Genomic DNA, 115,343 nt, shown 5'->3' on the forward strand with positions numbered 1-115,343 from the left:
AGATAGTTTGAATATTGACTTAATTTTAAGCACTTTTGTATAGAAAAATGGAATTAAAACAAAAATTAGGCCAATAAGAATTATTTGAATAGTTAATATTGCGACAAAATTTTGATTATTAAGGCTTAAATTTCCAATCATTACTATTGTTGAATTTATAATTGAAAGAGCAGCAGTAGAAAATGAAACGAACGTGAAAAAGAAGGAACGATCGCCAAGAGGTGCAAAATCTTTCGCTTTATATGATGTAAAAACAGAATATACATAAAAAAATAAGCTTGTAACAGTAAATAAAATTGATAAAATCGAAAAAGCGCGACCAATATTTTTAATATCTAAGTCTAAAAAAAGTTGAACACTTAAAAAAACACCTAGCAAAAGGAGTAACACCGGATAAGAAAAAATTCAAATTCGGTATTGCTTTTTTTCATTTTTTCACAACTCAGCAACTGATGGAACTTTATTTTTTCCAAATGGATTTTCTCAAACCATACACCCTCCAATATAAATTACTATAATATAATTATAAAATAATTTAGAATAATATTATAAAAAAGATGACATATTTAACTAAGTTTGGAATATTGATCTATATCCTTGTTTTGATAATTGTACCAAATTCGGTCGATTTTTGAAATTTTATCAATTTTTTTTGCAGTATCACTAATTTCTTTTGAGGTTAAAAGCGCGGTAAAAAAAGAGCAAAAGTCAGTAGCATATTTTTTAGTTCCCTGAAATTTATTAAGACCAACTATCATTGTGTAATTTTTGTTTTTTCAAAGCAGCCCACGAAAAAAATATAAATTTTTAGTGTATAAAACTTCTTCGATAATTCAAGTTTCACAATAATTTCCTTCAAGAAATGATAAATAATAGTCTCAAACTAACAATTTAGCTTTGATTTGATTAAATAAGCTTCGATTTGTATGAATATTTCATTTTTGAAAACTAGTGAATTTTTCTGTTAATTTCCCGTTGTTAATAAGAGTTATTATCTTTTTTGTTGGTCAATTTTTTAAAAATGGTATTTTTTTAAGCCCAATTCCGTGTGGAAAATCAAGTAAATTTGGCTTAATTGCAAAAACTTTTTCAATTTGGTTACACCAAATTGCTATTGTTCGATATTGTTCAACAACCTTTTGATATCTTAACAGATTTTCTTGAATTTTATTAACTCAATGATTAATTGGATCCATTTTACCCTTTTATTAAAAATTTTAATAGTGCTTTTTTCAATAAAATTAAGTAAAAAAGAAATTTTGGGCATAAAAAGTAAAAAATAATTATTTTTTTTACTTTTTATTAGCCTAGTCTGTTATTGTAATTGTTTTTGTTTCAACAGGTAGACCTAAACCTGAAAGTTGACTTTTAAGTGATGCGTTTTCGACATAAATTTTGTTAAAAGTGGCACTTTTCTTTGCTACATCAACAAATTTGGATAATTGACTAAAGGCATCGCCAGAAAATGAACTACCAGTTATATAAAGCGGAATATTTGAAAGGGTTTTTCCATTTTCGTCTTTTATATAAATTCCCGGTTGTCGGATAGGTCCATTAACAAGTCTTGAAGTAAATTGGGAATTTTGAAAGTCGCTTGTGTCGACTTTATATACATAATTTGGTCCTGTTGAGCTAGAATCATTTGTTTTTGAGGCCCCAAAATATAAATATTGGAAAAGCAAAGTAATATGGCCAGGATTTTTTTGTGATTCAGCTTCAACTTCTCAACTTTGGAGTTTTTCATTAAAAAGTTTCTCTGTTTTAGCAAAGTCAATCCCTTTTAGCGTCTTAATTTTTTTAGATGAAGAAAAGTCAAGATGTAATGGATATCCTCCTCGACCACCAAAGGTTCCTTGAAAAACACGCTGATTAATTTTTGAACTAAAAGCAATTTCAAGCCCTTCGTTAACTTTGTTAGTATCATCTTCCTCATCTCAACGGAGAGTGTCAAAAATAATTGATCCAGCAACTTTTTCTCCAGGTTGGAGATGCATATCACCTTTATTTATATAATCAAAAGAAATAAAGTCGACATTTTTTAGGGCATTAGGATTAATTGCTCAATTGCTTTCGTTGGTTCGTGAATTACTATAGAGTTCTAGTTCGCTTAGTTTGCTGAATTTTTCAAGTCCACGAAGACCATTAATTGCTTGGTGGTCATCTAAAAAGAGCGAAACTTTTTGCATTTGCGGTGGCAATAGGTCTAAAATTTTTTTTATGTTTTGGGTTTTGTGTTTTGCTCCGACATTTTTAAGAACAATTGCTTTGATTGAATTGTCTTTATTAGCAGCATTTTTCATAATCTCGGCAAAAGCTTCAAAGGCAGCATTATCATCCGCATTTAGAACTAAAGTTTTAAATTCTGAAAGGCTACCAGCGGTATTTCCAGGTGCTCGAGTATATTTTATCAGTGAAATGCTACCGTTAGAAAATCCCTTACCATCGGTGAGAACACTAATTTCTGAACTTACATCAGTGTCATTTCACCCTTCATATTTTAGCGATCCAATTTGAGTTCCATCATATCTTGTTCATTTTGAATCAACGGCATTTAATCTTTTTTTATTATTTGCCCTAATTCCATTTACGACAATATTGACTTTTGGTTCTCATCCGTCGGTTGAAGGATCGGGAGTATAACCATCTTTTATCCATTGTAATTGTTGTTCTGTAAAAGGTTGGTCAAGTTGTCTTCGTTGCTCAATTACTTTTAAGTAATTTTGTTCACGCTCAAGATAATTATTTGCAACTCAACGAGTGTATTTATACCCCTCAAGATAGGATTCTAGACTAACTTTTGGCTTACCATCTTCTCCAGTTGGCGCATATTTTCCTCAGTGCTCTTTAATAATTGAAATAACACGGTCTGCTTCAGCAACTTCGGCTTGATATTTATCTCTTTCGCGCCTAACTTCAGCGATTTTTCGGTCTTGTTGTTGTTTTCACAAACCAAGGGCGCGTTGATAAGCTGCATCACCAACATTAACAGAACGCGAATTATTTCTAGTTTGAGTTTGAGGTTGACTTATTGGTCTTGAAGTTGAAATTGTTGGCCGCGATGATATTGTCCTAGTCGGACTTTGGCGTGCAGGTGTTGTTCGAATAGGGATAGTTGATTCAACAGCTTGAATTCTTCTTATCGGTTTAGGGGTTACTTTTTCAGGTAAGGGCTCTATTTTTTCTATTTTTGGTGTTACTATTTGTGGTTTAACTGGATTTTCAATTTTCTCTTTAGGCGTTTCAATTTTTGGTGCAACAAAAACAGTATTTGCTACAGGCGAATTAAATCCAGTATCATTTGGCTGATTTTTTAAAATTATTGAAGGTGCTTGAGTTGAATAGCTAACTTCATTGGACAAAAAATCAAAATTAACTAATGATTGATTAACTGAGTACAAACTTAAAGATAACAATGTTGTTGCCATTGCTAAAATTACAACTTTTCGACGACGGGAAAAATATAGTTTCATATTTGCCTCCAAATTTTCTTATTTATTATAAATGTTTAAATTTAATAATACTTATAATAAATTTTACCAACTAAGTCTAACTTTAGTAGTAAATTTATGTTTTTAAGAGCAAAAAATCATATTAGCCACCTCTGAAATCGTTTTTAAATTTAGATATTATACACTAAAAAACTAAAGTCCAAATTATTTTTACGAGTTTCCCAGTTCGATGAAATAATTTTAAAAAGATGTCCTGGTTTAGTTTTGGGCACTTCTTTAACTTTTTTGGCAAACCCAGAAAAAATAATTATCAAGGCAAAAACACTAAATTTTAAATCTGACCATCACGAAAGAAAAATCTACTTATTAATAAATAAAGCAAACTAAAAAAGTTAAAATTTTACCTTAAAAAGCAAAATTATGAATTTTTAAACTACTTTTTTAGTTTGAAACACACAAAAACCATAAAAAAACAACTACTATTTAAACTCAATGCAAATAGAAAACTCGTTTTTACTTACATCGAGCCTAAAAAAACATATGAAGTTTTGAAAGAACAATAATTAAAAGCCCTAAATTTGAAGATTTCTAAACGGTTAAATTTATGGCATTCCATCATATTTAAAAATATCCCGAGTTTCCCAGTTTCATAAGGTAATTTTAAAAAAGTATCCGGTTTTAGGGACTTTTTTAAGTTTTTTGGTAAAAGTTGGTTACAATTTTATTAGTGATTTATTAAGATATCAAAGTAAAAATCATATCTATTTCAAATGTTTGGATCGCTAGGGACACCATCGTGTTTTTTAAATATAATTTGCTGATCTAAAGTGTTAAATTCAACCCTTTGTCTTAATTTTTGCAACATCGATACTAAACCAACTTAGTTAATTTTTGTTTTTTCATAATTTATAATTATACCATAAAATTACTTAAAATGCTACCAAATGCTACTTATAAAATTAAGGTTTTACATTAAAAAAACACCGATTTACGGGTGTTTCTTCATATTTATATTCACTAAAAAGTGAATTTTTGTCTTAAAACTGGGAAACTCGGGAAAAAAACATATGAAGTTTTGAAAGAACAATAATTAAAAGCCCTAAATTTGAAGATTTCTAAACGGTTAAATTTATGGCATTCCATCATATTTAAAAATATAATGGAAAATTCGCGCTGTCTGACTTATTAGCCAAAAAACATAACTAACTCCTCCTTAATTCAATATTAAAATTTCTTAATTCATTCTTAGTGACTCTATTATAACATAATTTTTTCTTAGACCAAGCATTTTTTTTATTTTTTTTTGAAAAGGTTAATTTTAAAATAATAAAAATTAAGGCTTTAGGTCAAAAAACACGGATTTAGCGGTATTTTGCATATTATATTCACTAAAAAGTGAATTCTGCCATCCCGAGTTTCCCAGTTTCATAAGGTAATTTTAAAAAAGTATCCGGTTTTAGGGACTTTTTTAAGTTTTTTGGTAAAAGTTGGTTACAATTTTATTAGTGATTTATTAAGATATCAAAGTAAAAATCATATCTATTTCAAATGTTTGGATCGCTAGGGACACCATCGTGTTTTTTAAATATAATTTGCTGATCTAAAGTGTTAAATTCAACCCTTTGTCTTAATTTTTGCAACATCGATACTAAACCAACTTAGTTAATTTTTGTTTTTTCATAATTTATAATTATACCATAAAATTACTTAAAATGCTACCAAATGCTACTTATAAAATTAAGGTTTTACATTAAAAAAACACCGATTTATAAACTAGGGCAAAGAAAATTAACAGTTTAATATTATTATAACATCATAGCATATTGCTGTGGTGTTTTTCAATTTAAAATCGATTGAATTCTATAATTGTTGTATCAAAATATATAATCTGCAATTATTTTTTTCAGATCTTCAAAAGTTATTTTACTGTAGTTTAACTCGTTTAAGCATTCACTTTTTATAATTGAAAATCAGTATTCAGCCTCCCTATTATCCAAAGAATTTCCTATGCGAGACAACGAAACAGTTCCTCCCATTTTATTTATTTTGTCAATATAGACTTTTGAAGTGTATTGAAATCCATGGTCTGAATGAATAACAAAATCTTTATCAATAGACCTAAATGTCTTTATATTATCCATAACTAAATTAAGATCATTGTTTAGTGATAATTTAAAATCTCTGATTTTTTTAGTTTTATGCTCAATTATTACAGACAAAAATACATGGTTTTCCTTAACATCTCTGGGAGCTTTTATATATGTAACATCAGTAGCAAAAATATTTCTATTTAATTTATCATTGTAGTCGCGTTTAACAATATCCGGCAGTGCGAATTTGGTGTTCTTAATTTCGCTCTTTCTTCTTTGTTTTCTAATTTTGCATACTAAATTCAATCTTTTTAAATGTCTTCCAAGACTTCGAGGATTAATGTAAATATTATATTTTATATAAATATAAGCACTCAACCTTAAGCGACCATATCTACCTTTGTTATCAAGAAAGGATTTTTTAATTATTGCGTCATTTTTGTGTTCCTTTACTTTTATAACTCTAGTTTTAGATTTTGCCACTGCTCGTCTGCATACATTAAAAATTTTTGCAGATTTGCTGTAGGGAATATTTAGTGTTTTGGCTTCACTAAGTTTTCCTGATTTTGATTTATCTTTGTTGGTTTCGTAATATCTCTTAGCTATTTCTATTAATTCTTGTTTTGTAAATTCGTTTCAATCGGGTTCAATTTGTTTTTTAGGTTTGCCACTCCCTGGCTTTCTTCTTGCACCCTTTTTATCTAATAATTGGTCTTGCATACCATTATTATAATATCTAATAATTTTTTTGATTCTTCGAACTAGTTGATCTCTGGTTATAAAATTTGTATCTGGCGAAATATCATTAATATAATTTATTGTTTTTTTTAATCCAAATTCATTGTAAATTTTATAAATCATATCAAACTCGTCTTTTTTAAAGTGTCTTGACATTAGTATTCTCCTTTTTGTTGCATTTGAAAATTTAAAAAAGCTAACACTTTGAGTGCTAGCTTTCTCCTAAAATCGGACAAAAAAAGCCAACACCTTAGTGTTACTTTTCTTTGTCCTAGTTTATTACGGGTGTTTCTTCATATTTATATTCACTAAAAAGTGAATTTTTGTCTTAAAACTGGGAAACTCGGGATTATATTCACTAAAAAGTGAATTCTGCCATCAAACTGTCAAATGCAGGAGTCTAATCCTGACTAATTTTGGCTGCAAAATAAAAAAAAAAAAACCTTAGGGCAAGACCCTAAAGTTTGTGTTAGATAAAAGATTTTTTTATTTAATAATTTCAGTTACTGTTCCGGCTCCAACAGTTCTTCCACCTTCGCGAATTGAGAATTTTGTTCCTTGCTCAACAGCGATAGGGGCAATAAGTTCAACAGTAAGGTCAACATTATCCCCAGGAATTACCATTTCACGGCCAGCTTCAAATTCAATTCCACCAGTAACATCAGTTGTACGGAAATAAAATTGAGGTTTGTAATTTTTGAAAAATGGAGTATGTCTTCCACCTTCTTCTTTTTTGAGCGCGTAAATTGCTGCTTTAAATTTAGTGTGGGGAATAATTGTTTTTGGTTTGGCAATAACCTGACCACGTTCGATATCTTTACGGTCAACACCACGAAGAAGAACTCCAGCATTATCTCCAGCCATTGCAGATTGAAGGTTTTTGTTAAACATTTCAATTCCGGTTACAACTGTTTTTTTAGGTTCAGGACGGTAACCGACAATTTCAACCTCTTCATTTAGTTTAACTTGTCCTCTTTCAACCTTACCAGTAGCAACAGTTCCACGACCTGTAATGGTAAAGACGTCTTCAACTGCCATTAGGAATGGTTTATCCATTTCACGAACTGGGGAGTCAATGTAAGAGTCAACTGCATCCATTAGTTCAAGAACTTTAGCTTCTCATTCAGGTTTTCCTTCAAGAGCACCACGAGCTGAACCACGGATTATTGGGGTGTTGTCTCCGTCAAAATCATATGAAGAAAGAAGTTCACGAATTTCAACCTCAACAAGGTCAACCATTTCTTCTTCACCTTCAAGTAAGTCGATTTTGTTTAGGAAAACAACCATTTTTGGCACACCAACTTGTTTTGAAAGAAGAATGTGCTCACGAGTTTGGGGCATTGGACCATCTGTTGCGGCAACAACAAGAATGGCACCATCCATTTGTGCTGCTCCTGTGATCATATTTTTAATATAATCGGCGTGACCAGGGCAATCAACATGGGCATAGTGACGCTTGTCTGTGCTATATTCGATGTGGGCTGTATTGATTGTAATTCCACGCGCTTTTTCTTCAGGGGCTGCGTCAATAGAAGCATAATCCTTTGCTTCAGCTAGACCTTTTTTTGATAATACAGTTGAAATTGCCGCTGTTAGAGTGGTTTTTCCGTGGTCAACATGACCAATTGTCCCAATATTGATATGCTCTTTTGAACGGTCAAAATCTTTTTTTGCACCAGTTTTAACAACTGCCATATTTTTCCTTTCTTTTACTTGCTTTAAAACAAACTAAAAACCACCACTGAATAGCCTTGCAACTATTTCCTATCCTATTTAGTTGTTTTAAGTGCTAGAAATTTTCAAAAATTCTCAATTTAATTTTCAAGGTTAATTATACCAAAAAATCGAAAATTATTTTGAGAATTTTTTATGTTTTTCATTTTATACCTTTTTGACAAATAATAACCTGAAAGACAAAGAATAATTATATCACAAAAGCAGAATTATTTGAAAATAAAGTCATAAATTTGTTGAAAGTATCCTTTTTAACAAATAATAACCCGAAGGACAAAGAATGATTATATCACAAAAGTTAAATTATTTGAAAATAAAGTCATAAATTTGCTGGTAAGTCTCAACCGGAATAAATTTGATTGAGTTTTTAACCTCATCAGGTAGATCAACAAGATTTTTCTCGTTTGACTGCGGGATAAAAATTGTTTTAATTCCGCTTTTATAGGCCCCAAGTGATTTTTCCTTTAGACCGCCAATTCCAAGCACTTTTCCCCGCAGTGTAATTTCGCCTGTCATTGCAATGTCGTGTGAAACGGGTTTTTGGCTAAGGGCTGAAATTATTGCGGTTGTAAAAGTTATTCCTGCAGAAGGCCCGTCTTTTGGAACAGCACCTTCTGGAACGTGAATGTGAATTAGTGTGTTTTCAAAATCAAAGTCAATTCCAAAATCTTTTGCTTTAGACTGAACATATGACAGGGCGATTCTTGCTGATTCTTGCATTACATCTTTGAGCGAACCAGTTAGTTTAATATCACCTCGCCCCGGAATTGTGCTAACTTCAATTTGCAAAGTTGAACCACCCAGAGGAGAGTACCCTAGTCCATTTACAGTTCCAATTTGCGGACTAGCATCAACAGGATCGGGGTCAAATTTTTCAATTCCTAAAAGTTCACGGGCAAATTTGACATCAATTTTAAAGTTTTCGGCCAATGTGTTTTCAAGCAGTCTGACAATAATTTTTCTTGCAATTTTGTCAAAAACCCGTTTGAGTCCCCGGACACCTGCCTCGCGAGTATAGTAGCGAATGAGGTAGTCGATTGTCTCATCATCAATTGGGAAATATTTTGGGTCTAAGGAATTTTCTTTTAGAACTGCAGGAATCAGGTGTGATTTTGCAATTTGCAGTTTTTCTAAAAAAGTATAAGATGAGAGCTCAATTATTTCAACCCGGTCAAGTAAAGGCTCAGGAATGTCATGAATTTCATTAGCGGTGGCAACAAAGAGAATTTGTGAGAGGTCATATTCAAGTTCTAAATAGTGATCTTGGAAAAAACGGTTTTGTTCTGGATCTAAAACCTCAAGCATCGCAGCTGCTGGATCACCTTTAAAATCTGAACCCATTTTGTCAATTTCATCAAGTAAAATTAGTGGATTTGAAACGCCAGCTTTTTTGAGAGCTTGAATAATTTTTCCCGGGAGAGCACCAACATATGTCCGACGGTGACCTCTTATTTCAGCCTCGTCCCGGACACCTCCAAGGGAGATTTTCACAAATTCTTTGCCAATTGATTCAGCAATTGCCATTGCAATTGAAGTTTTTCCGGTTCCTGGAGGCCCGACAAGTGTTAAAATTGGAATTGAGTTAGTTCTTCCTTTTTGAACTTTAGAGCTGACAAATAAATTTGAATCACAGTAATCGCCATCAATTTTCTCAAGGGTTGGCTCTTGATTTGACTGTGAACGCCGGTGAATTAGGGCGGCAAGATATTCAATTATTCTTTTTTTAATTTCGTCAAGGCCATAATGTGCTTCTTCAAGTTTTTGGCGAACATTTTGAATATCTAAAATGTCTTTTCTTACACGTCTTCAAGGCAGGGCGACTAGTAAATCAAGATAATTTTTGGTGATATTAGACTCAGGTGAAGTAGCCATCATTGATTTTAAACGGTTAGCTTCACGTTTTATTGTTTTTGCAACTTCTTTAGGGAAAATTAATTTTCCAATTTCTGAGTGTAAAAGCTCTTCAATTTCATCTTCATAACGGGAATCTTCGCCTAATTTTTTACGGATTGCCTTAATTTTTTCTTTGAGGATAAATTCTGTTTGTTGTTTGTCAAGGTTAGATTTTAAAATAACATTAATTTCATCCTCAAGTCGAATTTGTTCATTAAAGGTATGAACGTGTTCATATAGTTTTTTAATTTTTGAGGCATAAGAATTTAGTGAAAATAAATGGTATTTTTGTTGGTAGTTAAGGCTAACTGATGAAGATAAAGTGTTTGTTACACCTTTGATGAATTCATTTTTTTCAACTTCGGTGTTACTATTTTGAAATTTGTCAACAACCAAAAGAAGCTCACCTGGCATCTTAAAGTTTTTTGTTTTTCGCCCAAATTCAAGTAAATCATTAATTAAACTTACGTGAATTTCACGATTTTTTATAATTTCACGAGTTGATTTAATAGTTATTTGGTCAGCTTTTGCTTTATTTGGGTCAGTTATTAAATCTACAAGTTGAACTTTTTCAAGAACAGTGAAATCTAAAATTACGGTTTGCCAATCGCTTTTATCAGGTCTAGTTTTTGCGCGATAACTTTGAACTCTAATTAGAGAAGCATATTTAGAAAGTTCATCAATGTCAAGAATTCTTGGCGAAAAGTCATTTTCGATTTTGGGATCTACAGTTAGCTTTTCATTTCCTGAAGTTTTAGACTTAGCAGCATCAGCAGCTCCTGACTTGTTTTGTTCAGCGCCTTTTTTGTCGAGTTGTTCGTCAATAATTTCTTCTTCAAATAAATCTACTTCTTCATTTTCTTTACGGTAAACAATTAACAACTCTTTGTTTGTTAAAGTTGTCCGTGAAGTTGAATGGTAAATTTCCCTGAGAATCTTAATTGATTCAGGGTCGCTAAAACTAATAGTTTGCTGAGCGGTGTTTGGGAAATAAACATCCTCTGATGCAACTAAAAAACGGTATGAATGAACTGGCATAGTAAAAACTCCTCAAATGTCCTTTGATTGTTTATTTCAATTTTTTCTAGATAATTATATCACAAAAACTAAAAAAATTTTAACAACTTAAAAAAATTAGCAAAATTACAAATAATATTTTTATTATAAAGAAGTTGGGTTAAAAATTGCTTAGTTTAGCCTCTTATTTTTGTGAAAATGTTCAATAATCATGTAAATAGGAGAGGCTAAAACTGACTGAAAAGCAAAATTTGCAAGATTAAAAGGAATAAAAACACTAAAAATAAAAGACCAATAGGAAAAATTTGCGTTTTCAGTAAAACTTTTTTGAATATCGTCTCACTTTTTATAAACTAAGTTGAGCGATACAGAATCTATTATATTAAAAAGCTTTAGATAAACTGGAAAAATCAAAATTCCGTTTAAAAAAGTCATCATTAAACTGGTTGTAAGTGTTGAGATAATTAGTGATAAAATGATAAACCTTTTTATTTTAGTGAAATTTTTAAAAATTTTGATAAAAAGATAACGAAAACCTAAAAATGAAAAAATGTATATTACTGAAGCTAAAAATAGTACAAAATGGCCAAAATAGATAATGTCAATTCCGCCAAAATGGTTAAAAATAAGCCAAGGGCCAATTGCAAACCGAACCAAAAGGCACCAAAAACCTAAATAAAAATTGCCCAGTAAGAATATTGGTACTAAGAAAAGGGTAGATAAGTCAAATTTTAGCCCAAGATTTTGAAAAAACGGCCAGGAAAAATAATTGTGTGAAAAAATAAAAAAAAGTAGCGAAAGACTAAATAAAATTCCAGTAATTGCTATTTTGAAATTATAGTTAGAATTTCACGAAATTGAAGTTTTCAACTCTAATCCCCAAAGAAACGATCACCGGCATCACCAATTCCGGGGATAATGTAGCCTTTTTCATTAAGTTTTTCATCTTTTTGGCCAAAAAAGATACTTACTTGCGGATATTTTTTGGCAATTTTATCAAGACCTTCTTGAACAGTTAAAATTGTAGCAATAATTATTTTTGCAAACCCTTTTTCAATAAGGTAATCAATCGTGCTAATTATCGAGTTCCCTGTTGCTAAAATAGGGTCCAAAATAATTGCAACTGAATTTGGACTAGCTTTAGGCAAATTTAGATAGTAAGTTGTATTTGAAAGATCTAAGTTTCGTTTCATTCCCACAGGGGCAACTTTTGCATCAGGAACTAGATTCAAAAAAGGATCTAACATTGCAAATCCAGCACGCAAAATTGGCACAAAAACAATAGAGTCGCTAACTTTTGTTCCTGAAAAAGGTTCTTTAAGAACAGAAGTGCCGCTAAAATCTGTTGAATTAAGTTTGGCTAAAACAGGGAAGGCAAGTAAATAGGAAATTTTCTCAATTGCAGCCCGGAAATCAACTAAAGAAACATTTTGCCTTATTTTAGCAATTTCGCTAGCAATTACAGGATGACTAACATTCACTTGCATAATTTTTCCTTTAAATTTAAAATTAAAATTAACTTTGAAATTTGAATTTTTTAAATTATAACATAATTTAAAAAATTCAAAGACTAATATTCAGATTTTTTATCGTCCAAGTTTTCAACAATGCTTACAGATTTAGAAGTCCCAAAGCGAGTTGCGCCTAATTTATAATATGTTTTAATATCTTCAATTGACGAAATTCCGCCGGCCGCTTTTATTTGTAAGTTTTTGGATTTATTAGCACTCATTATTTCAATGTCTTGAAGACTTGCCCCACGGTAAGAAAATCCTGTTGAGGTTTTAATAAAATCTGCATTTGATTTGCTTACAATTTTAGTAGCCTCGGCAATTTCATTTGCTGATAAAAGTGCAGTTTCGACTATAACTTTCAGAATTTTTGTTCCAATTTCCTTTTTTATTAGGTTAATTTCATTGATAACAAAGTCAAATTCTTTTTCCTTAAATTTGCCGATATTCATTACCATATCAATTTCATCAGCCCCGTGCATTATTGCAAGACTAGCTTCTTTTTGTTTTACAGCACTAACTTGATTTCCAAGCGGGAAGCCAATTACAGTGACAATTTTAATATCAGTGTCTTTTAGTTCTTGTTTTGCTAATTTAACTCAAGTAGGTGCGATGCAAATAGCACCAAAATTGTATTTTTTTGCCTCAGCGATCAGGTTTTTGATATCTTGAGAAGTTGTCTGGGCTTTTAAAATTGTGTGATCAATTAATTTATTGAAATTCATAAATCTCCTTTTAAAATAAAAAATATGTTTTTAAATTAGGCTAATTTAAAAACATATTTTCAACTTCTGGTTCAGGTTTAATTGAGAAAGTTTTTGCAATTAAATCCTGAATTTTACTCAAGTCAATTGGATTAGAGGAATAAAGGCTAAAAATTAACTGATCGTCTTGAACATATGTTCCAGATTCAACTTCTAGACAAATTCCGGCTTCATAGTCGATTTTTTGGTTTAATTTAGTACGACCTCCGCCTAAAAATGCAACAATTTTTCCAAAATTTATTGCATTTTCCCATTTTATATATCCGCTTTGTGGGGCAAAAATTTGTTCCTTATATGCTGGAATTCAAAAGTTTGAAGACTGAATTGTTGCCGGATTTCCGCCTTGGGCTACTACCATTTTTAAGAAAATTTCATTTGGAAGTTCAGACTCAATAATTTTAGTAACTTTTTCACGGGCTTTTTCAATTTTTAGCTTTTCAATTTCAGAAAGTGTTTGGGCCACTAATTCTTTTGCAAAGTCAGCGAGTTGGGACTGTTGACCTTGAAGAATCGCCAATGATTCAATAATTTCATTTTTATTACCGATCATTCGTCCAAGTGGGGCATCCATGTTGGTAATTTTAACAATAGTTTTTTTCCCAAATCTTTTTCCGAGCATTTTGATTTTACTTGCTAATTTTTTTGCCTGCCCAAGATCAGTCATAAAAGCGCCACTACCACATTTTACATCAATTAAAATAACATCTGTGTCAGTAGCAATTTTTTTTGACATTATCGAACTTGCAATTAACGGAATTGACGAAACTGTTCCACTAACATCACGAAGCGCGTAAATTTTTTTATCAGCAGGAACAATTGCATTTGACTGTGCGGTAATTGCAATTCCGATTTTTTGAACTTGATCCAAAAAACTAGCTTCAGTTAGCTGAGTTTGAAATCCTGGAATTGACTCAAGTTTGTCGATTGTACCACCAGTAAATCCAAGACCTCTTCCAGACATTTTGGCAACTTTGTAACCAAGCGCGGCAAAAATTGGTCCTATTATTAGTGATATTTTATCACCAACACCGCCTGTTGAGTGCTTGTCGATTTTAACTCCGTTAATTTTTCTAAGATTTATTGTCTTACCTGATGCAATAATTTCGCGAGTAAAAAAATAAAGCTCATCATCATCAAGGCCATTAATTAAAATTGCCATCAAAAATGAAGAAAACTGGTAGTCGGCAATTAGGCCAGACAGAAATCCATTGATCATGAAATAAATTTCTTCTTCGCTTAAATGTTCTTTTTTGACTTTTTTTTCAATAATTTCAAATAAATTCATATTTTAAAGCGCTCCAAGGGCAATTTCAATCATTTCTTCAAATTTTTCTTGTCTTGCTAAAGGATCAAGTGAAGTTTTGGTAATTAAACTATCAGAAATTGTAAGAATTGAAGCCACCTTTTTTTGCAAGTGATTAGCTATTGTAAAAAGAGCAAAAGATTCCATTTCTACTGCTTGTGCTCTTGAAAGTTCGATTGTTTTTGATAAATCGCGGGTAGAGTAAAAAACATCAGTTGAGTGAATATTTGTATAAACCGGACTCAAACCTAATTTTTCAGCACTATGGAATAAATTTGCTACAAGTTCCAAATCAGGGTAACTTAAATGAGATTGACCCTGACCTAAAAGTGCCGGAAATGAACAAGAATCTGATCAGGCTGATTTTGCAATAACAAGGTCAAAAATTTCAAGATCCTTATCATAAGAACCAGCTGATCCAATCCGAATTATTTTCTCAACATCATAAAACTTAAACAGTTCATAGGCATAAATACCAATAGAACCAGAACCCATCCCTGAGGCAGCGATAGTCACTTCTTTGTCTTTATATTTGCCGGTAAAAATTAAGTTATTACGGACTTTTGAAACAAGTTTGGCGTCGGTTAAGAAATTTTTAGCAATAAATTCTGCTCGAAGTGGATCTCCGGGCATTAATACAACTGGCGCAATTTCATGTTTCTTAGCTTCAATATGTGGTGTCATGATTCTCCTCTTAGGCATATTATAATATAAAAAAGCATTTTGGCTATTAAATTTTTGCAAATGTTAAAAATGATTTCTAAACGGCATAACATTTTGCGCAAATTCGAAACTTAATCCAAAACAGACTAAAGCAAGAACCAAAAACCAATGAAAAACTATAATATAAAAAAGCATTTTGGACACTAAATTTTTGCAAATGTTAAAAAGATTTCTAAACGGCATAACATTTTGCGCAAATTCTAAACTTAATCCAAAAAAGACTAAAGCAAGAACCAAAAACTAATGAAAAACTATAATAAATAATCCCGTACAACAATAAATTAACCAAATTGAAAATAATTAAAAATGAAAAAGCCAAAGAAACTGCAATTAAAAAGGGTTTACCTTTTTTGCGTGAAAAATTGCACAAATCTTTCTGGAATCTTTTGTCATTAAATAAACTATTTTTTCAATAAATTGGATTAATTTTTGGCAAAAACAGCAAAAAAAGCAACAAAAAAAACAAAAAACTAGCAAGACCACTAAGGCCTACAAAAATCGCAAAGGTGAAGTTTTGAAAGAACCAAAAGTAGAAAAAATTTTCTACAACAGAAAGGACAAAACCTAAAAGTGACAACAAATAGCTAATTTTCGCCAATAAAAGCAAAACATTAGTATTTTTTAGCATCCTTTGACTTATCCTCTCTGTCAATTTTAGCATCTTTTAGTAAAAAACCAAGAAAAAAGTAAAAACAAGCAAGTTTTCTTATTTCCTTTGGATTCTAAAGTTTTTCATTAATTTTAGGGGGGTCCTTTAGTCGCTTGAATTTTGCAAGTCAGAATTCTGGTCTGAGGCCGGTTTTTCTGTATTTTCCAGATTTTCTGACTCTTGTTGGTCGCTTGAATTTTGCGAGTCAAAAATCTGATCTTGTTCGAGTTTTTCTGTATTTTCCAGATTTTCTGACTCTTGCTGCCTGCTCAGCTCACCTTTGGCCATTTCTTTTTGCCTGTCAAGTTCTAACATTTTCATGATCGCATCCGGATCGTCTTTTACATCAAAAAAGAAGTTTGAAGGTAAAAAGTCGTCTTGTTTATTTTGGTTATTTTGGTTTTGCTGATCTGCTTCAAAAAAGTTCTCAGAGTTTTGGCCTGGCTCAGGTGCTGGCATTCCAGAGTCAATTTTGAGTTCTTTTTGGCCCAAAAGTTCAAGTTGTTCTTGGTTCATTCTTAGCAAAATATTACGTTTTTCGTCAAGGGGCATATCTTCTTTGAGATTAACAAGTTTATTGTTGGCAATTTGTCAGAGTTCAAATCCGCCGCTTGCATCGAGTCTTTGAATGTTATTATTTTTGAGTTGTTCGTAAATAAATTCAGGCTGGGATTCTTTTTCAATTTGTTTTGCATAAGCAATTCGGTCTTCGTTAGTTGCAATTAGCTGGGCAACGATGTGATCTGGGGTGTCAGATGGATAAGAAATTGCACTACCATCAGAAAGAATTGCCTGGACATATTCAATTTTTTCGGCATTAGAATTATTAAAAAGGCCAACAATTGCCTGAAAAGCGGACTCAGAAATTAAAATGTTAAATTTGGAAGTAGCCTGTTCGGTAAAAATCTGGTAAGGATTTTTTTGGGAATACTGGACTAAATTTGCCGAAGAGCGAAGTTTGTCAATTGTGTCAATATGATTTTGTCATTGATTATCAAGGACAGACAAAATTATGTGCCGCTCGGAGTCAAAATAGTTTTGGCCAATATTTTCTTTTAGTGTTGGCTGGAGAGTTTCAAAATAAATTTTATTTAGTTCTTGGACTAAAAAGTTGCTAAGTTCTTCAAAAGGGTATTTTTCCAGTCCGCTCTGGCCAAAGTCATAGCGAGTTATTCTTGAAAGGTTGTCGTTTAAAAAATCAACTAAATTTTTATAGTGAATTTCTTGGTTTGGCAGCAAAATAAAGTCATAACCTAAAATAACTTCAACAGTTCTAATGATCATTTTTTTAATATAGTGATCAAAATTATCAATCTGGAGCAAAATATCACGTTGAGTGTAAATTAAATCACGTTGCTGGCGAATAACATCATCGTAGCTGAGGACGGTTTTTCGCATATCAAAGTTAAAGCCTTCAATTTTTTTCTGGGCTGCTAGTAAAACTGAGTGAATATATTTCCCTTTAATGGCTCCAGCAGTTAGGCCATAGGTGTCAAAAATTTGTTCAAAATTGGAAAAACGACGTAATAACTGGTCTTGAAGGGAAATAAAAAATCTTGAGACACCAATATCGCCTTGGCGACCTGCCCGACCACGAAGTTGGTTGTCAATTCTTCTTGATTCAGCCTTGTCTGTCCCTAAAATATAAAGTCCGCCAAGGTCAATAACTCCAGGTTCAAGAATAATATCTGTTCCCCGGCCGGCCATATTTGTTGCGATTGTTATTGCATTTTTACGGCCTGCCTTTGCGATTATTTCAGCCTCGAGCTGATTTTGTTTTGCATTTAAAACTGTATGAAACAGCCCTTTTTGGTTCAGCATTTCTGATAAGGTCTCAGAGTCAACAACTTGGGAAGTTCCAATTAGTATTGGCTGGCCAGTTTTATGAACTCGTTGGACTTCGGCAATAATTGCTTTATTTTTTTGTTCAATTGTGGCAAAAATTTCATCTTTTTCATCGCGGCGCGCTAGTGGTTTGTTGGTTGGAATAACATTGACACGCATATTGTAAACATCGATAAATTCTTGCTCTTCGGTCTTTGCAGTTCCGGTCATTCCTGAGAGTTTTTTAAAAAGACGAAAAAAGTTTTGGTAAGTAATTGTTGCTAAGGTTTTTGTTTCAGGTTCAATTTCAATTCCTTCTTTTGCCTGAAGGGCTTGCTGGAGACCTTCAGAATAGGATCTTCCGGCCATAATTCGCCCGGTAAATTGGTCAACAAGCTCGATTTTACCGTCTTGGACAATATACTCAACGTCTTTTTTCATTACCTTATTTGCACGAAGGGCATTTTGAATTCGGTGAACAAGTTCAGAGTTTTCAATTTCATAAAGGTTGCGTAAACCAAAAAAGGCATTAGCTTTGTCAATACCTTTGTCATTTAATTTAATACCTTTTGTTTCTTGGTCGATATAAAAATCTTCATTTACAAGTGTATTTACAAATTGGTTGGCAGATAAATACTGAGCTGGAAGGTTGGACTTTCCACCACTAATAATCAAAGGAGTTTTAGCCTCGTCAATTAAAATTGAATCAATTTCATCAATAAGGCAAAAATTTAGTCCTCTTTGAACTTTTTCAGCAGCACTATAGACCATGTTATCACGCAAATAGTCAAATCCTAATTCTGAATGAATTGAGTAGGTAATATCTGCAGCGTACATCATTCTTTTAGTTTCAGGATCCATTTGGGCTTTATTAATTCCAACAGAAAGACCTAAAAAATTATAGACTTTACCATTATCTTCAGCGTCTCGCTCAGATAGATATTCATTGACAGTTGAGACAATAACTCCTTGACCTGAAAGTGCATTAAGATAAACTGGCGCAATTGAGGCAATTGTCTTACCTTCTCCAGTTTTCATCTCAGCAACCGAACCCATGTCAAGAATTAGTCCACCAAGAATTTGGACGTCATATGGCGTTTTTCCAAGGATTCTTTTTGTTGCCTCCCGGGCTACAGCAAAAGCATCAACTCTGATATCTTTGAGTTTTTCACCATTAGCCAGGCGCTTTTTTAGAACATTTGTCTGATTTGCAAGATCCTGATCGGTCATTGAACCATAATAACCGCGCTTTTGGTTTATCTGCTTTAAAAGACGGTATGCAAGCCGTAGTTCTGAAGAAGTCTTAAAAAAATTGATAACCTTTTTCATTAGATTAGTTTCCCCCTTAATTTATTAACTCATTCTTTCGCTAAAAATTATACCACATTTTTTAATATAATATATAATTTATTTTTATTTTATTTATTAGGGCGGTTTTGGGCTTGGTTAGTTTTGACACTAGTCTTACTACGGACGCAGAAAATGCCTTAATTTTAGCATATTTTTGAATAAAAAGGAAAAAATAATTTTCTTTTTGGTATAATTTTACTATTTATGAAAATTATAGTTTAAAAAAATAGGAGAAATTCATTTATTAAGTCAAAAAAATAATTTATAATATATTTGGAAATTCAAACAACCTGCAAAAAAAAAAAAAAAAGGATAATTAAGTATTTCAAAAATAAAAAAAATTAATTTTTTTTGGTATAATTTTTTACATTATGAAAAAAGAAATTCGCAACAAAGTATTAATAGTTTTAGCGGGACTTAGTTTCATCGGAATTACAGCCGGAGTTGGTATTGGTCTACAGAGATCAGCACTTAACTCGTCCTATCAGTCATTATTTGATAATGATAAGTCCGAAACGAAATTAAACCCGCCAATAAACGATGCTGATTTGGTCGCTGCCATCAGCAATTTTAGTCTAAAACCCGAATGAAGCAAAATTTCAGCTTCACAGGCATTTAAATTACATAACGATAAATTATATGCCTTTAAATTAAGTCAAGCAGTTGATTTTTCAAAAGTTGATAATAAATTTTCTAATTTATTTTTCGATATTCAAGTAACTGAAGAAACAAAGGTTGAGTCAAATTCAATTAGGAACTTGACTGTTTTTGTTTTTGATAAAAAAACAAAAAAAGAAGTAGCAAGTCGTGCTTTTACTGCAAATCTTTCTGGATTTAGTGCTATTGCCAAAGAAGATTTTCTTGAAAATTTCATTGCTGAGTCTTCAAAATATAATCTTGATAAATCACAACTAACTAAAAAGTTTGCTTCAGATTCAATTTTTCCTTCAGCTTTTGCCCTTAAATTTCAAGATCAATTACTAACCAATCTTCGTAAGATTTCTCCTGAAATTTTTGATGCTGCAACTAAAACTCCAGATGGCGTTGCTGCTGGAGTGGCAACTCAGTTTCAGCAAGAATCAACTGGATCTGGAGGAAATGGAGGATTAGGAACTGGTGAAGCATCAGGTGGAGCCGCAGGTGGTTCAACTGGAGGAGCATCTGGCGATGCTGGTTCAGCCGGGTCTGGCACTGGAGCCCAAAATGGTGCATCACAAGATGGTTCAAATCAACCAACCACACCTGAAACCCCTAAAGTTGAAGACACCCCAAAAACCCCTGAAGTTCCTTTAGTTTCTAAATTAAAACCAACAAATCCTAATCTTGAACTTGCACTTAAACAAACTTTAGAATCATTTGGTGGACTTGAATTAATTGCCGCTTCTGGATTACAGAGTTTAATTCCAAATGAGTATACTTTATTACCAGTTACTTCTGAAAAATCACTAGTTAAAATTGATATTGACGATGCAAAAGGTACTGCAAAAATTTGACTAAAATTATTGGATAAATCTAACAAAGAAAAATTAATTGGACTAGAAATTACTGGTCTTAGTTCAGTTGACTCAATTAAAGATAAAATATTTGCAAAAATAAATAAAAATCAAAATAAATATATTAGTCTAAAACCACAAGTTGCGGAATATTTTAGAAAAAATCCTAATCAAAGTATTGCTAAATTAATTTCAGATTATCAAACCAGAAGTTCAGCTGCAGACTCAAAAGTGGCTAAAGTTTTTGAAGAGTATTTAAAAGACAATAATAAAATCAAGCAAGCACTTATGGGTGAGGCGTCAGGTACAGGAACTAATCCTGGTGAAACTGCACCAGCAGTTTCAGCACAACCTGAGTCTCAAGCTGAAGAAGGAACTAAAAGCGAGTTTGAAAAAAAATTAAAAGAACTTAGCTCAAAAGATTCAAAAGCAACCGAAGCAATTAAAACTTATCTAAAAGAAGAATATAATATCGATCTTAAGACAGATCCAACTTCTCCAACCCAACCTGCCGCTGTTCAGACTGCTGTTGCTGCAGTTTCATCTGATGGTGGAGTTCAAGGACAAGAACAACAACAAATGCAGCAACAGCCGCAACAACAGCAACCTCAGCAGCAACAGCCTCAGCAGCAGCAACCACAGCAGCAGCAGCCACAACAACAGCAGCCTCAAGAAGAAACTATTGAACAAATAGCTAAAAAAGATAAAGAATTTTACGCTCCTTATTTTGAAATTTATAATTATCAATTGCCAACTACTCAATCTGAAGGTATATCTGCTTTAGTTACCCCAGATCAATTAGATTTTTGATTTGAAACTAAAGATAACCTTAAAGTTGATGATTATAATTTTGATTTTTCTTTAGATAAAAATCAAGATGAGTCAAGCACAGATAAAACTTTAAAACTTAATGTTAATTTTGAAGCTGATTCTAATTTCAAATTAGAAGTTAGACCTGAAAATGTTCCATTTTTAGATGTTTCTAAAGATATTGTTAGAGAATCTGAAGTTCAAAGTACTGAGCCTAAAACGGTAAATGTTGCTATTGAAGTAACTCCTAGTGCTCCAGAAAAAGATCATTCTTCATATAGATTTACTGGTTGAACATTTCCAATCACAATTAACACAGAAGGTTCTAAAGTTCAAAATGAACTTGAAAAGTTAGTTGGTAATAACCACCAAGGAACCCTAAATAATTCACTTCCTTATCTCTTGTTCCAAAGTGATCTTGATTTTATTTTCAAGACTGCAAAACTTGACTCATGATTTAGTATTTCAGATACTGAAAAAAATAATGCCAAAGCTTATTTAAAATCAACACTAAATCCAATTACTAATGAAATAAGTTTGCAAAAACCTAAAGTTGAAGCTGCTCCAGCTCCAGAACCAGCTCCGGCTACTCCGACACCACCAGCTCCGGCTAACCCAGGTTCAGGTACAGCTGCAACTCCAGCTCCAGGTACATCTACAACTCCAGCGGCTGGTTCATCTGGTTCAGGTAGTTCTACAGCTTCAGCTGGTTCAGTAGATTCTAGCTCATCTTCATCTTCAGGTTCAAGTTCTGGCTCAAGTGCAACAGCCGCTTCATCAACTTCTTCATCTTCAGTAGCAACTACAGCAACACCTTTCCAAGATCCAGCAACCCCTGCTCCAGAAAAAGAACAAACTTTTGCTTTTGGTGATTATTTAATTAATTATCTTGATAAGTTTGAAAAATTTAATAAAGCTCAAGGGCAAAAATTAGCAATATCAAGTCAATATGATGAGAAAAAACGTTCATATAATTTTGTTTTTGAAGTTCGTGACAGCGATAATGACACAATAGCTTCATCAACATTCGGACTTGTTGGTGTTAATAAAAATAATACTGCTCTTAAAACATCACTTGCTTATGGCCCAGATGTCTTCATTGACGGAAGTTCTGGTCTTGATTTTCATGCCCATGAAGGTCAGACAAATTCAATTTTAACTAATATTAGTTCAACAAAAACATCCTTCCAATATAAAGTAAATAATTTTACTGACAATCCTGAACTTGATAAGTTACTTAAAGAAAATGGCTTTTACAACCAAAGAGCCCAAAATGGCAAAGGTATAACAATTAAGCAACCACTTGTTTATAAGTATGATAACCAAGGTTCCGATTATGAATTTGACGGTAACACCAAAAAATTCATTAAAACACGTGGACGCCAAGTTGAAAAATCAACTCTGCAAGAAGGTGTAATGTATTTTGTTTTCAAACCTGAAGATACTATTGCAAAAACAGATAAACTAGTAGATCAGTCATATAAATTATTATCAACTGCCCCAGAAGCACAAAATGGTTCTTTTGGAGCAAGTTATCTTGAACTATTTAGAACTAGTGAGCATAATCTAGACAAAAGCGCACTTTTACAAACACTAAATCTTGGTTGAAGAATTGAAAAAGCCCGTTCTTTAGCAATTGATAAAAATCAAATAGCAACAACAGAACATAATTACCAAACAAAATCATTAGTTGTTTTACGTGATGCTGATCCAGCAAGTACACAAGATCCATCTAAACTTTATGATTATACAAAGCAAACAGCTGAAAATTTTGATCTAGGTGACACTCAAGAAATCACTGAGTCTAAGAAATTGTATGACACTAGTAGTTCAATTGGCACAGGTGGTGTAGCCGCTATAGGAACCGAACAATCTCCAACCGTTAAACCTGAAGACGTAAATGACATTTTCAAAAAATTCATTGAGGCTAAATCCACCGACGGCCAAGGTCAAATTTATCAAGATGGTATTTGGTTTAATCACACAAGACCAAAAGATAATGTTTCACTTGAGTCATTCTTAAATAAAACTTGAATTTTAGAAGTTCGTATTGATAAATCATCCGTTACATTTAGTCTAATTGCCCAAAGAGAGCCAAATCAAGAGCCATATGTTTGAACAAGTCAACTACAGTCAATTTATAAAGACGCTAAACAGAATATTAATCCTGATACCCCAATTGGTGTAATGTTTGGTCGTGGAATTGATTATTCCCAAATTGGTGATCGTATAATTAGTGAGCTTGATTCTTCAGGCAAAGATCGTGAAGGAATAACATTTAAAGCTCTTGCAGTCTTTAAAGGTGAAAAAATGGCCAAAGATGACAAAGCTCGTCTTGAGATCCGTAAAGCCTTTATTGATCAATATTTTAAATAATCAATAATTAATAATTAATAAACACATTGTTAATTTGTTAATAATAAATATTAATATATTTAAATTAAGTCTTTAGTTATTAAATAACTAACTTAAATTAAAAAAGTATACTAAAAAAACCTGGAGGGGTTTTATGCAAAAGAATAAGGCAAAAATATTAATTGGTAGTGCCGCTGCAATTGTACTAATGTCGACGGTCTTTGGAACTGTCGCCGGACTTGCTGCTAAAACTAGATATCGCGGAGTTAATCCTACCCAAGGTGTTGTTAGTCAGCTCGGGCTAATTGATTCGGTAAGTTTTAAGCCAAGCGTTGCTCACTTTACAAGTGATTATAAAACTGTCAAACAAGCACTTTTAGGGGACAAAACTTTTAATGCCAGCAGCACTGAGTTTAGCGATTTTGCTTCAAAATTCAATTTTTTAACTAATAATGGCCGTAGTGTTCTAGCAATTCCCAACAAATACAAAGTTGTCATTGAAAAATTTGAAGCCCAAGATGAACAACAACGGTTTTTCCTTTCCTTTCACCTGGAAGAAACTCTTGAAGATAAAAATGTTGCCCGCTCAGCAACAAAATCAATTTATCTTTCAGTAGTTGATGCCCCAAAGGCTGCACTAGCTCAATTTAGCGATATTGTTGATTCAAATTTTGCTAATTTGACTCCAAGTCCACTTTCTCATTTTTCCTCAAGTTCAGTTAAACCTTTGAGTTTAACTCGTGCTGATGATTTTGCAAAAACATTAAATCAACTTGAGACATTAGAGGAATTTGAGTCTCATTTAAGCAAATTTTTTGACATTCAGGCAATTAAGGCAAAAATTCGTCTTGAAGCCCAAGGCTTTGGCTTTGCCAAAGGTGACTTAGAAGAGCCTTTTGTATTTAGTTTTGTTAAAAATCCTCAAAGTCCAAATGAGTGAGCAACAAGTCTAAATCAACAAGTTCCTGCAGTTCGTTTATATTTAAAAACTGAATTTGGGCCTCAGGCAAAAGCAACACTAGCAGACTATAAACATAAAGATGACTCACTGTTAACTTCAATTGATTTAGTGGCAAGTGATAAGTCTACTTTATTTGCTAATACAAAAGATCTAGCTGCTCAACTTGATGTTAATTTGCTTGATGCTTCTGATTATTATATTGATCCAGATAAGCCTCAGGTTGATCCAACAACTGGAGTTTTACTTCCTTCTCAACTTAGTTTGTTGGATCGTGATTTATTAAGACAACCTTCTAATAAGCCTGTTGATAAATTTTCTTTGTTTCGTTATGATGCAATTAATTTTTACAAACAACTCCAAGAACTTGTAAGTAAACCATCTGCAATTAAAGATATAATTGATGCAAGCTTAACACGTGGACTAACTTTTTCTTTTGGTAAATACGATTTACTTTTTGATAACTTACGCGAGCATCTTGACTATGATTTTTTAGTTTCAAATGCTAAAATTCGTCAAAATTCTGTTTCAAAAAAATTGTTTATTGAGTTGCCAATTAAAATTAAGCTTAAGTCTTCGATTTTTGGTGACACTGGTTCAAATATTAAAACTATTTTGGAAAAAACTGTAAGTTTTAAACTTGATAATTTCCGTGATCAAAAAATCGAAGATGCCCTAGCCAGCCTTTATCCTGAACTTAGCGAGCAACTAAAGCAATTAAAAAATGCCCAAAGTGCCCAAGATGCTGCCCAACAATTAGCTGCTACTTCGCCAATTCAGTCGCAGTGAGCCAGTCAAACTGTTGGTGCAACCAAAGAAAATCCTTATGATATTAGGCAAGGTGCTCCAAAGTCTTATTTACTTTCAAAATACGAAATTAAGCAACTAATTGACCAAGGAGACTATAAAAAACTAATTAGTCTTTTAGCCGATCAAAATAGCTACAATATTGACTTTAAATTAGGTTCAACTCTACAAAGCCAAAATATACAAGTTCCTAGCGACAAGGAAATAGCCAATTTAAATGCAACAATTGACTCAGCTCAGGCTTTAAAAAATGCTGATATTTATTCAGTTTCGACTTCGGCATTTAAAAATCGTGCTTCTTTATTTGCTTATTTCCGTTATCTTTTATCATTAGAACCTAAAGAGGCAATCAAAAAACTTGTTAATATTGGAACCCAAATGGGTCTTGAATTTGAAGGTTACCAAGACTTACCGCTAAATCCAACCTTAGAAGATTTAGCAAAAGTAAAAATTAAAACCAAATTTGATAACTATGAGCACTCCCAAGATTTTCTAAGCCAGCAAGAAGCTGAAGAAAACCAGGACGGGTCTGTTGGAACAAAATTTGGACTCAAGCTTCTTGATTTTAATGGTTATTTTGCTAATGACATTACAAGTCCAAATCAAGGAATGGCTTTATTTTTACCAGCAAGTTTAGATTCTAGCTCAAGTCAGTCAACTTCAGCTGGTTCAGGTACTAGCTCAACCCAAAATACTACAGACTGAAAAGCTGAAATTACTAAAAAACTTGTTAGTGATAAAAACCAGTTAGCAAGTCTACCTTTTGCAATTTGAGACAAAATTATCGGTCAAGAAAAAGCCCAAAACAACGAAGAAAAACTAACATACAAAATTCTTAAAAATTACCAAGATGCAATTAAAATTGCAAAACAACCAGCTTTTTGAAACACTTTAGATGAGACCACTAACCAATCTCAAGTTCCTTTTAAAGATAAAGATTTTAGTAAAATTTCCACTCTTAGTGATTTAGTTTTTGCCTTTTATACTCAGGCAGCCTTAGCTAATAATTGAAATGAGTATCAAGACTCAGGAGCGCGTCCTTCAATTAAATTTGAAATTGAAGATGATGCTGCAACCTCTAAAGATCAAGGTAATATAATTGGTCTAAAAATTAAATATGTTGTTGGCTTTGATGATAATGCTGGTAAGTTTGTTGATGATGTAATTGCCTCAAGTCCGCAGACAATTTTTGTTCGCACATCAGGGCAGTCCGAAGCAGAAGTAAAACAAAAAAATAATTTAGACCAAATGGTTGAAGATGCACCCCTTTCAAGTCAGTCCTTAATTCTTGATGCTGAAAAATTTGGTCATTTACAAATTCTTGCTAATTCAATTTATGACAAGAAAAAACCAGCTCCAGAACCAGAGACTCCAAGACAAGACTCAGGAATCCGTTGAATTGACGACAAAGTTCCAGGCCAGCCTCGCCCAGAAGTTAAAAGACCTGAGATCAATCAAGATGAATTTTTCAAAGGCAAATTAAGACCAGTTGCCGTAGAAGTATCAACCTTCTCTACTCTAGACGAGAGTCCTTATTTTGCGACTCCTTTCCAAGACAGTCCTCAGACTAGTCAAGGTTCAGATTCAACATCTGAGAGTTCAAATGAAGACTTGCAGACTTTAAAACAAAAACTTGAAATTCTTTTAGGTGAGCAATTTAGTAATTATTTTAATAATCTTGATCCAAATATCACTTTTGAAATTGAATCAGTAAAGCAAATCTCACCGGAGGTCTACAGCGTTAGTCTTTCCTTAGTAAAAAATGTTGTGGACGGAAATACAACTACCCGGGTAAAATCAGATAAGAGTCTAACTCTAGTAGTCCACAAACAACAAACAAATATTCCTGAACTAGCAAAGACTCCGGAGGTATCAAATACTAGCTGGGCTAAACAATACAGTCCTGACCAGCCTTTGGCTAATTCAACAACAATTACACTGGAATTTAAAAATCCAATACAGACTGACCCAACTGGTAAGCCAACAAGTCAGTGGCTATCTTCAGTGCCGGTGAGTATTCATCCAGCTGAACTGGCTTTGAGTCCACTGCAGCCGGTGATAGCGCCTGAGTTGAAGAATACAAAATTAGCGGCTCTCACTACTAGAAACTACACTTTCTTCTTTGGGAATGAAAAAAAAGTCAATGATAACCTTAGAATTGCCCAAAATGCTACTAGAGAAGCGTCTAAAATTGAAGTTAAGAATCCAGAATTAATTACTTCTTCACCCGTCCAGATCCCAAATCCTCAGCATCAATTAGTTCAGCTAACATTGAATCCGTTACTGAACCAAAGTGTTGTAGACTTTAAAATAACTGACCTAAAGGTAGAATCACCAACAAAGTTATCATTTACCCTCGAAAGTAGTGATATAAAACGTTTAATTAATGCCCCTATTGAAATAGCAAAAGCGTCAGATTCTTCTACTGATACTTTAGAAAGTCAAGATATAAAAGCTACAAATATTGTAAAAATTAAACCTAAACTAATCTTACAAGGTGCAATAGGTGTTCCTTGAAGCACAATAAAAAAACCCCTTAAGTTCTCAAAACACCTTAACCTAAATGATAAATGATTTGAAAGTCGAATCCCGGAATGATCAAAAAAAGTTGCACATGAGATAAAAGCCCGAGTTTTCCCTGAGATCGGTAAAAACGGTAAAGCTGCCAAAATACAGGGTAACACCTTCCGTAGTTGAGTCAATATCAACGATCCACTTTGGCAACTATTAGAAAAAGACCCTGCTCAAGATCTCTCCGCTTTATCTCTTAAAGTTTTTGACCCTTCAGGTTACTTAAATCAAAGATTAGCTAAAGAAGGAGAGCAAGGCAAAACCCCTACCCCAACCACCAACCTTAATTTATATTCATACCAACTTAATAAAACAAAGGAAGATAAAGTTAGAAAAGGTTGAACAAATGTTCACCCAAATCAATTTGTTAGTCCAGGTGAAAACTTTAAACTTACTAACGATTATTTAAATATTATTTTAAATCAGCCAACTAAAGTTACTTACTATAGTGCAAGTGATTTTGTAAATAATTTATTTAATGATCCAGATAAAAAACCTGAAGAAATTCAAGACAAATACACAAAAACTGTCAAAGAAAAAGTAGGGGCTAATGCTGTTGATTGAGGAACTGCTTATTTGAACTTTTGGTATCCAAAAGAATTAATTCAACAGCAATCAAATATTATTAGTGCTAATTTAACTGATTTATTATTTGTTAATCCTGACGAATTGGAAAAAAACGAAAAAATGATTGCTCCAAATTTAGTTAATTGATGGCCTAATTTCCGAAATTCAGAAACCCCATTTATTAGAACAACTGAAAATACAGATGCAAAAAACAAAGTTCTTCAAAATCCACTTGGTTGAACTCAAGTTCAAGATGGCGGATTTGGCCTTCGGGTAAGAAAAACATTATTTGATCGTGATACTCGTACATTTACACTAACAACAAATATTCCAGTTCCAACCCAAGATTATTCAACTGTTAAAGATACTGATGACTGACGTTTTGTTTTCCAAAACGATAGTGGTCAAATTGCAATGTTAAAAGCAACTCGTTCTACTAAAGATAATACCCCTGGTTATAAAGACAATGGTGCAGTTCAGTTCCAAACAGTAATTCCTGATCATTTCTTTATATCAAACGTTAGATTTGTAGGAATATTCAAACAAGAAGATCAAAAATTAAAATGATTACCAATTATTGATACTGAATATATTATCGATGATCGTTATTTTAAAAACATTACAACTGATCAACTAGACTTAAAAAATGCAAATGCCCGTGGCCTTACCAATAATGCTTTTGGTGAAATCTTCAAAGAATTTAATATTCACAAACCAAGAAAATAACTAAATTTTAATTAAACAAATTAATTTCCCCTTTGAGTTTCAACCAAAGGGGATTTTATTATTTTAAAATTAACCTTTTGCAAAAAAAAAAAAAAATGTTTTGCCTAAGAAAAAATTATGTTATAATAACTATCACTAAGAATGAATTAATAAATTTTGATATTGAATTAAGTGGAATTATTATGTTTTTCCCGAGTTTCCCAGTTTCATAAGGTAATTTTAAAAAAGCATCTGGTTTCCCGAGTTTCCCAGTTTGGTGAGGTAATTTTAAAAAAGTATCCAGTTTTAGGGACTTTTTTAAGTTTTTGGAAAAATTTAATTACAATTTTTTTACTGATTTATTAACACATCATGGTAAAAATCATACCTATTTCAAATATTCGGATCACTAGGAACACCATCGCGATTTTTAAATGTTATTTGCTGATCTAAAGTGTTAAATTCAACCCTTTGCCTTAATTTTTGCAACATTGTTACTAAACCAACTTCAGTTAATTGACTGTTTTCAAATAATTTTTTATCAGCAATATGTTTGTTGATTTTAAATATTATAGTTTTTAAAATAACTAGTGAGATAAAACACAAAAGTGTGTGAGCTAGAATATGCTCGTCAATTCTTAAAAATACGGGGCGAATATTCAATAAACCTTTTAGACTTCTAAAATTAGCTTCAATATTCCACTGTTTTTGGTATTTTCCAACTATGTCTAAAACATTCAAATTTAGTATATTTGTTTCATAAACATAGTAGCCATCAAATTGTTTGTCTTTGTCAATTTTGCTTTGATCCAATTCAAATTTCATGTTTGAAATTTCCTTAAAATATTTAGGTTTTTTACCAAACAATTTGTTTACTTCAATAAAACCGTCTTTATTTTGTTTTTTAATAAAACTTTGGATTTGCTCCTCGCGAGCTTTTCTGTCTTTTATCGCTCTTTTTGTACTGTAAGTAATAATTCTTCTTCTAATATTTTCGGTGTATCTTTTATTCTTATAAGATGAATAAAATTCTTCTTTTTTATACTTAAAATCCGCGCTTACATTAACATAATCGCTTGGATCTAGTAAATAATTTTTAAATTTTTGAGTCCCTACCTTTGCATGATAAGAAATAATGAAATTATAGTTTCTTGATTCAAGAAATCGAATATTTGCAGCAGTTGACATACCACGATCAGCGATTATTGTCATATTTTTTATATTATATTTGGATTCAACATCTAATACAAAAGGGATTAATGTACTAGAATCGCCGGTATTTCCTTTAAAAACTTTAATATGAAAAGGAATACCATTTTTATCACACGCTAAGCCAATGACAATTTGATCTTCTTTGAATTTAGCATCTTTAGAATAACCAGGAATTCTTAATCCATTTCTTTCAAATGTCTCAAAATAGACTGTTGATGAGTCAAAATAAAATTCACTGTCCCTTTTTCCAAGTTCACTTGTTACCATTTTATTAAGACTGTCTAAAAGTTGATTTTGTGACTCAAAAACAAGATCTAAGAGTCTATAAAAGCTATTTTTGGAAGTATTTATTTGATTTGAGTAGTCATCCTTTTTATCAAAAGCATTAATAATGCTGCCAGGATCGGTGATCCGTTTTGAAATTAAGTAGTTAAAAATTTCTTTCATATTTTTATGTCTACTTTTAGGAAGTGATTCAAAAATATTGTGCTTTTCAATAAGTTTTTCAATTAATTCCCCGCCAACAAAAACCGAACCTTCGATTATGGTGGAATTTTTAATAGAATCAAGTAAAGCAATCTTGACTTTATGCATGTCATCTAAATTTGAAAACAATTTCAATTTTTCTTTGATAATTTGAATAGCATTTGGATTAATTTTTTCCAAATTTTGCACATTTCCTAAACTAAATCACCGTTTTGGAGATTTGCCATAACCTTGTGTTCAGCCAACATATTTATATAGTTTATCTTTCGAGTTTCCTCAAACATTAAATAAAACCAAATTTTGCTTTTTCATAATTTATAATTATACCATAAAAATTAATTTAAAAATGTAATTAAACGGAATTAATAAAAAATAAGGTTTTACAGTAAAAAAACACCGATTTACGGGTATTTTTGCTTATTCGCATTCACTAAAAAGTGAATTTTTGCCTTCAAACTGGGAAACTCAGGAAAAAAAAAAAAAATGTTTTGCCTAAGAAAAAATTATGTTATAATAACTATCACTAAGAATGAATTAATAAATTTTGATATTGAATTAAGTGGAATTATTATGTTTTTCCCGAGTTTCCCAGTTTCATAAGGTAATTTTAAAAAAGCATCTGGTTTTAGGCAGTTTTTTAAGTTTTTTGGTAAAAGTTACTTACAATTTTTTTTAGTGATTTATTAAGATATCAAAGTAAAAATCATACCTATTTCAAATATTCGGATCACTAGGAACACCATCTCGATTTTTAAATGTTATTTGCTGATCTAAAGTGTTAAATTCAACCCTTTGCCTTAATTTTTGCAACATCGTTACTAGACCAACTTCAGTTAATTGATTGTTTTGAAATAACTTGTTATCACTAATATGTTTGTTGATTTTAAATATTATAGTTTTTAAAATAACTAGCGAGATAAAACACAAAAGTGTATGAGCTAGAATGTGCTCGTCAATTCTTAAAAATACGGGCCGAATATTCAACAAACCTTTTAGACTTCTAAAATTAGCTTCAATATTCCACTGTTTTTGGTATTTTTCAACTATGTCTAAGACATTTGAATTTAGTATATTTGTTTCATAAACATAGTAACCATCAAATTGTTTGTCTTTGTCAATTTTACTTTGATCTAATTCAAATTTCATGTTTGAAATTTCCTTAAAATATTTAGGTTTTTTACCAAACAATTTGTTTACTTCAATAAAACCGTCTTTATTTTGTTTTTTAATAAAACTTTCGATTTGCTCTTCACGAGCTTTTCTGTCTTTTATCGCTCTTTTTGTACTGTAAGTAATAATTCTTCTTCTAATATTTTCAGTGTATCTTTTATTTTTATAAGATGAATAAAATTCTTCTTTTTTATACTTAAAATCCGCATTTACATCAACATAATCCCTTGGATCTAGTAAATAATTTTTGAATTTTTGAGTCCCTACCTTTGCACGATATGAAATAATAAAATTATAGTTTCTTGATTCAAGAAATCGAATATTTGCAGCAGTTGACATGCCGCGATCAGCGATTATTGTCATATTTTTGATATTATATTTGGATTCAACATCTAATACAAAAGGGATTAATGTACTAGAATCGCCGGTATTTCCTTTAAAAACTTTAATATGAAAAGGAATACCATTTTTATCACACGCTAAGCCAATGACAATTTGGTCTTCTTTGAATTTAGCATCTTTAGAATAGCCAGGAATTCTTAATCCATTTCTTTCAAATGTCTCAAAATAGATTGTTGATGAGTCAAAATAAAATTCACTGTCCCTTTTTCCAAGTTCACTCGTTACCATTTTATTAAGACTGTCTAAAAGTTGATTTTGTGACTCAAAAACAAGATCTAAGAGTCTATAAAAGCTATTTTTGGAAGTATTTATTTGATTTGAGTAGTCATCCTTTTTATCAAAAGCATTAATAATGCTGCCAGGATCGGTGATCCGTTTTGAAATTAAGTAGTTAAAAATTTCTTTCATATTTTTATGTCTACTTTTAGGAAGTGATTCAAAAATATTGTGCTTTTCAATAAGTTTTTCAATTAATTCCCCGCCAACAAAAACCGAACCTTCGATTATGGTGGAATTTTTAATAGAATCAAGTAAAGCAATCTTGACTTTATGCATGTCATCTAAATTTGAAAACAATTTCAATTTTTCTTTGATAATTTGAATAGCATTTGGATTAATTTTTTCCAAATTTTGCACATTTCCTAAACTAAATCACCGTTTTGGAGATTTGCCATAACCTTGTGTTCAGCCAACATATTTATATAGTTTATCTTTCGAGTTTCCTCAAACATTAAATAAAACCAAATTTTGCTTTTTCATAATTTATAATTATACCATAAAAATTAATTTAAAAATGTAATTAAACGGAATTAATAAAAAATAAGGTTTTACAGTAAAAAAACACCGATTTACGGGTATTTTTGCTTATTCGCATTCACTAAAAAGTGAATTTTTGCCTTCAAACTGGGAAACTCAGGAAAAAAGATGAAATTTTACCTTAAAAAAGCAAAATTATGAAATTTTTAAACTACTTTTTTAGTTCAAAACACTGACAAAAATCATAAAAAACAACTACTATTTAAACTCAATGCAAAAAGAAAACTCGTTTTTACTTACACTGAGCCTAAAAAAATATATGAAGTTTTGAAAGAACTGAAAAAAAATAATTAAAAGCCCTAAATTTATAGATTTCTAAACGGTTAAATTTAAGGTATTCCATCATATTTAAAAATATAATGGATAATTCGCATTTTCTGATTTTTTTATGACAAAAACATAATTGATTCCCCCTTAATTCAATATCCAAATTTATTAATTATTCTTAGTGAGAGTTATTATAACAGAAATTTTTTTTAGACCAAGCATTTTTTTTTTTTTTTGCAAAAGGTTAATTTTAAAATAATAAAAAACCCCTTTTGGTTAAAACTCAAAGGGGTAGTTTATTTGTGTTTAATTAATTAGTTTAATTTATTTATTGAATTAAGATTGTTTTTTTCTATGAATGTTAAATTCTTTGAATACATCTCCAAAGGCATTATTAGTAAATCCACGGCCACGGGCTTTCTTAAGATCTAAAGGATCAGAAATAATATTACCAAAATAACGGTCATCAACTACATATTCAGTGTCAATAATTGGTAGTCATTTTAGTTTTTTATCTTCTTGTTTGAATATTCCAGCAAATCTGACATTTGTTGAGAAAAAATGTTCAGGAATTACTGTTTCAAATTGAATTCAACCTTTATCCTTATAGTGAGGATTTTTTGAGCCTTGTTTTAGCATATTAGCTTTGAGCATTGCAATTTGATTATTATCGTTTTGGAAAACAAAACGTCAGTCATCAGTGTCTTTGACATCTTGATAGTAGTCTTGGGTTGGAATTGGCAGATTTGTTGTAAGTGTAAAAGTACGAGTATCGCGATTAAATGCAGTTTTTTGAACTTTGAGTGGATAGCCACCGTCATGAATTTGGGTTCAACCTTGCGGTAAAAGGTTAACTTTTTTGTAGGCTTCTTCGTTATGTTTTGTGCGAATTTCGGCAACTTCTGAATTTTGAAAGTTAGGCCACCAATTAGTAAAATTCGGGGCAATCATTTTTATATTTTTTTCCAGTTCATCTGGATCAACAAACAGTAAGTCATTTAAATTAGCACTTATTATATTTGATTGTTCTTGAATTAGTTTTCTTGGATACCAAAGGTTAAAATAAGCACTTCCTCAATCGGCGGCATTAGCTCCTACTTTTTCTTTAACATTATCAGTGTATTTGTCATTAATATCTTCTTGTTTTTGATCAGGATCATTAAATAAATCAGTAATAAAATCACTTGCATTATAAAAAGTAACTTTTGTTGGTTGATTTGTAATAATATTTAAATAGTTATTAGGCAAGCTAAAATTATTATTGCCAAAATTTGCCTGACTTGGGTGTTGGTTAGTTCAACCTTTACGAGTTGATTGTTCTTTTGTTTGATTAAGTCGATAAGAATAAAGATCAACATTTGTTGCTGATTTAGAATATAATTTTTGGTATAAATAACCATCAGGATCAAAAACTTTAAATGACAGACTAGTTAGACTTTGAACCTGAGGTACAGGAAACATATCAACAAGTGGATCAAAAAGAGGTTGGACTTGGAGGTAAGGAACTTGGGCGGATTGAGAATTGCCAGCATTTACTTTTATTGCACGCCAACCATAGACAAAAAAGGTTGAATCTTTAACTTTAGATACATCAAAGTTTGTTGGGTCATGTAAATTTTTTTTAGCAGCAAAAACTACTTCAGAAGTACTCCATGGCACCCCAACAGTCCGCTCAACAATAAATTTTGGTTGAATAAAGGTAATTGTTGAAGTTTCTTTGTTTGATTGCGCATCTGTGTGTGTGTGTGTGTGTGTGTCGGATTCTGAATTATCTTGACTTAGAATGTTATGAACTCTCATTGATTCAAGATCAAATTTTTTGTCAGATAGTTCAGAAGCTATTTCAATTGGCGCATTAATTAGCCTTTTAATATTTGAACTTTCTAAGTCAAACTTTAGGGTATTATTATTAATCAATTGGAGATTTGCAACTTTGACTTCAGAGTTAGTGTTTGTTGAAGCATTTAGTGTCAATTTAATTGGCGAATGGTTTGAATTTTGAATATGAGCTAAAGACAAAATATGCGCCTTAGTTGTTTCATGTCTTTTATAAGCATCAACTATAGGACTTATGAGTTTAGATACAGACTCAGAAACCTTGCCTCTTAGGCTTGTGATGATTTGATTTAGTTGTTCTTTTTTTGAGAGAGCTTGTTTTAAGGCTTCCAAAGTGGGAGGTTCTATTAAACTAGTAATTTCTAAACGCGAAAGAATCTCATTCGCTACTGCTTCGTCAAGAACATCGGCCTGAGGAGAAATGTTTATTAAAGCTGGATGAATTGTCACAGGTACTGAAGACAACCACTGACTTGTTGGCTTACCGGTGGCATCAACCTGTATTGGATTTTTAAATTCAAGAGTTATTGTTGTTGAATTTGCCAAAGGCTGGTTAGGATTGTATTGTTTAGCTCAGGAAGTATTTGAAACCTCCGGACTTTTTGCTAATTCAGGAATGTTGTCTTGTTGTTTGTGTACTATCAGTGTTAGACTTTTATCTGATTTAACTCTGGTAGTTGTATTTCCGTCTACAACATTTTTTACTAATGAAAGACTAACACTGTAGACTTGCGGTGAGACTTCTTTGACTGAATCAATTTCAAAACTAATGTTTGGATCAAGTTTATTAAAATAATCACTAAATTGCTCACCTAAAAGAATTTCGAGTTTTTGTTTTAGACTTTGTAAGTCTTCATTTGAACTCTGGCTTGAGTCAGGAGCTGGACTAGTCTGGGAATTGTCCTGGAAAGGACTAGCAAAATAAGGACTCTCGTCTAGAGAAGAGAAGGTTGATACCTCTACGGCAACTGGTCTTAGTTTGCCTTTGAAAAATTCATCTTGATTGATCTCAGGTCTTTTTACCTCTGGACGTGTTTGACCTGGGACTTTGTCATCGATTCAGCGGATATTATCTGGATTTCTTGGAGCTTCTGGTTCTGGAGCTGGTTTTTTCTTGTCATAAATTGAATTAGCAAGAATTTGTAAATGACCAAATTTTTCAGCATCAAGAATTAAGGACTGACTTGAAAGTGGCGCATCTTCAACCATTTGGTCTAAATTATTTTTTTGTTTTACTTCTGCTTCTGACTGCCCTGATGTGCGAACAAAAATTGTCTGCGGACTTGAGGCAATTACATCATCAACAAACTTACCAGCATTATCATCAAAGCCAACAACATATTTAATTTTTAGACCAATTATATTACCTTGATCTTTAGAGGTTGCAGCATCATCTTCAATTTCAAATTTAATTGAAGGACGTGCTCCTGAGTCTTGATACTCATTTCAATTATTAGCTAAGGCTGCCTGAGTATAAAAGGCAAAAACTAAATCACTAAGAGTTGAGATTTTGCTAAAATTCTGATCTTTAAAAGGAACTTGAGGATTATTATCAGAATCAACAGTATTTCAAAAAGCTGGTTGTTTAGCAATTTTAATTGCTTCTTGGTAGTTTTTAAGAATTTTGTATGTTAGTTTTTTATCATTTTCTTGTTGTTTTTCTTGGCCAATAATTTTGTCTCAAATCGCAAAAGGTAAGCTTGCTAATTGGTTTTTATCACTAACAAGTTTATTTGCAATTTCAGCTTTTCAATCTGGAGTGGTTGAGTTTGAACCACCTGAAGTTGATTGACTTGAGTTAAAATCTAGACTTGCTGGTAAAAATAAAGCCATTCCTTGATTTGGGCTTGTGATGTCATTAGCAAAATAACCATTAAAATCAAGAAGTTTGAGTCCAAATTTTGTTCCCACAAAATCGTCTTGGTTTAGGTCGGCATCTTGCTCACTTAGAAAATCTCGGGAGTGCTCGTAGTTATCAAATTTGGTTTTAATTTTTACTTTTGCTAAATCTTCTAAAGTTGGATTTAGTGGCAAGTCCTGATAGCCTTCAAATTCAAGACCCATTTGGATTCCAATATTAACAAGTTTTTTGATCGCCTCTTTAGGATCTAATGATAAAAGGTAACGGAAATAAGCAAATAAAGAAGCACGATTTTTAAATGCTGAAGTTGAAACTGAATAAATATCAGCATTTTTTAATGCCTGAGCTGAGTCAATTGTTGCATTTAAATTGGCTATTTCTGTCTCAGTCGGAACTTGTATGTTTTGGCTTTGTAGAGTTGAACCTAATTTAAAATCAATATTGTAAGAATTTGGATCACTAAAGAGACTAATTAGTTTTTTATAGTCTCCTTGGTCGATTAATTGTTTAATTTCGTATTTTGAAAGTAAATAAGACTTTGAAATACCTTGGGCAAGATCATAAGGATTTTCTTTGGTTACACCTTGGGTTTGGGCAGCTGACTGAGACGGAATTGGGGAAATAGCAGCTAGTTGTTGGGTAGCATCTTGGGTGCTTTGGGCATCTTTTAATTGTTTTAGTTGCTCGCTAAGTTCAGGATAGAGACTGGCTAGGGCATCTTCGATTTTTTGATCACGGAAATTATCAAGTTTAAAACTTACAGTTTTTTCTAAAATAGTTTTAATATTTGAACCAGTGTCGCCAAAAATTGAAGATTTGAGCTTAATTTTGATTGGCAGTTCAATAAATAATTTGCTTGAGACTGAGTTTTGACGGATTTTAGCATTTGAAACTAAAAAGTCATAATCAAGATGCTCGCGTAAATTATCAAAAAGTAAATCGTATTTACCAAAAGAAAAAGTCAGACCACGTGTTAGGCTGGCATCAATTATATCTTTAATTGCAGATGGCTTACTTACAAGTTCTTGGAGTTGTTTGTAAAAATTAATTGCATCATAACGAAACAAAGAAAATTTATCAACTAACTTATCAGAAGCTTTTCTTAATAAATCACGTTGGAACAAACTGAGCGATGAAGGAAGTAAAACTCCAGTTGAAGGATCAACCTGAGGCTTTTCTGGATCAATATAATAATCAGAAGCATCAAGCAAATTAACATCGAGTTGATCACTTAGATCTTTGGTATTAGCAAATAAAGTAGACTTATCGCTTGCGACTAAATCAATTGAAGTTAAAAATGACTCATCTTTATGTTTATAGTTAGCTAGTGTCGCTTTTGCCTGAGGTCCAAATTCAGTTTTTAAATATAAACGAACCGCAGGGACTTGTTGATTTAGACTTGTAGCTCACTCATTTGAGTTTTGTGGATTTTTAACAAAACTAAATACAAAAGGCTCTTCTAAGTCACCTTTGGCAAAGCCAAAGCCTTGGGGTTCAAGACGAATTTTTGCTTTTATTGCCTGAATGTCAAAAAATTTACTTAAATGAGACTCAAATTCCTCTAGTGAGTCAAATTGATTTAATGTTTTTGCAAAATCATCAGCACGAGTTAGAGCTAAAGGCCTAACTGAACTTGAGGAAAAATGAGAAAGAGGACTTGGAGTCAAATTAGCAAAATTTGAGTCAACAATACCACTAAATTGAGCTAGTGCCGCCTTTGGGGCATCAACTACTGAAAGGTAAATTGACTTTGTTGCTGAGCGGGCAACATTTTTGTCTTCAAGAGTTTCTTCCAAATGAAAGGAAAGGAAAAAACGCTGTTGTTCATCTTGGGCTTCAAATTTTTCAATAACAACTTTGTATTTGTTTGGGATTGCCAGAACACTACGGCCATTATTAGTTAAAAAATTGAATTTTGATGCAAAGTCGCTAAACTCAGAGCTGTTAGCATTAAAAGTTTTGTCCCCTAAAAGAGCTTGTTTGACAGTTTTATAATCACTTGTAAAGTGAGCAACACTTGGCTTAAAACTTACTGAATCAATTAGTCCGAGCTGACTAACAACACCTTGGGTAGGATTAACTCCGCGATATTTAGTTTTAGCAGCAAGTCCGGCGACAGTTCCAAAGACCGTCGACATTAGTACAATTGCAGCGGCACTACCAATTAATATTTTTGCCTTATTCTTTTGCATAAAACCCTCCTGATTTTTCCATTTTTATCATTTTTATCATTTTGTACTAAAAGAATTATACTAAATTTAAAATTTATTTTTACTTAATTTTAAAATTTTTTTTCAATTAATTAAAATACAATCAATAAAAGTTTATGATAGTTTTCCCAAGTTTCACAGTTTGATGAGATAATCCTAAAAAGGTTTCCGGTTTTAGGGATTTTTTTAACTTTTTTGGCAAACTCAGGAAAAATAACTATCAAGGCAAAAACACTGAATTTTAAATCTAACACTCACAAACAAAAATCTACTTATTAATCAAACAAGGCAAACTAAAAAAGTAAAATTTTAACTTAAAAGGTAAAATTATGAAATTTCTAAACTACTTTTTTAGTTTAAAACACTAACAAAAATCATAAAAAAATATAACTGCTATTTAAACTCAATTTAAATAGAAAACTCGTTTTTATTTAAATTGAGCCTAAAAAAATATGTGAAGTTTTGAAAGAGCCATAAGAAAAAGCCTTAAATTTGTAGATTTCTAAACGGTTAAATTTAAGGCATTGCATCATGTTTAAAAACATAATGGAAAATTCGCACTGTCTGATTTTTTAGACAAAAACATAACTAATTCCTCCTTAATTCAATATCAAAATTTATTAATTCATTCTTAGTGTCTTTATTATAACAGAAATTTTTTTTAGACCAAGCATTTTTTTTTTTTTTTGCAAAAGGTTAATTTTAAGGCATTTTACCACATTTAAAAGCATAGTGCAAAAATTTGCATTGGCTAATTTTTTATGGCAAAAAACATAACTAATTCATCCCTTAATTCAATATAAAATTTATTAATTCATTCTTAGTGAGTCTATTATAACGAAATTTTTTTTATAAACCAAGAAACTTTTCTAAAATTACCTTGTCAAACTGGGAAACTCGGGAAAATTAATGTTTAATTATTTATATTATAGACTAAAGCAGTAAAAAAGTACCATAAATGGTACTTATATTTAAGAATTGCATTTTCATTCCTTTAGGTTTTTGAGCATAGAAAAAGCGACTAAGATTTTTATTTCTTAATTGCCTTTAGTATTATATTTTTTTGTTAATAAATCATTCCAAGCTATTTTGTGTTCTGCATTTATTTCTGGATGAGTTTGTATGTTGTGAATATACCTTTGTATAAATAAATCTGTATTATCTAACAATCTTAAATAATATTTTAAGGTCGGAAATACACCATTTATAATTACTTGACACCCATGTTCCGTTTTGATTTTTTCAACTAAATCATGAATTATTTCTAATTCATCATCTTTAGGAGCCAATGTACTTAATATATAATACCTTTGTATTGTTGTATTACAAAACTTTTTATAGGCATCATCTACCATTATATAGTCAGGTGCTATATCAAACTTTACTTCTACAACTTCATATAAACTTCCATCGTTGTTTATAACTGCAATATCGCCAGCATTTCAACTACTTCTATCAGAACTATAATGAGATGATATTTGCTGTAAAAATTTATCGTCAAATCTTTTTAACTCTTTAGTTATACATTCATACACACTGTATAGTGCAACTACTGGCAATATGGAAGCTCCTCTACTTTTATAACTATAATAAAAATGTTTTTCTAACAAATCTATTATCTCATTTATACTCAAACTCGATTCTCTTTCTACCGGGTTTATCACTCTAACAGATTTAAGTTCCCTTGCTTTTATGCTTAAATGAAAGATTCCCATTAAATAATTTTGTGGCTTAGCTCCATTCTCTTCGATATCATTTAAAATCTTTAAGAAAGCGTCTTTAACCACTTTATCATTTATCTTACCTGGAAAGTCTAAGTTGTATGGTATATTCTGTTCAAGACTTCTTGTTAGTCATCCTGACTCTTTCATTGCTCCTAAGAACTGCTTCTGTTTCATAAATGGAGTAATGTATTTAGTATCAAAACTTCTTCCGCTATAACCATTGTCCATATTTGCCTGATGTAATCTAATATCTTGTTCCATATGCAAACATTTATATACTAAACTTGTAACTAAGACAGTATATACACCTTTTAAGGTTTCCTCTTTTTCAACAATTGACTTAATATAATTTTTCTGAGTATCTGTTAAATCAATTTCATCTAAGGACTTAATTGACAAACTGTCATTATATGTTTTTTCTAAAAACTCACTCACATTCACTTCATTGCCCTCACTTCCATTCCAAAATTGATTTATTACTTCTTTAGCAACATTTCTTATCATTGGTACACAAACGCTATTCCCTATTCTTTCATACAATTTCGCTTTTGTCCCAACCTTTATAAAGTCATTTGGAAATCCCATAAACTTATAACATTCATTAAGTGTCAGTTTTCTAACTTTACCATCAACATAAATAAAATATCTTCCGCTTTGCTCTTGAGAAGTAATTGTTGGATGTATTCCCTCAGCAGAATAAATTCTGTTTGGTTGTTTATGAGCTCTTGATAAATATTCTGTTCCTTTTCTTACTCCAATTGTGCGAATTTTTTTATTTCGATACCCACAAAAAATAAGCCCTGATTTTTGCATCTTAATTTTTTCTGTTTCTATTAAAGTGTAGTCTGTTTCATCTAAGTATTCAAACTCACCCTGTTTATCAAGAAATTCATACATTGAACTAACTTTATGTTTCTGTATATCACTAAAATCAAATACCTTACCCTCTTTATTTCCGACTATTATTATTCTTTCTCTATTTTGAGGTACACCAAAGTCTTTAGCATTCAAAACTTTATATGAAACAGAATATCCTAATTCATTCAAAGTTTTTATCATTATAAATAGAGTATTTCCTTTATCGTGTTTTTCTAAATTTTGAACATTTTCTAAAATAAATGCTTTAGGTTGTTTTTCCTTTAATACTCTGCAAATATCGAAAAACAAAGTTCCTCTTACTCTGTCCTCAAAACCTTTTTGCTTTCCACTAATTGAAAAAGCTTGACAAGGAAATCCTGCACAAAGAATATCAAAATTAGGCAATGTATCTGGATTTAATTGTGTAATATCACATTTAGAATTATCGCCAAAATTAGCTTTGTACATTTCTATTGCATGTTCGTCTACTTCACTACTAAATACACATTCTAATCCCAACTCTTCAAGTGCTAACCTAAATCCGCCTATTCCTGAAAATAAATCTATAAATTTAAGATTCTTACTCATTTTAAATCTTCGTATCCCTTATTATTTCAACCACATCTTCAATTTTACAATCTAGTGCGGTACATATTTTTACTATCGTTTCTAAACTTACACTCTCATCTTTTCCCATTCTAGCTACAATATTGCTACTAATACCAGAAGCTTTTTTCAAATCTTCTTTATTCATTTTTCGTTCAACTAACATATGCCATAATGGTTTATAGGAAATTTTCATCTTCTCTCTCCAAATTACTATATTTTGTATATTATATCACATTATTGCAAGTTTTTCACTCTTTATCGGTATTTTATGTAAATAAAAAATCCGTTAAATTCACTTTAACAAATGCATTTATAATTATATTTATTCTAACATTTCAGTCAACATATTTATATATTGCCGAGTTTCCCAGTTTTAAGGCAAAATTTCACTTTTTAGTGAATATAAATATGAAAAAACACCCGTAATAAACCAGGACAAAAAAGCCAACGCCTTAGTGTTAATTTTTTTGTCCTGGTTTAGTTTTTCGCGCTTTTTAACTTTTTTGGCAAACTCAGGAAAAATAACTATCAAGGCAAAAACTCTGAATTTTCAATCTAACACTCACGAATGCAAAATCTAGTTATTAATAAAATAAGGCAAACTAAAAAAGCTAAAATTTTACCTTAAAAAGCAAAATTTGAAATTTTTAAACTACTTTTTTAGTTTAAAACACTGGCAAAAATCAATTCATGGATAAAATAACAAAAATCATAAAAAAATACAACTACTATTTAAACTAAATGCAAATAGAAAACTCATTTTTATTTACATTGAGCCTAAAAAAATATGTGAAGTTTTGAAAGAGCCATAATTAAAAGCCTTAAATTTATAGATTTCTAAACGGTTAAATTTAAGGCATTGCATCATATTTAAAAATATGACGGAAAATTCGCATTTTCTGATTTTTTTATGACAAAAACATAACTAATTCCTCCCTAATTCAATATCAAATTTATTAATTATTCTTAATGAGGGTTATTATAACATAATTTTTTCCTAGACCAAGCATTTTTTTTTTTTTTACAAAGCCTAAATTTAATGCATTCTTCCATATTTAAAAACATAGCTCAAAATTTGTATTATTTGAGTTTATTATAGGAAAAATACAATTAAGTTAAGTGATCAAAATTCTTAAAAATTACCAAGAAGCAATTAAAATTGCCAAACAACCAGCTTTTTGAAATACTGTTGATACTAATAATAATCCTCAAGTTCCTTTTAAAGATCAGAATTTTAGTAAAATCTCAACTCTTAGTGATTTAGTTTTTGCCTTTTATACTCAGGCAGCCTTAGCTAATAATTGAAATGAGTATCAAGACTCAGGAGCGCGTCCTTCAATTAAATTTGAAATTGAAGATGATGCTGCAACCTCTAAAGATCAAGGTAATATAATTGGTCTAAAAATTAAATATGTTGTTGGCTTTGATGATAATGCTGGTAAATTTGTTGATGATGTAATTCAATCAAGTCCGCAGACAATTTTTGTTCGCACTTCAGGGCAGTCAGAAGCTGAGGTAAAACAAAAAAATAATTTAGACCAAATGGTTGAAGATGCACCCCTTTCAAGTCAGTCCTTAATTCTTGATGCTGAAAAATTTGGTCATTTACAAATTCTTGCTAATTCAATTTATGACAAGAAAAAACCAGCTCCAGAACCAGAGACTCCAAGACAAGACTCAGGAATCCGTTGAATTGACGACAAAGTTCCAGGCCAGCCTCGCCCAGAAGTTAAAAGACCTGAGATCAATCAAGATGAATTTTTCAAAGGCAAATTAAGACCAGTTGCCGTAGAAGTATCAACCTTCTCTACTCTAGACGAGAGTCCTTATTTTGCGACTCCTTTCCAAGACAGTCCTCAGACTAGTCAAGGTTCAGATTCAACATCTGAGAGTTCAAATGAAGACTTGCAGACTTTAAAACAAAAACTTGAAATTCTTTTAGGTGAGCAATTTAGTAATTATTTTAATAATCTTGATCCAAATATCACTTTTGAAATTGAATCAGTAAAGCAAATCTCACCGGAGGTCTACAGCGTTAGTCTTTCCTTAGTAAAAAATGTTGTGGACGGAAATACAACTACCCGGGTAAAATCAGATAAGAGTCTAACTCTAGTAGTCCACAAACAACAAACAAATATTCCTGAACTAGCAAAGACTCCGGAGGTATCAAATACTAGCTGGGCTAAACAATACAGTCCTGACCAGCCTTTGGCTAATTCAACAACAATTACACTGGAATTTAAAAATCCAATACAGACTGACCCAACTGGTAAGCCAACAAGTCAGTGGCTATCTTCAGTGCCGGTGAGTATTCATCCAGCTGAACTGGCTTTGAGTCCACTGCAGCCGGTGATAGCGCCTGAGTTGAAGAATACAAAATTAGCGGCTCTCACTACTAGAAACTACACTTTCTTCTTTGGGGATGAAAAAAAAGTCAATGATAACCTTGGAATTGCCCAAAATGCTACTAGAAAAGCGTCTAAAATTGAAGTTAAGAATCCAGAATTAATTACTTCTTCACCCGTCCAGATCCCAAATCCTCAGCATCAATTAGTTCAGCTAACATTGAATCCGTTACTGAACCAAAGTGTTGTAGACTTTAAAATAACTGACCTAAAGGTAGAATCACCAACAAAGTTATCATTTACCCTCGAAAGTAGTGATATAAAACGTTTAATTAATGCCCCTATTGAAATAGCAAAAGCGTCAGATTCTTCTACTGATACTTTAGAAAGTCAAGATATAAAAGCTACAAATATTGTAAAAATTAAACCTAAACTAATCTTACAAGGTGCAATAGGTGTTCCTTGAAGCACAATAAAAAAACCCCTTAAGTTCTCAAAACACCTTAACCTAAATGATAAATGATTTGAAAGTCGAATCCCGGAATGATCAAAAAAAGTTGCACGTATGATAAAAGCCCAAGTTTTCCCTGAGATCGGTAAAAACGGTAAAGCTGCCAAAATACAGGTTAACACCTTCCGTAGTTGAGTCAATATCAACGATCCACTTTGGCAACTATTAGAAAAAGACCCTGCTCAAGATCTCTCCGCTTTATCTCTTAAAGTTTTTGACCCTTCAGGTTACTTAAATCAAAGATTAGCTAAAGAAGGAGAGCAAGTCAAAACCCCTACCCCAACCACCAACCTTAATTTATATTCATACCAACTTAATAAAACAAAGGAAGATAAAGTTAGAAAAGGTTGAACAAATGTTCACCCAAATCAATTTGTTAGTCCAGGTGAAAACTTTAAACTTACTAACGATTATTTAAATATTATTTTAAATCAGCCAACTAAAGTTACTTACTATAGTGCAAGTGATTTTGTAAATAATTTATTTAATGATCCAGATAAAAAACCTGAAGAAATTCAAGACAAATACACAAAAACTGTCAAAGAAAAAGTAGGGGCTAATGCTGTTGACTGAGGAACTGCTTATTTGAACTTTTGGTATCCAAAAGAATTAATTCAGCAACAATCAAATATTATTAGTGCTAATTTAACTGATTTATTATTTGTTAATCCTGATGAGCTTACAAACAACGAAAAAATGATTGCCCCTAATTTAGTTAATTGGTGACCTAATTTCCGAAATTCAGAAACTCCATTTATTAAAACAACTGAAAATAAAAAGGCAAAAGATGAAGTTCTTCAAAATCCACTTGGTTGAACACAAGTTCAAGATGGTGGATTTGGCCTTCGGGTAAGAAAAACATTATTTGATCGTGACACCCGTACTTTTACACTAACAACTAATATTCCAGTTCCAACCCAAGATTACTCAGAAGTTAAAGATACTGATGACTGACGTTTTGTTTTCCAAAACGATAGTGGTCAAATTGCAATGCTAAAAGCAACTCGAGCAACTAATAGTTCAAATAATCCTGATTTTAAAGATAATGGAGCAGTTCAATTCCAGACAGTTATTCCTGAGCATTTCTTTATATCAAACGTTAGATTTGTAGGAATATTCAAACAAGAAGATCAAAAATTAAAATGATTACCAATTATTGATACTGAATATACCCGAGTTTCCCAGTTTTAAGACAAAAATTCACTTTTTAGTGAATATAAATATGAAGAAACACCCGTAAATCGGTGTTTTTTTAATGTAAAACCTTAATTTTATAAGTAGCATTTGGTAGCATTTTAAGTAATTTTATGGTATAATTATAAATTATGAAAAAACAAAAATTAACTAAGTTGGTTTAGTATCGATGTTGCAAAAATTAAGACAAAGGGTTGAATTTAACACTTTAGATCAGCAAATTATATTTAAAAAACACGATGGTGTCCCTAGCGATCCAAACATTTGAAATAGATATGATTTTTACTTTGATATCTTAATAAATCACTAATAAAATTGTAACCAACTTTTACCAAAAAACTTAAAAAAGTCCCTAAAACCAGATACTTTTTTAAAATTACCTTATGAAACTGGGAAACTCGGGAAAACTAACCAAAAACAGTTAAAAAAATTATAAAAAAAATAGCCAGTGCTATCTTTTTTAATGAGATTAATTTAGAATTTTTACTTTGTTAAAATGTACTCAACCAGAGTTTTAACCATTACACCAGTTGGAAGATTGCGAACAAAGGCAGTCGCGGCAATATCTAAATGAAGAAATGGCTTGTCTTCGACAAATTCGGCAATAAACATTGCAGCAGATGATGAGCCAGCCTTACCGGAAAAATCAGTGTTTTTTAGATCTGCTACTTTCGAATCACGAATATTTTGGGCAAAATCTAAATGTAGTGGCATTCTTCAAATCAATTCGCCAGCTTCTTTTGATGCTTCATTGAAACTTTTTCAGATTTTATCATCATTAGCAAATGCGCCAGTAAAAGTTTCGCCAAGAGCAACGCGAATTGCGCCTGTTAGAGTTGCCACTGAAATAATTTCGGTTGCATTTTCTTCACGAATTGCATATGTTATTGCATCTGCTAAAATCAGGCGACCTTCGGCATCAGTATTGTTAATTTCAACAGTTTTACCATTTTTTGATTTTCAAACAGAATCGGGTGTATTTGCATCACCATTTAGGCGGTTGTCTGTTAGTGGTAAGACGGCAACAACATTAGCGAGTGGATTAAATTGTGAAAGGGCATCAATAGCAGCAGCACAAATTATTGCCCCAGACATGTCGTATTTCATGTCATTCATATATGTACCAGTTTTTATATTATATCCACCAGAGTCAAAAGTTATCCCTTTTCCAACAAAAGCAGTTTTATATTGACTTCCTGGTAGTCCATCATAAGAAATAACAACAAGTTTTGCATCATAAGTTGAGCCACGATTTACAGCTAAAAGTAAATTCATCCCTAATTTACGGATTTCTGACTCGCCAAGAACTTTTACAGTTAATTTAGGGTTTTGGGAAATTTTTTTCTGGATTTCAGCTGCTAAAAACTCTGAAGAGGCAATGTTTGGCGGGATATTTTGGTAATAGCGAGCATAATTTACAGCATTATTGATTATTTGGTATTTATTGATTATTGGTTTTAATTCATCTAAATAACTCGAGACAACTAAAATATCACGGTATTTTGTTCGCTGTTTATCATATTCTGCTCTTAGGGAAAAAATATCAGAACGAACAAAGGCAACAACTTCAATTAAATAACGAAGGAAGCTATTTGGAAATTTATCAAAATCAATTTGGATATCTCGTGGGTAATTAGCTAGTTTTTGTGCAATTTTGCGAAATCTTGAAGGTGTAAATTCTTTTGTGCGCGAACCTAAATTAATATATGCTTTATTTTGGCCAAGATATTCAGTGATTGCAAGGTCTTCTTTTAATAGCATTGGGATTTGCGAGTCAAAATAGACAGGTTCGATTGTTATCCTATTTGATTCAAATTTATTGGAGTATTTGACAAAAATTTCTGAGAATTTTTTCACTTTAAATATGTGATCCTTACTAAATTAATTATATATAGCTTAAAAGTTTTGTTATAGAAATTATAGCCTAAAAACTATATTTTTTTGAAAAATAAATATAAAAAAAGTTATCTTAAATTAATGCACTAATTTGATAAAAAGCAGTCTAAAAAATATTAGAAAAATACTGTTCTAATTAAAAGTGGCTTCTAAATACTGGATTTTATAACCAAGTCCAACTCATTTTTCTTCATAAGAAGTCATAACATTTTCGCTAACGCGGGTAGAATTTAGTAAATCATTAGTCTGGTAGATTATTTTTCAACCATTTTGTTCTAAGGATTCAATTGAGTATTGGAAAAATTTTTGGTTATCGGTTTTTAATTTTAGAATACCGTCTTTTGTTAGTATTTCTTTATAAATATCAAGAAAAAGTTTGTAAGTAAGTCTACGCTTATAGTGTTTTTTCTTTGGCCAAGGATCAGGAAAAGTAAGTCATAGCTGACTTACTTTTCCGTTCAACATTGACAATAAATTTTTTGCATCACATACAATGATGAAAAAATTTTTTAAATTATAAGTATCAACATATTTTAAAGATTTAACAGCAGCAGAGGGAAATTTTTCAACACCTAAAAACTTTTTAGAAGGATTTTCAAAAGCAAGTTTTGTAATCATTTGCCCTTTACCCATTCCTACTTCTATTATTCAAGAATCATCAACAAATATTGGATTTTCAACTAGTAAATTATGTTTTTGAATTCTTTCAAGTGCATCGGGAATATTTCTTAATCGCATATTAAAATAGATAACGATTTTTAATTATTTTTTTATGAATGGCAATTGATATCATGTTGTCCACGAATTTCAAAGTGCTCATCAACAATTCCACTCTCAATTTCTTCAATAGTAAATGTAGTGTGATGAATGTGTTTTAAATTGTGTAAATCAACAGGAATTTCCATTTCGTGAACAATGTTTAATTGACTTGCTTGAACTTGTTCAGCATTAATAATTTCAATTTGTCTTGCAATATCAAGATTTTCTTCTAAATTAACAACAGGTTCTGGTTCTATTTCTACTTGTGGTTCAACATAAACTGGTTCAGCTGGTGCTTCGTAGTAAGTTGGCTCAAAAGCAGGTTCTTCATAAACTGGCTCTGGCTCAACATAAATTTCAGGCTCAGGCTGTACAAAAACAGGTTCTTCTGGTTCTACATATTCTTCTTCAGTTGTTTGAACTTGTAAATCTAATGGTTCATCAAAAGCAGGTTCTTGTTCCATTGGTGCAACACTTACAGGTTCAGGTTGTTCAATAGGAGGATTGTCAAATTCGTTTTCTAATTCAGGGTTATCTTCAACTTCTGTTCCTCAGTGAACAATTTTAACGCTTTTTCCATCTCGAAGATCAGCGGTGAAAATCATAATTAAAGTGATTATGTTTCAAATTACAGAAAGACCAAGAATTACACCACCTGTGATTGTTAAAATTTGGACATCTCTTGCAATTTCGTCTTGGGCTGTTGATCCTAAATACATCATTTGCGAAATGAAAATCATTAAAAGACCAACGAGAGTAAAGGTAAATCTAATAATTGCTAGACTTATTCTACCCAAATACCAAAAACCAAATCCAAACAAACCAAGAAAGAGCTCATTGTAAAATGCGTCGCTTTGCAATAAGCCATCTTTCCTTTTTTTGTCTAAATATGCCATTTTTACTCCTTTTTTTTAAAAAATTAGGTATTTTATTTTTCTTGAAAGAATCTAAAAATTAATTTTATCTATCGATTTAAAATTATACATGAAAATAAAAAAAACCAATAAAAAAATAAAATTTTTTTAATAAACTAACTTACTTTTTTTGGAAATCGACCAGAGTATAATATAAAACATTTCCACCAAGATTTTCTTCAAAAATTAGCTTTTCAACAAGAGGAACGCTAACACCTGCAACGCCACTTCGGTAGTTTGTAGTAATTCTTGCATATTCTTGTAGTGGGAATTTTTCAGTTTTTTGGCCGATAAATTTAGGGTAAATTTGGAGTCACGGACTTAAAGTTGCTTCTAAATTAAGCATTTTTTGGTTTTTAAGCTCTTTTTTAATAGTTATATTAAAAATAAAATTATCTTGATTTAAAAGAAAAACTTGATAATTTTTAGTTTCAATATTTGTCTCTGGATCAATTTCGCCTGGCGATTTTACAATTGCAATGTCAATAAATTTATTTGAATTAGGTTGATAAAAACTGTTTTTTAAAGCTTCATTTCTGAGACCGATATTTAGTTCATCATTTTGTTGCTGAAATTGGTCAATTTTTGCCAGACCGCGAACAAAAACAGCAGAATTCAAATTTTTTAAAAGTCAAAGTCAATTGTTTTCAAATAGTTCATTAACACTAAATTTAGCTTTTTCAAACAAAACAGGGTTAGAATTGCCTCTTCCAAAGCCACCAATTATTGAATCACTTGGTGAGTTGTTTATTGTGTTATAAAAGCTTAAATTAAAGGCTAAATCGTTTAAATAGTTATCAGAGTCAATTGTTAAAATTCGGTTTATTAATTGCTCTTTTGAGTCAGCATTTTCATAAATTTTATCTAAAAGTTGATTGATAATACTGTTTTCTAAAAAAGGCTCAGCTTTTTCTTGCTGAAGTACATCATTTTTTGCAAATTTTTCGTATTTAGCTTGATAGTTAGTTGGCTGATTAGTTGGCTGGGCACAACTAGCTAAAAAACCAGCTGATAAAAATGTTAATAAGTTAACAGAAAATAGTAATTTTTTATTTTTTTTCATCTTTTTCCTTAAAAAACATTTGCGCAGGCAAATTATAACGGAATTTTTTTACAAAATCATTTTCAAAATCATGATAAGCTTCCTGAGAGGCATGATAAAGTGCTTGGTGGAAAATTTCGGTAAGAACTTTGGCCGAAATTTTATTTTTTGTTTTAGGAAAATGATATACAAAAGGATTTAGACTTACTTTTGGCTCTGAGCCTGAATTATCAACTCTTAAATTTATTAATGTGTTTTGCTTTAATATATAAAGATCTTTATAATTACTTACAAATCTTGATGTGTCACCTTCAGAAATTGACTCAAGATATTTATTTGCATAATAAAAAGGTTCTGTAAGATCTTCTTGGTCTTTAACAAGCTGTTTAAATTCATCACTATGAGCAACTTTTAGACTACCATCTTCGTCAAATTGATCAGGAAATGAGTATCATTTATAAAAATCAAGTCTAAGTTTGTCAAGTCTTTCAAGAATAAAAAGTCAGTTTGTATCAACAAAGTTTTTATATTCTTCAATTGCGGCTTCAAAATCTTGAGAATCAGTATTATTTAATTTTTCTTGAATTTTTTTTCATTTAGACTCTAATTTTTCAATGTTTTCTTTTGCATAGTAAGCATTGAAAAATTGGACTTTTTTATTTTCATTATTTGGTCAAATAGTTTGAAAAATAAACTCAAAAACACGGCGATTATTGAATTCTTCAGCTGTTTCATTTTTTATTTTAATGTCCAATTTTTCATCAATAAATTTAGAATAATTGTCCATAAAAGTTGAATTTTTCTTTGGTGATTCTTCAGGTTTAGTGCCAATATCGCTACCTTTTTCCAAATCTATTGAATATAAACTGTATTTGTGAAATTTATAAGGCGAATTAAATGAAGAAATATCAGTAGTAATATTTGAGAAAAAATTAGAGCTAGTTAGATCATTTTTTTCATTAAATAGTTGATTTTTTACAGTGTTGTCAAGATTTGCAAGATCATTTTTATACTTTTCTTCAAGTTCGGCAAGCTCTAAATTAAGATCGGAAATTTCTTGACTTGAGTTATTTTGATTAGAATTACTATCTACGTCTTGGAAATTTGTGACACTAACGTTTCGTCGCGTTCTACCAAATCCTCGACGAGTTAGACTTTTTAGTAAGAAGGCTTTTGCATCTTCTGAACATGCTTCTAAATTATTAATGCTACAAAAATTCCCTCCTCCATCTTCGTCCTCTTCATCTTCAGAATCAAGTGATTGCCCGCTTGAGCGTTTAAATTTAGCGATTTTGTCTTCTAATTCGGCCTTTTTTCCTTTAAAATCATCGGTTAGATTTTCGCGCGCGCTTTCGAGTTTATCTTTGAAATACTTTTGTTCTTCAGATTTTACTCAATTTTCAATGGCATTTGCAAAAGAAAAATTATCAGCAATTTGATCTTCAAGCACAAACATATTATAGTCAAGTTTTGTTTTTAATTCGTTATTAGTTTCAAAAACAGTAAATCTAATAAATTTATTTTTGTCAAAAATTAAATAATAAACGCTATTTTTATCAAATTGATCAGCTTCTCTATCAATTTTAATAAAATCAAAATTTTTATTTGTAATTTTGATTTTGGTATCTTTTAGCAAATTTATTTTTTCTTCATTAGCATTTTTTACAAATCGACCGGTGTAAGGATTGAAAATAAAAGATAATTTGTCAATATTTTCAAGTAAAAATAGTCAATTTTTTGATAGATATGAATGGATTGTAAAGCGCGAATTTTCGCGTGTTTCGGTGTATTGATCTTTGAAAAATCTAAAATATGGTCTTGAAAAAATAAGAGAATATTTTAATTCGCTAGTTAATTTTGGTAAATTTAGATTAATTTGGTTTGAAATATAGTCATCTTTTTGAAGTTCATTATTAGAAAAAACTGAATTAACAAATTCCTGAAATTTAAGATTTGTAAGCAATGATTTATTCTCAGGTTTTGGTTGCGATTCGTAAAAATTATAAATTCCGCTGCAAGAAATAAACAAAAAAGACGCTGGCAATGTAGCTAAAATCAGTAATTTTTTCTTTAACATTATTTAGTAGTCCCCGTGTTTAGTATATATTTTTGGTACATTTTTTGCAGATTTTCTGTTTTTTGACCACAGTAGTAAATTTTTCCCTTATTTATTAGTGTTAAACTATCAATTAAAGAATCAATTTCTTGCAAATTATGACTTGAAAGGAAAATTGTTTTCCCTTGTTTGTGCAAAATTCTAATAATTGCTAAAAATTCACTTCGCGCTGAAGGGTCTAGGTTTGAAAAAGGCTCGTCAAATATTATTAGTTCTGGATCATGAATCAAAGACTGAACAAGCATAATTTTTCTTTTTTGACCTGAAGAAAAGTTAAATGGTTTTAATTTTGCTAAATCTTCAATTTTTAAGAGCTTTAAATAATAATCAATTCTTTGCTTTACTAACTTAGAGTTCATTTTTGACATTAGCCCAAATTCATACAAAAATTCGTATGAATTTAGTTCGGGTGGAAAAATTGAGTTTTCGGGAACATAACCAATAAATTTTTTCGCTTCTGGCAGTTTATTTGAAAAATTATTAATAAGAATTGTTCCTGTAAAATTTTGGTATGCATCGACAATACACTTAATAACAGTTGTTTTTCCCGCTCCATTTTCACCAATAAAGGCATGAATTGTGTTTTTTTTAACCTTAAAAGTGACATTTTTTGCCCCTTTTTCGGATTTAGGGTAGATTTTTGTTAAATTTTTAACATCCAAAACTCAATTTGACATTATTTATAATCCTTTCTAGTATAAATTCGAAAGATAAAATAAACTAAAACTATTGAAATAAATGCTCAAATCAGCGGGTAAAAATTTTTAATTACAACGTGATGATTAGATTTTATTTCCATAATTTGTAAAACTGGTTGGAATAAATAATTGTTGCTTTTTGCTAAATTGAATCTCTTTATCACTCTATTATCAACTAGTCTTTGTTCGGCGCTAAATGATGAAAATCCGCCGATTTGATAATTTTGTTGGTCAATTTTGACAAAAAATGGCACTGGATCAAAAGTATTTTTGTCATTTTTTAATAAATTATTAAGAACAAAGCTATTTTGTTTATTAAAATAAAGTCAATAAATCAATGAGGTAGCCAAATATATTTTTTTCTGAACTTGGTTTTCAATTTGTGTTATGTCAGGATTTTTTGCAAGAACAACACTTTGCTCATCAACTAAATCTAAAAGTTCTTTGTCAGTTGAAATTGCCGCAGAAATTTTTTCAAGAATATCTTTTTGGGTATTTTCTTCTGTAAAGCCTTCAAAAAAGGTGCGTGCGTATTTGCTAAAAACTTCAGATGAAACAACTTGTTTTATTAAATTTCACTTTAATTTACCAACAAGATCAGATGTAAGTCCAAAAGTTTGGGCGTCCTGAGGAAGCATTTTATCAAAATTAGAAGCATCTTCATTAGCATAAATTATTTCTCGATTTTCAAGATCTTCAAAATGCGAGTCATTTTTAAGAGCTCCGGGAACTAAAATTACTTCTTGGTTATTTGAAAGTTTATATCTTTGAAGACTAGGGACTGTTGAGAGAAGGTAATTTTTTTCTTTTGATTCTAAATTGTTTGCATAAATGTAATTTTTAAGAAAACTATCCTGATTTCCGGCAGCATTTTCGATTGCATCACGGTCTTTTGGTTCAAAAATATTAATTAATTGATAAGGAATTAATAAATAAGAAGCCACCTGCCAGATTTGGGCTGCTGCTGAAGAGTCATTTCATGCTTGTTGAATATAATTTATTTGTCGATCGGTAAAATTAGGGTTGTCAACTTGTTTTGGAATTATAAAAAAGCGATCTTGCTTGTCGTTTAAGTAAAATTTTTCGACATCAGCAATTGTTTTTGAATCATAGCCATTATGTTCTAAATTGAGAATTTCAGCAAATCTATTAATGCTTGAGGTTGAATTAAAAGTTGTTGTTGAGCCAATTAAAATAAAAGGCGCAAATGAAAAAATAGCGATAGCAAGCGATGATTTTGAACTAAATTTGTGACTAACAATTACTGTAATTCCGCCAAAAATAGTAAATGAAAAAAATGGCGATAAAAATCCAAATAATAAAGGTGTATTTACTTGGTCAAAAAATGAATAATTAATTAAATAAAATCCTATTAATAAAAAATCAATGAAAACTGACCAAATAAGTCCAAAAAATGTTAAAAATAAGATTTTTGTCGCAATAAAATATTGACGAGAATATGGTTTTGTGAAAGTAATTATATCAAGACTTTGAGTTGCTAAATCTTTAAAAATAGATAAAAACATATAGGATGATATAATTATTGTTAATGAAAGATTTATAAAAAGGGTAATAAATGAAAAAAGACTAAAATTTGTTTCAGTTGCGTAAAATTTTGTAATTAAGGACAACATTACTGTCGTTAAAAAAGAAAGAATAATAAAAACATATACTGCTTTCTTTTTAAAACTTAATTTAAATAAAAATTTAAAATATTGATTTGATCTAAAAATGTTTGTTCTGACTTGTAGCAAAACGAACCTCTTCTACTTTTCTACTAATTTATAGTATAATAAAATAGTGAAAATTTAAAATTAGAGTCTAAGCTCGACTGTGTTAAATACTAAGTAATTATACCACAAACTGTTAAAAAATATTTTTTACAAAAGGATAAAATATGATCATTGGAATTATCGGAGTTACAAATACTAGCATAAATTTAATTTATAACTTAATTTTGGCAAAAACAGATGTTGATTTCTTACTAATTGACGAAAATTTTATAAAAACAAATCAAATTATTAAGGAATTAAATCTAATAATAAAACAAGGCGGATACAAAAATAAAGTATTTTTGGAAGATTATGGCTCTTTAGAAAAGGCAAATATTTTGATAATTGATCCAGCCCAAAATTTAGTTCCTGGAATGAGTCTAGTTGATCTTGCACTTGAAAATTCAGAAAAAATTTATAAAATTGGTTATTTAGTTCGACACTCTAATTTTAACGGAATTGCTTTTGTCTTAGGTTATAACAATTCAATTTTATGTAAAATTTTTAGTTTTGCTAGCGGACTTATTGGCAAAAAAGTATTTGGAATTGGTCCTAATTTAGAAAACATGCATGCAAATTTATTTGTTAATGATTTAAATTTAAACATTACAAAAGATAATGAATTTTTAGTATTAGGCGACCATGGTCATTCATTTTTACTTGACTCAAACATTGAAAAAAACGAGACTACCATTAATAAAATCAACAAAATTGATGATTATGTGGCCCAAACAAACAATGAAATACTTGAAAATTTAATCAGAAAGACGCCACACAGTCGAGTTCTAGGACTGATTTTGTCCAAAATTTTGCTTGATATTTTAAATCAAAGACAAAATTTCCACCTTTTAAATTGCTGAGTTGAGTCTTTTTATAATATTAGGGATGATTTTTTTTCTCTGCCTGTAAAAATTGATATTTTTGGACAAGTTAAAACAAAAGATATCAAATTAACTCAAGCAGATCGCGAAAAATTAGTTAAATTTATTTGGGAAAAAAATAAACTTTTAGACTTAACTAATAAATTCTTGAGTCAATAAGATTTATTTATTTGTATTTTAGGCAAAATATTTTATAATTTAATTAATTTTTTTAAAATCGGAGGTCTATAATGTCAAAATTTCGCTCATATAAATTTAAAGGAATTGGTGCTTCTAGCGGAATATCGATAGCAAAAGTTTTTAAACTTACTGAACAAAAAATTGAAATTAGTGATGCAAAAATAACTGATATTGATGCTGAAATCAAAATTTTTCAAGACGGAGTGCGAAAATCTGTCGAACAAATTGAAAAAATTAAAAAATTAGCAACTAAACTTAATCAAGATGAACTTGAAATTCTTGATGCTCATATTTTAATTGCAACTGATCCGGTTTTGGAAGATGATACAATAAATCTGATAAAAAGTGGATATTCAGCCGCATATTCCTTAAAAGAAACAGCCAAAAATCATACTAATTTTTTACTTGAAACTGGTGATGAATATTTAATGGGTAGAGCGGTTGATATTAAAGATGCTTCACAAAGAATAATAAAAAACATCCTAAATTTGGAAATAATTGATCTTAGCGCGATTGATGAAGATGTAATTATTGTTGCTGATGATTTAAAGCCTTCTGATACTGCTCAATTAAATGAATATGTTAAAGGTTTTGCCACAAATATTGGTTCAAAAACATCTCACTCTGCAATAATGGCTAGAAGTCTGGAAATTCCGGCAATTTTAGGTATTGGCGATATCCTTGAAAAGGCTGAAGCTGGTGATATTTTAGCAATTAACGGTGATCTTGGGCAAGGAATTCTTAACCCAAGTGAAAGTGAAATTAAAGAATTTGAAATTTTAAAACAAGAATACGAAAATGAAAAAGCAAAACTTCAAGACTATTTAAATAAAGAATCAAAAAGTGCTGACGGAAAAAAAGTTGTAATTGCTGCAAATATTGGTTCAGTTGATGATTCATATGCTGCCAAAAAAGTAAATGCTGATGAAATTGGTCTTTTCCGTTCTGAATTTTTATATATGGATAACCAAAATTGGCCAACTGAAGATGAGCAGTTTTTTAGCTATAAAGCCGTACTTGAAAGTCAAAATCCTAAAAAAGTTGTTGTCAGAACGCTTGATATTGGTGGTGATAAAACCTTAAAATACTTTGATTTTGCAAAAGAAATGAATCCTTTTTTAGGATATCGTGCAATTCGATTGTCACTTGACAAAACCGATATTTTTAAAACTCAACTTCGGGCATTAGTTCGGGCATCTGAATTTGGAAATTTAGCAATTATGTTTCCAATGGTTGCAACTCTTGATGAATTTTTTGCCGCAAAAGCAATTTTTGAGCAAGTTTATCAAGAAGTTAGTCAAGAAAATCCAAAAGTTGCAAAACGTGAAGACATTAAAATTGGAATTATGATTGAAATTCCAATTTCAGCAATTCATGCTGATCAATTTGCAAAATATGTTGACTTTTTCTCAATTGGAACTAACGATTTAATCCAATATTCCTTTGCCGCTGATAGAATGAATGAAAAAGTTGCCTATTTATACCAAACTTTAAACCCTGGACTTTTAAAATTAATCAAAATGGCAATTGATGCTGCTCATAAACACGGAAAATGAATTGGAATGTGCGGTGAAATGGCCGGTGATATCAATGCTGTTCCACTTTTATTAGGTCTTGGTCTTGATGAATTTTCAGTTTCAACAAGTAGTGTTTTAAAAGTAAAGAAACTAATTTCTGACCTAAATTACGAACAAATGGTAAAAATTGCAAATGAAGCCTTGCAATTTGATACCGAAGGTGAAGTAGTAAAATATCTTGAATCTTTAAATTTAATAAGACATAAATAATTTCCAATATTATTCAATTAAAATAAAAAGGTGAAATTTCACCTTTTTATTTTAATTTTAAAAAAATTTTTTGTCTTATGTACTACAAAAAATTAATCAAGAGAATCTTCAATAATTTCTTTTTCTGAGTTTGAAATAAATGATCTAAGCATAATAAGATAAATTATATTAATGAAAGGAATAAAAATTGCAACAATAGAAAGTACGAAAATTCGCTTAAACTTTGAAATAAAGTGAGCGTTTTTTAGGTTCATTCGCGCTGGTAGATCTTTTAATTTAAAAGGGGAAATAATTAATAAAATTCAGAAAGCAAATGATAATATAACCCAAAAAATAAGCATTACAGCTGTAGCCGAGGCTGATTCTAAAAGTGTTGAAACTGCTTTTTCAATATTTTTTGGGTCGGTGCTGGCCTGACCTACAGCACCAAAAAATCCAGCAATAAATACAATAAGTGTTATAAGACCTAAAGCAAATTTAACTATACGAATAATTAATAATATTTTTGCTCATGATTTAGTTGATCTTAATAATTGAGCGGCATCATTTTGATAAGCCATCTATATCCTCCTGGAAAAATTGTATATTTTATATGAAATTTTATACTAAAAAATTTATTTTGCACTATAATCATACAAGAAATTATTCTAATTATGAAAAATAATGTACAAATAAATAATTATATAAATTATATTATAAAATGAATTGCCAAGACTAAAAAAACAAATAAAAAAGGCGTGATTTTTGGTATTTCTGGTAAAGTTGACTCTGCACTTGTTGCGTTTTTAGGAAAAAAAGCTTTCCCTAATTCGCATTTAGGTCTTATTATGCCTATTCGCGATATTAGCAGCGACAAAACTGATATTGACCAATTAGTCAAAAAATTTGAAATTTCCACTAAGGAAATTAACTTAAGTTCAACTTTACAAAACTTAAAAGACTTGTTTAGTCTTAAAAACCAACTGGCAAAAATCATAAAAAATACAACTACTATTTAAACTCAATGTAAATAGAAAACTCGTTTTTACTTACATTGAGCCTAAAAAAATATATGAAGTTTTGAAAGAACAATAACTAAAAGCCCTAAATTTGTAGATTTCTAAACGGTTAAATTTAAGGCATTCCATCATATTTAAAAATATAATGGATAATTTGCACTGGCTGATTTTTTTATGGCAAAAACATAACTAATTCCCCCTTAATTCAATACAAAATTTATTAATTTATTCTTAATTGAATTTTATTATAACATAATTTTATTTTAGACCAAGCATTTTTTTTTTTTTTATAAAGGGTTAATTTTAAACTAATAAAAATTAAGACTTTGCCTCAAAAAAGACGGATTTACGGGTATTTTTGAATATTTTTATTCACTAAAATGTGAATTTTTGCCATCAAACCGGCAAACTCAGGAGAAATTTGTGTGCTTATAGTTTCAATTTATAAGCTAATAAAATATAAGCAAAACAAGAATATTTTGGTTTAAATTTCAGTATTTTTTTGTTTTGATTAGTCAGAATAAAATTCAGACAGGCATTAGTTAACCTGTCTGAATTTCTAATATTAATCTAACTTTAGAGAGTTTTATGAAACCAGTTTTTTTATGTTGATTTTAATTTTACTTATTTTCTAAAAATTTTAAAACTTTTTCAAATAAATAATCAACATTAAAACCTTTTAATTCATAAACAACGTCTCCTGGTGCTGACTCGCCAAAGCCACTGGCAAAATGTCCAGAAAATTTTTGGACAGTAGCTAATTTAAATCACAAAGGATCATTTGAAGCTTCAATGGCAAAAATAGGCAACTTTTCTAATTCTAATTTTTTAATTAACAGTGGATTTTCAACTAAATTTTGTAAAATTGGAACTGAAATCAAATTAGCAAAAATTTGACTTTGCCCTAATTTATCAATTAGTTTTTTGGCTAGCTGAACCTCAGAGCCAGAAGCTAGTATATTTATTTTAGCTGATTCAGTTTTGTAAATATAGTAAGCTGAGTCAATTTTTTCAGGATTTTTGTTGTAAGATTCTAAGGGTTGTCTTGTTGTAATAATTGCAGTTGGTTGTTTTTTGGAATTTAGGGCGTAATTAAAGGCAAAAATTGTTTCAAACTGATCACAAGGCCGAATTACTAAAAAATTTGGAATTGATCTTAGCATTGCTAGTTGTTCAACAGGTTGATGGGTCGGCCCATCGCCGCCGACTTGATATGAGTCATGCGAAAAAATGTAAATTGGACACAGGTTCATTAAACTTGCAAGCCTTAGTGCGGCTTTTGCATAGTCACTAAAAACTAAAAAAGTCGAACAAATTGTATAAAAATTAGCATAAAGTGAAATTCCGTTGTTAATTGCAGCCATTGCAAACTCACGAATTCCGTAGTTAATTAGTTTTTGGCCGCTAAATTTAGTTTTAGTTGCAACCCCTAGGTCAGCAGACCCACCTAAAATAAGTAAGTCAGTGTTGTCAATTTTTTGGATAATTTGCTCAACATAATCGCGGATTGCTAAGTTATTTTTAGCAAAAGTCAGTCCTTCTAAATTAAAAAGTTCTTTGTTTTTAAGGAAGTTTTCAAATCGTTGGCCAAGAAGTGGATATTTTTGTTTGTAAACAGTAAAATTTTTTTGTCACTCAAGATATTTTTGATTTTTTGGCACTAATAAATCAGCCCCTATTTCATAGACTTTTTTGTCGTAGTCAAAAGGCTCTAGATTTTTCAACCCCAAATTAGCTTTAAATTCATAGGTTTTTTTAGCACTGACTGATCCATGATGCCCTTTGGTTGAATTGGCAAATTCTGTTCCAAAGGCAATAATAGTTGGAACTTGAATATAAACAGGTCTGTCAGATTTTCTTGCTTTTTCAAGGGCAAAATTGATATTTTCAACTTGATTATCTTTTAAAATAATCGCATCAAAGCCAATTGATTTGAAAAAACTGGCAAAATCAAGATTATTAACAAAACTAGCGGTTGTATCAATTTGAATGTTATTAAAATCGTGGACAATTATTAATTTTGACAGTTTATTTGTGCCGGCAAAACTGAGTGCTTCTAAGGCAACACCTTCTTGAAAATCGCCATCGCCACATAAGACATAAGTAAAATGGTCAATAATTTTTAAGTCGGGTTGATTGAATTTTTGGGCCAGTCTTGTTTGGGCTAAGGCCATTCCGACAGCCATTGCCACTCCTTGGCCAAGCGGCCCAGTTGAGGCATCGATATATTCTAATTTGTCAACCTCGGGATGCGAAGGTGTTTTTGACTCAAGTTGTTTATGATTTTTAATATCTTCAAGCGAAATTAAGCCCATTAAATGATAAAGTGAGTAAAGCCCCATTGAACCATGCCCGGCTGATAAAACAAAGCGATCGCGATTAATTCACTTTGGATTTAGCGGGCTAAAATTTAAATTTTGACCAACTAGGCTATAAAAAATTTCACTTGCTCCAAGGGCCATTCCAATATGACCACCGCCAGCATTATTAATTGAATCAAGGGCGACTGCCCGCATTGTTGCTAAAAAAAGCTTTAAATTAGGCAGTTTTTGCTCGTTTTCCATGGTATTTTTTAATAACTCCGTCGATAATAAAAATCAAGTAAACTAAAATGCCAAAGCCTAAAATTACATATTTTCCAACTTTAGGAATAAAGCCAAGAATTCCGGGAATATAGCCAATAAAATAGTCTGTATCGCCTCAGTTTAGACTAATTAAGGATTGTTTTGTGGCTCCGCCGGCGGTAATTAAATCACCAAGTGAGTTAGTCTCAAGCGGTGTTCAATTTCCAAGGGCAAAAAATACCGGAATAAATGTAATAATCAGTCCGCCAACAAAAGGTCCGATAATAGCGCCCCAAATTCCACCTTTTACGTTGCCAAAAACACCAGAAGTTGCCCCTAAAAAGAAATGTGGAACTAGTCCTGGAAGGATTATTGCCGGAATTAGTGCTGCATAGCCAAGCCCTAATGTAATAAAAAGTCCGATTATTCCTGCTAAAAAAGAGGAAATAAAGCCAATAATAATTGCATTTGGTGCGTAGGGAAAAACTACCGGACAGTCAACAGCGACTTTGGCATTTTTAATCAATTTGTCCGAAAAACCTTTAAACATCGGCACTAATTCGCCAACAAATAATCTAACTCCGGCAAGAATAATTTCAACTCCGGCAGTAAAAGTAAAAGCCGAAATTATCATAGTTACAACTCAGTTTTTTGAAGATAAAATTTCAATTACATTAGCATCGGCAGCTGGATCAAACCTTCCTAATTCATAAAGAATTCCTGCTGGCAAAAAGGCAAAAATGTAAAAAAGAAAAACTGTTAGAGATATTGAAACTAAGGTGTTTCGAAAAAAATAAAGTGACTGGGGAAATTTAATTTCTTCTGTTGAGAGCAGTGTTTTTTTGGAAATTTTGGCAATTGACTCGCCAATTAGACCTGAAAGAGCATAGCCAAATCCGCCGGTGTGGCCGAGGGCAATTTCGTTTGTGCCGGTAATTTGGCGCATATATCTTTGTTGAGCAGCAGGCGAGATTACCATATAAAGGGCTAAAATACTTGCTCCGGCAATTAGGGCCATTGCAAAATCTGCTGAACTATTTTGGAAATCAAAGCCAGAAGTGTACATAACAGCCGCCAGCATTAAAGAAGAATAATAAAGAACATGACCAGAAAGATAGACATATTTTAGTCTTGAAAAAGTTGCAAGAATAATATTTAAAAGCATTGCAATGACCATAATTAGCGATCCTAAAGTTGCAATACTTGGCAAACTCTGGGCGAGTGCGCCTGCAAAAGCGTCATTATTTGGAATAACACCGCTTAGATTATAAACTCTTTGGAAAAGTGGTTGGAATGAATTGAGCGAGCTAACTAAAACACCAGCACCGCCACCTAAAATGATAAAGCCAACACTAACTTTAAAAGAACTAACAATAATTTGTGAGACTTTTTTGCGCATTGCAACAGCACCAATTAGTGTAAAAAGTCCAACAAGTAGAGCTGGTGTGCCGACAAAGTCTTTTAGAAAACCTAAAAGTCAAAGACCGAAATTCATCAGTTATCCTTTCATATTAGTTTAGTTTTAAGGCTATTTTTAGTTTAGATTCAAGTTCTTCTTTTGATAAAATGTTAGTTAAAATTACCATTTTTTCTTTGTCAAAATCAAGACTTGGGGCAACATCAGCGCCAATAACTACTAAATCAACCCCGCGGGAATTAAAACTGGAAATATTAGTGTGTTCAACTGAGTCATAATTGACATTTAATTTATCAAGGACAAATTTTACATTCATCTCTAATAACAAAGATGAACCTAATCCTGAACCACAAACGCATTTAATGTTCATTTTTTATACCTCGGTATTTATTTATAATTTGATAAAATTCTTTGATTGTTCTAGAAGCATAAATTTCTTTTTTAAAATCTGAATTACCAAAAAAGAGGCCAAATTCTTGAATTAAGCCAATATGATCATCAGAATTTGGCGCAGACAAAGTAATAATAATTTTTGCTTTTTTATCTTTTTGGTCATTAAATGTGATCATTTGATCTAAGACTAAAATTGAACTTCCAACTTCTAGACAATAATCGCCAACTGGCGCATGCAAAAGTGCGACACCTTCTTCAAGTACATAATAGGCACCGTATTTTGCGGTTTGTTCCATGATTGCTTTTTCAAGATCGTAAGTTGCTTTTTTATTTTCAACTAAGATCCTTACGCCCTCATGAACTGCTTGTTTTCAGTTTGTAATTTTGCAAAATTTAGTCATTTTTTCATTAAAAAGTTCCATTTTTTCCTCCTGTATTAATAAAAGCGAGTGTCATAAACAAAGTAAGCGCAAGTAAAAGAACGCCAATAAAGGCAAAAAAGACGATTCACCCTGCTTTGGTTGATGTTTTTGTTTGAATTTCTTTTGGTTTTGGCATTGATTTGATGTAGAAAAATTTATTTGGATTGTTCTTTAAAATAATTGCTTCATTTTTGGACTTTTGCAGTAATTTTTCCAGTTCAATTTCACTTTTGTTTTCAAGCTCCTTCATTTCAAAGTCATATAATTCAACAAGTTGTTTTTTTAGTTCTTTTTTTCTCATTTATTTCCCCAATGCATTAAATTTGTTGATAAAATTCTGTAATAAAAACGGATAAAACAAAAAATACTTCTTCAAAAATGCAAGTTTTTTATATTTAAAATATGAACTGGCCACTTTAAATTCGTCCTTTTCTAATTTTGTCAGTAAAATTTGCTTTGATTCTTTATATGATTGTGAATAAAATTTTCGGTTTAGAAAAAAATCCAAAAATATCACAAAAACAGTCAAAATCAAAAAACACAAACTAACTATTAAATAGCTTAAAAATGCAAATAAAAAACTTAAATGAAAACTTATAAGAAAACTGGAAAAAAGAAAAATATCAATTTGCAAGGATTTTTTGCTTTTTAAGAGATAAAAGTTATAAAAATAAAGCAAATTAACTACGCCATAAATGTTATTTTCTAAATAAAAATTAGGAATTTTGATTATTTTTTGGCTGATCCAAATAGGCTTTAAGAAAAAATCTTTAATTAGTAAAATTATGAATTTTTGCTGATATTTACTAATAAAGTCTTGTTTTATCGTTTCAAGATCGAGTTTAATTGGAATTTTTAGCTTAGAATATTTAATTTTTAGATTAACTCTGTAAATAAAAAAGATAAAAAGTTGGACAAGGAAAAAAATAATTCAGGCAGCTAAAATGTATCAAGACAGATTTTTAAGCATTTTTCTCCTTGTTAAACTTATTAATTGAGCTAAAATAATCAATTATTTTTTTGGGAACATAAATTTTTTGATTATTTTGTCTTAGTTTTTTTATAATATCGCCTTGGCTTCAAATTTCAAATCTAGTTTTGTTGTCAATTTGACTAAAATCAATCCGATCATCAACTAAAATGACAATTTTTGAATTAGAAAATTTCTTATCAAGAAATTTAAAAAGTGACTCAAATTGGCTTTTGGAAAAGTAATTTTGCTTTAAAATCTTACCTTTTTTCAAAAAACTAATGTTTTCATCAATTATTATTTTTTCAATACCAACTTGATAATTGATAATATTAGAAACGAAAAAAAGGTTTGATTCATTAACAATAAGACCAGGTAAAACTGAATAATTTAGTTTTGAAAAACGATTTTTTAAGAGCAAATTTGTCATAACTTTTACATCTGCAGAGGCATTTATAATTTCAAGAGCATCAATTGTGAATTTTTCTACCGAAATTAGTTTTTGTTGCGATAGTTTGTCCGGGGTTTTTTCAAATAATCTTTTGAAAATGAAAAAAATCAAAATAAGAAACAGCAACCCGACCGTTGAATACAAAACAATATTAATTAAGGGCATTTTTTTGTTTTCCTCAAAGCCTAGAGAATTCAGAAAAATTTGCATATGAAAAAATTATGCTGCCGCCAATTGCAACATCAACTTTTCATTTTTCAAGCTCAATTCAATTTTCCTTGCGTAATCCACCGTCAGTGTAAATTTTAATTTTTTTATTTATTAAGCGAATTTGCCCTATTTTTGAAAGAAGTTGTTGATTTAATGGCTCGCCAACTCCGCCAATTTTATCTATTGTCATTAATAAAATGACATTTGAACAGGAAATTATTTCGCTAAAGTCTTCAATTTTTTGTTTGGCTTGAATCATTAAACCAAAATTTATACTAGAATAAGACTTATTTAATCTTTCAAAATCAGTTTTTGAAACTTGTTCAGCGGGTAAAAAAATTGTTTTAAAACCTATTTGAGCTAATTTTTCTACTTTTTCAAGTGAATTTTTGCACATTAAATGTGCATCAAATTCAATATTAGGGAATAAATTTATTAAATAATTTGCAATTTGGTAGTTTAGTCCAAAATTTGGGGCATAAATTTGATCAACAAAATCAATATGGGCGTATTTTAGACCGTTATTTTGCAATTTTGTTAAAATTTTAATTACTTTAAAAATGTTAAGTGCGCTAATGCTTTGTGAGTATTCCACATTAAACCCCATTCACGATTTTTGTAGTTAATTAAATTCTACTTTTTTTTTTTTTTTTGCAAGCATTTTTAAAATTTTTTTCATTCTAACTGAAAAAAATTAAAAAATCATTTGTTTTCTACAAAAAACAGGAAATAACGCTTAAATTAATATATGAATTTTTAGCACTTACAAAAAAGGTGTGACAAAATGAAACAATAAAAATTTACAACCAAAAACTAAGGGCTTATAATGCAAAAATAGCTTGTAAAAATAAGGATTTTTTTAACTTTTATATTTGTACAATTCTTATATTTCTATGCTACAATTATTATAATTATTTAGATTTTTTGGGGGGAAAATTATGAAGCAATTTATTTTACTAAAAAAAGTTAGTCCTGGTTTAGTTTTCCTGTCATTATCACCAATAGTTATTATCACGGCTTGTAAAAGTGAGGTGGATAAAAAACCTACTAATTCTAAGATTGATGAAGCTAAAAATGATGCTTCTAAGAATGAAATTTCTAAGAATGATCCTAAAAATGATGCTTCTAGGAATGATAATCCTAAAAATGAAGGTAAAATTGACGCCGATAATCAAGAACAAGTTATTCCAAGGCAAGAAAATAATTCAAATTTAGAAAATACAGAACAAAATATTAATGTTTCTTCTATTTTTGAAGATAGAACCTTTTTAGAAAACAAGCAAGCTGAAATTGATAGTGTTTCTTTAAAAATACATGGATCAAAAATTGAATTTAAAAATATAAATTCTGCAAATTTATACCATTTTAACAGTCAAGAAAAATATGTAAAGTTACTTTCAGTTGATAAATTAGATTCTGATTTAAGCAACTATAAAATCAAATTAGATTCAGAAGATTTGCAAAAAAATGTCTGATTGAATGTAAAAGCTGTTGAAGATCAAGGCAATTATTATAAATTTGTTGGTGAATTTAGCCAAAATTTCATAAATATTTTGAATAATGGTACTGTTAGTTCTACTTTTGATCTTTATATTCCTAAAACCAAAAATCAATTAGGTGCAATCACGACTTTTGAACAATTAATTAGTCAAATTCGCGCAAATCCCTCAGGGAATTTTAAATTAGCAAATGATATTTCTGCTGAAAGTACAGAAATAGGCCAGATTTCTACATCATATTTAGAAAATGTTTATTTTTCTGGAAGACTAGAAAGTATTGATGGCAAAAATTTTACTATTTATGATTTAAAAAAGCCACTTTTTGACAATTTAAATAATGCTACAATCCAAAATATTAATTTTAAAGATCTCAAAGTCAAGTCAATAAATAATTCACAATTTGCAGTTGGGGCCATTGCAAATTCTTCATCGGGTTCAACAGTTAATAACGTTCATCTTTTTGGCGATGTTAAAGGCCCAAAAATCGTAGGCGGAATTGTTGGTGTGCTAGATAATAATTCTATTATTAAAAACTCAAGTTTTCATGGAAATATTTATTCTTCCCAATCTGCAGGCGGTCTTAGTGGAATAATAACAAGAGGAAGTTCAATTGAGAATTCTTATGCAAATATAAACATCACCTCTAAACTAATAAATTCCGATAAAATTGGCGGAATTGTTGCTGAATTAGGAGAGAATTCGTCATTAAAAAACATTGTAATTGAAGGAAATGTTTTAAATAGTGGTCTTGATGAATTTGCTAATTCTGGCGGATTAATTGGTTTGGTGTCCACAAACGGAACGCCAAATTCCCCTGATAATGGAAGAGTTGAAAATATTTATGCAAAGATAAATTTTTTTAATGCAAAGCCAATTTTTGGTAACTTTTATAAGTCAAGTTTTTTTGACTATGAAAAGTCGTTTAAAAATATAAATTTTGTTAATAATGCTGATAATGAAAGTTTTCCTTGACTCAAAATAATAGATGAAAATACTTTTAATCAAACAGCAAAAAAATGGAAAAATTTAAATAATGAAAATATTAAGCTAAAAACTTTAAATTTTTCCTATTTAAAAGGATATCAGCCTGATTTTAGCACTGCTTATGCAAATTTTGAAAAACTTTTGCCATTTTATGATCGTTACACAATTATGAATTATGCACATAAAGTGGCTAAAAATTCTAGCCTTTACAGCAAAAATTTGCTTGGATTTGAATTTTATGGAAATCAAAATTTAGTAAAAAATCTTGCCCGTGAAAAATCAAAGGTAAACAAACTAAGAGTTTATTTTGGCGATGGCCAAAAAGAAGATTACAAAATAGACAGTTTTAGTGAAAACACTAATGGAATCACTGACTTTTCTTTTGAAGATAACAGTGTTAAATTAATTGCTCATCCAAATATTTTAATATCTGAGAAGAAAAATCAATTAGTTTCTGGTTTAATAAATCTTTTAAAAAATATTAATTTATCTGATAATTCAATTTTTGATACTCAAAATAATTTTGTTGATAACAGTCCGATAAAAGAACAACTTTTTATTGACCAACATGAGACTGAAGTTAAAAATAATCTCGAAAATATAATTGATTCAATCTCAAATAATATTGATATTTTTGATCTAAATGATGCTAAATTTACTGAATTTTATAAAAAAGATTTAGAAAAGGAAAAAAATTCTATCTATATTGGTCTAAATTATTTGTACCGTTGATACTCAATTTCGAATATTAAAGATAAATTATTGTACTCACTAGGAATTTATGGAAAATCAAATGATAGCCTATCTTTGTTAAAAGACATCGGAAAATTGGACTTTATTAATCTAAAAGCCAATAAAACTGCAAATGGTTATCACGATGCTTTTTCAAAATATTTAAAACCAAAATCAGTTGCCGATTTTATTGAATATAACTATAATTTATTCAAGGAAGAAGGCCAAAGTCCCGACAAATATTTTGAATCACTGACAAGTGCATATATAACAAAAGTTGAGAGCAAATCAAATAAATCAGTAAATAAGCCAATGATTGAAAGATTTAAACAAGAAGATCAAGCTAATAAACTTTTGCCACTTTTGACTGTAAAAGACGAAAATGCTCTTTGATTTATTTTTACAACAAACAGCAATATTTCAGGACTATTTTCCAAATATGGTTATTCAAACGACTTATTAAAGACACAAGTCAAACAATTTGCTGAATCAGCTCAGGGCTACTATGATGTTTTATACCGAATTTTAAATGAAAAATCGAAAAAAACTATGGAAAATTACATAGTTGATGTTTATGATAGCTTTGCTTCAAAAACTGATGCTGGCGTTAAGGCTTATTCTCTGCCTCTTGATCATTGATTATCATTAGGGAATAAGAATTATGCCGCTTTTGTTCCTGAAGGTAATAAAAAACTTATGTATTTTGATGGGACAAAACTATTAACACAACACGCAAAATCAGTATTTTCACATGAAAGTACTCATACTTTTGATAACGATATTTTGCTCGATGGGTATGGCAAAAGATTTGGTCATCGTGCTGAATCTTTTGCCAAAGGAATGTTTCAGGCGCCTTTTAACGGTAATAATGGAGATTTAGCCTTTAATTTTATTGAAAAATACGAAGGGCAACTAGTCCGTAATTCAAGTCCAGAAAGATTTAGTAATTTAGCTGATTTGGAAAAATACTATAAAAATTTGTTTGACTTAATTTATGTTTTAGACTTAGCAGAGGCTGAGGCAATAATTGCCAAAAAGTCAAACACAAGTGATTATAGAAAAATCCAACTTGGAAGTGGCGGTTTTACAAGAAATGATACTTTATCTAGAGTTGGAAGTTCTGAATTTAATTCTGTAAATTCAATTGATGATTTAGTTGACAAAAATATTGTTGGTGCGAATGTTGGAGGGACAGGAACATCATTTGGGCATAATAATTACTATACTGTAAATTTCTTTAGACCATATTTTGGAATACTTGAAAATACAGAAGGGGTCTCTGGTGGGCTCAATTTTAGAAGGGTAGCTTTTGAACTTCTTGCCGAAAAAGGTTATTATGGTGGAATGATCCCTTATATTTCTGCCAAATCAAATAAACAAACTAATGTGCCAGAAGGACTTGTCAAAGGTAGTGATACACATGTTTTAAAAATGATTTTCGGTGATAAATACAAATCTTTTAGTGATTTTAAAAAAGATATGTACAAACAAAGAAAGGATAAACTCAATAAATTAAAGCCATTTAGTTTTGATTTTAGTAGTAAAAAGTACGAAATAAAATCTTTTGACGACTTAAAAAAAGTTTTTATTGAAAATATTGAAAATTCTGATCTAATAGCTACAATAAGAGTTATTATTCATGTTGAAATTAATAAGAAAACTAATGAGTATCGTCAATCAATATTTGATGAATAATTAGAAGTGTTAAACTAAAAGTGATTTATTTTAAATAAATTAGTGAATAAATGCTTTTTCGGAGTTTCCCAGTTTGATTAGATAATCTTAAAAAGTGTCTGGTTTTAGGCTAAGTTAGTACACCAATTTCAGACTTATTCGAAAAAAGGTGTGACAAAATTTAAGAATAAAAATTTACAGTTAAAACAAATTTAAATACATCAAAATTTCCATATTTGCATAATTCTTACATATCTATGCTACAATTATTTATAATTATTTAGATTTTTTGGGGAAAATTATGAAGCAATTTATTTTACTAAAGAAGGTTAGTTCTAGTTTAGTTTTCCTATCATTATCACCAATAGTAATTATCACGGCTTGTAAAAGCGAAGTGGATAAAAAACCTAATACTTCTAAGATTGACGAAGCTAAAAATGATCCTAAGATTGATACTTCTAAGGGTGATGAAGCTAAAAAAGATCCTAAAAATGATCCTAAAAAAGACACGGATAATCAAGAACCAATTATTCCAGGGCAAGAAAATAATTCAAATCTAGAAAACACAGAGCAAAATATTAATGTTTCTTCTATTTTTGAGGATAAAACCTTTTTAGAAAACAAGCAAGCTGAAATTGATAGTGTTTCTTTAAAAATAACTGGTTCAAAAATTGAATTTAAAAATATAAATTCTGCAAATTTATATCATTTTAACACTCAAGGCAAATATGTAAAACTACTTTCAGTTGATAAATTAGACTCTGATTTAAAAAACTATAAAATCAAATTAGATTCAGAAGATTTGCAAAAAAATGTCTGACTGACTGTAAAAGCTGTTGAAAATGAAGGCGACTATTATAAATTTATTGGTGAATTTAGCCAAAATTTCATAAATATTTTAAATAATGGCACTGTTAGTTCTACTTTTGATGTTTATATTCCTAAAACCAAAAATCAATTAGGTGCAATCACGACTTTTGAACAATTAATTAGTCAAATTCGCGCAAATCCCTCTGGAAATTTTAAATTAGCAAATGATATTTCTGCAGAAAGTACAGAAATAGGTCGCAATTCTACATCATATTTAGAAAATGTTGATTTTTCTGGAAGTCTAGAAAGTCTTGAAGGCAAAAATTTTACTATTTATGATTTAGAAAAGCCGCTTTTTGACAATTTAAATAATGCAACAATCCAAAATATTAATTTTAAAAATCTCAAAGTTAAGTCAATAAATAATTCCCAATTTGCAGTTGGAGCAATTGCAAATTCTTCATCGGGTTCAACTGTTAATAACGTTCATCTTTTTGGCGATATTAAAGGCCCAAAAATCGTAGGCGGAATTATCGGCGTACTAGATAATAATTCTATTATTAAAAACTCAAGTTTTCATGGAAATATTTATTCTTCCCAATCTGCAGGCGGTCTTAGCGGAATAATAACAAGAGGAAGTTCAATTGAGAATTCTTATGCAAATGTAAATATCACCTCTAAATTAATAAATTCCGATAAAATTGGAGGAATTGTTGCTGAATTAGGGGTGAATTCATCATTAAAAAACATTGTAATTGAAGGAAATGTTTTAAATAGTGGCCTTGACGAATTTGCTAATTCTGGTGGATTAATTGGTTTGGTTTCGACAAACGGAAGTCCAAATTCCCCTGATACTGGAAGTGTTGAAAATATTTATGCAAAGATAAATTTTTTTAATGCAAAGCCAATTTTTGGTAACTTTTATAAGTCAAGTTTTTTTGACTATGAAAAGTCGTTTAAAAATATAAACTTTGTTAATAATGCTGATAATGAAAGTTTTGATTGACTCAATATAGTTGATGAAAACACCTTTAATGAGGCTGCAAAAAAATGGAAAAATTTAAATAATGAAAATATTAATCTAAAAACTTTAAATTTTTCCTATTTAAACGGATATCAGTCTGATTTTAGCATTGCTTATGCAAATTTTTCAAAACTTTTGCCATTTTATGATCGTTATACAATTATGAATTATGCACATAAATTGGATAAAAACTCTAACCTTTACAGAAAAAATTTACTTGGATTTGAATTTTATGACAGTAAAAATTTAGTAAAAAATCTTGCCAGCGAAAAATCAAAGGTAAACAAACTAAGTATTTACTTTGGTGATGGCCAAAAAGAAGATTTCAAAATAGACAGTTTTAAGCAAAATGATAACGGAATCATTGACTTTTCTTTTGAAAATAATGGTGTTAAATTTATTGTTCATCCAAATATTTTAATATCTGATAAAAAAACTGAATTAGTTTCTGGATTGATAAGTCTTTTAAAAAATATCAATTTATCTGATAATTCAATTTTTGATACTCAAAATAATTTTGTTGACAACAGTCCAATAAAAGAACAACTTTTTATTGACCAACACGAGACTGAAGTTAAAAATGACTTGGAAAATATAATTAATTCAGTTTCAAATAATATTGATATTTTTGATCTAAGTGACACTAAATTTACTGAATTTTATAAAAAAGATTTAGAAAAAGAGAAAAATTCTATCTATATTGGCTTAAATTATTTGTACCGTTGATACTCAATTTCCGATTTTAAAGATAAATTATTGTACTCACTAGGAATTTACGGAAAATCAAATGATAGTCTATCTTTGTTAAAAGACATTGGAAAATTGGACTTTATTAATCTAAAAGCTAACAAAACTGCAAGTGGTTATCATGATGCTTTTTCAAAATATTTAAAACCAAAATCAGTTGGCGATTTTATTGAATATAACTATAATTTATTTAAGCAAAAAGACCAAACACCCGACAAATATTTTGATTCACTGACAAAAGCTTATATTACAAAAGTCGAAAGTAAATCCGATACATCAGTAAATAAGCCAATGATCGAAAGATTCAAACAAGAAGAACAAGCTAATAAACTTTTGCCACTTTTGACTGTAAAAGACCAAAATACTCTTTGATTCATTTTTACAACAAATAGCAATATTTCGGGATTATTTTCCAAATATTTTTCTTCAAGTGAATCATTAAAACCACAAATCAGAGAATTTGCTGAGGCGGCTCAAGGTTACTATGATGTTTTATACCGAATTTTAAATGAAAAATCAAAAAAAACTATGCAAAATCATATAGTTGATGTTTATGATACTTTTGGTCCAAAAAACGAACCTGGCGTTAAAGCTTATTCTTTGCCTGTTGGTCATTGATTATCATTAAGAGATAAAAATTATGCTGCTTTTGTTCCGGGTGAAAATAAAAAACTTATGTATTTTGATGGCACAAAAATATTAACAAAATACGCAAAATCGATATTTTCACATGAAAGTACTCATACTTTTGATAATGATATTTTGCTTGATGGATATGGAAAACGATTTGGTCATCGGGCTGAATCCTTTGCACGAGGAATGTTTCAGGCACCTTACAGTGACGAACCTGGAGATTTAGCCTTTAATTTTATTGAAAAATACGGAGGTGGTCAGCAATTAGTCCGTAATTCAAGTCCAGAAAGATTTAGTAATTTAGCTGATTTGGAAAAATACTATAAAAATCTTTTTGACATAATTTATCTTTTAGATTTAGCAGAAGCTGAGGCAATAATTGCAAAAAAGCCATCAGACACTAGAGATTATAGAAAAATCCAACTCGGAAGTGGCGGTTTTACAAAAAATGATACTTTATCTTGAGTTGGAAGTTCTGAATTTAATTCGATAAATTCAATTGACGATTTAGTTGACAAAAATATTGTTGGTGCGAATGTTGGAGGAGACTGGGTTACATCATTCGGGCATAATAATTACTATACAGTAAATTTCTTTAGACCATATTTTGGAATACTTGAAAATACAGAAGGAGTCTCTGGTGGGCTCAATTTTAGAAGGGTTGCATTTGAACTTCTTGCCGAAAAAGGTTATTATGGCGGGATGATTCCTTATATTTCTGCCAAATCAAATAAACAAACTGATGTGCCAGAAGGAGTTGTCAAAGGTAGTGATTCTCATGTTTTAAAAATGATTTTTGGTGATAAATACAAATCATTTAGTGATTTTAAAAAAGATATGTATAAACAAAGAAAGGATAAACTCAATAAATTAAAGCCATTTAGTTTTGATTTTAATAGTAAAAAGTACGAAATAAAATCTTTTGACGACTTAAAAACAGTTTTTATTGATAATTTTGATCGAATAAATACAATAAGAGTTGATATTCATGTTGAAATGTATAAGCAAACTGATGAGTATCGTCAATCAATATTTAATGAATAATTAGAAATATTAAAGTAAAAGTGATTTATTTTAAATTTGCAATGCAAATTAAAATATTTTTAATAAATTAGTCCCGAGTTTCACAGTTTGATGAGATAATTTTAAAAAAGTCTCTGATTTTTCGTGCTTTTTTAACTTAAAAAGCAAAATTAGGTTATTTTATGGCTAACATTGGACTGTATTCTGTTTGTAGAAAGAATATTGTCGAAAATGCAATGCAAAAATTGTAATTGGAGATATTATATGAATATTTTATATGATAAAAAGAAGAAAGAATACAAATTAGGAAATAGAAAATTCACAAAAGACGAATTTGTAGAATATATAGAGAATGATATGTTGGAAGCAACCCATTCAAACGAAGACATATCTTTAGAAATGGATAAACAGAGCCAAGATAAAGAAAACAAAAAAGATATGGAAGATGTGTTTTTAACTTCATATAATAGTTTAATTCCTAGAAATCGTATTATCTTTGGAGCACCTGGTACTGGTAAAAGTTATACTCTAAATAATGACTTGCAACAGCTTTTAGGAGAAAATAATCAAGATCAATATGAGAGAGTAACTTTTCATCCAGACTATTCATATGCAAACTTTGTTGGCACATATAAGCCTGTAATGGTTGATGATTCTTTCCAAAATCTTACAGTTACTGATAAATATATTCTTTCTGTATTAACAGACACAACTAAGTCAGCTCAAGAAAAGTATGACTTATTGTTTGATAAATTTAAGGTTCGCGGACTTAATAGATTACCGGTATTGTTAGGCTTATACATAGATGGGGACTTTACTATCAGAAGATTAAAAGGTACTGCTGCCACTGATAGTAATGTAGGACGAAATATTGGAATAGATATTAGACAATATGTAAACTTATATAAACCAGAATCTAGAAAAAAAGATATTTCATACCAATACGTTCCTGGTCCATTTATGAGAGTTCTTGTTAAAGCCTTAAAAAATGCGATGACCGGTAATCCTAGACCTTTTGTATTGTTAATAGAAGAAATTAATCGAGCAAATGTTGCTGCAGTATTTGGTGATATTTTTCAACTATTGGATAGAGATAGTGATGGTGTAAGTGAATATAAAATTGCAACCACTAATGACATGAGAAGATATTTATCAGAACAACTAGGAGTGCAAGAATCAAAACTTGAGTTTATAAAGATACCAAATAATATGTTTATATGGGCTACTATGAACATTGCTGATCAAGGTGTATTTCCAATGGATACTGCATTTAAAAGAAGATGGGATTTCACATATCTAGGAATTGATGACAATGATCATGCTCTACATGGAAAATATGTTATGCTTTCTGATAATAAGACACAAAAAATTGAATGAAACAAATTGAGAAAAGCTATTAATAAATTCCTTGCTGATTGTAAAATAAACGAAGATAAACAATTAGGGCCATATTTTCTTTCTAAAGATATTATAATTCCTGAGCAAGGAGATGAAATTAATAGAGAAAAATTTATTAGTGCATTTAAAAATAAAGTGATTATGTACTTATTCGAGGATGCGGCCAAACAAAAACGGTCAAAACTATTTCAAGGGTGCTCTAATGATAGCACGAGATATTCTCAAATTTGCAAAGAATTTGAACAAAAAGGTGTTGAAATATTCAATACTGATATTGTATCAGGTTGCGATATTGAAAATGTTGAACCTAAAAATGACAGCTCAGATAATTAGGGGGAGCTTTTTCTATGATCTCCGAATTTGTAAGGGAACAAATACGTTATACTCAAAAAGAACTTTGTAACATTTTGAAATCTAATGAAGATGAAGCTATTATATTGATTAGAAAATTAAAAGAATATGGTGTCTTAAAAACGGTAAAAGCTTCTGATAAACAAAAGAACATGAATGAACTACTAGATGAACATATAGAGATATCTGGTGTTAAAGTAGGCGAGAATGAATATTTTTATGTATTTACTTTTGTTGGAGTTATTGTTATAGCAGGTAGAGTGCTTAAGTGTTATCCAAAGTATCTATTAAGCAATAAGAATCCTACTAATGAGTTAAAACAAATAATAAAAGTTCTTGAAAAATACAATTCTTCCGAACAGATTATAAAAATGTTTAATGATAGTAGTGAAAGTAGTTCATTTAATCTTTTGGCAGTAATCTTGTTTTTATTAAATGATTATTATGAAAATGGAATTTACAACAGTACAGAAGAAATTGTTGAATTCAATGGAATAGGAGAAATTTTATGGGATAAAACTATAAATGAATCATTTGCAATTTTATCAAATGAAAAACCATATTATATCGAATTACACACTCGTAAAAGAGTTGCCAATGACTTTGATTATTTTACTCGGCTTCATCAATGCATACTAACAAAGATTTCTAAAGAGTTAAAGAAAGCCACTCTTCTTGATTTATTTGAAATCACAGAAGTAGATTTATCTGATGAGAAATTAGATGATTTCGGCGATGAAGATTATATTTTATATAGAATTGAAAAAGAACTAGGTCTGCAGTATAACACGAGAAAACAATTACTTTTAATGACCATATATTCTTATATAGACAAAAAAGGCAGTCTTCATGATCTTGATTGCTTAACTTTGTTTGGAACTAATAATTTTAATTTGGTTTGGGAAAAGATTTGTTCACACATTATGAACAATCAATTGGAAAATAGTTTGGATGCTTTGAATCTTCCAGTGCTTTTAAAAGATGGTTATGATAAAAAGAAAAAATTAATAGATTTAATTGAAAAGCCTTTATGGACTATTACAGGCAAAGAGGCGAAAAATACTTTAATACCAGATTTAGTATCCATCTTTCAAAATGATGGTAATTATGAATTTATTATATTTGACGCAAAGTATTATAACGCACATTTGGAATACGGAATTACACCAAGTGGACAGCCAGGAATAGAATCAATTACAAAACAATATTTATATCAATTAGCTTATCAAAAATTTATAAATGATCATGAGTTTTCAGCAGTTAAGAATTGTTTTCTTCTACCTTCAGAAAATGATTCTATCGAAAATAAAGGTGAAGTAAAACTTGAAATGATGGAAAATATTGGATTGCAAAATGTTCAAGTAATTTATTCCTGCAGTAATGGCTTATGATCTATATCTGACAGAAAGAAAAATGGATTTTAATCTTCTAAATCTATAAAAATATGTTAGCAAACTGTAAAATAGTGAATCTGTAAAATTTGATTCTGTTATGCAAGCAAAAGTGCTTGCATTTTTGGTTAATTTACAGGTCTCCCAAGGGAAAGGTAAAATATAAAACTAGTAAACTAAGACAATAAAACCAACACCTCAGTGTTAACTTTTTTTGCGCCGTTTCTATTTACCGTTTATTTTTCCAAGTTTCCCAGTTTGACGAGATAATTTTAAAAAAGTGTCCTGGTTTATTAGTTTTGGGCACTTTTTTAAGATTTTTGACAAAAATTAATTACCTATTTTAAGACAATGACAAAAATCAATTTATGGACAAAATAACAAAAATCATAAAAAAATACAACTACTATTTAAACTCACTGCAAATAGAAAACTCGTTTTTATTTGCAGTGAGCCTAAAAAACATATGAAGTTTTGAAAGAACAATAACCAAAAGCCCTAAATTTGAAGATTTCTAAACGGTTAAATTTAAGGCATTCCATCATATTTAAAAATATAATGGATAATTTGCATTTTCTGATTTTTTTAGACAAAAAACATAACTAATTCCCCCTTAATTCAATATCAAAATTTATTAACTATTCTTAGTGAGTGTAATTATAGCAGAAATTTTTTTTAGACCAAGCATTTTTTTTTTTTTTTGCAAAGGCTAAATTTAAAATAATAAAAATTAAGATTTTAGCGGCAAAAAACACGGATTTAGCAGTATTTTTGCATATTTGTGTTCAATAAAAAGTGAATTTTAGCCATAACCGGGAAACTCAGGGGTGTGATTTTTACTTTGATATTTTAGTGAATCAGTAAAAAAATTCTTATTAAATTTTGGCTAAAAAATTGAAAAAAGCGGGAAATAAACTAGGACAAAGAAAAGTAACACTAAGGTGTTGGCTTTTTTTGTCTGAGTTTAAGGAGAAAGCTAACACCAAAAGTGTTAGTTTTTTTAAATTTTCAAATGCAACAAAAAGGGAAATACTAATGTCAAGACACTTTAAAAAAGACGAGTTTGATATGATTTATAAAATTTACAATGAATTTGGATTAAAAAAAACAATAAATTATATAAATGATATTTCGCCAGATACAAATTTTACAACCAGAAGTCAACTAGTTCGAAGAATCAAAAAAATTATTAGATATTATAATAATGGTATGCAAGACCAATTATTAGATAAAAAGGGTGCAAGGAGAAAGCCAGGGAGTGGCAAACCTAAAAAACAAATTGAACCCGATTGAAACGAATTTACAAAAGAAGAATTAATAGAAATAGCTAAGAGATATTACGAAACCAACAAAGATAAATCAAAATCAGCAAAACTTAGTGAAGCCAAAACACTAAATATTCCCTACAGCAAATCTGCAAAAATTTTTAATGTATGTAGACAAGCAGTGGCAAAATCTAAAACTAGAGTTATAAAAGTAAAAGAGCACAAAAATGACGCAATAATTAAAAAATCCTTTCTTGATAACAAAGGTAGATATGGTCGCTTAAGGTTGAGTGCTTATATTTCTATGAAATATAATATTGACATTAACGCTCGAAGTCTTGGAAGACATTTAAAAAGATTGAATTTAGTATGCAAAATTAGAAAACGAAGAAGAAAGAGCGAAATTAAGAACACCAAATTCGCACTTCCGGATATTGTTAAACGCGACTACAATGATAAATTAAATAGGAATATTTTTGCTACTGATATTACATATATAAAAGCTCCCAGAGATGTTAAGGAAAACCATGTATTTTTGTCTGTAATAATTGAGCATAAAACTAAAAAAATCAGAGATTTTAAATTATCTGTAAACAATGATCTTAATTTAGTTATGGATAATATAAAGACATTTAGGTCTATTGATAAAGATTTTGTTATTCATTCAGACCATGGATTTCAATACACTTCAAAAGTCTATATTGACAAAATAAATAAAATGGGAGGAACTGTTTCGTTGTCTCGTCTAGGAAATTCTTTGGATAATAGGGAGGCTGAATATTGATTTTCAATTATAAAAAGTGAATGCTTAAACGAGTTAAACTACAGTAAAATAACTTTAGAAGATCTGAAAAAAATAATTGCAGATTATATATTTTCCCGAGTTTCCCAGTTTCATAAGGTAATTTTAAAAAAGTATCTGGTTTTCCCGAGTTTCCCAGTTTCATAAGGTAATTTTAAAAAAGTATCTGGTTTTAGGGACTTTTTTAAGTTTTTTGGTAAAAGTTGGTTACAATTTTATTAGTGATTTATTAAGATATCAAAGTAAAAATCATATCTATTTCAAATGTTTGGATCGCTAGGGACACCATCGTGTTTTTTAAATATAATTTGCTGATCTAAAGTGTTAAATTCAACCCTTTGTCTTAATTTTTGCAACATCGATACTAAACCAACTTAGTTAATTTTTGTTTTTTCATAATTTATAATTATACCATAAAATTACTTAAAATGCTACCAAATGCTACTTATAAAATTAAGGTTTTACATTAAAAAAACACCGATTTACGGGTGTTTCTTCATATTTATATTCACTAAAAAGTGAATTTTTGTCTTAAAACTGGGAAACTCGGGATAGGGATAAATTAGTACATATTCCCGAGTTTCCCAGTTTCATAAGGTAATTTTAAAAAAGTATCTGGTTTTAGGGACTTTTTTAAGTTTTTTGGTAAAAGTTGGTTACAATTTTATTAGTGATTTATTAAGATATCAAAGTAAAAATCATATCTATTTCAAATGTTTGGATCGCTAGGGACACCATCGTGTTTTTTAAATATAATTTGCTGATCTAAAGTGTTAAATTCAACCCTTTGTCTTAATTTTTGCAACATCGATACTAAACCAACTTAGTTAATTTTTGTTTTTTCATAATTTATAATTATACCATAAAATTACTTAAAATGCTACCAAATGCTACTTATAAAATTAAGGTTTTACATTAAAAAAACACCGATTTACGGGTGTTTCTTCATATTTATATTCACTAAAAAGTGAATTTTTGTCTTAAAACTGGGAAACTCGGGATTGCAGATTATATATTTTCCCGAGTTTCCCAGTTTCATAAGGTAATTTTAAAAAAGTATCCGGTTTTAGGGACTTTTTTAAGTTTTTTGGTAAAAGTTGGTTACAATTTTATTAGTGATTTATTAAGATATCAAAGTAAAAATCATATCTATTTCAAATGTTTGGATCGCTAGGGACACCATCGTGTTTTTTAAATATAATTTGCTGATCTAAAGTGTTAAATTCAACCCTTTGTCTTAATTTTTGCAACATCGATACTAAACCAACTTAGTTAATTTTTGTTTTTTCATAATTTATAATTATACCATAAAATTACTTAAAATGCTACCAAATGCTACTTATAAAATTAAGGTTTTACATTAAAAAAACACCGATTTACGGGTGTTTCTTCATATTTATATTCACTAAAAAGTGAATTTTTGTCTTAAAACTGGGAAACTCGGGATATTCACTAAAAAGTGAATTTTTGTCTTAAAACTGGGAAACTCGGGATTGCAGATTATATATTTTGATACAACAACTATAGAATTCAATCAATTTTAAATTGAAAAACACCACAGCAATATGCTATGATGTTATAATAATATTAAACTGTTAATTTTTTTTGTCCTAGTTTAAAAAACCCGACGCTTTTTTAAAATTATCTCGTCAAACTGGGAAACTCAGGCGCCGGTTCTATTTACCGTTTATTTTTCTTCATAATCTCATCAAAAATTGTATCGCTTAACCATTCCCGAAAGTTAGAGTTATTTGTCCATTGTCCAAATAGTTCTTTATTATCTACTATTATAATTCTGAAAACTTCTCTTAACGCTAAATGATACTCTCTCTTGATATTTTCAATATCTGAGTTTTTTAGAGCATTTTTGAATTTCTCATTTTTCATTACCATCTCGGGTAATTCTTTTATTTGCCTTGCAACATTATCTTTGTCTTGCCAGTCTATATTACCAAAAATGTCATTGAATGTAGATACAATATTTTCTAATGTATCTAGCTCAACTTCGTTCTTTTTTCCAGCTCCTATGCCCAAGCCTTCAACTTTACCATCCTCATCTTCCAAAATAATAACAATTGTATTTTTCTTTTCTAGCCTATAACTTTCTAAATCAACTGACTCCAAAATTCCTGCAGACAAATCATCTCCTTTTGGTGTAGGCAATCTATGAATCAATCGTTCAAAGAAAATCACTTTCTTTTCTCAATCTACTTGACCAATAGGTAGAATAGATGCTAAGAAATTATAGGTTCTTATAAAAGATTTTACACCACTCTTAAATTCAACCTGATCTTCTTCACTTAGAGCTATATATCTTTCCACGGACTGATCTACAATGCTATCAATAGAACTTCTTGGGCTGTTTTCTAGAAATAAATCAACTAATCTATCTACTTCGTCTTTTTCATAAACATACTTTGCATCAAGCATGGATAATAAATTATTAAGTTTGTTAGGGTCTGTTTCTCTTTCCAACTTCGTTTCCTTATAGTATGGTTGAAAAGCATCTGATATATGTTCTGGTTGATTTGCAAAATCAATCACGCAAGTGTCTATCTTATATTTAGCACTCCTATTAAGTCTTGATAGAGTTTGTACCGCTTTAACATCATTTAAAACCTTATCTACATACATTGTATGTAAAAGAGGCTCATCATATCCGGTCTGATATTTGTCAGCAACAATCAAAAACTTATATTTATCTTGCTTAAATTTTTCTGGGGTTTCTTTGTCAGAAAAACCATTCAAACTTGTTTCTGTTACAATCTTGCCATTGTATTCTTTTTCACCAGAAAATGCAACCAAAGCTTCATAACCAGTATTAGAATTTTTTAGTAGATCACTAACTTTATGGTAGTACTCAATTGCTCTTAAAATACCTTGTGTTACAATCATTGCCTTTGCTTTTCCGTTAATCTTATTCACTGTATTTGCGAGGAAATGATTCACCATGAATTCGCTTTTTTCTCTTATAGGAAATTCTTGACCTTCGACATATTTTCTTATTTTCCTTTGGGCTTTCTTTCTATCAAAATTAGGGTTCTCTTCTATTGTTTTGTAAATCTTATAATAGTTTTCATAATGTGTATAATTTTTTAAAACATCAAGAATAAATCCTTCTTCGATAGCTTGTTTCATGGAGTATAAATCAAATACACTTCCAAACATTTGGATAGTTTTTGCCTTAGGAGTAGCAGTAAAAGCAAAGAAACTCGCATTTTTAGGCATTTTTCTTGCCTCAATCAATTCATTTAGTTTATCTTCTATTTCAAATTCATCTTCATTTCCTAAACTACCCGATACAGCCATATTTAATGAAGCCGCTGCCTTACCGCTTTGTGATGAATGAGCTTCATCAATTATAATTGCAAAATTTTTACCCTTTAAATCAGTTCCAATTTTCTCAAGTAGATATGGGAATTTCTGAACGGTTGTAATGATAATCTTTTTACTATCAATCAACATATTCTTTAAATCAGTTGAAGAACTAGCATGCCCAACAACACTCGGTTCATCTATAAATTTCCTAATATTATCGCTGATTTGCTTATCCAAGTTCAATCTATCTGTAACAACTATTACCGAATCAAAAGCTTTTTGGTTTTTATAATCCACTTCAACCAAACGATAAGCGAGCCACGTTATAGAGTTACTCTTACCACTACCTGCACTGTGTTGGATTAAATATCTATTGCCTACTCCATTTTTCCGAACATCTTCTACAAGTTTTGTAACTACTCTGTATTGATGGTATCTAGGGAAAATCAACGTTTCTGTTTTTTTGACTTTATCTACAGAAATATAAGCAAAGTCTCTTATTAAGCTTGTCAATGTTTCCTTTTTCAAAAAATCTTTCCATAAATAATCTGTCATTGTGCCACTATCATTTATAGGATTGCCTGAGCCGCCAAGGGTAGTGCCTTTATTAAATGGCATAAACCTTGTGTTTTTTCCATCTAATTTTGTTGCAAAAGTAATAAAGTTTTCATCAACTGCAAAATGTGCAATGCACCTTTTAAAACTAAATAAGGTTTCTTTTGGATCTCTATCATTTATATATTGATCTTCAGCATCCTTATATGCCCAACCTGAGCTAGAAGCTCTACTCTTAAGTTCCATTGTTATAATTGGAAGCCCATTTACAAAAATAGCCAAGTCGAGTTCTAAGCCTTTATTTTTATCAGAATATCTCAGCTGATTAGTAACTGAAAAAATATTCGTTTTAAATTCATTATAAGAACTTGGTCTTTTAGGATCTATGGCATGATAAAAAATGATAGTCCCTGAGGATGGATAGCACTTAATGCCATTCTTTAAAACAGAAACAATTCCATGTTGCTTAATTGAAGTATCCAGTTGCTTATAGAAGTTGTCTTTACCGCTGTCTGTATCAAGCCTTAAGGTATTAAATTCATCTGGCTGAGATGTCTTAATAAATTCTAAAAGTCTGTCTTTGTCAAAAGCATATTTCCTATTAAAAGAAAGCTTCATTTCATCAGGTTTTATATATACATAACCCTGATTCGAAACAAGATATTCGATGATATTATTTTCAAGTTCTGCTTCCATCTTTGTATCTCTAATTCCCATCCTCTATCCCCTCCATTTCATCAAATTCTTCTGCTTCATCATATAAAATAGTTACTTTTTCATATTCAGGTATAACAACATTTCTTACATCAATTTTTCCTGTTACTACTTCTGAAATTAGTGATTGTTTGAGTAACTCTAATTCTTTAATCAAATCATAATTATTCTTCACTCTTTCATCTAATAGTTTCAATTTATATTCTATATTTAAAACTATTTTTTCCTGTTCTTTTATTGGTGGTAAAGGTATATATATTTGTTTCAAATCACTAATTTTAAATCTATAAACCTTTATTCCTGTAGCACATGGTTGCAACTGAGTTCGGAAAATTTTAGATAAATAGAATAAATATTTAGAATTGATATTGTTTAATGGCTTGAGTAATATTTGTTCTCCGCCAATAAGTCCAATATCATCTCTGTTATAAAATGATGTGTGTCCTAAATCTTCCACTGTTTCAGAAGTAGAAACAATGATAATATCGTTCTTGTTTACAGCTTGTGAGGTTTTATAAAATTTATCACTAACATAAAAATGAAACTCTGAGTCTATTATCTCTGTTTTGTAAACTTTTCCATATTGTAATCCAACATATTTCCCTTTGTTTTTTAAATCGTCTTTTGTAAAACTTGAATTACCTCTAATAATATTTACACTTCCTCTAATTGATACCTCATTCCAGTGGCTTGGAATATCATCAATTCATTTTATTTTGCTTTTTTTATAATTTTGCGTATCAATTCCTCTTAATACAAATTCAGCAATAACATTAAACATTAGTGTTTTCAATTCTTTTATCTTCTCTTTTTCTATTTTAATCAATCTATCTATCTCATTAATTTTCCAGTCAAGATAGTTTGCAATTTGTTCTTGTTCATTTATTGGTGGTATAAGTATTTTTTCATATTTTAATAATTGAATCGGCACTCTAAGTCTATGGTCAAGAATTCCTTTGCCTAAAACCCTGAAAGATTCATGAAATACCTTGTTTTTAAACAAGTAGTTTAAGTAATCTATATTATATTTGCTTGAGTTCATTAGCTTAAGCACATAATAAACTTGGCTCAAGACTCCTTTATAGTTTGATTTTCCTAATGATCCTATCATCATGTTCATTGAATTTAAGACTAAGTCATTGGGGTAAACGACTTTATAGTTTTCTATATTTTCAGATACTTTATTACCTACATTGCCTTTATCTGTGTATGGAATAACACCTATGTTTTTCATTACTGATAAGATAAATTGATTATTACCATTATTATTTCGTTCTCTTCGCTCTTCGAAAACGTGAGAGATGGGTATTATTTCCCAATGACTAGGTATTTCTTTCAGCCAAATTAAATTAACTTTTTTATATTCCTCATACCTATTCATAAAGCTCCAATATAGAAGCCATCAGACCATCAGATTGTCTTTCTAACTCTTTAATGCGTCTTACAATGTCTTCTACACGTTCCAGTTCTTTTGCTTTATAGAAATATTTAGTGAAATTTATTTCGTAGCCAATTTGTGTTTTACTCTCATCTACAAAAGCATCCGCATGATATGGCAAGACTTCCCTTTTAATAAACTCTTCTATTCCACCTTCAAAAGTCATAGGAATACTTTCTGTGTCTCTAAGATTTGGATCTACAATCACATTTCCTTTCGAGTCCTTTTGAATAGCAGTATTTTCGTCTCGAATTATCATATTGTCAAGCAATCCTGTTGAAACAAACTTACTTAAACTTGCGCCTTTTATATTTTTCTTTTTTAAATGATTGTTAAACTCTTTTTCAAAAGCTGCATAATCCAGATATCTTTCATCGCTCTTCATTAATTTCAAGACTTCCATATATGCTTCAAGATTTTCACTTTTTTCAAGTTCTTTGATAGAGGAGGTTGTTCCTTTAATAAAACTACTCTCGAGTATTTTCTTGTTTATCTTTTCCGAAAAAGCTCCTATCTTCTTTAGCTCTTCCTCTATTTCTTTTAGATTTTCAGCATTGCATAATACAGCTTGTCTTAAAGGTCTTTCTACCACAATCTTATAGTACCCAAACTCATCGTTTAAAAAGATTTTTGAGTACTCATTTTCTTCAAAATTCAGATATTGATTCAATATGAATTCTCTGTCTGCTTTTGAAAACTCGCAATTTTTCTTACCCATATTCTTTCGAAGTGTAGTCTTGATGCTATTTGCATTAATAAGCTGGATTTTGCCTTTTCTTCTTTCTTCTTTTCTATTTGACAAAATCCAGATATATGTTGTTATCCCTGTGTTATAAAACATATTTTCAGGTAGTTGAATAATAGCTTCAATCAAATCTTCCTCAATCATAAATCTTCTTGCATTACTTGCTCCATTTCCTGCATCACCCGTAAATAGAGCCGAACCGTTATGAACCTCAACAATGCGAGATCCCATTTCGGTTTCTTTCATCTTAGAAATATTATTAAGCAAAAAAAAGTAACTGTCCATCACTTACATCAGGTATCATTCTGAAATCATCTTGTTCTTTATAATTTCTAACAAAACGTCTATCTATTATATTTTTCTTAGGGTCTTTATCTTTTCCACTTCCTAAAATAGCCAAATCTGTTTTCCATGTTTTACCATATGGAGGATTAGATAACATAAAATCAAAATGTTGCCCTGAAGTTCTATCATCAGAAAGTGTAGACCCATAGTGAACATTATTAGACTCTGTGTCTCCGCCTTTGATAAGCAAATCCGCTTTAGCAATTGCATATGTTTCTGCATTTACTTCTTGCCCAATCAAGTGAATAGATACTTCCTTACCATTCTCTTTTGCAAATGCTTTTAGTCTTTTTTCTGCAACAGTTCCCATGCCAAGAGTTCCGCAGGCTCCATCATAGATTGAATAAGTACCATCTTTTATTTTATCGATAATTGGATACATAGCAATATCGGCCATTAGCTCAATTACATCACGAGGTGTAAAGTGTTCCCCTGCTTCTTCGTTATTTTCTTCATTAAATTTTCTAATGATTTCTTCAAACAAGGTACCCATGGCATGATTATCTAATCCTTTTTTGATAACATCTCCGCTAGAGTTTTTCTCATCATATGGACTCAAATTTAGTTCGCTTGATGTAAATTTTTCAATAACAGAGCCTAAAATCCCAGCATCAGTCATTTTTGTTAACTGGTTATTAAAATCAAATTTTTGAAGAATTTCTTTTACATTTTCTGAAAAGCCATTTAAATATTCTTCGAAATTTTTCTTTAAGTTTTGCCTATTAGTTTCGTGCTTTAAGTCTTTTAGGCAAAAATTAGAAATATTATAAAATGGTAGCCCAACAGCTGTATCCAATGTTTTTGTAACATCCCAATCGTTTTTTTCTGCCATTTCTTTAAACTTCATTATGTTAGCTTTTTCTGGTTCTATAATAGAATCAAATCTTTTGATTAAGGTCATAGGAAGAATTACATCTCTATATTTTCCTCTTACGTAAACGTCTCTTAGGCAATCATCTGCCACAGACCAAATAAAACTAATTAATTTATTATATTCAAATGGGCTGTGCGTACTTTCCATTACTTATTCCTCCTTAAAATCCTAATCTATACAAATTAAATCCCCAATATCTGCTCCAAATTCTTCACAAATTTTTCTAAGTTAGTACACTAATTTAGACTTTTAATTGGGATAAATTTTTTTAGTTTTAATCAATCTTTAATTGCAATGATTCATTCCTTTGATTTAAATTTATTTTTATTAAAGATAAATTATAGCGAAAAAATGGCTAAATTTTCCTAAAATTTCTCATTTTTTTAAAAAATTTTTAATATAAAATGAAAATTTTTTACCATCTAAGGAAAAACAACTTTAATTAATGATTTAAACTTTTGCGATCAAAAACTAGTGAAATTTGGATCATTTTCTAATAATCCCGAGTTTCCCAGTTTCATAAGGTAATTTTAAAAAAGTATCCGGTTTTAGGGACTTTTTTAAGTTTTTTGGTAAAAGTTGGTTACAATTTTATTAGTGATTTATTAAGATATCAAAGTAAAAATCATATCTATTTCAAATGTTTGGATCGCTAGGGACACCATCGTGTTTTTTAAATATAATTTGCTGATCTAAAGTGTTAAATTCAACCCTTTGTCTTAATTTTTGCAACATCGATACTAAACCAACTTAGTTAATTTTTGTTTTTTCATAATTTATAATTATACCATAAAATTACTTAAAATGCTACCAAATGCTACTTATAAAATTAAGGTTTTACATTAAAAAAACACCGATTTACGGGTGTTTCTTCATATTTATATTCACTAAAAAGTGAATTTTTGTCTTAAAACTGGGAAACTCGGGAAAAACTAGTGAAATTTGGATCATTTTCTAATAATAAATATTAGAAAATCCCAAATTAAAAATATAAATGCAACACATACGTATTTTTAAAATCGCCGTTTGGCGATTTTTTTAAACCTTAAATCACCAAGTTATCATTAAAGACCTCTAAAGCGGATTTTCAATTAAAAATTTCCCTAGGCATTGAGTTAATTTTACTGATTGTATTTTGCAAATCATCATCGCTGATTAGGTTGAAATCAAAACCTTTTGGATAAAACCTTCTAATTAATCCATTGGCATGCTCGTTAGAACCTCTTTGAAATGAAGCATATGGCTCTGCTTTATAAACTATTATTTTTAACCAATATGCCAATAATGCAATTTGCTCAAATTCAAATCCATTGTCGCAAGTGATTGTTTTGATATATAAATTATTTTCATTTGCAAGATCTTTGATGGCTTTATTGATGACTCTGGGATTTTTATTTCGTACTTTTTTAGCAAATAATTTTCTGGTTTTTCTTTCTACTAAGGTAAGGATACTATCGTGTCCGCTAACTTTTTTGCCAACTACTAAATCTAGCTCTCAATGTCCAAAATCTTGCCTTGAATCTATGGATTTATCCCGTGCTCAAATGGGTTTTACATAACCTGATGGAACTAATCTTTGCACGACATTTCTGGTTCTTTTTCCACCTTTTTTGTAATATTGTCTGAGTCTGTCACTCCTAACTATTACCCATTTATTAGTTTTGATTCAGTTAAAAACAGTCTTTAAAGAAGGTCTTTCAATGTTCGGAAAATTTTCCGCTATATAAAAATATGTCGCTTTAACTCCATGAACTTTTTTGTCATATTTTACTGCAAAAATTTTGCTAAATTCCTCGTATTTTCCTAGTTCAACAAATCTAAAATAATACCTATGATAATATCTTTTTCGTCTTTTTGTTATTGCCAAATTAGCTTCATAAATTCCATATTCATTTAGATTTCTTTTAATTTCTCTTGAGACAGTTGAGGGTGCAACATTAAGTTGTTTAGCGATATATCTAATACTTTTATTGTTCTGCAATAAAAACTCAATTTTTACTAAATCTTCGAAACTAAAATGTTTAAATTTTCTTTTTTCCATGATACTTCCTAAATAAAAAAATGCAACAATAATATTATTATACCATATGTTGCATTCTTATCTTCTATTTAGGATTTTCTAATAATAAATATTAGAAAATGAAAAAACTTCTCCCGAGTTTCCCAGTTTCATAAGGTAATTTTAAAAAAGTATCCGGTTTTAGGGACTTTTTTAAGTTTTTTGGTAAAAGTTGGTTACAATTTTATTAGTGATTTATTAAGATATCAAAGTAAAAATCATATCTATTTCAAATGTTTGGATCGCTAGGGACACCATCGTGTTTTTTAAATATAATTTGCTGATCTAAAGTGTTAAATTCAACCCTTTGTCTTAATTTTTGCAACATCGATACTAAACCAACTTAGTTAATTTTTGTTTTTTCATAATTTATAATTATACCATAAAATTACTTAAAATGCTACCAAATGCTACTTATAAAATTAAGGTTTTACATTAAAAAAACACCGATTTACGGGTGTTTCTTCATATTTATATTCACTAAAAAGTGAATTTTTGTCTTAAAACTGGGAAACTCGGGAAAACTAGTGAAATTTGGATCATTTTCTAATAATAAATATTAGAAAATGAAAAAACTTCTAAACATCATTAGAAGATTTCTATGATTAAATATACAAGCAAAACTCTATTATAAAAAGAATATAAAAAATATTAATATTAATTTAAATTTAGTAATCATTTACTATTTGGTTGGATTATCATATTTATCAGGATAAGTCCCATCATGAATTTGCTGTAAAATTTGGTCTTTTAGTTTAGGTTGGTTTGTGTCTTTAGAAAAACGATTTATTTCTTTATTATAATAAATCATTGTTAGCATATCGTTTAATTTAACATCTCAAGATTTGTAATAGGTATTTGAAATCCAACCCTTACTTTTTACAGGATCACCAATTACTTTATCAATAAAGTCTTTGTAACCAGTATTGTCGGTTTTATTTTTATTTGCTTGTTCACCATTTTGTAATGAAGCACGGATTATTTCAGATGCAGTATATGAAGACAAAGTACCACCGTAAAACCCTCAAGTTCGAATTAAATAAGTAGCATTAGAAATTCTTGATTCATAAGTGTAAAAAAGAAGGATTAACACTAATCTATAAAGGAGTCTTCCTTTTGATGAGTCTTTAAAGTTATTAATTGATATTTTGCTAGATTTCTCAGAGTGCCAAATTCTATGGAATAATTTTGAAATTGCTTCAAGTTGAGGGTCTTTTCCACCTGATTTAAAAATTGAGTCTAATTGAATTCCGGTGTATTTTATATGATTTAATTCTTTTAAAATTGGTGAACCATCATTTTCATTTTTATTATCTCAGTTTGGTGAAGCTAAAAATATTAAATCAAAAAAGTCAGCAATTGATTTAGGTGATATTTTCTGTCCTGTTGGTGTTTTTAATGTTAGATTTTTTTGATCAATTAGTTCTTTTTGATCGCTTCGGGTTTGGTCTGTTGAGTCATTTTCACTAATTTTTGGCTCAATTTTGACAACTAAATCAAGATTAACTAATTTGGCTAAATCTAATTTACTAAAAATAGCACTAAAAAAGCTTGAACTTTTTTCATCAGGATTTAAGGTTTTGATTGACTCTACAATTTGATCTAATATTCCTGAAAGTAACGGATTTTCTAGTCCTAAATTTATAAAATCATCGAGAAATTTAGTTATTATTGCTCTTGGGTTTTCTATTTTAGCCTTGGTAAGATTTTGGTTATTATCTAAATTTAATTTTAAATATACAGCAATTACGTCGGCTGCTAAGTCAGCAAATTCATTATCTTTTATTAAAAAGTCAACCACAGATCATAGATATGATTTTAAAAATGCTGAATTTGATTCATTTTGAGAATTTGCTCGGGTATTAGGTACGTTTTTGTTTGATTCATCACTTAAAAATTTAACTAAAAGCCCGGAAAATGTTTTTACATCCTTGAATAAAGCAGAATTTTTGTTCATATAATCTAAAAGATGAAAAATTAAAACTTTATTAATTGAATTAGGTAAAAATTTTATGAGCAATTTTTTGAGTAATGGTTCAATTTTTGCCTTTTTGTCCGCTGATAAACCACTAAAGAGCGAAAAGCTAGAGACATCTCCAATATTTAACAAGCTTATTTTGTCTTTGAAAAATGTTGAATTGAAAATTTTAACGATTATATTTCAAAGATTATCTCTTTCAGTATCAGAAATTTGGCCATAAACCGATGCAATTTGTTTTATAAGGTCAATAATAAATTCTTCTTTTCCAATTTCAGTTTCTAAAAGTGTACTAAGATTTGAAAAAGAAACCTCACCGCTTGTTATTTTGCTCAAAATTGATATAAATTTTGTTAATAAGGCATTTTCTTTAGAATAATTTGCCTGGATTTGCGGTGAGTTTGTTTCTTGAGGAGCTTGAGATGATGAAGAGGTTTGGGTTTGGTCAGTATCACTAAAAGGTTGAACACTGACTAAAACTTGGGAAAAATCTTCGCTTACATTAACAGTGGAAATATTATCTGGCAAAATTCCTGTTGGATCAACTTCGTCTTTGTAAAAATTTGCAAGATTATTTTTTATTATTTCTTTTATTAGTTTGAAAAATGGCTCAAATTCAGTCTTTTCAAATTCAGTATTAAGCATTTTTCCAACTAGTGTTGAAAAATTATCGGTTAACTTGTTGTCTTTTTCATCTAATTTGACAATAAATTCGCCAATAATTTTGTTAAAATATTGCTTTTCAAATAGTTTCTTAATTAATGAAAGGTTATTCAGTGGTTGTTTAATTTGTGTTTTTGCAACTATTTTAAAATATGATTTAAACAGATCTTCTAGTGCCGGTGATTTTAAAAATCAATCAAAAATTGGCATAACACTGTCAAGATATTCTTTTGGAATATTTGCTAGGCCTGCCCGAATCTGTTCAGAAATAGACTGACTTCTAACGACTTCGGAAATTAAAGTTGCAATATTATCTTGGGAAATTTTGCTTTGAGTATCAGTAGTTGTTGCCTCTTGAGAATAATAAAAATTAGCAATATCAACGCTAAAACTGTCAAATAAAGTCTCAAGAACTGGTTTTTTAGGGGTAGAATTACCTGAAATTGCATCAAGTATAATTGAAATCAGTGCTTTTATTGTTAATGGTGAATAAGTTTTTGGCTCAGCGTCAAAATCTAAAGTTGAGTCTTTTAATTTTGAAAAAATATCACGAACTAAAACCAAAATTGTATTGACTGAATTATCAGTTAAATTTAAGTTATATTCATCCAAAATTATCTTTAAAAATTCAGAAATTGAATCTCAAGTTGAAGAATCACCTAAGAAAAGGGTGAAAACTTGCTCAATTAGTTGAGTATTTTGTTTGAGAAAATTTTCAACTAGTGAATTAAAGTTTGGATGTGATTCAAATTGTTTTTCGTCAAAAAAATACTTAATAAGTTCTGAAAGTAATTTTTCAACTTGCTCTGATTCAAAAAAGTTTGTTAAAATCTTTAAAAGTGTTTCTTGGATTTTAGGGTTGCTAAAAAAACTATTTTGGTTTAATTTACCAAGAAGTTGATTCTGTAAAAATGACTGTCCAAAAAGATTTTTGAAAAATAAAACTAAATCGTTATCAGTGACTTTAGTTTTAAAATTAAGACTTGCAAGATTTTTTAAGAGACTATAAATTGTATCTTGAGTAAAGAAATTATTTAAAAAGTATGATGAAAAATTTTGAAAGGATAGTTTTTGATCAGTTAAAGCAATTTCTTGAGAATATTGTTGAATTTTTAGTTCATCTTGTTGTTTTTTAGCTTCTTCTAAAAGTAGTTTTGCTGAATTATGCTCTTCAGAATTTTCTTTATAAAAAGCTTCGAAATTTTGTAAGGCAGCTTTTACAAATCCAAAAATTAAATTATCAGTTGGAGATTCTCTGTCTTCTTTTCATGCTAGATATTTAAGACGAAAATCTTGGAAAATCAGCTCAATTATTGTTGTAAAAGTCTTAATTGATTTTTCAGTTAAGCCTGATGAGCTTAATGAATTTGAAATTAAACTAGTAAGATTAGTTAAAAATTCCGGTTTTTCTACATTTGCGGCGATAAATTCGTAGACATTTTCCTCAAGTTTTGGCAAATTATTAGCTAAAAACTGAAAGCCAAAACGATTTAAGTTGTCAATTTGTTGGTATTTGTTTTTATTTACTAAAAAATCATTAATAGCTTGATTTACAATGTCAGCAAGTGGTTTAAATGAATTTGAAGACAAAAAATCTTTAAGCGAGTCAAAAAAGAATGAAAAACTAGCAAAATTAGGGGTTGAAGTATCAATAAAATTACTTAGGTCAAATTTTGTTAAAATTGGGTAGAATTTATTGAGTAATTTTTTTAGTGAATCAATTTGGTTTTGACTTAAGTCAAAACTTAGAAGTTCGTGAAATAAATCAAGTAAATTTTTTGAATCTTTAAAAAAAGTTGAGTAATTTGTATAAATTTGCTCTGAAAAAATTGAAGCAATATTTTCAGAGATGTCAGTAGTATTGATTTTTTCAATGACGTCTAAGAAATTTTTGGCTGCTTGATCATTTAGTTTAGCCCAAACATTAGTACGAACAACAACATCGGCAATTGAAACTAAAAGATTAACAAGTGCACTCTGGTCTGCCTCATCCAAGTTGAACTCAAAATTATCGTTAATAATCGATACTAATAATTTAACAGATTCATGATGTTTTAGTGTCTCAGAAATAAAATTTCTAATAAAAACAACATTATCGCTATCATTATCAGGATTTTCTAAATAAGTACGGATTATTTCGTGAAAATTCTGTGAATTTTTATATTCGCTTGATCGAAGATGGTAATCAGTAATTATTTTAGAAAATAATTTTCTTATTGAATCAAAAGTAAAGACAACTTTTAAATCTTCTTTATTTTTAAGGTCGATTTTGATAATATTATTTATTAGCAAATCTTGGATTATTGTTTGGCCAAAAATGGATGAAAAAATTAATTCTTTAATTTTTTCAGGATTTTTATCTGCAAATTCAGAAGTTACAACAGTATTTAAAACATCAATTATTTGTTTTTCGTCAAAATCAGCAAAAATATAATTAACAAGGCCAGAAATTGTTGCTTTTTCTCAGGTTTTATTATCAGTTACATCTTGAACATAATTTTGAAAACGGTTGATAATTTTGCTAAAAAAGCCACTTGAGTAAATTTTTTGCAAAATTTCGGAAAAAGAAGCGCCTGAATTTTGGTTTTCCTGTCAAAAATCAGTTAAAATTTTTTGCACGCTTGAATTATTTTGAACAGCTAACTGGACAAAACGGTTTAAAAATCCGCCAAAATTATTATTTAGTATCACGTTTAGAAAATTTTCTATCGGTGATTGAGTTGCTTTTTTAACATTTTGAGTGGTTAATTTTTCAACTTCAGAGTCTTCAAAAATAAATTTTTCAGGTGAATTCTCAACGGTTAAAGCATTCAAAATTTCTGAATTGTTACCTAAATTTAGAATTCGACGGTAAGAATTAGCGTCTTTTTGGACATAATTTTCGTCTCAGTTTAATTTAGTATTTGCATCTTTTTTGAACTCTAAGTCTTGTTCAAACGCTAATTTGAACAGTAGATCTTGAGCCATTTTTTTATAACCCTTAGTTGATGGGTGGATGTCTAGGTCATTTGTGGCAAATTCAGAACTTTTTTCTTGCCAAATTGATTCATTATATAGATCAACATAATTTACTTTTTGGCTTTTTGCGGCTTTTTTGATTGTTGAATTCAAACGTTTTATTACTGAATCAGCATAATTTTCTGGAACGCCAATTTCGTTTGTGAGCATTTTTTCAAAGAATTTAATAATTTTTGAAGACAAAGAATTATAGCCAACTAAAACTATTTGTAAATTAGGGTTGATTTTTCGCAAACTTTGAATTAGTAATTGTAAGTTTCTATAAATTCTTTGACTTGCAATTTCAATGTTTTGGGCAAATTCAAAATTTGCCTCAGCTTTTGTAGCAAGTTTTTGCATCGGCTTAGCGATTGTGCGAAAATCAATAGCTTCCATTAAATCATTTGCGCCTAATGAAAGTGTTAGCAAATTAGAATTTTGAATTTTTTGACGTAGTTTTGGGTAGTTATTTGAATTAAAATCGCCAAAAACTTCACGGATTTGTTGTCCATATGGTGAGTCTAATTTTTGGTCTAAATGATAATTAAAATTAAAATGTGTCTTATCAGAATGTTTATAGGCTTGATTTTCAGGATTAAGCAAATAAAGTCAATCCCTAATTGTTGTTCAAGAAAGTGCTAAATTATCAAAGGATTTAAGTGCATTTGGTTTTATTTTTTGAATAAAACTAGCAAAAAAAGCAGGATATGAGAGTCCATTAATTTTGTTATTTGCATCAATTTTTCCGCGGAGATCAACAGAGTAATCCCAATTAAAACCAGCAGAAATTGAATCACCAATTGATAAATAGTTAATTTGGTCTAAAAGTTTTTCAGTTTCCTGGGCTGAATGGGTTATTGGAACGTTAAAATGCTCGGTTTTATCGCGATTTTTTATACCAATTAAGGTAATTCCAGATACGGCCAGAGATAAAGTACCAAAACTTAAAAATATTTTGAATGCTTTAGAAAAATCAGGTTTGGAGATATTTTTTTTCATTATTTTACCCCGCTTCTTTTTGTTATTCCAGATTTTTTTAATACAAATGAATTAGATTGGTCCAATTAGATAAGGAGCAAACTAGAAAAATAAAATAAAAATTAAATTATACTTAAATTAGTACACCAATTTCAGACTTATTCGAAAAAAGGTGTGTCAAAATGAAACAATACAAATTCACAATTGAAGAGAAATTTAAATACATCAAAATTGCCGAATCTAGAGGCTTAAAAAACGCAATTTTGGATTTTGCAGAAGAATTTAGAGAAATTTACAAAAACAAATCTAAAAGTAAAAAAGCGGATAAAGAATGAATGTTGCATATATACGCTAATAATTTGATAAGAAATTGGCAAAAAAAGTTTTATAATAATGATATGAAAAGTTTAATTAGTACTCGTGGAAAAATCAAATCTCCACGCAAACCAAAGAAGAAATATACAATTAACGACCTTTCTGAAAATGATCGTGAAGTTTATCAAGAGATAATGGAGAATGTTCTTAGAAGATACGGAATTGACCCCGCAATTGTTCTTGAGGAACTCAAAAAACGAAAACAAGAGCAAGAAAAAGATAAAAACAAAATCGAAAATTCCACTAGAATTTGTAGTGTTTTTAACATTAATCGCACTTCTATTTATGAGAAAATAAGGGTAAAAAAACCACCAAAGAAAATGATTTATGATGAAAAATTACTTGAGTGAATTCGTGAAAATTTCCATTTGAATCGAAAGGTAAAAGGCCGAGACATCCTATATAATATTTACATAAATCAGGGAAATTATGTAAGCACGTACGTGTTTCAAAAACACTACGAATTTTTAGGATTAAAATCAATTGCTTATAAAAGGCAAGGAAAACCGGCGCCAAAAGAGAAAAAGTTTACACGAATTTGGACTGAAGATCATATCAAAGGTGAATTTTCCTCAGAAAATTTTGGTGAAAAATGGTTTGCTGATATTAAATTTATCAAAATTAACAACGAATGATTTTACCTACACTCAATTATTGAAACAAAATCCAATTACTTGCTCAATTTTTCGATTTCTAAAACAAGATTTTCAGAAGAAACTATAAACTTAGTGAAACAAACAATTAAAAAGTATAATATTAAACCAAAATTTTTCCATTCAGATCATGGTGTGGAATATGCAAACTACAAATTTGCTAATTTTTTGAAGCAAAATGGTATCCAACAATCAATGTCACCAAAAGGAAATGCTCTTGCAAACCGCCCTATTGAATATTTTTATGCAGTTTTTCAACGCGAATTAATTAATATTGAGGGTCAAAATTTTGAAAATGTGGCTATTGCTTATCAAAAAATAAGTTCATTTATTCATTGGTATAACTATGAAAGACCTCAAAGTTGCTTATCATATAAAACTCCAAGTTATTATATGAGGTAAATTATTTGTCCAAATTTTTAAAATGAACATGCTAGAAAAAATTAACAAAAGCGGTGTAATCAAAATCATAGGTAAAAAACTAATTGTCTGAGATTTTTCTACCAATTTAAAATTAAATTATACTACATTTTTAAATAAAAAAACAATTTTTAAAAATTTACTAATTTAAAAAAGTTTTTTTAGGGCTAATTCGAGCATGAGTCTTAAAAATTTAGATCGAGATTTTAGCTATATATATTATTTATTATTTATATATATGGCAATTTGTAGAGCTCATTTTTTAATTTTAATTTATTTTTTTGTTTGCTATTTTTATTTTTTAAACTATAATTTTAAGTTTTAAGGTAGGTAGCCTATGAAAAAGATTTTTAAACACATATTTGCAATGTTTTTAAAAACTAAAGTTATTTTTGTTGGGCTAATAACTTTAGTTTTCTTTACCGCCGTAATTTTTACAACTTTATTCACGACAAATCGTGCCTATGAAGATCGGTTAGATGAGTATAAAAATTTTTCTGGTCTTCATGATGCAACGATTAATACTGAATTTAATTATTTTGGAAACGCCCAAAACGAAGGATATGATGAACTCAAACCAGAAGTTTATCAACCACTTGATTCCGAAAAAAGTAAAAAACAACTAATAATAAAAGATAATTTTATTAGTTTAGGTTCAATTTCACCTAATTTAAACAAGGATGAATATGTTCTCTCAAGCGAATTTAGTCGCGAATTTTACTTTAATGCAAAATTAAATGATGACAACACATTTACGTTGTCAAAACAAGCATTTTTGCCAGTTTATACAACTAGTGATGGTAAAAATTTTCAAAAAAAAGTAAAATCATATTCTCTGAGTACAAGTGATAAAATAACCTTAGACAAAACAACTTACAAAGCCAGCGACATTCTTGTTTATTTCAAACAAGGAGATAAAATTATTATCAATTTTGCTAACTCACTTGTCATTAATGGTGTTACAAAACAAGCTACTTTTGATCCAATTTTAGGCTCAAGTTGACAAAGACAAGGAATTGGCTTTGAATTAAAAGGGCAAGATTTATATTCACTTTTAAATATTAGACAAACAGTTGAAGGTGATTTTGAGATTGGAACTGATAGCAATAGCTCACCGTTTGTTAATTTTACTCGGAGTGGCGATTCTATTAATGCACAGTTTAAATCTAGAACTTTTAATTTGAAAAAGGATATAAACTGAAGCTCTAATGAGTTTAAAATTTTAGATCCAGGTCAAAATTACCAATTATTGCCAAACTGAGTTCGTGATCTAAGATCTAAAGTTGAGTATATCAATCACAAATATAAACTTAAAGAAATTGATGCAAATAGTCAAAATTTCACTGGTTTTATTAAAGAATATTTGCTTTATTTAAAAAATAATAACCCTAAACAATTTGAAGAATTACAAAATATTAACTACTGGGAAAAACGGATAATAACAACTGATGGTGATCATGAAACTGTTGTCTCTGCTGATCTTTCAATCGCAGATTTAACCGTTAATTTCCAGAAAAAGGATGATCCTTCTTTTGTAAGCACAATTGCCCAAATTGAACAATTAAATAGTAACAATTTAGCACTTGTTACAAATGAAGAATTAAATAACTTATCAAATTCAAATATTAAAAATACAACCTTTTTAAAACTTTCACAAAATGTTCAAGAATATGCAAATATTTATTTTTATAATTATTTGCAAGATTACTCACAAAAAGTTAATGGAAGAGATGTAAAAGTAGTTGACTCAATTGGGACAAGACAAACCTTTACAATTGATGTTCAACAAAAAGGCAAAGATTCAACAACAAACCAAGTAATTCATTTTATTAATTCCGGAATTAGTCCTGAAGTTTTTAATAAAATTAGTTTTGATAATCAAAATTTAGAACAACAGCAACAACTTGGTCGGCTATTTAACGAAATTCAAGATTATAAATCAAAAAGAGAAACTAAACTATTTCCACAAGTAGGAAAAATTTTAGATAATTCAAATACAAAAATTCCGCCGATTTTTCAGGCTAAAATAATTGCTGCTGCTCATGAGAGTTACGGAATTGATCCAAAGCTAATTGATTTAAAAGTAACTTTTGGTAATGTTGAATTTCAAGATGATCAAAAATTGCTTTACCAAAACATTTTAAATACAAAAATTGTCTTACTTAAAAAAGTTCAAGACGAAAATCCAATTCCTGTCACAAGCAATTTTGCCAACTTAGATTTCCACGGAATAATTTTGCTGCCAAATTACCAATTTGGTTATGTTTTTAAAAACCTTGGTGAGACTAAATGGACTCTGCTTCCTGAAAATATTATAAAAACTGACTCTTCAGCTCCTGGAAGTCGCGAGCAGAGAACACAGGCTTTACTGGCAAATTTCTTGGCAAGTAAAAACTTTGAAATTGATGCAAAAATTTCGCAAAATGGTTGATTTAGACGGGTAGATAATTTTTCAAATACAGCAACAATTCCGTTAATTTACTATTACTTTTCAACTAATGTTCAAAATGAAATTGACACACAAAAATCAGCTCGCTCATTATTTTTACAAGCCGCTGATGCACTAAATAATTCTGTTTTGGTCGATAATGGCTTTTTCTTAAAACCTGATGTTGATGCAATTTTTGCCGCTCTTGCCAGTGCTGCTGATGAAATTAAATTAGTTGATATTCTTTCTTTTCGAACTAAAAATTATAATTTGCTTTCTGAATTACTCGTAAAGGCCGGGCATAATTTAGTTAAAAATAACCGTCCAACAATTATTAATGATGTTCTAGCTAATTTTGTTGATCAAATAATTCATAAAACTGAAGAGTCAGCTGTTTCTAATGCAGATCGAAGTCTTTATCTTCTTAGACAAATTTTTTCACTAAACTCAGTTTTATCTACTTTTGGTGTTGATATTTTTGACCAAATTCAAAGACTTGGTGGTGTTGAGGCACTCGCTAAGGCAATTAAAAATCCAATAAATCTATTAAATGGATTTAAAAAAGTCATTTATTCAATTGACTTTGAAAAAATGCTTACTAATTTAAACAATTGATTCGAAGAAGCGAATAAAAACAAAACAAATTTAATTAGTCTTTTTTCAACTGCTGATTTTGTCAAAGAATTTTTGAAGTCAATTGACCAACAAAGAATCAAATCAGGACTAATTGATATTGTTAATGAAATTGACTTTAATGCAATGTTTTCAACTGTTGTTGACCAAAAAACCAAAGGCTTTTTTGGATTTTTAACACGGCCAATTGTTGAAAAATTTGCAAAAGACAAACAAGCCCAAATTATTAAAATTCTTGGAAAATTAAACGGAAAAGGCTCAAATAATCCTTATTCAAACATTAACGAAGGTCTAATTGAATTAATTACTAATTTTGACATTGCAACTTTTGCAAAAAATCTTGATTATTTAACAAAAACCTCTTTTTCAGATGGTTATGATAAATATGTAAATCTGCCAGAAAATTTGAAAAAAGCACAAGAAAACCAAGAATTTTTCAAGCGAAATCAACTAATGCCTAATGATTATTTGATTTCCCTTGTTGGAACTTTTCTCAAAGATGAAAAAACAAGACAAAACACAATAAATTCATTAATTAAAATAATTAATGCCTCATCAAAAGGACAAGATTCAGGAAGTGGAGAAATTGGTCTTCGTTATTTCCTTCCTGGAGTTGATGAAGACAAAATTGACATTTATGACTTACAATTTATTAGCGCTAACTGAAATTCAGCTGTAAATACTGATAATTTGCAAAAAAGTAAGCAAATTGATGTCCTTGCAAGTTCTATTTTGACAAAACTCAGCGAGAATCCTGAAATAAAAATTACAAATCTAACATTAAATGAGCGAATTTTTCTAAATAGATATTTAAGAATTGCAAATCTTGATAATATTGAAGATATTAAAAGCAGACTCCAAGAAATCAAAGACATTTTTGAAATCTTTAATTTTAAAAATTATACAAAAACCGGTAATATTATCACAAATATTAAACCGCCAAGTCTTGAAGATACAAATATTTTTGCAAGTTCTGAATCTATTGGTGACATTCTTTACTTTTTAACAAATTCAATCAAAATTCCTGCTCCAGTTGAAGATGGCAATTCTGGCGGAAATCCCCTAAAACTAAAGCCAATTTATATTTTAGCCTCAGCGGATCAAATTGATAAATTGCAAAGCTCAATTATTAATGATCCGAGTTCAATTATTCCGCTTGCAATTCGTAATTACCGTTTTTGAATTCGTTTTGTTGCCGAAAACAACCTTCCAAACTTAGAACTCCAACAGGCATTTAATAAATTATATTCTTTTGCTAGTTCTTCTTCAACAAATGGAATTTTAAATGATACACAACTTTTTGGTGGAATTAAAAATCTCCAAAGCCAAGAAGGACTTTTTGCCGGTCTTCCTGCTGCTTCAAGGTCAATTTTGCAGCCTTATCTTACAAGTTTGCATTTAAAAAACGATAATACCTTTAGAAATCTTTTAAATGATGCAGTTTTTGACAAACAATATACTGACCAACATGGCAATAAAAAAACTATTAAAAGTTGACTAATTGAAAATCAAACTGAATTGGTTGAAAATTTAGGATATTTAGCTTATTATTCACAAAATTATCCTTTTGATGCTAACTTTAATAAATCTGTTAAATATATAATGGATAATTATTTGCTACAAAATAAATTTTCTGACTCACCTTTTAAAAAACGCTTTTTATCAACACTTGTTGCTCAATATGCCACTTTAAATCCTTTACTTGTTGGACTAAATTTAGATTCTCTTGGACTTGGACAATTTTTCTCAGCTCAACTGCCACAAATTCCTTTATGATTTTCAACAAATCCTGATGTCCTAACCGAAACTGAATCAAACAATTTTAATCTTGCCTTTATTTTACAATCACGGATTCCATCTGTAAGACAAATTCAAGCTGATCCCTCAGCACAGCAATCACAACTAATTGAGCTCTTGTCATCACAAATAAAAAATAGTAGTGAAGAAATTCCGCCATTTATTTATAGCAATTTGGCAAGCAGTGTTTCGCTTGATTATTATAAATTAAAAGATATTTCTGCTTCAATTCTGGAAAAATCAAAAGATAATCCTGAATTTTTTGGTGTTAATATTTACAAATTTTACGAAAAATTCTTCGAAAAAATCATTGTTACCCGTCTTGCAAGCAACTCAATTAATATTGATGATAATCGTGCATATGTTATCAAAGTCAATAATACCTATTTAGAACAAAATCAAAAAGAAATCTACCAAGGACAAATTCCTGACAATGCTAGTGATATTGAAAAATTAATTGATCAATTAGATGATAAATACATTTTAAATGCTGGTGGTCTTAAATATATAATTGTCGGTTCTGATTTTAGTGTTGATTATTTATATCCAGTTATTGACGAAAAAAATATTAAACTTGACCCGACAAATCAAGCCTTGGCGTATGTAAATAAATTCGGTTTTGATAAAGCTCGCTTTTCATTCCGTTCAAATCCAGTAAAAAATTACTTACTAATCAAATTAAAACCAGAAGGCGATCTGGAAAAATTCAAGCAAGATACTGATGATTTAATTGCCAAAAATTTTGCACTAAATCGTCTCCAGCGAACATTTAGCGCTAATGAAATTGACTTTTTAAATCCTGAAAGGTCACTACGGATTTCAGTTGGAACAAATATAATTTCTACTTTTTCATCAATTAATATTTATATAACTTTATTTTTATCAATTCTAGTTCTTTTTGCTGTTGCCTTTATTATCAAACGTTATATTTCAACAAACAATAAAGTTCTTGGAATTCTTCGGGCTCAAGGATATACACTCTTTGAAATTGCTTCTTCATTTCTCTCAATTGGTTTACTGATTTCATTTATTGGTGGATTGCTTGGTTATTTAGTTGGATTTTTTGTCAAAATTCCGCTTGTTGGCTTAATTTCACAATTTTGAGAATTTGATGTAAATCTTTATAGTTTTGAGCCAATTTCATTTGTATTTTCCTTCGTAGTTCCATTTTTAGCAATCAGTGGACTAATTTATTTAGTAATTCTTTGAAACTTAAAACAAAAACCAAACCAATTATTATCAGGAATTACTGAAATTAACACTTCAAAATTCGCCCAAGGAGTGGCAAAACTATTTAGAAAAACCAAAATTGTCAACAAATTTTCAATTTCACTTGTTATTAATTCAACTTGAAAAATTATCTCACTAGTAATTGCAATTATTATTGTCCAATTTGCGCTAATTTTTTCACTCTCATCCCATAATATTTTCCAAAACACAATTACAAAAACTTACTCAAATCGTCATTATACATACAAATTAAATCTCTTTAGTCCAACCCGTGAAGGTGGGCCGTTAGTTGTTTACAATCCAAAAAATCTCGAAAAAAACTTGTATGTTCCAATCGGATCAGGTTCAGAGATTAACACTAATTCACCAAATTACTTCCGTCCAGGAAATCCTTCCGTGTTTGGTGATACCAACCAAAATGGTGAGATAAATACTAACTCAAAAAATCCAGTTGTTCTTTCTCGATCAGGACTAAATATTAAAATTAGTGAATCAAATAACCTTTCAATTTTTGATATTGTTCTTTCAAATCTTCCTGAATCATTAAGAAATAATATTTTTTCAATTTCCAACAAAGTTGTTCACCAAATGGAACAATCACAAAATATTGAAGAAAAAATCGCTAACAAACAACCATATTTTAAATATTTAGCCGATCCGGGGAATGTTAATTTAGGTAGATTTTGGTACTTTAAATTTGATCCTGCAAAGAACGACTACCTGGCGCACGAAGTATCAATTTTTGGCCAAGTCCAAAATCGTGATGAATACCGGAAATTTTTAGTCGAGTCATATTTGAACCCAAATGTTGAAAAAGACTTTACCGTTTCCTTTGGTGGAATTTCTCTAAGCCCTAATGCTGAAAACACACCGCAAAATCAAGTCTATACTTACATTGACACTTCTTATAATGACGGATCTTCAGTTGAAAATGGTCTTAAAATTTACGGTTATAATACCCAAAGTCAAAACAACCCAATAATTGAAATCAAAGATGAATCAAACCAAGATTTACTCAAAGTCATTAATGATTTCAAAATTGAAAATGATATTTATCCTTTAGTTGTCAACCACGTTTTTGCCAAAAAACACAATTTAGGACTAAATTCAATAATTGAAATGCCAATTATTAACACTGTTGACCGTTATTTAGCAAAAATTCGTGATATTCCGCAAAAAACAGCTAAATTTAAAATAATTGGTATTTCTGATACTTATATAAATTCAGAATTAATTACCTCACAGGACGTGGCAAATAAACTTCTTGGTCTTGATATTTTCGATTCAGCCTTAGAATTTTATAATTTAAAACCATTTAACGGATTAATTCTCGCCTCACCTGATATTGAGCAAATTACTAATTCCTTTACTTTGTACTCACCATCTGGATACTGACCAGGTAGTTCAGAGATTAATGTTGATTCACTAAATCAAGATGATACAATTGGTTTTTTTGCTAACATTTTTGGTTTTAGCGAAAACGAACAAGACCAAAACAAAGGTGCCTTACAACTTGTTGGTTACTCAAAAGAAGAAATTTTAAAAATTATTAACCTCAAAAACCAGCAACAAAACGCAACCTGAATTAACCAAAATTCAAACTTAGATTTTCAATCACTCTCTAACCAAACCTTTGTCAACCAAAACCTTTCTTCAATTAAACAGGCACTCAAAAATTTCAACGAAATTTATGGTAATACAATTTACCAAATTGCCCCCCAAGGTGTTGAGGCTAAAAATATTGAAACAAACTTTATTTCTAACTTTGCTAATCTTTTTGGAGCCGGAATTAATATTGTTGTCATTGTTTTCCTAGCGGTTTCCTTAATTATTTTAATAATTATTGCTTCTTCGATCATTAATGAAAACCAAGAAAACATTGCAATTCTAGACGTTCTTGGTTATTCAAATCGAACAAAATTAAGACTTTTCTATAGCATTTATCTTCCAATTTTAATTATAGCAACTCTAATAAGCGTTCCTTTTGCAATGCTGGGAATGGGGATATTTAGCTCGTATATTCTTGCTTCAAATTCAATTTTCCTCGCTTTGGCAATATCAGTTCCTGTCTTCTTTATCGCACTATTAATAATTAGTGTAATTTTCTTTGGTGTGCTTGGAATTCTCTGACGTTTCTTAACAAACCGTAAATCTGTTTATGTAATTAAGGAACAAAATTAATTTTTATTTGTTTACTGATTTGTTTTAATTAAAACATAAGTCAAAAATAATCTAAAAACTTGGGGGTCTACCCAAGTTTTTTATTTACTCTTTTTTGATAGTTAATCCCGAGTTTCCCAGTTTGAAGGCAAAAATTCACTTTTTAGTAAATATAAATATGAAAAAAGACCTGTAAATCGGTGTTTTTTGAATGTAAAACCTTAATTTTTATTGGTAGCATTTGGTAGCATTTTAAGTAATTTTATGGTATAATTATACATTATGAAAAAACAAAATTTGTTTTTATTTAGTGTTTGAGGATCTTCAAAAGATAAACCATATAAATATGTTGGCTGAACACAAGGTTATTCCAAAGGTCCAAAACGTTGATTTAGTTTAGGAAATGAGCGGAATTTGGAAAAAATTAATCCAAATGCTGTTCAAATTATCAAAGAAAAATTGAAATTGTTTTCAAATTTAGATGACAAAGATAAAGTCAAGGCTATTTTACTTGATTCTATTAAAAATTCCGCAATAATCGAAGGTTCGGTTTTTGTTGGTGGGGAATTAATTGAAAAACTTATTGAAAAGCACAATATTTTTGAGTCACTTCCTAAAAGTAGACATAAAAATATGAAAGAAATTTTTAACTACTTAATTTCAAAACGGATCACTGATCCTGGCAGCATTATTAATGCTTTTGATAAAAAGGATGACTACTCAAATCAAATAAATGCTTCCAAAAATAGCTTTTATAGACTCCTAGATCTTGTCTTTGAGTCACAAAATCAACTTTTAAATAGTGTCAACAAAATGGTAACAAGCGAACTTGGAAAAAGGGACAGTGAATTTTATTTTGACTCATCAACAATCTATTTTGAGACATTTGAAAGAAATGGATTAAGAATTCCTGGCTATTCTAAAGATGCTAAATTCAAAGAAGACCAAATTGTCATTGGCTTAGCGTGTGATAAAAATGGTATTCCTTTTCATATTAAAGTTTTTAAAGGAAATACCGGCGATTCTAGTACATTAATCCCTTTTGTATTAGATGTTGAATCCAAATATAATATCAAAAATATGACAATAATCGCTGATCGCGGCATGTCAACTGCTGCAAATATTCGATTTCTTGAATCAAGAAACTATAATTTTATTATTTCATATCGTGCAAAGGTAGGGACTCAAAAATTCAAAAATTATTTACTAGATCCAAGGGATTATGTTGATGTAAATGCGGATTTTAAGTATAAAAAAGAAGAATTTTATTCATCTTATAAAAATAAAAGATACACTGAAAATATTAGAAGAAGAATTATTACTTACAGTACAAAAAGAGCGATAAAAGACAGAAAAGCTCGTGAAGAGCAAATCGAAAGTTTTATTAAAAAACAAAATAAAGACGGTTTTATTGAAGTAAACAAATTGTTTGGTAAAAAACCTAAATATTTTAAGGAAATTTCAAACATGAAATTTGAATTAGATCAAAGTAAAATTGACAAAGACAAACAATTTGATGGCTACTATGTTTATGAAACAAATATACTGAATTTAAATGTCTTAGATATAGTTGAAAAATACCAAAAACAGTGGAATATTGAAGCTAATTTTAGAAGTCTAAAAGGTTTGTTGAATATTCGGCCCGTATTTTTAAGAATTGACGAGCACATTCTAGCTCATACACTTTTGTGTTTTATCTCACTAGTTATTTTAAAAACTATAATATTTAAAATCAACAAACATATTAGTGATAACAAGTTATTTGAAAACAATCAATTAACTGAGGTTGGTTTAGTAACGATGTTGCAAAAATTAAGGCAAAGGGTTGAATTTAACACTTTAGATCAGCAAATAACATTTAAAAATCGAGATGGTGTTCCTAGTGATCCGAATATTTGAAATAGGTATGATTTTTACTTTGATATCTTAATAAATCACTAATAAAATTGTTATTAACTTTTACCGAAAAACTTAAAAAAGTGCCTAAAACCAGATGCTTTTTTAAAATTACCTTATCAAACTGGGAAACTCGGGGGGTCTACCCAAGTTTTTTATTTACTCTTTTTTGATAGTTAATTTGCCAATTTTGGCTTAAAAATAACTATCAAAGCAAAAACACTGAATTTTAAATATAACATGCACAAAAGAAAAAATCTACTTATTAATCAAATAAAGCAAACTAAAAAAACTAAAATTTTTAAACACTGCTTTTTTAGTTTAAAACACTAGAAAAATCAATTTATGGACAAAATAACAAAAATCATAAAAAATACAACTACTATTTAAACTCAATGCAAATAGAAAACTCATTTTTATTTAAATTGAGCCTAAAAAATATATGAAGTTTTGAAAGAACAATAACCAAAAGCCCTAAATTTGTAGATTTCTAAACGGTCAAATTTAAGGCATTCCATTATATTTAAAAACATAATGGATAATTCGCAATGTCTGATTTTTTTATGACAAAAACATCCTTGATTCCCCCTTAATTCTTATTTCAAAATTTATTAACTATTCTTAGTAAGTGTAATTATAACAGAAATTTTTTTTAGACCAAGCATTTTTTTTTTTTTTTCGCAAAAGGTTAATTTTATTGCATTCTACCGTGTTTAAATCATAGTTCAAAATTTGCATTATATGATTTTTTAGGCAAAAAACATGGATAAGCCTCTTAACCCAATATCAAAAAAATTTATTAATTATTCTTAGTGAGTCTAATTATAACTGAATTTTTTTACTAATTTATTGGTTTTTTACTAAATTAGTACACCAATTTCAGACTTATTCGAAAAAAGGTGTGTCAAAATGAAACAATACAAATTCACAATTGAAGAGAAATTTAAATACATCAAAATTGCCGAATCTAAAGGCTTAAAAAACGCAATTTTGGATTTTGCAGAAGAATTTAGAGAAATTTACAAAAACAAATCTAAAAGTAAAAAAACGGATAAAGAATGAATGTTGCATATATACGCTAATAATTTGATAAGAAATTGGCAAAAAAAGTTTTATAATAATGATATGAAAAGTTTAATTAGTACTCGTGGAAAAATCAAATCTCCGCGTAAACCAAAAAAGAAATATACAATTAATGATCTTTCTGAAAATGATCGTGAAGTTTATCAAGAGATAATGGAGAATGTTCTTAGAAGATACGGAATTGACCCCGCAATTGTTCTTGAGGAACTCAAAAAACGAAAACAAGAGCAAGAAAAAGATAAAAACAAAATCGAAAATTCCACTAGAATTTGTAGTGTTTTTAACATTAATCGCACTTCTATTTATGAGAAAATAAGGGTAAAAAAACCACCAAAGAAAATGATTTATGATGAAAAATTACTTGAGTGAATTCGTGAAAATTTCCATTTGAATCGAAAGGTAAAAGGCCGAGACATCCTATATAATATTTACATAAATCAGGGAAATTATGTAAGCACGTACGTGTTTCAAAAACACTACGAATTTTTAGGATTAAAATCAATTGCTTATAAAAGGCAAGGAAAACCAGCGCCAAAAGAGAAAAAGTTTACGCGAATTTGGACTGAAGATCATATCAAAGGTGAATTTAGCTCAGAAAATTTTGGTGAAAAATGGTTTGCTGATATTAAATTTATCAAAATTAACAACGAATGATTTTACCTACACTCAATTATTGAAACAAAATCCAATTACTTGCTCAATTTTTCGATTTCTAAAACAAGATTTTCAGAAGAAACTATAAACTTAGTGAAACAAACAATTAAAAAGTATAATATTGAACCAAAATTTTTCCATTCAGATCATGGTGTGGAATATGCAAACTACAAATTTGCTAATTTTTTAAAGCAAAATGGTATCCAACAATCAATGTCACCAAAAGGAAATGCTCTTGCAAACCGCCCTATTGAATATTTTTATGCAGTTTTTCAACGCGAATTAATTAATATTGAGGGTCAAAATTTTGAAAATGTGGCTATTGCTTATCAAAAAATAAGTTCATTTATTCATTGGTATAACTATGAAAGACCTCAAAGTTGCTTATCATATAAAACTCCAAGTTATTATATGAGGTAAATTATTTGTCCAAATTTTTAAAATGAACATGCTAGAAAAAATTAACAAAAGCGGTGTAATCAAAATCATAGGTAAAAAACTAATTGTCTGAGATTTTTCTACCAATTTATTATTGGTTTTTTACTTTTTTTTTTTTTTGTTTTGGTAAAATTAAATATGTAGCTACCAAAACTATTATTCTAGAAATAACCATGCAGAGATGGTGTGGTATTATTTATTTTATACAAAATCCAAATGGAGGCGAAAATGAATCAAGAACATAGGAAGGCAAATATCGCATTACGGAAAAAAAGATTGATTTTAACAATCGGCTCAAGTCTTATTGCCTCAGGTCTAATTATTGGAATTCCAGTTGGGCTTGTTTCAAATCTTTCTGTAACCAAAGATCCTTTATTTGATGTTCAAAAGCAAGCTAATTCGATTAGTTCTATAAGTCTAAAAAGTGATGTTGTTGAAAATAATGCAGATTATTTTAGTCTAAAAAATAAATTCTTCGAATCTGATGGCACAAAAAAATCGGGGGTAAATTTAACCGATTTTTTTGATTTTTATGCACAAAACTCTAACTCCAATTTTGAAATTGTTGATTTTCAAAATGATTTTCAATGACAAAAATTCAAATTAAATATTACAGATATCGAAGCACTTGACCAAGAACAGTCATTTAAAATTTACTGGCGGGTTTTACAAAACTTAGATGATGACAAAGTTGCAAATTCTGATCTTCACTCGGCAACAGTTGCTTATAATCCTGTCTCAAAACTGTCTAATTCCTCACTAAGCAATTTTACAAGTTTAGCAAAAGCCGAACTTTCAAAATTAAGACCTTATTTTATCTCTGAATTTGATAAGTCACCAACAAGAGAGATTGCAAAACTAACCCCAGTTAGCGAATTTTTAGCCAGAGTAAACTCGGCAAAATCAGCCATTGAAGCCTCAAAAATTATTAGCCAATATTTTAATCTTGAGTCAACAATCACAAATTTATTAAAAAATAAAATTAATAAATTTGTCGATGATGATAATTTTGCCAAAGGTAAATATTCAATCGAACTTATCCAAGAACCGGTTCTCAAAAATGCTTATCTTAGCAAAACTCCTTTAAAAAACATTTATCGTGTCTATTTTTTAGCAAAATTTTCAAGCGATTTTGCTAAACATAACAATCAAGATTTAAAATCGGCTCCAAACTTCAATTTTGCAGTAGATCTTGATTTTTCAGATACATTTTTAGATAGCAGCCTTGCAAATGACATTGAACTGACACCTTTTTCTGATAATGATTTAACTAATTTTAGTGATGTTCATGAGCAAAACAGCCAAAAAATCACAAGTTGAGAATTGCTAAACTATCTAAAAAATCAAGTTTTTCCTTCTTATGAAGAAAAACAAGCATTTTACAAAAACTTATTAAACCAAATTTCTAATGTTCCTTTACTGTCAAAAATAAAATTAAAAAATTACATTTCTCGGCTAAAAAATTCTGATCTTTTTTCTAAAATAAAAATTGATTTTAGTGTTGATCCTGAAATGACCCAATTTGTCTATCAAAACAATAAGATCATAATTCAATTTCACGGAAATATTCAAATTTACAATGATAAAAATGAAATTATCGCCCAAAAACCGTTTGTCCAAAATGTTGGCGACTATTCAGTTTTAGTTAAAAATATTCCTGATTTAATTGCAAAGGCAAAGGCAACAAACTTTGAATTCAAGCAAAAAGATGCCCAAATTTCAGAGCAAAATCCTGTGCCAAAAGAGGAAATTGAAAAACTTGTAAATTCAGGTGACTTTGGCAAACTAAAAAATATTTTAGAAAATCCGCATTATTATGGCGTTAAATTTGACGAAGAAAAATTAAAACTTTTAGTTGAAAAATATGATGTTATTCCAGTTGATCAACTAATTGATCGTTCAAGGTGAACTTTCACATATCCAGAAGAAGTTGCCGGAATTGTTAATGTTTTATCACCAGTTTTCCAATCTGGTGAAGAAATGTTAAGATTTTATTCAGCCTTAGCCCAAAAAGATATTAATTTTGTTGTTAAATATTTTTTCGACTGACTAAAAGGGCTAAAGCTAATTGACCCAGCCCAGACTTGACCTGAAAATCTTGACAGTACAAATTTATTTAAAGAGCTGGCAAAAATTAAAATCGAAAACAAATCAGGTTGAAATAACTTTTTACAAGAAAAAGATCGAAAAATACAAAAAGATATTTGACTATTTTCAATCAATAATAATTACTGAGCTGAAAAAGATCGCATGCCTTATAGTTTTTATCTTCACCCAAGACTTAAAAATATTATTGATTTAATGGTTCAAAATGAACAAAATACTATCGGCGTTGATTATTATGTTGACCAAATAAGATCTGAATCAAGTAAAATTCAAGAAATTGACCCAACTCTTGGCGAACAATATCGCTCTCCAATTAAAACACTAACAGATTTTATTGTCGCTTTTTACCAAAATATTTATTCTAACAAAACTGGACTTTTATCTGAGTCTTTAGGAAATAATTTTGACTATAAAATAAATTTTGAAATTGTTAGTCCAAAAGCAGCAACAACTCAATTTGAAGATGTGAGTTCACCGCGAAGTACTACTTCAGCTTTTAATTTTGTACGTGTAAATCAACCAGTAAGTGCTCCTCAAGCTAGTGATTCTGAACTTCAACTTGTGCCTGCAAAAGAAGCTCAGCAAGAATCAAAAGTAAATCTTAAATATTGATATGAAGTTGGTCCGGTTGATCAAAATGGAAAAATTATTTCAGTAATTTTTAAAACACAACCAAAAGAAATTACAATTTCAACTAACAAAGACGGAGTAATTATTCCTGAAAGCATTGAAAAACTCAATAATTTTGTTGATAATTTCCGTAGCGGGACTCTTCCAACTTATTTAGATAATAATGATTTTAATGATCTTTGAACAAATATTAATCGTCTTGTTGGTGATAAAGAAGATTATGTTGATATCACAGAACTAATTAAAAAATTTCCGATGTACTCTTATTTTAGTTTGCACCACCCAGAATTAGGATTGGCAGTTAAGAAAGATGCTATTAAAAAACCGGCAGAAACTGCGCCAACAGAACGGGCAACTGAACCAGCAGCACAAACCTCAAATTCTACTGGCCAACTTGCGGGTATTTATGAAAATTATCCAGGAATAAATACAATTAAAGTTCTTCATTTTTATGTATATAACAAGAAAAACCCGAATGAATTTTCAACTAAGAAATTGAAATTTTTTGTATATCAAACTGATAAATCATTGCTAAATTCATAAATTATTCTTAAAATGGAAGGTTTATTATGAAAAATATTAAACGAAAAAATTTACTTATTGCATCTTCGGCTGTTTTTCTAAGTGCGGTTATTAGTATTGGAATTGCCGTTCCAATTGGAAAAAGCGCCTATTACAGAAATCAATCTGAACAACTTTCAAAATATTCTGATCAAAAATCAGAAGCAAAATCTTTTGCTCAAAACAGTCAAAATCAACAAGAAATTTTACAATCTGTTAGCCAACTAAATTTAAAAGCCCAATTTGCTGATACTTTAACAGCCAAAAACGCAGTTGACTTATTTTATGACAAAACTTATAATTTTGATCTAAATTCGCTAGTTGATTTTAAGCCTTTGGAAGATAAATTTGCTGGATTTAATTTTAAATTACTTGCTCCAAAAGACAAAAAAGATTTAAAAATTGAAAATAATACGCTATCTAATTTAGCAATTAATGTCCAAAATCCAGCACAAAATATTAACTATAATGTTAAATTTGACCTAAAATTTAGCTCTCATGTTAAAAATTCCGAAATTGATCCTGATAATGTAAATGTTGTTCTTGAACTAGTTAATGATGAATTGATTAAAGATAAAACTGCAAGTGAAATTGCAATTTTGTTTAATTCTAAATTTATTCAAAACAAAAAATCAAACTCTGATCAACAAGCATTATTAAAAACTATTGCTGAATTTGGGAGTATTTCCTTTTTTAATAAGCAAACAAATGATTTGATTTTGCCTTTAGCTTTTGATTTAGAACCTAATTTAAAAGATAGCAAACTATTTTTTTCAAAAGTTGATGATGCAACTGGTCAAGCAAATTTAGATCTTTCTTTAATTGAAAAATATTCTAAAAAGAAATCTAAAATTGCTTTGGAATTTAAAAATTTATCAACTATTAACGAAAGTTATGCTTCTAAATTTGCCCAAATTTTCAAAGATAACTACACTTTTAACGATGAAATTGCTAAATTTTTAGCTTCCTCAAATTTAACTCCACTAGATTTAATTTCAAA

General features: G+C 29.9%; 64 protein-coding genes (2 of these 64 only partly in view). 18 read left to right on the forward strand and 46 right to left on the reverse strand.

The genetic code is table 4. The annotated features are described in order from the left end of the window. From V3249_RS01475 to secA, 14 genes are all read right to left on the reverse strand, one after another. Positions 1-492, reverse strand: the 5' portion of a protein-coding gene (locus V3249_RS01475; protein WP_303571559.1) for a Rho termination factor N-terminal domain-containing protein. 330 nt of this gene lie to the left of the window's left edge; only the first 492 of its 822 coding nucleotides appear in the window; it begins with the start codon at positions 490-492; its stop codon lies off the left edge, out of view. A gap of 74 nt (positions 493-566) precedes the next feature. Then, the gene (locus V3249_RS01480) at positions 567-1,196 is read right to left on the reverse strand and encodes a hypothetical protein (protein WP_341517610.1); all 630 of its coding nucleotides are present in this window, start codon (positions 1,194-1,196) and stop codon (positions 567-569) included. A gap of 111 nt (positions 1,197-1,307) precedes the next feature. Then, positions 1,308-3,470: a putative immunoglobulin-blocking virulence protein gene (locus V3249_RS01485; RefSeq protein WP_341517611.1), complete on the reverse strand. Its 2,163-nt coding sequence runs from the start codon at positions 3,468-3,470 to the stop codon at positions 1,308-1,310. 703 nt (positions 3,471-4,173) lie between these two features. Continuing rightward, positions 4,174-4,314: a hypothetical protein gene (locus V3249_RS01490; RefSeq protein WP_252263094.1), complete on the reverse strand. Its 141-nt coding sequence runs from the start codon at positions 4,312-4,314 to the stop codon at positions 4,174-4,176. A 637-nt stretch (positions 4,315-4,951) separates the two neighbouring features. Next, entirely contained in the window at positions 4,952-5,092 is a 141-nt protein-coding gene (locus tag V3249_RS01495; RefSeq protein WP_252263094.1) for a hypothetical protein, read from the reverse strand. 162 nt (positions 5,093-5,254) lie between these two features. Further along, positions 5,255-6,433 (reverse strand): IS3 family transposase, encoded by a 1,179-nt coding sequence (locus tag V3249_RS01500; RefSeq protein WP_341517612.1) that lies wholly within the window; start codon positions 6,431-6,433, stop codon positions 5,255-5,257. A gap of 330 nt (positions 6,434-6,763) precedes the next feature. Continuing rightward, entirely contained in the window at positions 6,764-7,972 is a 1,209-nt protein-coding gene (tuf, locus tag V3249_RS01505; protein WP_010321121.1) for an elongation factor Tu, read from the reverse strand. A gap of 342 nt (positions 7,973-8,314) precedes the next feature. After that, positions 8,315-10,942 (reverse strand): endopeptidase La, encoded by a 2,628-nt coding sequence (gene lon / locus V3249_RS01510; protein ID WP_337902535.1) that lies wholly within the window; start codon positions 10,940-10,942, stop codon positions 8,315-8,317. 150 nt (positions 10,943-11,092) lie between these two features. Further along, positions 11,093-11,791, reverse strand: coding sequence for an MPN527 family putative ECF transporter permease subunit (locus tag V3249_RS01515; protein WP_337896872.1), 699 nt, complete (start codon positions 11,789-11,791; stop codon positions 11,093-11,095). 2 nt (positions 11,792-11,793) lie between these two features. After that, positions 11,794-12,408, reverse strand: coding sequence for a uracil phosphoribosyltransferase (gene upp / locus V3249_RS01520; protein WP_337896871.1), 615 nt, complete (start codon positions 12,406-12,408; stop codon positions 11,794-11,796). Between the two features lie 83 nt (positions 12,409-12,491). After that, positions 12,492-13,157: a deoxyribose-phosphate aldolase gene (gene deoC, locus V3249_RS01525; RefSeq protein WP_252262945.1), complete on the reverse strand. Its 666-nt coding sequence runs from the start codon at positions 13,155-13,157 to the stop codon at positions 12,492-12,494. Positions 13,158-13,197: 40 nt separating this feature from the next. Next, a complete protein-coding gene (locus V3249_RS01530) occupies positions 13,198-14,481 on the reverse strand; it encodes a thymidine phosphorylase (protein WP_341517613.1) in 1,284 nt (427 codons plus the stop codon). 3 nt (positions 14,482-14,484) lie between these two features. After that, positions 14,485-15,183 carry a purine-nucleoside phosphorylase gene (locus tag V3249_RS01535; protein ID WP_337896870.1) on the reverse strand — a complete coding sequence of 233 codons (699 nt, stop codon included), beginning with the start codon at positions 15,181-15,183 and terminating at the stop codon, positions 14,485-14,487. 793 nt (positions 15,184-15,976) lie between these two features. Next, on the reverse strand, positions 15,977-19,024 hold the full coding sequence (secA, locus tag V3249_RS01540) for a preprotein translocase subunit SecA (RefSeq protein WP_337896868.1): 3,048 nt from the start codon (positions 19,022-19,024) through the stop codon (positions 15,977-15,979). A 392-nt stretch (positions 19,025-19,416) separates the two neighbouring features. Here secA and V3249_RS01545 point away from each other — a divergent pair, with 392 nt between their 5' ends. Together V3249_RS01545 and V3249_RS01550 are read left to right on the forward strand one after the other, a co-directional pair. Then, a complete protein-coding gene (locus tag V3249_RS01545; protein WP_341517614.1) occupies positions 19,417-23,724 on the forward strand; it encodes a P110/LppT family adhesin N-terminal domain in 4,308 nt (1,435 codons plus the stop codon). 133 nt (positions 23,725-23,857) lie between these two features. Continuing rightward, positions 23,858-29,332 (forward strand): P97 family adhesin, encoded by a 5,475-nt coding sequence (locus V3249_RS01550; protein WP_341517615.1) that lies wholly within the window; start codon positions 23,858-23,860, stop codon positions 29,330-29,332. Positions 29,333-29,662: 330 nt separating this feature from the next. Here the strand turns inward: V3249_RS01550 and V3249_RS01555 are convergent, their stop codons facing one another. From V3249_RS01555 to V3249_RS01575, 5 genes are all read right to left on the reverse strand, one after another. Beyond that, positions 29,663-31,321, reverse strand: coding sequence for an IS1634 family transposase (locus tag V3249_RS01555; protein ID WP_341517431.1), 1,659 nt, complete (start codon positions 31,319-31,321; stop codon positions 29,663-29,665). A gap of 360 nt (positions 31,322-31,681) precedes the next feature. Next, entirely contained in the window at positions 31,682-33,340 is a 1,659-nt protein-coding gene (locus V3249_RS01560) for an IS1634 family transposase (RefSeq protein WP_341517616.1), read from the reverse strand. A 660-nt stretch (positions 33,341-34,000) separates the two neighbouring features. Then, entirely contained in the window at positions 34,001-39,553 is a 5,553-nt protein-coding gene (locus V3249_RS01565; protein ID WP_341517617.1) for a P97 family adhesin, read from the reverse strand. A 1,055-nt stretch (positions 39,554-40,608) separates the two neighbouring features. Further along, positions 40,609-42,741, reverse strand: a complete 2,133-nt coding sequence (gene dcm, locus V3249_RS01570; RefSeq protein ID WP_337897117.1) for a DNA cytosine methyltransferase — start codon at positions 42,739-42,741, stop codon at positions 40,609-40,611. Between the two features lies 1 nt (position 42,742). After that, positions 42,743-42,955, reverse strand: a complete 213-nt coding sequence (locus tag V3249_RS01575) for a helix-turn-helix domain-containing protein (RefSeq protein WP_303466478.1) — start codon at positions 42,953-42,955, stop codon at positions 42,743-42,745. Positions 42,956-43,881: 926 nt separating this feature from the next. Between V3249_RS01575 and V3249_RS01580 the strand changes: the two genes are divergently transcribed. Then, positions 43,882-46,809 (forward strand): hypothetical protein, encoded by a 2,928-nt coding sequence (locus V3249_RS01580; RefSeq protein ID WP_341517618.1) that lies wholly within the window; start codon positions 43,882-43,884, stop codon positions 46,807-46,809. Positions 46,810-46,981: 172 nt separating this feature from the next. Next, positions 46,982-47,122 (forward strand): hypothetical protein, encoded by a 141-nt coding sequence (locus tag V3249_RS01585; RefSeq protein ID WP_252263094.1) that lies wholly within the window; start codon positions 46,982-46,984, stop codon positions 47,120-47,122. A gap of 173 nt (positions 47,123-47,295) precedes the next feature. Here V3249_RS01585 and V3249_RS01590 read toward each other — a convergent pair whose 3' ends face one another. From V3249_RS01590 to V3249_RS01620, 7 genes are all read right to left on the reverse strand, one after another. Further along, entirely contained in the window at positions 47,296-48,669 is a 1,374-nt protein-coding gene (locus V3249_RS01590; RefSeq protein ID WP_044285942.1) for a M17 family metallopeptidase, read from the reverse strand. 171 nt (positions 48,670-48,840) lie between these two features. Beyond that, positions 48,841-49,446 carry a tRNA (guanosine(46)-N7)-methyltransferase TrmB gene (gene trmB / locus V3249_RS01595; RefSeq protein ID WP_337896686.1) on the reverse strand — a complete coding sequence of 202 codons (606 nt, stop codon included), beginning with the start codon at positions 49,444-49,446 and terminating at the stop codon, positions 48,841-48,843. Between the two features lie 32 nt (positions 49,447-49,478). Continuing rightward, positions 49,479-50,363, reverse strand: coding sequence for a hypothetical protein (locus V3249_RS01600; protein ID WP_341517619.1), 885 nt, complete (start codon positions 50,361-50,363; stop codon positions 49,479-49,481). Between the two features lie 139 nt (positions 50,364-50,502). After that, positions 50,503-51,444: an aromatic motif membrane protein gene (locus tag V3249_RS01605; protein ID WP_337896684.1), complete on the reverse strand. Its 942-nt coding sequence runs from the start codon at positions 51,442-51,444 to the stop codon at positions 50,503-50,505. Continuing rightward, positions 51,431-53,500 (reverse strand): aromatic motif membrane protein, encoded by a 2,070-nt coding sequence (locus V3249_RS01610; RefSeq protein ID WP_341517620.1) that lies wholly within the window; start codon positions 53,498-53,500, stop codon positions 51,431-51,433. The genes V3249_RS01605 and V3249_RS01610 overlap by 14 nt, the downstream gene beginning before the upstream one ends. Continuing rightward, positions 53,500-54,216, reverse strand: coding sequence for an ABC transporter ATP-binding protein (locus tag V3249_RS01615; RefSeq protein WP_341517621.1), 717 nt, complete (start codon positions 54,214-54,216; stop codon positions 53,500-53,502). The genes V3249_RS01610 and V3249_RS01615 overlap by 1 nt, the downstream gene beginning before the upstream one ends. Next, positions 54,216-55,871, reverse strand: a complete 1,656-nt coding sequence (locus V3249_RS01620) for an ABC transporter permease (RefSeq protein ID WP_341517622.1) — start codon at positions 55,869-55,871, stop codon at positions 54,216-54,218. The genes V3249_RS01615 and V3249_RS01620 overlap by 1 nt, the downstream gene beginning before the upstream one ends. A gap of 263 nt (positions 55,872-56,134) precedes the next feature. On the opposite strand from V3249_RS01620, the gene V3249_RS01625 reads away from it, so the two are divergent. Next, positions 56,135-57,049: a lactate dehydrogenase gene (locus V3249_RS01625; protein ID WP_341517623.1), complete on the forward strand. Its 915-nt coding sequence runs from the start codon at positions 56,135-56,137 to the stop codon at positions 57,047-57,049. Between the two features lie 71 nt (positions 57,050-57,120). Continuing rightward, positions 57,121-58,857: a phosphoenolpyruvate--protein phosphotransferase gene (ptsP, locus tag V3249_RS01630; RefSeq protein WP_333503899.1), complete on the forward strand. Its 1,737-nt coding sequence runs from the start codon at positions 57,121-57,123 to the stop codon at positions 58,855-58,857. A 92-nt stretch (positions 58,858-58,949) separates the two neighbouring features. Here the strand turns inward: ptsP and V3249_RS01635 are convergent, their stop codons facing one another. Next, a complete protein-coding gene (locus tag V3249_RS01635; RefSeq protein WP_341517624.1) occupies positions 58,950-59,417 on the reverse strand; it encodes a hypothetical protein in 468 nt (155 codons plus the stop codon). Positions 59,418-59,510: 93 nt separating this feature from the next. On the opposite strand from V3249_RS01635, the gene V3249_RS01640 reads away from it, so the two are divergent. Further along, on the forward strand, positions 59,511-59,855 hold the full coding sequence (locus V3249_RS01640; protein ID WP_303536098.1) for a hypothetical protein: 345 nt from the start codon (positions 59,511-59,513) through the stop codon (positions 59,853-59,855). A gap of 620 nt (positions 59,856-60,475) precedes the next feature. Here V3249_RS01640 and V3249_RS01645 read toward each other — a convergent pair. The 8 genes from V3249_RS01645 to V3249_RS01680 are packed head-to-tail and all read right to left on the reverse strand — an operon-like array spanning position 60,476 to position 66,877. Continuing rightward, positions 60,476-62,419, reverse strand: a complete 1,944-nt coding sequence (locus V3249_RS01645; protein ID WP_341517625.1) for a transketolase — start codon at positions 62,417-62,419, stop codon at positions 60,476-60,478. Next, positions 62,394-63,914, reverse strand: coding sequence for a PTS ascorbate transporter subunit IIC (locus V3249_RS01650; protein ID WP_337896693.1), 1,521 nt, complete (start codon positions 63,912-63,914; stop codon positions 62,394-62,396). Before V3249_RS01650 ends, V3249_RS01645 begins: the two co-directional genes overlap by 26 nt. Before the next feature lie 16 nt (positions 63,915-63,930). Continuing rightward, positions 63,931-64,206 carry a PTS sugar transporter subunit IIB gene (locus V3249_RS01655; RefSeq protein WP_010321201.1) on the reverse strand — a complete coding sequence of 92 codons (276 nt, stop codon included), beginning with the start codon at positions 64,204-64,206 and terminating at the stop codon, positions 63,931-63,933. Continuing rightward, entirely contained in the window at positions 64,196-64,651 is a 456-nt protein-coding gene (locus V3249_RS01660; protein ID WP_337902458.1) for a PTS sugar transporter subunit IIA, read from the reverse strand. The genes V3249_RS01655 and V3249_RS01660 overlap by 11 nt, the downstream gene beginning before the upstream one ends. After that, entirely contained in the window at positions 64,638-64,952 is a 315-nt protein-coding gene (locus V3249_RS01665; RefSeq protein WP_044285932.1) for a hypothetical protein, read from the reverse strand. Before V3249_RS01665 ends, V3249_RS01660 begins: the two co-directional genes overlap by 14 nt. Continuing rightward, positions 64,953-65,621: a hypothetical protein gene (locus V3249_RS01670; RefSeq protein ID WP_337896695.1), complete on the reverse strand. Its 669-nt coding sequence runs from the start codon at positions 65,619-65,621 to the stop codon at positions 64,953-64,955. It abuts the gene before it with no gap. Further along, a complete protein-coding gene (locus V3249_RS01675) occupies positions 65,614-66,237 on the reverse strand; it encodes a hypothetical protein (protein ID WP_337902459.1) in 624 nt (207 codons plus the stop codon). Before V3249_RS01675 ends, V3249_RS01670 begins: the two co-directional genes overlap by 8 nt. Beyond that, positions 66,224-66,877, reverse strand: coding sequence for a ribulose phosphate epimerase (locus V3249_RS01680; protein WP_337896697.1), 654 nt, complete (start codon positions 66,875-66,877; stop codon positions 66,224-66,226). The genes V3249_RS01675 and V3249_RS01680 overlap by 14 nt, the downstream gene beginning before the upstream one ends. Positions 66,878-67,220: 343 nt before the next feature. On the opposite strand from V3249_RS01680, the gene V3249_RS01685 reads away from it, so the two are divergent. The 5 genes from V3249_RS01685 (at position 67,221) to V3249_RS01705 (ending at position 80,762) form a co-directional block, all read left to right on the forward strand. Continuing rightward, positions 67,221-71,192 carry a ZmpA/ZmpB/ZmpC family metallo-endopeptidase gene (locus tag V3249_RS01685; protein ID WP_337902460.1) on the forward strand — a complete coding sequence of 1,324 codons (3,972 nt, stop codon included), beginning with the start codon at positions 67,221-67,223 and terminating at the stop codon, positions 71,190-71,192. Positions 71,193-71,472: 280 nt separating this feature from the next. After that, positions 71,473-75,429: a ZmpA/ZmpB/ZmpC family metallo-endopeptidase gene (locus V3249_RS01690; protein ID WP_337896699.1), complete on the forward strand. Its 3,957-nt coding sequence runs from the start codon at positions 71,473-71,475 to the stop codon at positions 75,427-75,429. 243 nt (positions 75,430-75,672) lie between these two features. After that, positions 75,673-77,139 carry a hypothetical protein gene (locus tag V3249_RS01695; protein WP_337902461.1) on the forward strand — a complete coding sequence of 489 codons (1,467 nt, stop codon included), beginning with the start codon at positions 75,673-75,675 and terminating at the stop codon, positions 77,137-77,139. A 14-nt stretch (positions 77,140-77,153) separates the two neighbouring features. Then, complete coding sequence (locus V3249_RS01700; RefSeq protein ID WP_337902462.1) at positions 77,154-78,581, forward strand: LlaJI family restriction endonuclease; 1,428 nt, start codon at positions 77,154-77,156, stop codon at positions 78,579-78,581. A 1,002-nt stretch (positions 78,582-79,583) separates the two neighbouring features. Next, positions 79,584-80,762 (forward strand): IS3 family transposase, encoded by a 1,179-nt coding sequence (locus V3249_RS01705; RefSeq protein ID WP_341517626.1) that lies wholly within the window; start codon positions 79,584-79,586, stop codon positions 80,760-80,762. A 71-nt stretch (positions 80,763-80,833) separates the two neighbouring features. Here V3249_RS01705 and V3249_RS01710 read toward each other — a convergent pair whose 3' ends face one another. The 11 genes from V3249_RS01710 to V3249_RS01760 form a co-directional block, all read right to left on the reverse strand. Further along, the gene (locus V3249_RS01710; protein WP_252263094.1) at positions 80,834-80,974 is read right to left on the reverse strand and encodes a hypothetical protein; all 141 of its coding nucleotides are present in this window, start codon (positions 80,972-80,974) and stop codon (positions 80,834-80,836) included. 308 nt (positions 80,975-81,282) lie between these two features. After that, positions 81,283-81,423, reverse strand: a complete 141-nt coding sequence (locus tag V3249_RS01715) for a hypothetical protein (protein ID WP_252263094.1) — start codon at positions 81,421-81,423, stop codon at positions 81,283-81,285. A gap of 304 nt (positions 81,424-81,727) precedes the next feature. After that, positions 81,728-81,868 carry a hypothetical protein gene (locus tag V3249_RS01720; protein ID WP_252263094.1) on the reverse strand — a complete coding sequence of 47 codons (141 nt, stop codon included), beginning with the start codon at positions 81,866-81,868 and terminating at the stop codon, positions 81,728-81,730. A 427-nt stretch (positions 81,869-82,295) separates the two neighbouring features. Next, positions 82,296-85,205, reverse strand: a complete 2,910-nt coding sequence (locus tag V3249_RS01725) for a type I restriction endonuclease subunit R (protein WP_341517627.1) — start codon at positions 85,203-85,205, stop codon at positions 82,296-82,298. Then, on the reverse strand, positions 85,195-86,583 hold the full coding sequence (locus V3249_RS01730; protein WP_341517628.1) for a restriction endonuclease subunit S: 1,389 nt from the start codon (positions 86,581-86,583) through the stop codon (positions 85,195-85,197). Before V3249_RS01730 ends, V3249_RS01725 begins: the two co-directional genes overlap by 11 nt. Beyond that, the gene (locus V3249_RS01735) at positions 86,576-87,631 is read right to left on the reverse strand and encodes an N-6 DNA methylase (RefSeq protein ID WP_341517629.1); all 1,056 of its coding nucleotides are present in this window, start codon (positions 87,629-87,631) and stop codon (positions 86,576-86,578) included. Before V3249_RS01735 ends, V3249_RS01730 begins: the two co-directional genes overlap by 8 nt. Positions 87,632-87,644: 13 nt before the next feature. Continuing rightward, entirely contained in the window at positions 87,645-88,751 is a 1,107-nt protein-coding gene (locus V3249_RS01740; protein WP_341517630.1) for a class I SAM-dependent DNA methyltransferase, read from the reverse strand. Between the two features lie 447 nt (positions 88,752-89,198). Further along, a complete protein-coding gene (locus V3249_RS01745; protein ID WP_252263094.1) occupies positions 89,199-89,339 on the reverse strand; it encodes a hypothetical protein in 141 nt (46 codons plus the stop codon). 310 nt (positions 89,340-89,649) lie between these two features. Then, a complete protein-coding gene (locus V3249_RS01750; protein WP_337898502.1) occupies positions 89,650-90,645 on the reverse strand; it encodes an IS30 family transposase in 996 nt (331 codons plus the stop codon). Between the two features lie 205 nt (positions 90,646-90,850). Continuing rightward, on the reverse strand, positions 90,851-90,991 hold the full coding sequence (locus tag V3249_RS01755) for a hypothetical protein (protein ID WP_252263094.1): 141 nt from the start codon (positions 90,989-90,991) through the stop codon (positions 90,851-90,853). Between the two features lie 354 nt (positions 90,992-91,345). Beyond that, on the reverse strand, positions 91,346-97,300 hold the full coding sequence (locus V3249_RS01760; protein WP_341517631.1) for an SGNH/GDSL hydrolase family protein: 5,955 nt from the start codon (positions 97,298-97,300) through the stop codon (positions 91,346-91,348). 161 nt (positions 97,301-97,461) lie between these two features. Here V3249_RS01760 and V3249_RS01765 point away from each other — a divergent pair, with 161 nt between their 5' ends. The 6 genes from V3249_RS01765 to V3249_RS01790 form a co-directional block, all read left to right on the forward strand. Then, entirely contained in the window at positions 97,462-98,709 is a 1,248-nt protein-coding gene (locus V3249_RS01765; protein WP_332976865.1) for an IS3 family transposase, read from the forward strand. Positions 98,710-99,064: 355 nt separating this feature from the next. Beyond that, the gene (locus V3249_RS01770) at positions 99,065-106,996 is read left to right on the forward strand and encodes an ABC transporter permease (protein WP_337896965.1); all 7,932 of its coding nucleotides are present in this window, start codon (positions 99,065-99,067) and stop codon (positions 106,994-106,996) included. Positions 106,997-107,257: 261 nt separating this feature from the next. Further along, on the forward strand, positions 107,258-108,916 hold the full coding sequence (locus tag V3249_RS01775; RefSeq protein ID WP_252263002.1) for an IS1634 family transposase: 1,659 nt from the start codon (positions 107,258-107,260) through the stop codon (positions 108,914-108,916). A gap of 864 nt (positions 108,917-109,780) precedes the next feature. After that, the gene (locus tag V3249_RS01780; RefSeq protein WP_341517632.1) at positions 109,781-111,028 is read left to right on the forward strand and encodes an IS3 family transposase; all 1,248 of its coding nucleotides are present in this window, start codon (positions 109,781-109,783) and stop codon (positions 111,026-111,028) included. 246 nt (positions 111,029-111,274) lie between these two features. Beyond that, complete coding sequence (locus tag V3249_RS01785) at positions 111,275-114,325, forward strand: P97 family adhesin (protein WP_341517633.1); 3,051 nt, start codon at positions 111,275-111,277, stop codon at positions 114,323-114,325. Between the two features lie 26 nt (positions 114,326-114,351). Beyond that, a protein-coding gene (locus V3249_RS01790; RefSeq protein ID WP_341517634.1) for a P110/LppT family adhesin N-terminal domain crosses the window boundary here: on the forward strand, positions 114,352-115,343 show its 5' portion. The gene runs 2,341 nt beyond the window's last position; 992 of the gene's 3,333 nt are visible here — the first part of the coding sequence; it begins with the start codon at positions 114,352-114,354; its stop codon lies off the right edge, out of view.

Origin of the sequence: Mesomycoplasma ovipneumoniae (assembly GCF_038095995.1) — a bacterium.
In the GTDB taxonomy this organism is placed as follows: domain Bacteria; phylum Bacillota_I; class Bacilli_A; order Mycoplasmatales; family Metamycoplasmataceae; genus Mesomycoplasma; species Mesomycoplasma ovipneumoniae_F.